This window comes from Pedobacter cryoconitis (genome assembly GCF_014200595.1).
Classification (GTDB): Bacteria; Bacteroidota; Bacteroidia; order Sphingobacteriales; family Sphingobacteriaceae; genus Pedobacter; species Pedobacter cryoconitis_C.
Window position 1 is genome coordinate 1,787,814 of the sequence record NZ_JACHCG010000001.1, and the last position, 115,343, is coordinate 1,903,156.

Annotated in this window: 105 protein-coding genes (2 of these 105 cut by a window edge); 54 read left to right on the forward strand and 51 right to left on the reverse strand. The window is 38.4% G+C overall.

Going from position 1 to position 115,343, the window contains the following annotated elements:
• Positions 1-413 carry the 3' portion of a head GIN domain-containing protein gene (locus HDE70_RS07345; protein ID WP_183869884.1) on the forward strand. 301 nt of this gene lie to the left of the window's left edge, so only the last 413 of its 714 coding nucleotides appear in the window; the start codon falls outside the window, past its left edge; its stop codon occupies positions 411-413.
• 27 nt (positions 414-440) lie between these two features.
• The gene (locus HDE70_RS07350; protein WP_183869885.1) at positions 441-1,169 is read left to right on the forward strand and encodes a (Fe-S)-binding protein; all 729 of its coding nucleotides are present in this window, start codon (positions 441-443) and stop codon (positions 1,167-1,169) included.
• Positions 1,170-1,214: 45 nt separating this feature from the next.
• On the opposite strand, the gene HDE70_RS07355 is transcribed toward HDE70_RS07350, so the two are convergent.
• A complete protein-coding gene (locus tag HDE70_RS07355) occupies positions 1,215-2,540 on the reverse strand; it encodes an esterase/lipase family protein (RefSeq protein WP_183889076.1) in 1,326 nt (441 codons plus the stop codon).
• A gap of 154 nt (positions 2,541-2,694) precedes the next feature.
• Between HDE70_RS07355 and HDE70_RS07360 the strand changes: the two genes are divergently transcribed.
• The 6 genes from HDE70_RS07360 (at position 2,695) to HDE70_RS07385 (ending at position 9,787) form a co-directional block, all read left to right on the forward strand.
• A complete protein-coding gene (locus tag HDE70_RS07360; protein ID WP_183869887.1) occupies positions 2,695-3,507 on the forward strand; it encodes a hypothetical protein in 813 nt (270 codons plus the stop codon).
• Positions 3,508-3,775: 268 nt separating this feature from the next.
• Entirely contained in the window at positions 3,776-4,018 is a 243-nt protein-coding gene (locus HDE70_RS07365; RefSeq protein WP_183869888.1) for a thioredoxin family protein, read from the forward strand.
• Between the two features lie 22 nt (positions 4,019-4,040).
• Positions 4,041-4,403: a class Ib ribonucleoside-diphosphate reductase assembly flavoprotein NrdI gene (gene nrdI, locus HDE70_RS07370; RefSeq protein WP_260160099.1), complete on the forward strand. Its 363-nt coding sequence runs from the start codon at positions 4,041-4,043 to the stop codon at positions 4,401-4,403.
• 5 nt (positions 4,404-4,408) lie between these two features.
• Positions 4,409-6,499, forward strand: a complete 2,091-nt coding sequence (gene nrdE / locus HDE70_RS07375; RefSeq protein ID WP_183869890.1) for a class 1b ribonucleoside-diphosphate reductase subunit alpha — start codon at positions 4,409-4,411, stop codon at positions 6,497-6,499.
• A gap of 41 nt (positions 6,500-6,540) precedes the next feature.
• Positions 6,541-7,524, forward strand: a complete 984-nt coding sequence (nrdF, locus tag HDE70_RS07380; protein ID WP_183889078.1) for a class 1b ribonucleoside-diphosphate reductase subunit beta — start codon at positions 6,541-6,543, stop codon at positions 7,522-7,524.
• Between the two features lie 250 nt (positions 7,525-7,774).
• Positions 7,775-9,787: a sensor histidine kinase gene (locus tag HDE70_RS07385; RefSeq protein WP_183889080.1), complete on the forward strand. Its 2,013-nt coding sequence runs from the start codon at positions 7,775-7,777 to the stop codon at positions 9,785-9,787.
• A gap of 297 nt (positions 9,788-10,084) precedes the next feature.
• Here HDE70_RS07385 and HDE70_RS07390 read toward each other — a convergent pair whose 3' ends face one another.
• Positions 10,085-10,336 carry a hypothetical protein gene (locus tag HDE70_RS07390; RefSeq protein ID WP_183869893.1) on the reverse strand — a complete coding sequence of 84 codons (252 nt, stop codon included), beginning with the start codon at positions 10,334-10,336 and terminating at the stop codon, positions 10,085-10,087.
• Between the two features lie 185 nt (positions 10,337-10,521).
• On the opposite strand from HDE70_RS07390, the gene HDE70_RS07395 reads away from it, so the two are divergent.
• Together HDE70_RS07395 and HDE70_RS07400 are read left to right on the forward strand one after the other, a co-directional pair.
• A complete protein-coding gene (locus HDE70_RS07395) occupies positions 10,522-10,998 on the forward strand; it encodes a GAF domain-containing protein (protein WP_183869894.1) in 477 nt (158 codons plus the stop codon).
• A 197-nt stretch (positions 10,999-11,195) separates the two neighbouring features.
• Positions 11,196-11,873, forward strand: a complete 678-nt coding sequence (locus HDE70_RS07400) for a class I SAM-dependent methyltransferase (protein ID WP_183869895.1) — start codon at positions 11,196-11,198, stop codon at positions 11,871-11,873.
• Here the strand turns inward: HDE70_RS07400 and HDE70_RS07405 are convergent.
• The 3 genes from HDE70_RS07405 to HDE70_RS07415 all read right to left on the reverse strand — a co-directional run bounded on the left by HDE70_RS07405 (position 11,870) and on the right by HDE70_RS07415 (position 14,008).
• Entirely contained in the window at positions 11,870-12,226 is a 357-nt protein-coding gene (locus tag HDE70_RS07405) for a glyoxalase superfamily protein (RefSeq protein WP_183889082.1), read from the reverse strand. The two genes, HDE70_RS07400 and HDE70_RS07405, sit on opposite strands and share 4 nt — an antisense overlap.
• Before the next feature lie 143 nt (positions 12,227-12,369).
• Positions 12,370-12,948: a GDP-mannose pyrophosphatase NudK gene (nudK, locus tag HDE70_RS07410; RefSeq protein ID WP_183869897.1), complete on the reverse strand. Its 579-nt coding sequence runs from the start codon at positions 12,946-12,948 to the stop codon at positions 12,370-12,372.
• A 106-nt stretch (positions 12,949-13,054) separates the two neighbouring features.
• Positions 13,055-14,008, reverse strand: coding sequence for a phytanoyl-CoA dioxygenase family protein (locus HDE70_RS07415; protein ID WP_183869898.1), 954 nt, complete (start codon positions 14,006-14,008; stop codon positions 13,055-13,057).
• A gap of 155 nt (positions 14,009-14,163) precedes the next feature.
• Here HDE70_RS07415 and HDE70_RS07420 point away from each other — a divergent pair, with 155 nt between their 5' ends.
• Together HDE70_RS07420 and HDE70_RS07425 are read left to right on the forward strand one after the other, a co-directional pair.
• Positions 14,164-15,021, forward strand: coding sequence for an AraC family transcriptional regulator (locus HDE70_RS07420; protein WP_183889084.1), 858 nt, complete (start codon positions 14,164-14,166; stop codon positions 15,019-15,021).
• Positions 15,022-15,156: 135 nt separating this feature from the next.
• Positions 15,157-16,074, forward strand: coding sequence for a DUF6268 family outer membrane beta-barrel protein (locus HDE70_RS07425; protein ID WP_183889086.1), 918 nt, complete (start codon positions 15,157-15,159; stop codon positions 16,072-16,074).
• A gap of 58 nt (positions 16,075-16,132) precedes the next feature.
• Here the strand turns inward: HDE70_RS07425 and HDE70_RS07430 are convergent, their stop codons facing one another.
• From HDE70_RS07430 to HDE70_RS07445, 4 genes are all read right to left on the reverse strand, one after another.
• Positions 16,133-16,873 carry a LytR/AlgR family response regulator transcription factor gene (locus HDE70_RS07430; protein WP_183889088.1) on the reverse strand — a complete coding sequence of 247 codons (741 nt, stop codon included), beginning with the start codon at positions 16,871-16,873 and terminating at the stop codon, positions 16,133-16,135.
• Between the two features lie 2 nt (positions 16,874-16,875).
• On the reverse strand, positions 16,876-17,934 hold the full coding sequence (locus HDE70_RS07435; RefSeq protein ID WP_183889090.1) for a sensor histidine kinase: 1,059 nt from the start codon (positions 17,932-17,934) through the stop codon (positions 16,876-16,878).
• A 109-nt stretch (positions 17,935-18,043) separates the two neighbouring features.
• Positions 18,044-18,652, reverse strand: coding sequence for a porin family protein (locus tag HDE70_RS07440; RefSeq protein WP_183869903.1), 609 nt, complete (start codon positions 18,650-18,652; stop codon positions 18,044-18,046).
• Positions 18,653-18,769: 117 nt separating this feature from the next.
• Positions 18,770-19,393: a Vat family streptogramin A O-acetyltransferase gene (locus HDE70_RS07445; protein WP_221270760.1), complete on the reverse strand. Its 624-nt coding sequence runs from the start codon at positions 19,391-19,393 to the stop codon at positions 18,770-18,772.
• Between the two features lie 128 nt (positions 19,394-19,521).
• Here HDE70_RS07445 and HDE70_RS07450 point away from each other — a divergent pair, with 128 nt between their 5' ends.
• Positions 19,522-20,112, forward strand: coding sequence for a Crp/Fnr family transcriptional regulator (locus HDE70_RS07450; RefSeq protein ID WP_183869904.1), 591 nt, complete (start codon positions 19,522-19,524; stop codon positions 20,110-20,112).
• Positions 20,113-20,189: 77 nt separating this feature from the next.
• Positions 20,190-21,209, forward strand: a complete 1,020-nt coding sequence (locus tag HDE70_RS07455; RefSeq protein WP_183889092.1) for an NAD-dependent epimerase/dehydratase family protein — start codon at positions 20,190-20,192, stop codon at positions 21,207-21,209.
• Positions 21,210-21,222: 13 nt separating this feature from the next.
• Here HDE70_RS07455 and HDE70_RS07460 read toward each other — a convergent pair whose 3' ends face one another.
• From HDE70_RS07460 to HDE70_RS07490, 7 genes are all read right to left on the reverse strand, one after another.
• Complete coding sequence (locus tag HDE70_RS07460) at positions 21,223-21,933, reverse strand: hypothetical protein (RefSeq protein WP_183889094.1); 711 nt, start codon at positions 21,931-21,933, stop codon at positions 21,223-21,225.
• Positions 21,934-22,046: 113 nt separating this feature from the next.
• Positions 22,047-23,048: an aldo/keto reductase gene (locus HDE70_RS07465; protein ID WP_183889096.1), complete on the reverse strand. Its 1,002-nt coding sequence runs from the start codon at positions 23,046-23,048 to the stop codon at positions 22,047-22,049.
• Positions 23,049-23,148: 100 nt separating this feature from the next.
• Positions 23,149-24,057 carry a helix-turn-helix domain-containing protein gene (locus HDE70_RS07470; protein WP_183869908.1) on the reverse strand — a complete coding sequence of 303 codons (909 nt, stop codon included), beginning with the start codon at positions 24,055-24,057 and terminating at the stop codon, positions 23,149-23,151.
• 43 nt (positions 24,058-24,100) lie between these two features.
• The gene (locus HDE70_RS07475) at positions 24,101-24,703 is read right to left on the reverse strand and encodes an ExbD/TolR family protein (protein WP_183889098.1); all 603 of its coding nucleotides are present in this window, start codon (positions 24,701-24,703) and stop codon (positions 24,101-24,103) included.
• 45 nt (positions 24,704-24,748) lie between these two features.
• Entirely contained in the window at positions 24,749-25,330 is a 582-nt protein-coding gene (locus HDE70_RS07480; RefSeq protein ID WP_183889100.1) for an NAD(P)H-dependent oxidoreductase, read from the reverse strand.
• A 66-nt stretch (positions 25,331-25,396) separates the two neighbouring features.
• Entirely contained in the window at positions 25,397-25,963 is a 567-nt protein-coding gene (locus tag HDE70_RS07485; protein ID WP_183889102.1) for a Crp/Fnr family transcriptional regulator, read from the reverse strand.
• Positions 25,964-26,155: 192 nt separating this feature from the next.
• Positions 26,156-26,734: an RNA polymerase sigma factor gene (locus tag HDE70_RS07490; protein WP_183869912.1), complete on the reverse strand. Its 579-nt coding sequence runs from the start codon at positions 26,732-26,734 to the stop codon at positions 26,156-26,158.
• 1,160 nt (positions 26,735-27,894) lie between these two features.
• Between HDE70_RS07490 and HDE70_RS07495 the strand changes: the two genes are divergently transcribed.
• Both HDE70_RS07495 and HDE70_RS07500 read left to right on the forward strand, forming a co-directional pair.
• The gene (locus tag HDE70_RS07495) at positions 27,895-28,383 is read left to right on the forward strand and encodes an RNA polymerase sigma factor (protein ID WP_183869913.1); all 489 of its coding nucleotides are present in this window, start codon (positions 27,895-27,897) and stop codon (positions 28,381-28,383) included.
• On the forward strand, positions 28,373-28,885 hold the full coding sequence (locus HDE70_RS07500) for a hypothetical protein (protein ID WP_183889104.1): 513 nt from the start codon (positions 28,373-28,375) through the stop codon (positions 28,883-28,885). Before HDE70_RS07495 ends, HDE70_RS07500 begins: the two co-directional genes overlap by 11 nt.
• Positions 28,886-28,948: 63 nt before the next feature.
• Here the strand turns inward: HDE70_RS07500 and HDE70_RS07505 are convergent, their stop codons facing one another.
• Complete coding sequence (locus tag HDE70_RS07505) at positions 28,949-31,387, reverse strand: TonB-dependent receptor domain-containing protein (RefSeq protein WP_183889106.1); 2,439 nt, start codon at positions 31,385-31,387, stop codon at positions 28,949-28,951.
• A gap of 155 nt (positions 31,388-31,542) precedes the next feature.
• Here HDE70_RS07505 and HDE70_RS07510 point away from each other — a divergent pair, with 155 nt between their 5' ends.
• The 4 genes from HDE70_RS07510 to HDE70_RS07525 all read left to right on the forward strand — a co-directional run bounded on the left by HDE70_RS07510 (position 31,543) and on the right by HDE70_RS07525 (position 37,039).
• Positions 31,543-32,772: a carboxypeptidase-like regulatory domain-containing protein gene (locus HDE70_RS07510; RefSeq protein WP_183889108.1), complete on the forward strand. Its 1,230-nt coding sequence runs from the start codon at positions 31,543-31,545 to the stop codon at positions 32,770-32,772.
• A gap of 207 nt (positions 32,773-32,979) precedes the next feature.
• Complete coding sequence (locus tag HDE70_RS07515) at positions 32,980-33,906, forward strand: family 2A encapsulin nanocompartment shell protein (RefSeq protein ID WP_111633217.1); 927 nt, start codon at positions 32,980-32,982, stop codon at positions 33,904-33,906.
• 3 nt (positions 33,907-33,909) lie between these two features.
• The gene (locus HDE70_RS07520) at positions 33,910-35,712 is read left to right on the forward strand and encodes a family 2A encapsulin nanocompartment cargo protein cysteine desulfurase (RefSeq protein ID WP_183889110.1); all 1,803 of its coding nucleotides are present in this window, start codon (positions 33,910-33,912) and stop codon (positions 35,710-35,712) included.
• A gap of 235 nt (positions 35,713-35,947) precedes the next feature.
• The gene (locus tag HDE70_RS07525; RefSeq protein ID WP_183889112.1) at positions 35,948-37,039 is read left to right on the forward strand and encodes a formylglycine-generating enzyme family protein; all 1,092 of its coding nucleotides are present in this window, start codon (positions 35,948-35,950) and stop codon (positions 37,037-37,039) included.
• 62 nt (positions 37,040-37,101) lie between these two features.
• On the opposite strand, the gene HDE70_RS07530 is transcribed toward HDE70_RS07525, so the two are convergent.
• On the reverse strand, positions 37,102-37,551 hold the full coding sequence (locus HDE70_RS07530; RefSeq protein ID WP_183889115.1) for a hypothetical protein: 450 nt from the start codon (positions 37,549-37,551) through the stop codon (positions 37,102-37,104).
• A gap of 254 nt (positions 37,552-37,805) precedes the next feature.
• Here HDE70_RS07530 and HDE70_RS07535 point away from each other — a divergent pair, with 254 nt between their 5' ends.
• The 3 genes from HDE70_RS07535 (at position 37,806) to HDE70_RS07545 (ending at position 43,477) form a co-directional block, all read left to right on the forward strand.
• Positions 37,806-40,331 (forward strand): family 20 glycosylhydrolase, encoded by a 2,526-nt coding sequence (locus HDE70_RS07535; protein ID WP_183889116.1) that lies wholly within the window; start codon positions 37,806-37,808, stop codon positions 40,329-40,331.
• A 133-nt stretch (positions 40,332-40,464) separates the two neighbouring features.
• Entirely contained in the window at positions 40,465-41,823 is a 1,359-nt protein-coding gene (locus HDE70_RS07540) for an aldehyde dehydrogenase (RefSeq protein ID WP_183889118.1), read from the forward strand.
• Positions 41,824-41,917: 94 nt separating this feature from the next.
• The gene (locus HDE70_RS07545; protein ID WP_183889120.1) at positions 41,918-43,477 is read left to right on the forward strand and encodes a serine hydrolase; all 1,560 of its coding nucleotides are present in this window, start codon (positions 41,918-41,920) and stop codon (positions 43,475-43,477) included.
• Here HDE70_RS07545 and HDE70_RS07550 read toward each other — a convergent pair.
• The 12 genes from HDE70_RS07550 to HDE70_RS07605 all read right to left on the reverse strand — a co-directional run bounded on the left by HDE70_RS07550 (position 43,457) and on the right by HDE70_RS07605 (position 60,123).
• On the reverse strand, positions 43,457-44,128 hold the full coding sequence (locus HDE70_RS07550) for a bifunctional 4-hydroxy-2-oxoglutarate aldolase/2-dehydro-3-deoxy-phosphogluconate aldolase (protein ID WP_183889122.1): 672 nt from the start codon (positions 44,126-44,128) through the stop codon (positions 43,457-43,459). The two genes, HDE70_RS07545 and HDE70_RS07550, sit on opposite strands and share 21 nt — an antisense overlap.
• Positions 44,125-45,141 (reverse strand): sugar kinase, encoded by a 1,017-nt coding sequence (locus tag HDE70_RS07555; protein WP_183889124.1) that lies wholly within the window; start codon positions 45,139-45,141, stop codon positions 44,125-44,127. Before HDE70_RS07555 ends, HDE70_RS07550 begins: the two co-directional genes overlap by 4 nt.
• Before the next feature lie 44 nt (positions 45,142-45,185).
• A complete protein-coding gene (locus HDE70_RS07560) occupies positions 45,186-47,621 on the reverse strand; it encodes a chondroitinase-B domain-containing protein (protein ID WP_183889126.1) in 2,436 nt (811 codons plus the stop codon).
• A gap of 3 nt (positions 47,622-47,624) precedes the next feature.
• Positions 47,625-48,908, reverse strand: coding sequence for a hypothetical protein (locus HDE70_RS07565; RefSeq protein ID WP_183889128.1), 1,284 nt, complete (start codon positions 48,906-48,908; stop codon positions 47,625-47,627).
• Positions 48,909-48,917: 9 nt separating this feature from the next.
• On the reverse strand, positions 48,918-50,498 hold the full coding sequence (locus tag HDE70_RS07570; protein ID WP_260160113.1) for a RagB/SusD family nutrient uptake outer membrane protein: 1,581 nt from the start codon (positions 50,496-50,498) through the stop codon (positions 48,918-48,920).
• Positions 50,499-50,514: 16 nt separating this feature from the next.
• On the reverse strand, positions 50,515-53,718 hold the full coding sequence (locus HDE70_RS07575) for a SusC/RagA family TonB-linked outer membrane protein (protein WP_183889132.1): 3,204 nt from the start codon (positions 53,716-53,718) through the stop codon (positions 50,515-50,517).
• Between the two features lie 136 nt (positions 53,719-53,854).
• On the reverse strand, positions 53,855-54,607 hold the full coding sequence (locus HDE70_RS07580) for an SDR family NAD(P)-dependent oxidoreductase (RefSeq protein ID WP_183889134.1): 753 nt from the start codon (positions 54,605-54,607) through the stop codon (positions 53,855-53,857).
• Positions 54,608-54,616: 9 nt separating this feature from the next.
• Positions 54,617-55,903, reverse strand: coding sequence for an MFS transporter (locus HDE70_RS07585; RefSeq protein WP_183889136.1), 1,287 nt, complete (start codon positions 55,901-55,903; stop codon positions 54,617-54,619).
• 49 nt (positions 55,904-55,952) lie between these two features.
• A complete protein-coding gene (locus HDE70_RS07590) occupies positions 55,953-56,834 on the reverse strand; it encodes an alpha/beta hydrolase (RefSeq protein WP_183889138.1) in 882 nt (293 codons plus the stop codon).
• 17 nt (positions 56,835-56,851) lie between these two features.
• Positions 56,852-57,187, reverse strand: a complete 336-nt coding sequence (locus HDE70_RS07595; RefSeq protein ID WP_183869931.1) for a cupin domain-containing protein — start codon at positions 57,185-57,187, stop codon at positions 56,852-56,854.
• Positions 57,188-57,192: 5 nt separating this feature from the next.
• Positions 57,193-59,331: a heparinase II/III family protein gene (locus HDE70_RS07600; RefSeq protein WP_260160116.1), complete on the reverse strand. Its 2,139-nt coding sequence runs from the start codon at positions 59,329-59,331 to the stop codon at positions 57,193-57,195.
• Between the two features lie 51 nt (positions 59,332-59,382).
• On the reverse strand, positions 59,383-60,123 hold the full coding sequence (locus tag HDE70_RS07605; RefSeq protein ID WP_183869932.1) for a FadR/GntR family transcriptional regulator: 741 nt from the start codon (positions 60,121-60,123) through the stop codon (positions 59,383-59,385).
• A gap of 219 nt (positions 60,124-60,342) precedes the next feature.
• On the opposite strand from HDE70_RS07605, the gene HDE70_RS07610 reads away from it, so the two are divergent.
• The 3 genes from HDE70_RS07610 (at position 60,343) to HDE70_RS07620 (ending at position 62,389) form a co-directional block, all read left to right on the forward strand.
• Complete coding sequence (locus HDE70_RS07610) at positions 60,343-60,999, forward strand: MarC family protein (RefSeq protein WP_221302015.1); 657 nt, start codon at positions 60,343-60,345, stop codon at positions 60,997-60,999.
• 86 nt (positions 61,000-61,085) lie between these two features.
• Positions 61,086-61,505 carry a hypothetical protein gene (locus HDE70_RS07615; RefSeq protein ID WP_183869934.1) on the forward strand — a complete coding sequence of 140 codons (420 nt, stop codon included), beginning with the start codon at positions 61,086-61,088 and terminating at the stop codon, positions 61,503-61,505.
• A gap of 176 nt (positions 61,506-61,681) precedes the next feature.
• Positions 61,682-62,389 carry a hypothetical protein gene (locus HDE70_RS07620; RefSeq protein ID WP_183869936.1) on the forward strand — a complete coding sequence of 236 codons (708 nt, stop codon included), beginning with the start codon at positions 61,682-61,684 and terminating at the stop codon, positions 62,387-62,389.
• Positions 62,390-62,452: 63 nt separating this feature from the next.
• Here HDE70_RS07620 and HDE70_RS07625 read toward each other — a convergent pair whose 3' ends face one another.
• From HDE70_RS07625 to HDE70_RS07665, 9 genes are all read right to left on the reverse strand, one after another.
• On the reverse strand, positions 62,453-64,882 hold the full coding sequence (locus tag HDE70_RS07625) for a TonB-dependent receptor domain-containing protein (RefSeq protein WP_183889143.1): 2,430 nt from the start codon (positions 64,880-64,882) through the stop codon (positions 62,453-62,455).
• A 104-nt stretch (positions 64,883-64,986) separates the two neighbouring features.
• On the reverse strand, positions 64,987-66,384 hold the full coding sequence (locus HDE70_RS07630; RefSeq protein WP_183889146.1) for a serine hydrolase: 1,398 nt from the start codon (positions 66,382-66,384) through the stop codon (positions 64,987-64,989).
• Between the two features lie 53 nt (positions 66,385-66,437).
• Entirely contained in the window at positions 66,438-67,139 is a 702-nt protein-coding gene (locus tag HDE70_RS07635) for a lycopene cyclase domain-containing protein (RefSeq protein ID WP_183869939.1), read from the reverse strand.
• A complete protein-coding gene (locus tag HDE70_RS07640; protein ID WP_183889148.1) occupies positions 67,136-67,609 on the reverse strand; it encodes a sterol desaturase family protein in 474 nt (157 codons plus the stop codon). Before HDE70_RS07640 ends, HDE70_RS07635 begins: the two co-directional genes overlap by 4 nt.
• Positions 67,606-68,133 (reverse strand): isopentenyl-diphosphate Delta-isomerase, encoded by a 528-nt coding sequence (idi, locus tag HDE70_RS07645; RefSeq protein ID WP_183889150.1) that lies wholly within the window; start codon positions 68,131-68,133, stop codon positions 67,606-67,608. The genes HDE70_RS07640 and idi overlap by 4 nt, the downstream gene beginning before the upstream one ends.
• Complete coding sequence (locus HDE70_RS07650) at positions 68,130-68,624, reverse strand: hypothetical protein (RefSeq protein ID WP_183889152.1); 495 nt, start codon at positions 68,622-68,624, stop codon at positions 68,130-68,132. Before HDE70_RS07650 ends, idi begins: the two co-directional genes overlap by 4 nt.
• Positions 68,621-69,457: a phytoene/squalene synthase family protein gene (locus HDE70_RS07655; RefSeq protein ID WP_183889154.1), complete on the reverse strand. Its 837-nt coding sequence runs from the start codon at positions 69,455-69,457 to the stop codon at positions 68,621-68,623. Before HDE70_RS07655 ends, HDE70_RS07650 begins: the two co-directional genes overlap by 4 nt.
• Entirely contained in the window at positions 69,454-70,959 is a 1,506-nt protein-coding gene (locus HDE70_RS07660; RefSeq protein WP_183889156.1) for a phytoene desaturase family protein, read from the reverse strand. Before HDE70_RS07660 ends, HDE70_RS07655 begins: the two co-directional genes overlap by 4 nt.
• Positions 70,949-71,848 (reverse strand): MerR family transcriptional regulator, encoded by a 900-nt coding sequence (locus HDE70_RS07665; RefSeq protein ID WP_183889158.1) that lies wholly within the window; start codon positions 71,846-71,848, stop codon positions 70,949-70,951. The genes HDE70_RS07660 and HDE70_RS07665 overlap by 11 nt, the downstream gene beginning before the upstream one ends.
• 140 nt (positions 71,849-71,988) lie before the next feature.
• Between HDE70_RS07665 and HDE70_RS07670 the strand changes: the two genes are divergently transcribed.
• A complete protein-coding gene (locus tag HDE70_RS07670; RefSeq protein ID WP_183889160.1) occupies positions 71,989-72,645 on the forward strand; it encodes a phosphatase PAP2 family protein in 657 nt (218 codons plus the stop codon).
• 2 nt (positions 72,646-72,647) lie between these two features.
• Here the strand turns inward: HDE70_RS07670 and HDE70_RS07675 are convergent, their stop codons facing one another.
• Entirely contained in the window at positions 72,648-74,006 is a 1,359-nt protein-coding gene (locus HDE70_RS07675) for a Gfo/Idh/MocA family protein (protein ID WP_183869947.1), read from the reverse strand.
• Positions 74,007-74,018: 12 nt separating this feature from the next.
• Positions 74,019-75,380, reverse strand: a complete 1,362-nt coding sequence (locus HDE70_RS07680; RefSeq protein ID WP_183889162.1) for a DUF1080 domain-containing protein — start codon at positions 75,378-75,380, stop codon at positions 74,019-74,021.
• Positions 75,381-75,833: 453 nt separating this feature from the next.
• Between HDE70_RS07680 and tssD (HDE70_RS07685) the strand changes: the two genes are divergently transcribed.
• From tssD (HDE70_RS07685) to HDE70_RS07730, 10 genes are all read left to right on the forward strand, one after another.
• A complete protein-coding gene (gene tssD / locus HDE70_RS07685; RefSeq protein ID WP_068398956.1) occupies positions 75,834-76,229 on the forward strand; it encodes a type VI secretion system tube protein TssD in 396 nt (131 codons plus the stop codon).
• A gap of 38 nt (positions 76,230-76,267) precedes the next feature.
• Positions 76,268-76,663: a type VI secretion system tube protein TssD gene (tssD, locus tag HDE70_RS07690; protein WP_041878824.1), complete on the forward strand. Its 396-nt coding sequence runs from the start codon at positions 76,268-76,270 to the stop codon at positions 76,661-76,663.
• Positions 76,664-76,748: 85 nt separating this feature from the next.
• On the forward strand, positions 76,749-78,524 hold the full coding sequence (locus HDE70_RS07695) for a type VI secretion system Vgr family protein (protein ID WP_183889165.1): 1,776 nt from the start codon (positions 76,749-76,751) through the stop codon (positions 78,522-78,524).
• 6 nt (positions 78,525-78,530) lie between these two features.
• Positions 78,531-79,478 carry a hypothetical protein gene (locus HDE70_RS07700; protein WP_183889167.1) on the forward strand — a complete coding sequence of 316 codons (948 nt, stop codon included), beginning with the start codon at positions 78,531-78,533 and terminating at the stop codon, positions 79,476-79,478.
• A 42-nt stretch (positions 79,479-79,520) separates the two neighbouring features.
• A complete protein-coding gene (locus tag HDE70_RS07705) occupies positions 79,521-79,787 on the forward strand; it encodes a hypothetical protein (protein ID WP_183889169.1) in 267 nt (88 codons plus the stop codon).
• A 3-nt stretch (positions 79,788-79,790) separates the two neighbouring features.
• Positions 79,791-81,398 (forward strand): hypothetical protein, encoded by a 1,608-nt coding sequence (locus HDE70_RS07710; RefSeq protein ID WP_183889171.1) that lies wholly within the window; start codon positions 79,791-79,793, stop codon positions 81,396-81,398.
• Positions 81,399-81,429: 31 nt separating this feature from the next.
• Positions 81,430-81,843, forward strand: a complete 414-nt coding sequence (locus HDE70_RS07715) for an immunity 70 family protein (protein WP_183889173.1) — start codon at positions 81,430-81,432, stop codon at positions 81,841-81,843.
• An 82-nt stretch (positions 81,844-81,925) separates the two neighbouring features.
• Positions 81,926-82,810: a hypothetical protein gene (locus HDE70_RS07720; RefSeq protein WP_183889175.1), complete on the forward strand. Its 885-nt coding sequence runs from the start codon at positions 81,926-81,928 to the stop codon at positions 82,808-82,810.
• Positions 82,811-83,373: 563 nt separating this feature from the next.
• Positions 83,374-86,685 (forward strand): TonB-dependent receptor, encoded by a 3,312-nt coding sequence (locus tag HDE70_RS07725; protein WP_183889176.1) that lies wholly within the window; start codon positions 83,374-83,376, stop codon positions 86,683-86,685.
• A gap of 31 nt (positions 86,686-86,716) precedes the next feature.
• The gene (locus HDE70_RS07730; RefSeq protein WP_183869566.1) at positions 86,717-87,235 is read left to right on the forward strand and encodes a hypothetical protein; all 519 of its coding nucleotides are present in this window, start codon (positions 86,717-86,719) and stop codon (positions 87,233-87,235) included.
• 81 nt (positions 87,236-87,316) lie between these two features.
• Here the strand turns inward: HDE70_RS07730 and HDE70_RS07735 are convergent, their stop codons facing one another.
• The 4 genes from HDE70_RS07735 to HDE70_RS07750 all read right to left on the reverse strand — a co-directional run bounded on the left by HDE70_RS07735 (position 87,317) and on the right by HDE70_RS07750 (position 90,157).
• Positions 87,317-88,054: an SDR family oxidoreductase gene (locus HDE70_RS07735; RefSeq protein ID WP_183889178.1), complete on the reverse strand. Its 738-nt coding sequence runs from the start codon at positions 88,052-88,054 to the stop codon at positions 87,317-87,319.
• Between the two features lie 80 nt (positions 88,055-88,134).
• Positions 88,135-88,719 carry a Crp/Fnr family transcriptional regulator gene (locus HDE70_RS07740; RefSeq protein WP_183889180.1) on the reverse strand — a complete coding sequence of 195 codons (585 nt, stop codon included), beginning with the start codon at positions 88,717-88,719 and terminating at the stop codon, positions 88,135-88,137.
• 32 nt (positions 88,720-88,751) lie between these two features.
• Positions 88,752-89,837, reverse strand: coding sequence for an AI-2E family transporter (locus tag HDE70_RS07745; RefSeq protein ID WP_183869569.1), 1,086 nt, complete (start codon positions 89,835-89,837; stop codon positions 88,752-88,754).
• 95 nt (positions 89,838-89,932) lie between these two features.
• Positions 89,933-90,157, reverse strand: a complete 225-nt coding sequence (locus HDE70_RS07750; RefSeq protein WP_183869570.1) for a DUF6965 family protein — start codon at positions 90,155-90,157, stop codon at positions 89,933-89,935.
• 204 nt (positions 90,158-90,361) lie between these two features.
• Here HDE70_RS07750 and HDE70_RS07755 point away from each other — a divergent pair, with 204 nt between their 5' ends.
• Entirely contained in the window at positions 90,362-91,045 is a 684-nt protein-coding gene (locus HDE70_RS07755) for a hypothetical protein (protein WP_183889182.1), read from the forward strand.
• A gap of 20 nt (positions 91,046-91,065) precedes the next feature.
• On the opposite strand, the gene HDE70_RS07760 is transcribed toward HDE70_RS07755, so the two are convergent.
• The 3 genes from HDE70_RS07760 to HDE70_RS07770 all read right to left on the reverse strand — a co-directional run bounded on the left by HDE70_RS07760 (position 91,066) and on the right by HDE70_RS07770 (position 95,267).
• Positions 91,066-92,172 carry a PepSY-associated TM helix domain-containing protein gene (locus tag HDE70_RS07760; RefSeq protein ID WP_183889184.1) on the reverse strand — a complete coding sequence of 369 codons (1,107 nt, stop codon included), beginning with the start codon at positions 92,170-92,172 and terminating at the stop codon, positions 91,066-91,068.
• Positions 92,172-94,526 (reverse strand): TonB-dependent receptor, encoded by a 2,355-nt coding sequence (locus HDE70_RS07765; RefSeq protein WP_183889186.1) that lies wholly within the window; start codon positions 94,524-94,526, stop codon positions 92,172-92,174. Before HDE70_RS07765 ends, HDE70_RS07760 begins: the two co-directional genes overlap by 1 nt.
• Positions 94,527-94,784: 258 nt before the next feature.
• Positions 94,785-95,267 (reverse strand): hypothetical protein, encoded by a 483-nt coding sequence (locus tag HDE70_RS07770; RefSeq protein ID WP_183869574.1) that lies wholly within the window; start codon positions 95,265-95,267, stop codon positions 94,785-94,787.
• A 185-nt stretch (positions 95,268-95,452) separates the two neighbouring features.
• On the opposite strand from HDE70_RS07770, the gene HDE70_RS07775 reads away from it, so the two are divergent.
• The 5 genes from HDE70_RS07775 to HDE70_RS07795 all read left to right on the forward strand — a co-directional run bounded on the left by HDE70_RS07775 (position 95,453) and on the right by HDE70_RS07795 (position 98,275).
• Positions 95,453-96,088 carry a LysE family translocator gene (locus HDE70_RS07775; RefSeq protein ID WP_183889188.1) on the forward strand — a complete coding sequence of 212 codons (636 nt, stop codon included), beginning with the start codon at positions 95,453-95,455 and terminating at the stop codon, positions 96,086-96,088.
• Between the two features lie 31 nt (positions 96,089-96,119).
• On the forward strand, positions 96,120-96,470 hold the full coding sequence (locus HDE70_RS07780) for an MmcQ/YjbR family DNA-binding protein (protein ID WP_183869576.1): 351 nt from the start codon (positions 96,120-96,122) through the stop codon (positions 96,468-96,470).
• A 119-nt stretch (positions 96,471-96,589) separates the two neighbouring features.
• Positions 96,590-96,985 (forward strand): HYC_CC_PP family protein, encoded by a 396-nt coding sequence (locus tag HDE70_RS07785; RefSeq protein WP_183889190.1) that lies wholly within the window; start codon positions 96,590-96,592, stop codon positions 96,983-96,985.
• 110 nt (positions 96,986-97,095) lie between these two features.
• Positions 97,096-97,689, forward strand: coding sequence for a hypothetical protein (locus HDE70_RS07790; RefSeq protein WP_183889192.1), 594 nt, complete (start codon positions 97,096-97,098; stop codon positions 97,687-97,689).
• Between the two features lie 127 nt (positions 97,690-97,816).
• On the forward strand, positions 97,817-98,275 hold the full coding sequence (locus HDE70_RS07795; RefSeq protein ID WP_183889194.1) for a DUF1569 domain-containing protein: 459 nt from the start codon (positions 97,817-97,819) through the stop codon (positions 98,273-98,275).
• Between the two features lie 57 nt (positions 98,276-98,332).
• Here the strand turns inward: HDE70_RS07795 and HDE70_RS07800 are convergent, their stop codons facing one another.
• On the reverse strand, positions 98,333-98,920 hold the full coding sequence (locus tag HDE70_RS07800) for a DUF4142 domain-containing protein (RefSeq protein ID WP_183869579.1): 588 nt from the start codon (positions 98,918-98,920) through the stop codon (positions 98,333-98,335).
• Between the two features lie 125 nt (positions 98,921-99,045).
• On the opposite strand from HDE70_RS07800, the gene HDE70_RS07805 reads away from it, so the two are divergent.
• From HDE70_RS07805 to HDE70_RS07850, 10 genes are all read left to right on the forward strand, one after another.
• Entirely contained in the window at positions 99,046-100,203 is a 1,158-nt protein-coding gene (locus tag HDE70_RS07805) for a zinc-dependent alcohol dehydrogenase (RefSeq protein WP_183889196.1), read from the forward strand.
• Between the two features lie 276 nt (positions 100,204-100,479).
• Positions 100,480-102,024, forward strand: a complete 1,545-nt coding sequence (locus tag HDE70_RS07810) for a hypothetical protein (protein ID WP_183889198.1) — start codon at positions 100,480-100,482, stop codon at positions 102,022-102,024.
• Between the two features lie 23 nt (positions 102,025-102,047).
• A complete protein-coding gene (locus HDE70_RS07815; protein WP_183869582.1) occupies positions 102,048-102,386 on the forward strand; it encodes a hypothetical protein in 339 nt (112 codons plus the stop codon).
• Between the two features lie 18 nt (positions 102,387-102,404).
• Positions 102,405-104,048 carry a hypothetical protein gene (locus HDE70_RS07820; protein WP_183889200.1) on the forward strand — a complete coding sequence of 548 codons (1,644 nt, stop codon included), beginning with the start codon at positions 102,405-102,407 and terminating at the stop codon, positions 104,046-104,048.
• A gap of 6 nt (positions 104,049-104,054) precedes the next feature.
• Complete coding sequence (locus HDE70_RS07825; protein WP_183889202.1) at positions 104,055-107,963, forward strand: hypothetical protein; 3,909 nt, start codon at positions 104,055-104,057, stop codon at positions 107,961-107,963.
• Between the two features lie 5 nt (positions 107,964-107,968).
• A complete protein-coding gene (locus HDE70_RS07830) occupies positions 107,969-109,270 on the forward strand; it encodes a hypothetical protein (RefSeq protein WP_183889204.1) in 1,302 nt (433 codons plus the stop codon).
• Between the two features lie 29 nt (positions 109,271-109,299).
• Positions 109,300-109,866, forward strand: coding sequence for a TerD family protein (locus tag HDE70_RS07835; RefSeq protein ID WP_183869586.1), 567 nt, complete (start codon positions 109,300-109,302; stop codon positions 109,864-109,866).
• A 10-nt stretch (positions 109,867-109,876) separates the two neighbouring features.
• A complete protein-coding gene (locus HDE70_RS07840) occupies positions 109,877-110,530 on the forward strand; it encodes a TerD family protein (protein WP_183869587.1) in 654 nt (217 codons plus the stop codon).
• Positions 110,531-110,544: 14 nt separating this feature from the next.
• Entirely contained in the window at positions 110,545-111,288 is a 744-nt protein-coding gene (locus tag HDE70_RS07845; RefSeq protein WP_183889206.1) for an OmpA family protein, read from the forward strand.
• Between the two features lie 21 nt (positions 111,289-111,309).
• Positions 111,310-112,119: a TerC family protein gene (locus HDE70_RS07850; protein WP_183889208.1), complete on the forward strand. Its 810-nt coding sequence runs from the start codon at positions 111,310-111,312 to the stop codon at positions 112,117-112,119.
• 39 nt (positions 112,120-112,158) lie between these two features.
• Here the strand turns inward: HDE70_RS07850 and HDE70_RS07855 are convergent, their stop codons facing one another.
• Positions 112,159-113,724 carry a Dyp-type peroxidase gene (locus tag HDE70_RS07855; RefSeq protein WP_183889210.1) on the reverse strand — a complete coding sequence of 522 codons (1,566 nt, stop codon included), beginning with the start codon at positions 113,722-113,724 and terminating at the stop codon, positions 112,159-112,161.
• Positions 113,724-114,887 carry a hypothetical protein gene (locus HDE70_RS07860; RefSeq protein WP_183889212.1) on the reverse strand — a complete coding sequence of 388 codons (1,164 nt, stop codon included), beginning with the start codon at positions 114,885-114,887 and terminating at the stop codon, positions 113,724-113,726. Before HDE70_RS07860 ends, HDE70_RS07855 begins: the two co-directional genes overlap by 1 nt.
• Positions 114,888-115,066: 179 nt before the next feature.
• Between HDE70_RS07860 and HDE70_RS07865 the strand changes: the two genes are divergently transcribed.
• Positions 115,067-115,343, forward strand: partial view of an ATP-binding protein gene (locus HDE70_RS07865; RefSeq protein ID WP_183889214.1) — the 5' end (the start) only. 1,493 nt of this gene lie beyond the right edge of the window; the window shows 277 of its 1,770 coding nt (coding positions 1-277); the start codon lies at positions 115,067-115,069; the stop codon falls past the right edge of the window.

Genomic DNA, 115,343 nt, shown 5'->3' on the forward strand with positions numbered 1-115,343 from the left:
CCGGAATTGGAGAGCTTAAAACGCTTGAAGCAAAAGGAGCCAGCCATATTTATACTTCATCCCGTATCAATGTAAATGACCTTGATGTTAAATCATCTGGTGCAACAACGATCAACCTGGAATTGAATGCTGGTAAGCTCACTACCACTACTGATGGTGAGGCGCATATCAACCTGATCGGACAGGCAGGTGTACACCAGGTAAAGAGTAAAGGGGTAATACAAATGAACGCATTTGATTTTATTACAGGTATTTACAGCCTTGATGTTGAAGGAGTAGGTAAGCTGAATATTAATGTACTGAATGAGCTTAAAGCGAAAACTTCGGGCGCTACGACAATCTATTATAAAGGAAATCCTAAAAAAGTAGATGAAAATAAATCTGGCGTCGCTAAACTGGAAAAAGTAAACTAGTACACCGTACGATCCTAATATTTATTAATGAAAGTAGAATTATTTATCCCCTGTTTTGTCGATCAGTTATATCCTGAAACAGCTTTTAGTACTGTTAAACTTTTAGAAAAGGCAGGTTGTGAGGTGAGTTATAATCCTGGACAAACCTGCTGCGGGCAACCAGCTTACAATGCTGGTTATTGGGAAGAGGCAAAAGATACCGGTACAAAGTTTTTGAACGACTTTTCAGGCGCTAATTATATCGTAGCTCCTTCTGCTTCGTGCGTTGGAATGGTGAAAAATGGGTTTAACGATCTTTTTACCAATTCTAATGTCCATAATAAATGCAGAACACTGCAAGGAAATATTTTTGAACTTTCTGATTTCCTGATTAATGTACTTAAAAAGGATTACTTTGGCGCAGAGCTGGAAGGTAAAGCTGTTTATCATGATTCATGTAGCGGTTTAAGAGAGTGTAAAATCAAAGAAGAACCACGTTTACTGCTGGAAAAAGTTCATGGACTGGAAATGATGGAAATGAAAGATACCGACATGTGCTGTGGCTTTGGCGGTACCTTTGCCGTTAAATTTGATGCGATTTCTACTGCTATGGCAGAACAGAAAGTAAACAACGCCCTTGATCAGGATGCAGATTATATTATTTCTACTGATTTATCATGCCTGATGCACTTGCAGGGCTATATCGATAAAAATCAACTCCCTATTAAAACCATGCATCTTGCCGACGTACTAGCAAACGGATGGCTTGAATATTAATTCTTTTAAGCTGCAAATCGTCAGATTTGCAGCTTAAAAGAAACTTTACAAAGAAGTAATCAGCCTTGCAAGGTTGCGGTAAAAAGGTTTCACATCGATGAGTGTACCTATCCCGATAATAGCTGCATGATCGTAGCCATGGTATATACCCAGGTGATTCCAGACTCCCTTTTGCAACATCGCATTGGCATTATATTCTCTGATGATTCCATTGGAAGGGCCATTTTCTCCATAAACGTTTACAATTCCGTCATTAGGCCACCACTTGCTGTCAAAATTGGTTTTTCCAGGCTCATTGCTTAAATAGTTGCCCATGGACAAGGCGAGAGGATATAAAACAGGAAAAGTGAATGGACTGGGATATTCACGGCCGGTCAGAATTCCAGGGCTTGTGCAGCTGGTGGTCACAGAAAAATAGTAAACATCTTTGGAATCAAGATCAATCTGATTCCGCTCCTGAGAGAGTGCAGGTGATAAATCATAAGGCGCACTGTCTTTGGTTGTCCATAACCGGCTTTGTTTGACCTGGTCATAGTAAGTGAAAAAGTTAGTTGTCTTAGGGTTTCTTTCCAATCCCCACTGATCCAGATCAAAGTCATAAAGGCTATTGCTTCCAAATCCACCTGCTAATGAAGCTACGCTATTTAAAGCATCCAGCATAAAAGTGGAACTGCCTACTCCAAAAATATTGGTTAATGAAGTGCCATTGTGCGGAGTGCTTATAGAAACGGCAGATTTTATCCATCCTCTTTTATTTCCGGCAAATAAGGAGCTTGATCCGGCATCGCCTTGTTCCTGGGTATCGCCTTTTTCTAATAAAGTGATTAGTTTTCTGATCGTTGTCCCGCCCATACTATGACCTATCAGGCTGATTGGATGTTTTTCATCCCATTGCGGATAAACTCCTTTATAGCGACGCGTTACCTGCTGTTTATGGCCAAATTTACTGCTGTGTAGCATGCCATAGTCAGGAGTGCCTCCTTTAATGTAGTAATAGAGTTCTATGGCGCGATCCCAATTACTGCTTATTGGCCCAACCGAAGCAGCATAGGCTACATAGCCCTGGTTATTCAGGTCTTTTACTACATCGGTAAGCCCACCCCAGTAATGAAATGCGCTAAAGGCTTCATCAGGACCGAATCCAAGGAACCCATGTACAAAGATGACAGGTACCTGCGTATTTGCTGATAAGGCTAACGAAGCTGGCAAATTGATAGCTTTTGCCATCGGGGTGGTGGATAACTCTTTAACCTGCTCTTTTTCTGTTAAATTTGATGAGGCTGAAGTGGGTTGTTCCTGTGTTTTTTTACAGGATACGGCAATCAGCAAAAACATGCCGGCTGCGGTCATTGTTAATAATCCGTTTTTCATACATTGATTTGGTTAGTAAATGTTATTTGTCGTTTTTCATACTGAATCTACTGAAAATTAAAGAGTTATTGTCTTTGGTGCATCGTTTCAGCTTTAACTTTTTTTAACATTTCAAAACTATATTTAGCACTGTTTTTGCAGAACCAAGGCAGATATGAGACGACTATTTATGGTGATCATCAGCCTGATTATATTTTCGATCCGGGTGGATGCACAACCTGAAAAATCAGGAACAATACTATTTGAAAGTACTTTTGACCCGGCAGTGCTGACTGCCGCAAATGGCATAAAACTCAGTAGTGAGGCTATTGCAAGGATGCCAAAAAGTTCGGTAAACAATTTTGAATTGAAGTTTGATCAGCTCCATGCCAGTTATAAGCAGCAGGAGAGTTCCAATAGCAGCACGCAAAGGGGAGGGCGTTATAATGGGCTGGGTGTTTTTGGTGGTGGCTTTAGCAGGGATTATTATTATGATTTCCAGTCGAACCGGCTGATTCAGGCTTTTGATTTAAATGACACGCTTTTTTTGATGCAGGATAAAATGGGTTTACTGCCGGAAATGAAGTTTGGAACCGGACAGATTGTACCTGTAATTGAATATATTAAAGCTGATGAAGTGAAACAGATACTAGGATTTAACTGCCACAAAGTGATTGCCAGAACTACGGTTAAGCATAAAATTATGGGGGTGGAAAAAGAAATCACTGAAGAGCTTACCTTGTGGTATACCAATGAGTTAGGTTTTGATTTTTCTCCAAATCCAGTATTGTGGACAGCAGGTGCAGTGCTTGCCATTGAAAGTAAAGGAACGCATATCCAGGCTAAAAGTATTCAATATAAAGATATCAGGGCCGAAGATATTGATTTACCAAAGACTGGTGTCCTGATTAGTCAGGAACAACTCCATATCAAATTAGATTTGCGCAGAAAACTGACACGTCTTTCCAGAAATGGATCATGGAATTGATAACTTTCAACACTCACTTGTAATTTACAAAGATGAATTGATTTTGATCAAATAAATCGCAATACTCTTCCTGCTAGTGAATTGCAAAAAAACGTTTACAAAGTTTAACTAATTTAATTGGTTTTTCAGTAAATAATCAGTCATAATTATTACTCTCTTTTCCACCAGTGTTGATAACATTTAGAATCTGTCTAAGCAGAATTTTGCATTTTTGAGCTCCGCTAAAATAGGTCGGCAAGAGGGCTGATTTACATAAAAACCTTCAAAAATGAGCACAAAAAGAATAATCAAATTCGAAAAAGACGATTGCAGTCCATGCAATATGGTTTCAGAATATCTTGATAGAAAAGGTGTTATCTATGAAACTATTAATCCTTTCAACCAGCCAGAACTGGCCATGCAGTTCCGGGTGCGTTCAGTACCTACAGTAATTTTATTAGAACAAGAGCAGGAGTTGTCCCGCGTAATAGGTTTTAAGCCGGATGAATTGTCTGTGCTGGTAGCAGTTTAAATTTCAACTCAATACAATGCCGATGACCTGGATTTATTATGATAGTAAAACGGGTAATGTGGAGCGATTTGTAAACCGTTTGAAGTTACACCGTGACTGGACAATTCAAAAGATAGATGAGGCATTTAAGCCCTTACATGAAGGACACCTGATTACGTATACGACAGGATTCGGAGAAGTTCCGGTTTCTACTTTACGTTTTCTGGATGAAAACAGCAGTATGATCAAATCTGTCTCTTCCAGTGGAAACAAAAACTGGGGTCCCAATTACGCTAAGGCAGCTACGAGAATTTCAGATCAGTTTAAATTACCCATCCTGATGCAGTTTGAGCTTTCAGGAACAATGGCAGATATCCAAAAATTTATAGAAAAAATAGAGGGCTAAATGATATGGTAACGAAAAAGTGGATCTTATTAAATAATGAGATCATGATTAAAAATGATGACGAGTTCAGCCTTCATAAAGATAAAGAAGCTGTTCGTTCCTATTTTTTGGATTATGTAAACAAAAACACAGTCTTCTTTTATACTTTGAAAGAGAAGATAGATTACCTGATAGAGCAGGAATATTACGTTGATTTTTATCAATGGTATACTTTTGAACAAATGGAAGAGGTTTATGACCTGGTCTATGCGAAAAAATTCAGGTTCCAGTCTTTCATGAGTGCATTTAAATTCTTTCAGAGTTATGCCCTGAGAGATGACAGCGGAGAGAAATTCCTGGAGCGCTATGAAGACCGCGTTGTTGCGGTATCTCTGTTTTTAGCAAGAGGAGACGTTGCTGAAGCTAAATCTTATGCAGAAATGCTGATTAATCAGGAGTATCAGCCGGCAACACCAACATTTTTGAATTCAGGCAAGAAACGCTCCGGTGAATTGGTTTCCTGTTTTCTGGATGAAATAGGTGATAACCTGAATGGTATCGGTTATGCTATAGATTCTGCGATGAAATTATCTTCAATTGGTGGCGGCGTATCCTTCAATTTATCGAAGATCCGTGCCAGAGGAGAATCCATTAAAGACGTTGAAGGTCGTGCAGGAGGTGTCTTGCCGATTATGAAAATACTGGAAGATACTTTCTCTTATGCCAATCAATTAGGACAGCGTCCGGGAGCAGGAGCAGTTTATCTGAATGTTTTCCACACAGATATTGAAGAGTTCCTGGATTGTAAAAAGATCAATGTCGATGAAAAAGTAAGGATTAAATCACTATCAATTGGTGTGGTTGTTCCGGACAAATTCATGGAACTTGCTGAAAAAGACGAAGCCTGTTACTTATTCCATCCGCATACGGTATTGAAACAATACGGTAAATATCTGGATGAGATGGATATGGATGAAATGTACGAAGAGCTCGTAACCAATCCGCTGGTTAAAAAGAAAAAGATTAACGCACGTCACCTGATGGTGAAAATTGCGCAAACCCAAAAAGAAAGTGGTTATCCTTACCTGTTCTTTAAAGGAAATGCAAACAGGGGGCATGCCCTGAAAGATCTTGGAAATGTTAAATTCTCCAATCTGTGTACCGAAATCATGCAGATCTCTGAGGTTTCGGATATAGAGATTTACGGTAAAGAAGATAAAATCCGCTATGGTATTTCCTGTAACCTGGGTTCTTTGAATATTGCGACGGTAATGGACAACAAAAGGATTAAAGAGGCTGTTAAAACAGCTATGAGATCACTTACTGTAGTTTCAGATCTGACCAATATCGCTATGGTACCTTCTGTACAGAAAGCGAATAAAGAACTGCATAGTGTTGGTTTGGGTGCGATGAACTTACATGGCTTCCTGGCTAAAAACTTCATTATGTATGAAAGTAAAGAGGCACTTGATTTCTGTAATGTCTTTTTTATGATGGTTAATTTTTACTCTATCCAGAGCTCCATGGAGATTGCGAAAGAGAAAAATGAAACTTTTGTAGGATTTGAAGCTTCGGAATATGCAAATGGAAACTACTTTGCTTCTTATGTTGCTCAGGATATTGTTCCTTTGAATGCTAAAATTGCAGCTTTATTTGAAGGGATGGCTATTCCTTCGGCAGCAGACTGGACTGATTTAATGAATCAGGTGAAGCAGCATGGTTTATACCACGCTTACAGGCTTGCTATAGCTCCTAATCAATCTACTTCGTACATTATGAATGCAACGGCATCAGTAATGCCTGTAGTGGACGTAATTGAGGTCAGAGAGTATGGTGACAGTACAACTTATTATCCTATGCCTTATCTGGATAATGATAACTATTTCTTCTACAAGTCAGCTTATGATATGGATCAGAAGAACGTGCTGCGGTTAATCTCAGTTATTCAAAAACATGTGGATCAGGGGATTTCAACTATTCTGCATACCAATACCAAAGATAGTACGCGTGATATTGCAAAGTATTATATCTATGCACATAAAATGGGACTGAAGTCTCTGTACTATACCCGTACCCGTAAGGCTTCGATTGACGAATGTGTTTCTTGTTCCGTATAATCAGGTTTTTAATTAATTTATAAGATTTAAATCAGACACCAATGAGTCACTATAAAGCAGTAAACTGGAATACACCGGAAAATGATTACGCCGGCATGTTCTGGGAGCAGAACCTGCGTCAGTTCTGGATAGATACAGAATATATCCCTTCCAAAGATATCGATAGCTGGAAGTCTTTAAGTCCTGAGATTCAGGAGGCTTATAAAAAAGCATTAGGCGGTTTAACCCTGCTGGATACAATTCAGAGTCATACTGGTATGCCGAAACTACTGGATCATATCGATGGCTTACAGAATAAAGCGGTATTATCTTTCATGTGTATGATGGAAGCTATTCACGCGAAATCATACTCTACCATTTTTACTACGGTAAATAGTACGGCAGAGATTAACGAGTTATTCGAATGGGTAGAACACAACAAGCTCCTTCAATTTAAAGCAGCTACGATTGATAAATATTACAGAAATCTGGATGCGGCTAAAGTAAGCAATGAAGTATTATTTATGGGGCTTGCAGCATCAGTGTTACTGGAATCATTTTTGTTTTACAGCGGATTTTTCATGCCGTTATGGCTTGCCGGACAGGGGCAGATGGTTGCAAGTGCAGATATTATCAAAAAAATTGTTGCTGATGAATCCATTCATGGTGTGTTTGTTGGATTGCTTGCTCAGGATGTATACAAAAAGTTACCAGACCCTGAAAAGTGTAAAGCAGAGCTGGTTGACCTACTCATGGAGTTGTATGAAAATGAGTTGAAATACACAGATGAATTATACACTGAGGTTGGTTTAACTGCTGATGTAAAGGAATACGTTCGCTACAATGCAAACAAGGCAATGATGAACCTTGGATTTGAAGAGTTATTTGAGATCAAAGCAGTTAACTCTATAGTTTTAAATGGATTGAATGGTGAGACTACACAGCATGATTTCTTTTCTAAGAAATCTACAAACTATGAGAAAAGTACAGAAATTCTTTATTTAAGAGATGAAGATTTTCAAATGGATACAGATCCTGTTTTTTAAAACAGGATAAGCCTGACCCCGTTTTCAGTGCCAGCTTTTTCTATACACGATAGTTGGTTCCTTATTTCGGGGTTGGGCTTTTTTTTTGCCTCTACTTTTGATAATTACATATTATCTTGTCTTTCAGTTAATTGTGTGTTTTTGATTTAAATGTGTTTTGACTGGATGATTACTGTTGTTGCTTAAATAGCGCTAAAATTCTATTCCTGTTTAAATCTATTTACCTTATATTTGTTGGACAGATTAATTAATGCGCTCTACACTCTTTTTACTTCTTTTTCTTCTATCAGCCGCTGCTTATAGCCAGGTAATTACTGTTAACAGAGATTTACCTTATTTAAGCCTTGGCAAGTCTGTAAGTTATTTTATTGACGTTAATAGCCGGTTAACTATAGATCAGGTTGCAGAGAAGGCTAAAAGGGGTGAGTTTCTAAGATCAGATGCCGATATACTTAATTTTGGAAATTCTTCTTCCGCATTCTGGATAAAAGTCTCCTACCTGAATCAGACCCGTTATAAAGCATTTCTGGTACTCGATGTATCCAGCATAGAATCCATAGACTTTTATAAGCGTACTTCCTCAGGTTTATTTACTAAAATCCATACGGGCAGTCTTGCTCCGGAAAACCCTGAATTAATAGCAGCTAATAATTATATTTTTACTTTACCTGATGGGAACCATAGTTCTGTATTACAGGACGTTTATATGAGGCTTAAGACGGATAATATTCTCCTGGTTCCTTTAAAGATAGCGGTATCAGAACGATTGGTCGAAGGTCTTAATTCAACTGAACGTATCGAGTCGATTTATATCGGAATTCTGACTGCTCTGTTCTTCTTTAATATTTTTGTGTTTATCAGGTCAAACGACAGAGCCTATTTTTATTATAGTGTTTATATCCTTTCGTTATTTGTGTATATGGTCTGCTACTTCAGGGGCTACAGTTATTATCTGGGATATGATTTCAGAGTATTTATTAATACTTATCCCTATTTATTTCTTGGATTGGGCAGTGTTGCCGGTATCGCGTTTTCAAGCAGTTTTCTGAATCTGAAGGTTTTACTGCCACAGTCAAAACAGGTGATCAGGCTGCTTATTGGTAGCTGGATTTTTACCATGGTCCTGTGTTTGTTAGGGTATAAATCTTATTGCTCTATGCTGGTGCAGATTTTAACAGCTACATCGTCTCTGGTCATCTGGCTGCTAGGTGTTGTCGTTTATTATAAAGGTTACAAGCCGGCTCTGTATTATATAATCGCCTGGGCATTTGTTTGTTTAACTTCAGTATGGGTTGTACTGAGCTTATCTAATGTGTTTATTTATAGTGAAGTATCATTTAAGTTTGCTCCATTGGGATTTATTTTTGAACTGCTTTTATTGTCTCTTGCAATGGGAGACCGTTTAAAGGACCTGACAGCTGCAAAACTAGTTATTCAGTCCGAAAAAATGAGAATTCAGGAGGAGAACCTTTATCTGATCAGTACCCAGAATGAGCGGCTGGAAAAGATAGTAGAGTCAAGAACAAAGTCGCTGCGGAAAATGGTGAAGTCTCTGGAGGAAGCGAACACAGATAAAAGCAGGCTTTTTTCAATTATAGCCCATGATCTTCGAAGCCCTTTCAGTAGTCTGATTAGTTTGTATTCTCTGAATGATCTGGATTTGTTGTCACTCGAAGAAGTAAAAATGCTGCTGAATGATAGTCGTCAAAGCTTCGATCATATCCATAATACATTGAATAATCTTTTATATTGGGCCCAAAGTCAGTTAAAAGGTATTAATACCGCTCCATCCCGCTTTAGTATGCGGATTTTAACCAATGATCTGATGCTGGTTTATCAGCCACTTATTAAAAAGAAGAATATCACGACAGAGGTGGTAATAACTGATGAGCAGGATGTTTATGCTGATCTGAATCAGATTAACCTGGTGATGCGTAATCTCATTGATAATGCAATTAAATTTACTCCATTAGGCGGTCATATTCGTTTAAAAATGTGGGGAAACGAGAACTTTATGTATATAGATGTTTGTAATCCGGTAGCGGGTGTTCTGAATATAGATCAGCTGGCTGAAGACTCGCATTTACAGCCTTCGTACGGTACATCTAATGAACGCGGAGTAGGACTTGGGTTGCAATTGTGCCGTGACTTTGTAGAGAAGAATAATGGATTGCTGAAGGCAAGTAAAGAGGAGGGTTGCGTGGTACTTCGTTTCAGTTTACCCAAATTCAAAGCGGGTATTACTCCTGATTCAAACAAATAATCTCTTACTAATTTAATCATACTTAGTCCTTTTTTCTTAGATTAGCCAAAGACATAAAAAGCATGATTTATATGAAAACAATATTATATTTTGTGGTTTTTAGTGACAAAATATAATATTGTTGTTAATTGTAATTGTTTGTTTTTCTTTTAATTAGTGCTGTGCTGTTAAAGTTATAGTAAATATGGAAGAATAAATGATGACTATGGTGACCTTAAAAACAGGTGAAATACAAAATAATATTCTGAATAGTATTTGTCGATGCTGTATTACAGTTAGTTATGGTTCTGATATGAACTAATACTCTTGTCTTTTGTAAGCAGCTGAAAAATCCGACCGCATCGTCTTAAAACGTGCGACTACGGTAGCGATAAATGTCTCATCAAGCATTTGGAATATTTCGTTTGCTCCTCCTCCGGTCAGGTCAAGTTCAGACAATTTGTAGCTCTGTTCAAAAGTTCCCTGTTCAAATTTTACAATATATTTTTGGTTCATATTGAACAAAGTTATCTTACATTCAGGATGCGGCAGTTCGGCGATTACTCTCATAAAAGAATTAAATTAGTGTATTAAAATCCGGTGAAGTTGCAGCTAAAAAGAAACACAACCAAATAATTCGGTTAAATTTTAAAACGGCGCTGAGAATATTACCAACCCTTTACATCGATATGCAGGTGATTGTTTAATTTTAGAGTCTCATTAAACAGCATTAAAATTTAAAAGAAACCAGAATAATGGCAGAAGATCTACTGATTATAAAAACAGAAAGTAAAGAAGAACAGTACCAATCATTGATTCCGCAAATTCAAGCTTTAATAAGCGGAGAAGATGACTTGATTGCTAACCTTGCTAACATCAGTGCAGCACTGAAAGAGCAGTTCGGGTGGCTATGGGTTGGCTTTTACCTGGTTAAAGGAGAGGAGCTGGTTTTAGGTCCGTTTCAAGGCCCGGTAGCCTGTACAAGAATAAAATCCGGTAAAGGTGTGTGTGGAAGATCATGGCAGGAAGCTAAAACATTCATTGTAGAGGATGTAGATAAATTCCCGGGACATATTGCATGCAGCTCAGCTTCAAGATCAGAGATTGTATTACCCATTGTTATAGATGGGGATGTATTTGGTGTATTGGATGCAGATAGTGCTGAACTGGCTCAATTTGACGAAATAGATGAATTGTACCTGAACCAGATAATCAGCTTTATTAAGGCCTGATGAATTGTCATTTAAATGTAACAAAGATTTAATTAGTGTAGAATCATTCTAAATAGTATATCTTTGTGCTACCAAAGCAGCAAATTCATACTGTTCAGTAATATTTATTAAATCCTGGTTGCCCGTACAAAAGAGTACGGGTAATACAGGTACAAATCATAGCATTCTCCAATAATAAAACTGCTAATCTTTTACCTATGTCAGCTCACCTTAATAAACCCGATTTTAAAGAAATAGCAGGTCAGTTAAGTTGCCCAAGCGGGGATACAGGGATAAAAACTGCTGAAACGATGGCTGTTAATAATGGCCATATGATTGCGCTTACTATCGCAGCGCTGGATCCGAAATCCAATGACGTACTTTTAGAAATAGGGCCTGGAAATGGCTCGCATGTTATTTCGCTCTTAGCAGCGACCAAACATTTACTCTATTATGGGGTAGATATCTCAACATTGATGGTCCAGGAAGCCATCAGAATCAATAGCGAAGCTGTATCTTCAGGAAGAGCCGATTTCTCTTTATCAGATGGGATGCAACTAAACTTTGCAGCCGGCTTTTTTACTAAAGTATTTACTATAAATACGCTCTATTTCTGGAAAGATCCAAAAGCTTATGTCACTGAAATACGAAGAGTACTTAGGCCAGGTGGTCTGTTTAGCCTGACTTTTGCTCCGCGTGAATTCATGGAGAAACTGCCATTTACTCCGTATGGCTTTCGTTTATACAGCAGGGAAGAAGCTGAAGAATTATTGATTAGTAATGGTTTTGAGATTGAAGAAGTGCATTTTCACAAAGAAATGGTCAGGAGCAATGCTGCCGGTATGGAAGTAGAGCGTGACATTATCATTATCAATGCAATCAGATCTGCTGATTAACCATTAAAAGATAATCTGTTTCCAAAAGGATCAATCACTTCCATATAGTCCACCTGATCATTCCAGGATTGTTTTTCCAGGCCCGGTCTGTTGAACTTATAATCCTTTGCCAGCAGCAATTGATGAAAGTCTTTCAGGTTTTCAAAATCAGCAATATAAGCTCTTGCGCCAGGGGTGCAATCTCCATGATGCTCAGTTAAATGTAGTAAAATACCCTGCATTGAAACCTGCATATAAATAGGGGTACCTGTCTCTTTATGTTCCCAGTCAATCTTAAAGCCGAGCCAGTTTATGTAAAATTCTATTGCTTTATCGTAATCGAATATTCTGAAAATGGGGATAATCGTTGCCATTTTTATTGGTGTTTAATCTGTTTCATAGCAGAGGAAGCTTTTACGGCCTCCTGCTGCATTTATTTGTTAAATATAGGGTTGTAATTGGTTAAAGAAAAAAGTGTCTTTAGCGGTCAGATGTTGCGTTTTCAGCTAAGCGTTTTCTACACAATCTGGTGAAGTTTTACATATTGCAGCAACATAATTGTTTTTCCATCTTTAATTTCTCCATTGGCTACCATAGCCATTGCCTGATCAATGGAAAGTTCCAGCACTTCGATATTTTCCTGCTCATGCGCCAATCCACCACCTTCATGTATTTTCATGTCCTTAGTGTAAGCTGCAATAAAGAAATATAAGATTTCTGTCACTGAACCCGGTGACATATAGGCTTCAAATATTTTACGTACTTCAGTTACCTGATAGCCTGTTTCTTCTTCTGTTTCTCTTTTGATACAATCCTCAGCATTGTCTTTATCTAATAATCCGGCGCAGGCCTCAATCAGTAATCCGGATTCATTTCCATTGATATAAGTAGGCAATCTGAATTGCCTGGTCAGGATAACAGTTTGTTGTTCTTTGTTATACAATAAAATTACTGCGCCATTTCCACGATCGTATGCTTCTCTGTCCTGCGTCTGTACTGTACCGTCTTTCAATGAATATTGGTAAGTTATCTTTTTAAGCGTATACCAGTTATCAGAAAGTAGTTCTGTGTTTATTATCTTTATGTTATCAATCATTATATATCCTGTTATAAGCGCAAATTAGACAGAAATGGCCATATTTTGTTAATTTTCAGGAAATAATATTGACAGCTTTTAACATTGCTTTTATCGCACTCCCAGATTACCACTTTTCCAAACCCAGCAATTTTTTGCCCAGAGGGGTAAGTTCTGCAACTGGATTTTTCTTTTCACGTTCCAATGGATCACCCGGAAAAGCATAACCCTGCATTGCTTCTCTATTTTCCCAGCTGCCAATTCTCCATTGCCTCAAATCTTCATCCTCTTCCTGAGCAGGCATCATAGCAATATATTGAGCAACTCTTACTTGATCTGTACTTGTATTTGCTCTGATGCCATGAGGTTGTGAACTATTAAAAATGAGTAAATCTCCTGCTTCCAGTTTGATCTTTTCCAGTTTAAATCCTGTCGTATCTGGTTTGTAATGGTCGCGGTCTGCCGGCTGGGTCAATTTCCAGGTATCATAAGTGCGGAATAGTTCAGGAATACATTGAAAGCCTCCCATATTTTCATCTGTCTGGTCAGCTAAAGCCAATACACCCTGTACATTTTGAGGTTTTGTTTCCGGATCATAATCCCAGTGAATAAAACCTTTATACTCAAAACCCGGACGCAATGGGAAATTCAGATTTGCCCTGTCTATAGTTACCCATAACTTTTCCGTTCCCCAGATGTCGGCAAAAGCCTGGTGGACCTTTGGATACATTCTGTTATCCCATAACAGCTGGTGGTTATAGATTTCTACCATGCCAGTATTGTTTAATTCTGACATCTGCATTTGTGCATTAGGTTTTTTATACCAGCTCTCTATCACATCCGGATCTTTTCCTTCATATGCCCATAGATAATCCGCAGTCTTTTTAACCTGATCCCGAGGAACCGCATTTTTGATCACTACATATCCATTTGTAATCCAGAAATCCCAATCTTGCTCAGTCAGCAAGCGTAAGGTTTTATCCTGACTACGATCATTCAAGCGGATCCCGCTGGATTTTGCAGTAGAAGGGTTCCCAGGTATATCCTGATGCGCCATTGTATTCATTGTTTGATTTTCCATTTGATCTCTGTTTGTTAATTCAAAATTACCCGGATCCAAAGCACCGTTTCTTCTTTGTAATGATCAATATTTGCTCTGTATTGATTTAATAGGTATGTTTAAGAATCAAAAGATGATAATAGCGCATTTATTTCGATAAAAAACAAAGACATCAAATGAATGAAATACAACTGGAGAAAATAAATTTTGACGTAGGTAAGTCTTTCAAGTATTTCTCTCCGAGACTAAGAAATACGTTCTTCTGGCATTTCCATGCTGAATATGAACTTGTTTATGTGGAAGCCGATGCTGGTATCCGTCATGTTGGCTCTCACATCTCTGGTTATACGCAAAGTGACCTCGTTTTTATTGGAAGAAATCTTCCGCATCTTAATTTTGATTACAGGTTGAGGAATGATTATCATCAAATCGTAGTTCAGCTAAGAACAGATTTCCTGGGTTCAGCTATAAGTACTTCACCAGAGTTTTCGGCAATTGATCAATTGTTTAAGAAAGCAGCTTTAGGCATTGCCTTCCATAGAGAGACAAAAACTATTGCAGTTAATAAGCTAAAAGAACTGGCAGCGCTTGATTCTTTTCAGCAACTGATCGGATTAGTTGAAATCTTTCAGCTCCTGGCGCATTCAACAGAAACCGAAATATTAAATGATGAAAAGATGAGTATATCTTTCTTTTTGAAAGATAAAATAAGGATGGGAGCCATCTATGAATATATTGATATGCATTATAATCAAAAACCAGATGTCAATATTGTCGCTTCAAAAGTAAATCTGACCACTGCTGCATTTTGCCGTTATTTTAAAAAACAAACCAATATGACCTTTACAGATTTTGTGAATCAATACCGGATTGATCTGGCTAAGAATCTGTTAATGCAGGATAAAAATGTAACTGAAACCTGTTATGCAGTAGGTTTTGAAAGCTTATCTTATTTCAATAAGTTATTTAATAAAATTGTTGGACAGAACCCTTCTGCCTTTAAAAAGAACTGGTTCCAGTCTTTTTCTTCTTAAGTAACCAGTTGTCTCCTGCTAAAATTACCTTTTGTCAAAACGATAACGCAGGTCGTCAATTAGTTTTCTGTAAAAGTTTATAGCATACGTTCTTCGTGAAGATTTATAAAATCAAATCACAGCTAAAAAAGAAATATGAAAATTTTACAGTATTGCCTGATCATTATTGGACTGGGCTTAAGTTTGAAAGCCAGCGCCCAAACAGGGATTTCTGGGACGATTAAGGCAGATTACGTTCCTTTCTCTAATTACATAAGAGCAGACAGTGTTAAAACTGGTTCGACCAGTAATTTTAAACGAATGCAGTTAGGGTTCAGCATTCCTCTTTCTGTCAAAACCGATTCCTCAGGACGACCAAAAATGTGGGCTGTAAACGTAAGTGGATCTTATGCTAAAATGGAAAACCGGGATTACGGGACAAAATTATTTCCTACAGAACTATTAAATGCCCAGGTTGGATTAGTCCACATGCGCCCGATCAGCAGAACATGGTCAATTATGGCGATGGCTTCTGTAGGTGTTTATACCGACATGGAGAAAGTAACCGGTGATGATATCCTGGTGCAAGGAGGAGTACTGTTTATTAAAAACTTCAATCCCCGTCTGGCTTTAGGCTTTGGGCCGGTTGTTTCCAATACTTTTGGTGTTCCTATGGTCTTACCTGGTATCTACTTTAACTGGCTTACTGCCGGACGCTACCGTTTACATGTCAATTTCCCAGAGAATATAGAGTTCGGTGCACAGTTGAGCCCTTCTTTTGAACTTAAATCGGTTGTTGAGCTTAGTGGAATGACTGCTGAAGTAAACAGGGACGATAAATCCATGCTATTAGGTTATCTGCAAATTGTAGCGGGTTTGAGGCCGGAATTTAAGCTGGGGAAATCAGTGACACTACAATTGACAGCGGGCACGACATTAACCCGGCAATTTTCTACGACAAGCAGAAAACTGAAGGACTTCTTTAAAGCAAAAGAACAGAAAGATCCGAGTTTCTCTACCACTGCTTATGGAGCAGTTGCACTCAAATGGAACCTGAGTAAAATCAAGAAATAAGAGGTATAAAAAAACCTCTTGAAAAGAGGTGTTTAACTGTGGTCTATAGGGAATCAGTTTATCTGCTAAGCAATTTCGTATAGACCACCTCTTTTAACAGGTCTTCACGGCGATTTCTGGAAATAGGAAGTTCATTGCCATTGATGAATATCCTGCCACCAGAAACTGAATCAATGTGGCTTATATTAATCAGGTAGGACTTATGAATTCTGAAAAAGTTATCGCTGGGTAAGGTCTCCTCCAGTGAGATCATCGTTTGGTGGATGATCAGTTCACGATCTTTAAAATGGAGTTTGGCATAATTCTGCATTCCTTCGATATATAAGATATCTACCCAGGATATCTTCTGGAAGCTATCACCCTGACGTACATATAAAAAAGTATCAATTGATTGCGGATGTTTAGGTGTTATATTCATTAAATGATGTTGTCTGGCCTTTAGCGCGGCTTGATAGAATCTTTTGAAAGTGATAGGTTTCAGCAGATAATCTACAATTGAAAGTCGGTAACCTTCTAGCGCGTGCTCAGAATAAGCGGTAGTCAGGATAGTTAATGGAGGATGTTCCAAAGATTCCAGAAACTCGAGTCCGGAAAGGTAAGGCATATTGATATCAAGAAACAGCAAATCGATATTTCCCTGCTGTAAATAATTTGCTGCTTCCATAGCATTGGCACATGTGCCGGCAACTTGTAGAAAATCCAGTCTACTGCAAAAATCCATGATACTTTCTCTTGCGACAGGTTCGTCGTCAATCACCAGGCATTGTAAAGGAGCTTCATATGTAGGGTTATGTGACATATTTATTTCTTTTGGGATAGTTGGATAGTCAATGCGACTTTGAATGTATTAATTGTTTTATCTATACTCAGCTGATGCTGCTGCGGATATAAGAGGATAAGTCTTTTTCTTACATTTTCAAGGCCAAGTCCATGACTATTGCCTTGTCTGGGTTGTTGCACAGAAGCCGAATTCTCTAACGTAAAAATCAGTTCGTTACCCTGTTGGCTCAGCATTAAGGTTACATATCCTTTTTCCATAGGCAAGCGCGATACGTGCTTAAATGCGTTCTCGACAAAAGGAACCAACAAAAGAGGAACAATGTTCCTCTTTCCGTCTTTGATGTTCCAAACGCAATCTACCTTTAATTCATCTCCCCAGCGGATTTTCTCCACAGCCACCAGATCTTTCAGGTATTGTACTTCACGTTCCAATAGCACAGTTTCTCTGTTACATTCATAAAGCTGATATCTTAATATATCAGAAAATTTGACTAGCAGGACAGAAGCTAATTCCACATTTTTCTGCATCAGGATATGAATGTGGTTTAATACATTGAACATTAAATGCGGATTAATCTGATCCTGAAGTATCCTTAATTGTGCTTCGAGATGGGCTTGTTGTAAGCGTGCATGATTTTTTTCTATTTTTCCATGTTCCTGATAAAAGCGTATACCACAGGCGGTGGCGTTGATCAGTATAGCTGAAGGAATAGCGCTCCCTAATTTCAGCCAGAAGTCGCTGTAAGCAAGCATTCTTCCAACAGTATCATACTTTGTTCCATGTAAGAATAACCAGTAACATCCTACTGCTGCACCTGCAAATACTGAAGAGAGAAAGAGTGTTATAAAAAAACATTGAATGGCGAAAACTTTCATTTTTCCGGTTGCCATTGCCTTTGGCAGTAAAAAGTCACTTAAAGTATGAGCTGATATGATAGAGCTGATCATAATCACAAATGAGACAGAGGTCGCTAAGATCAGCGGGTAATCCCGGATCATTTGTGTCCAGAAAGCAATTTCCAGGATGATCCAGAAGGTGGCTACGATGAGCCAGTGTTTATTGAAAATACGGATTTTCATGGAGTTGTTATTGCGTTTTTAGCTTATAAATTAAAAAAGCTTACAGGAGCATAAGATGGCTCCTGAAGCTTTTCTGTATTTTTCAAATGGCCTAAATTAGTAAGAATTTTTAGAAGATCATGAAGCCAATGCTTGCCTGGAAGGTGAGCGGGCGGGATTTGAAATCGCTGCTCATTTTTGTTAACGAACCCTGAGCACTTAAATCAATAGTGATTTTACCCAGATCAACACCAACACCGGCAACATAACCAATATTTGATTTATCGAATTTCTTAAAGGACTCTTTGACCTCCTGTAAGATACGGGCTTTATCATTTAATATATAAGAATAAACACCACCTCCGAACACTCTGAGGTTCAGGTTCTCCGATTTTAATATTTTATAACCGATCGTTACAGGAACATCAATGCTATTCCATGAGCTTTTTCCGTTACCCAGTGTATTGGATTCTACTTTAGAAGATTTGTGCGAATACAGGAGTTCTCCTTGTACATACAATTTAGAGATGTCCACTCTTGTAAAAGCGCCAGCAGAATAACCGGCTGAATATTTGTTTTTTAGATCGCCATAATTGAGACTTAAATCGGTGAAATTTGCTCCTCCTTTTAAACCAATGTGAATAGGGGTAGCATTTTGTGATTTTGCCTGAGTAGAAATTAAAGCAAGTGCAACCATAGGGATTAGAAATAGACTTCTTTTGTTGAATTGAATTTTCATATTTATATATTTTCAACAAAAAAACAGAATCCCCACAGGGTTTAAGAAACAATTTGACCAATTGCAGTCAGGTAATGACAGCAGGTTGTTCCTGAGTGGTGTTCAGCAAATGAGAATTTATAGGAACCGTGATTTAGGGCCCGTTAATTCATGAAGATTCTCTGTGATTCTTTCAATTTTCCAGTCCCACCATTTAAGCTCTAAAAGTTCCTCTATCTTTTCCTCAGAAAATCGCTTTCTGATTTCTTTTCCAGGATTTCCTCCTACAACGGTATAAGGAGGTACGTCTTTGGTTACTGTAGTATTGGTGGCGATAATTGCACCATCTCCTATATGGACTCCGGGCATTATCGTTGCATTTGAACCAATCCAGACATCATTTCCAACAATGGTGTCTCCTTTAAAAGGGAGTTCTTCCATCTTGGGTGTAACTTTTTCCCAGCCATTGCCAAAAATATTAAAAGGATAAGCTGTGATCCCGTCCATTTTATGGTTAGCACCATTCATAATAAAGGTTACACCAGAAGCAATCATGCAGAACTTTCCGATAATCAGTTTATCTCCAATGAAATCAAAATGATACTTTACATTCCTTTCGAAATTATAAACATCCTTAAAATCATCATAATAGGTATAATCGCCAACAATTATATTAGGGCTGGTGATGATGTTCTTCAAAAAACAGAGTCTGTTATAGTGGCTTATTGGGTATTTCTCGTCTTTATCAGGTCCTTTCATCATTATATATTTTTCTTGCAGTTTAGTCCGAACTGAACTGCGGAGCGTTTGCAATCACGCTAAATTAATAGAAAAACTAATTAAATAAAAATCCTGACCTTTATCATTTCATAACCCCGTATATAAAATACATGTTTTCAGATAAATTGTACCAGCATTTGCTGGATAATGCAGCTACCCAGGTTAAATTAACAGCTACAGATACTGCACTATGCAAGCAGTACTTTGAACCTGTACTGTTTGCGAAGAATACAATTATCGAACAGGAGAACACAGTCCCAAAATACCTTTATTATGTGGTCTCGGGTTTTATCAGGCTATTTTATTACAATGAACAGGGAGATCAAGTCACCACGCATCTTAATTGTCCCCCTGGATTTATTACTGCTTACACACACTTTAATAATTGTACCAAATCTGCTGAGCACGTAGAATGTATTACTGATTGTGAATTGTTAAGAATTACCAAAGCCAACCTGGATATTATTTGTGAACAGAGCCCGGTTTTTAAAGATTACAGTATCCTTGTTTTCCAGATGGCGCTTGCCTATAATGAAACCCGTGCCCGTGAATTAGCCAGTTTAACAGCAGAACAGCGGTATGAAAAATTGATAGCTAATTATCCTGCTATTATTCACCATGTTCCTTTACGCTATATTGCTTCTTTTTTGGGAATGAAACCCGAAAGCCTGAGTCGTATCCGCAGAAAGATCGGGAGTTGATATTCTAATTAACTAACAAATGTCAAGTGTAAGCCGCCAGGTCTGTGCACAAATTTGTATTCTTAACAGATAAGAATATGATACATCAAAATTTGGCATTAGTTACAGGGGCAAACGGACATCTGGGGAATAACCTGATGAGATTACTCCTGAATAAAGGGATTCCGGTAAGAGGCTCTGTCCGTGATTTAAAAAACAACAGTTCTTTTGCTGAGCTGGATTGCGAAATGGTACAGGCGGATATCACTGATAAACAATCTTTAATATTGGCTATGCGTGACGTAGCGGTTGTTTATGCCGTTGGAGCAGCCTTTAAGTTATGGGCGAAAGATCCGGTTAAGGAAATTTATGAAGTTAATCTTCAAGGCACCAGGAATTTGATTGAAGCAGCAGCAGCGGCAGGAGTGAAGAGAATCGTTTATGTGAGTTCTATTGCCGCTTTAAACTATACATACTTACCCACTAAAGAAAGTAACGGGCAAAATCCAGATCGCAGAGATATGTATTATAACTCTAAAAACGATGGGGAGAAGTTAGCTTTCGAGCTTGCAAAGCAATATAATATAGCGTTGGTTGCAGTATTACCTTCTGCGATGATCGGGAGTGCAGCATTTGGGAAGCTGAGTGTTTCTTATCAGATCATCAAACTGATTCTGACTAAAGAAATTCCAATTGAAACCAGGATTGCCTTAAATTGGGTGGATGTAAAAGATGTAGCTGAAGGTTGTTACCTGGCGGCGATTAAAGGCAGGAGTGGAGAACGCTATATCCTGGCCAATGAAAAATGTATTTCTATCAAGCAGACTACTCAGGTTGCACAAGAACTTTTTCCGGAATTGAAAATTAAGCTTCCCGTTGAAGTACCTAAACCTATATTGTATCTGGCCGCGTGGTTGATGGAAACAGGAAGTAAACTGACTGGAAAAGCCCCATTGTTAACCACAAAAGACATCGCTATGTTCTCTGGTTTACAGCAGGATTTCGATATTTCAAAAGCAAAAACAGAACTGGGTTTTAACCCTAAAGATCCGGTTCAAACGGTTAAAGAGGCGATGTTATACCTGATGACACATCAAAACAGATTCATGAATGTTTAAAATAGTTGTGATGCTAATTCAAATCACCGTATTCAAGGTATAAAACTTTGGGATTTGAAAACCTGAAAGCTTCATGTGTCTGCTTTCTGGTTCCGGTATGTGTTGTCCATGAAAATGGTTTGCGCAAATCCTTTTCCGGAAATTCTATAGTGATATAAAGATTATCGGCCAGCGCTTTTAAGTTCTTTTTATCATGAATTTGTACCGCTATGTTTTCGTCGAAATCTGGTCTGGCGCTAATTCTATGTACTAAGAATTGTTCTTGCGCATTACCAAAAAGAAGATACCCGAGGTTTTTAGGTTTTTTACACTTTTTATCAAACTGCTTATAATAAATGAGCTGACTGATCTTCACGGTGATATTTTCCAGAAACTTTTTTCCACCTCTTTCAAAATGACCGCGATAGATATTGGCCTTGAAAGTTTTAGTGTGGTTAATCATTTCCGGAAGAACAAAAGTTTCAGGTTCAATAGTGTAGATCGGTTCATCAGGATGATTCTTTTTGTCCAGTATATATTTTGCATGATCCTCTTTTGATAATTCCAGAACGGATATAATTTGATAATCATGCGGACTATGGAACATCGGCAGGTGAGAAGCATAGATTGTTTGAGTTCCCATCAGCATCATGCCATGAGTGGATGGTTTATCCGGATAATGGACAGTTTGTGCAACTGCAAGCGTTGACAGATAAAGAAACAAAGTGGTAAAAATCAACTTCATGATTGCTCAATTTGATATCAGGCCATAAAATTAGCTAAAAATACAATGGGATGTAAGTTTAACATCCCATTGTATTTTTTAAAGTTTCTTTTCTGCGGGTATGAAATCAGAATTTAATTGTTCACTAATTTCATTGCCCCTTCACTGTAGCGTTCGCCACTCACAGGAAAACGTGTAATGAGTTCATCAATAGCTTTTAAATCAGCCGCTAATAAGTTAACATCAACAGCACCTGCATTTTCTTCCAGATATTTTCTTTTTTTAGTACCAGGAATAGGAATGATATTTTCACCCTGTGCAAGTACCCATGCGAGTGCAAGTTGTGCCGGAGTACAATTTTTATCCTGTGCTATCGCAGCGAATCCACTAATCAACTTTGCGTTATTATCCAGGTTTTCCTGCTGATAACGTGGTAATGATCTCCGGAAGTCATTGTCTGCAAGTGAATTTATGTCTAATGTGTTGGTCACCAGACCTCTTGCCAGTGGTGAGTAAGGGATCAAAGAGATGCCTAATTCTCTGACTGTGCTGAGTATCTCAGTTTCCACATCTCTGGTCAGTAAGGAATATTCACTTTGCAGTGCAGCAATAGGGTGCACTGCATGTGCTTTTCGGATAGAAGCCGGAGAAGCCTCACTTAATCCGAGGTAACGTACTTTTCCTTCTTTTACCAGTTCGGCCATTGCACCTACGGTTTCTTCGATCGGGATATTGGGATCAACACGATGTACATAATATAAATCTATAGTATCAATTTTTAATCTTTTCAGACTTTTTTCCACTGCAATTTTCATCCATGCCGGTGAACCGTCAAAATAAGTTCCGTTTGTATTGCTGGGACCAGCAACATCGTCCTGAAAGCGGAACCCGAATTTTGTCGCAATAAATATCTTATCTCTGTTAGTTGTTAATACTTTGGAGATCAGCTCTTCATTTATTCCATTACCATATACATCTGCCGTATCCCAAAAGTTCACCCCAAGATCAAGGGCTTTATGTAAAGTTGCAATACTTTCAGTATCATCACCAGGCCCGTATGCAAAACTCATTCCCATACAGCCAAGTCCTACAGTCGATAGTTTTTCTTTAGTTGTTCCTAGATTTCTATATTTCATAATGATCAGATTTGATAGCACAAAGTTAGGGTGCAGATCAGGCAGCGGGTTATACTATTCAAACAGATGATTATAATAATCAAACTGCGTTATGAATTGATCAAACTACGGCGTGCCGTACTTCAATCGGGGATATGCCGGTGTTTTTTTTGAAAAAATTGGTAAAATAAGCCGGGTATTCAAATCCAAGACCATAAGCAATTTCTGAAATATTCCAGTCTGTATGCTGAAGCAAAGCTCTGGCCTCCCTGGTTATTCTCGCTGCAATATGATCTGTTGTCGTTTTTCCTGTGTGTTCCTTTACAGAACGGTTCAAATGGTTCACATGAATAGAAAGACTCTTTGCATAGTCATTCGCGGTTCTTAGTTTTAATGACAAATGATGTGTATCGATAGGGAACTGTCTTTCCAGAAGCTCCATAAACAAAGCGGTAATCCTTGAAGACGCATTGATATGTTTCTCAAAACTCTCCGTTGGATTCATTTTCATGGCTTCATGAATAATCAGGTGGAGGTAATTCCGCAATAGACTATATCTGTGTAAATAATCTGAAGTGATTTCTTTGGTCATCTTTATAAACAGATCTGATATTTCCTTCTGCTGGATCTCGTCCAGAAAAAACACAGGATTACTGCCAATGCTGAATAAAGGAGAGTCCTGTAAAGACTCTTTGTGCTCTCCTGTCTGTATAAAGGCCTCAGTAAAGAGGCAGAACCAGCCTTCTTGCAAGGTTGATTCTGCTTCCCACGAATAAGGAATTATAGGATTGGAAAATAACAGGGCTGGCCTGTCTATATAAATCCATTTATCGGCATAATGAATTTTGCCAGTGCCAATGATTAAAGATACTTTATAAAAATCCCTTCGGCTGTAGGGGGTAACCGGCGAACAATTTGCTCTGGAGAATACGTTAAAATGACCAGTTCCTGCATTGTCCATCGTTAGCCCTAATGGGTTTGCTGAAGGTACACGTGTATAGAACTCCTGAACACTCTCAATTGATTTCATCTGTCTAATTTATAAAAATCAAACGGAAATATTCAATTAATTTTTATTCCTGATTGGTCATCAAACTAAATTTATTGATCTTTTGCTTTTGGAGAATGTCCACAATTTTCTTGATGGCCGGATATTCTTCATCCGCATCTCCTTTGATACTGACACGCATTGCGGTAGTATGTAATTCTGCAACTGCTTTTCTGGAATGAAGTACCCAGTCTGACAGTTGGTTATTTGCCGAATCGGCAGGAATTCCCGTTTCCAGCCCTGAGGACTTTCTTTTAGCTGCATCCATTCCAATAAACTTCTTCAAGCTTTGAACAGGAACGCCAAAAGAACTGATCACACTGAATCTCTTTTTCTCTTCCTGACTGAAGTCAATATGATATTGCGCTCCCATTTTTTCTAACATGGAGATTTTTACATCCTGTCCGGCGGCTTCGAAGAATACTTTTCCTTTACCGATGGTCAGTATAGCAATATCTGTTTCCGGAACTTTTAATTTATAAGTGGAGGAGGGGATTTTTACGTCTAATGGATCAGGTTGCTTAGCGACCGCGGTTAAGATGAAAAAAGTAAGCAATAAAAAGGAAACATCAGTCATGGCGGTCATATCGACTGTTAAAGCGTTGCGCTTGACTTTAATTCTAGGCATAATTCAATTAATATAAGGGTTCTGTAATCCGAAAAGAGTGGGAGATTATTTATGTTTTTCACCTAATTGATAGATCTTCGCTATCCATTGTGCTCTTTGTTTTTCGACTGAGGTTTTCATGATCCCGATATAGGTAACTGCAACCGGTTTGATACCACAAAATTCCAAAGTGCTTTTCTTTAATTGGTTTACGCTGGGATTTCCGTAAAATATCCAGTAATACCAGGCGGGCTGATCTATGGTTGTAATAATCCGGGCAGTTTTTCCAGTCAGTAATTTATCCCACCAAACAGAGTTTTCTCTGTATTGATATGCGATACCTGGCAGAAATAACCGGTCAATAAAACCTTTCATGATTGCAGGTAAACCTCCCCACCATACGGGGTGGACCCAAACCAGGTGATCTGCTTTTTTAATCTTTTCCAGGCTGGCGAGCAAATCTGGTTCTAAATCCATCCTTTTCGAATAGCCATATTGCAGGTTAGGATTGAAATTCAGTTCGCCAATATGGATAAGCTCCGCTTGTGCACCAGACTTGAGTGCACCTTGCTGATAGGCGTTTGCTAAAGCATAATTAAAACTTTCTTTATTGGGATGCCCGTTGATAATCAGAATATTCTTCTTCATTTTGTCCTGTGTTTTATAATCAGGGCAAAGGTATCGGGCTGTTTATCCTAACTACTGGACATTTGTCTAAAAAACAATCTCTTTTCTTAAACGGCTAAGATGTCTTGGAGTAATTCCAAGGTAGGAAGCAAGGTACTGTAACGGGATTTGCTGCACATAAGCCGGCTGATTTTCCAGCAGGTCCATGTACCGCTTTTTTGCTTTCTCCTTTTGGAAAAGAAATAAGCGTTTCTCCAGTTCTATATACTGCTGCTCTGCAATAATTTTGAAGAAGGTGACCCAGTTTAAGCTGGACTTTGATAGTTGATCTATGGCTGCCTTTTTTATAATCAATAATTCACAGGGAGCTACTGCCTGTATGTTTTCCAAAGTAGGAAGTGAAGTAATAAATGACGAATAGGCGGTCATTAAAGTATTAGGGAAGGTAATGCAATAAGTGATTTCTTCTCCCGATTCAGGGGTGAAAAAAGAACGTAATATCCCGCTTTTAATGAAGGCGACTTCTTTGCATGACTTTCCTTCGCTGATAAAAAATTCCCCCTTCTGAAGATTTCTTATTGTGCCAAGATGAAGGAAGTCTTCGATTTCAGCAGTTGTTAATATCCCGAAGTTTTTTAAAAAATCACTAATCATAATTTATGTGCCTGTTCTTCCTTTTGATGAAGGCCGAAAGTAGCCATATTTTATGGGTTAAACCAGTAGTGTTTTGTAGGGGTTGTGGTATAGGTTGAATACTAGTTCAATGTATACCACAACCCCTACAGTACTATACCAGGACTGTCAAATTTCTTATACTGAAATTGAGTGGTAGATTACAGCGGCAGGTTACATTACAGACATCAGGACCATTAATCTTTCTAAGAACTGTTTTAGGCTGGCATGACTGATTAATACCTGGTTCTGAACAGTTTTCTGGCTGACGCCTAACTTTTCGCTGATTTCCCTGGTTGTCATTTCTTCCATGAATTTCATTCTGAATATTTCTCCGCGTTTTTCAGGTTGCATAGCTAGCCAGACTGCTATATAGTCTCTGATTTCTTTCTCGTTGAGCAGGGCATCTGCTTCTAAGCTGGAAAGTGCCATGTCTTCTAAAGGTTCTTCAAACTCGGGGAGGGTCTGATCTTTTTTATACAAAATGTAAACCTGGTAGCGGGCGGCAATGATCAGATAGGCATAAATATTTTCAATGTTTTTTCTTTCTTTCTTTAACCAGAGATCCATGAAAACTGATTGAACAAGCTCTTCGACCTGTTGCATGCTTTTTAATCTTTTGAAGCACTCATTGTAGAGTTTTTTCCAATATCTCTCATAAATCTCATCGAAAGCAGCCTTGTCGCCGGCCGTCATTGATGCGACTAATTGAGCATCATTCCAGGAGCTGTAAGTGACATGTTTTAGTAACATTAATTTAGCATGTTTTAGTTGTAAGTGTATGAATCAAAGTTAAATACTTCACTTAATTATGTAAAATAATTTGGAGGTTAATTGTGTTTCTTTTTTGCTAAAAGCATTTAAATTTTTCAGGTGGTAACTTGGAGGGGGCTATTTTTTTTACAAAAAACAGGAAGTATTCCTGTGGTCTCTAAAAATATTCCTTGTAGCTCTAAAAGTATTCCCTAAGGCTATGAAATAAGTAAGTAATTCTTGGTTTTAGCAGGTGGGAAATCGAAACTTCTGACCCTGTTGAAGAAGGTGAGATATTTGTAAATTAAGGATATAATTTATGGAGGTGAGTGATTAAGGGAAAAACCGAAAACCTTAAAGAGAGTAGGTGTTAATTAAAGTTTTTTGATCTCTTGTTGATGGATAAAAGGATTGTAAATTATGGCGAGATCCTGGTGCGCTTATAATGGGGTTGGGGATGATCTTTTACTTTCCAGTTATAATAAGTCATTATCTAAACCCACTTGTATAAATGGAAGTAGAGTATGTGCTATTTATGGTAAGCTTCCGCTTTAAAATTAATACAAATTAAATCTTTTTGATTAAATTTATTTCTTTTACTAAAACCATTTAATAATATCAGAAGATTAATGCCGGGAAAATATCTAACGTGCTTAGAGCTTATCATTGATGATTCCTCTTTAAACATGTGGCTTCTGTAATAAATATTTTATTCCTGTAAGTTTTAAAAATCTAACTGTTTACATGGAATATTTTTGCTGAAAAAGATCGAAATGATGCGCTATTAATGTTAAATGGCCTAAAAAATAAATTTATCATTTCAACTACCATGTTACCACTACAAAATGGTGGTAACATGGTCTTAGCACCCTGCTAATCACTGTTTTCCTAAATCGATAAATTATTTAAAATCACGTTGAAAATTCAATAGTTCCTGTAATAAGAAAGAATATTTCTTAGTCGAAATATAAAACAATCATTTAACATGTTTTAAAGGCTGTTCTTCAATAATTGAAGTTATATTTTCAATTTAATTCTATTTTAAAGAGATAATTTTCTTTGTTCCAAATAGTTTTTGCTTAAATTAGCTTCATACAAGATAAAAGACCATTAGATTTTGAGTGTGCATAAGGACAATGCCATACCTCAAAAATATAATCATGCGAGAAACTGAATCATTAACGCTAATAGCAAATAGACAAGCAAGTATACGTAGCCTGTATGATAAGCATGCAAGTATGTTATTAGGCTATATTTTTGAAATTGTAAAGAACCAAAAACTGGCGGAGGAATACCTTGTGAAAGTATTTTGTGATATTGCACAACACTTTAATGAAATAGACTGGGATGATACTAATAACTGGTGTCAGCTGAAAAGGCTTGCGCAAAATAAGTTAAACCAGTTAATGGATTCCGGGAGAGTAGCCAGTGATCTTAAAAATATGGGTTTACAGAATCCGGGAAGTCATGAATCTCATACCAGATATCCTGATTACTTTACAGAAGAACAATATCATATATTCTATAGTGTTTATTATTATGGGAAATCGGTTGAAGCGATTTCAAAAGAATTAAATAAAACAGAGGAATCAATCAGGAAGACTTTAAAAGAGGCTTTCGCTATAATGAGGAAAAGTTGTGAAAATTAACGAATACATCGAAAGCGGAATACTTGAAGCGTATGTATTAGGTTCCACTTCAGAAGCGGAAACCCGGGAACTGTTATTCCTGAAAGCAAAGTATCCGCAAATTCAGGAAGCCTTGCAGCATCTGGAAATGGATATGGAACGCGTGGCCCAGCAAATGTCTATTCCTCCTCCTCCGGATCTCTGGTCAAAAATTGAGAGTCATCTTAATGAACTGGCAGAGGTACCCGATTTCGACGCGATACCCATCAGAAGACCACCAAACCGCAAAGGGGGGAATCACCGTAAAAGTGGACAATTTATTGAAGTAGATGCTTCTTCCAGTCATATGCGTGTGCATAAAATATGGAGATGGCTGTTCATTGGTGTTTTTATTCTTGGAAAAATATTTCTTGGCTTCGCGATTTACTTTTACCTGGAAAACCGTCAGCTAAAGCAAGAGGTCATCAAACTGAAGGCACAATTGGAAAAATACGAAAATACTAAATACAATCAACAACCCTGATCAATACCTTATACTAAACTAACTGAAGTGGCCTGTTAATGTTGAGTTAACAGGCCACTTCAGTTAGTTACCGGATTTCACTCTATTTTGTTCTACTTCAGAACTGTTTGATCTTTCCCTAACAGCCTTTATGCTACTGCTTCCAAAATTATAAGAAAAAGTTAACCTGAATATTCTGCTTTCCTGTTTTTGGGAAAGATTATAATCCTGAAAAGGAATTGAACTTTTAACCACTATTTTCCTGGTATTAAACAGGTCGCTGGCAGATAATTTAACAGTCGCCTTTTTGTCGGCAAATGATTTGCTGATACCCAGATCTGCACCATAGATTGGCCTGGCGATATAGGTTCCAAAAACCTGTGCAGATTGATAATTTGCTGAGAGCTCAGCATTCATGGTGTGATTCAGCGTAAAATTATGGGTTGTATTCATCATGAATGTTAGTTTGCCATTTTTAAATGGGGCACCCAGCAAATCAGGAGAACTAAAACGGCTGTAATAAAGTGTGGCATCATTGTTCGTATGCCACCAACTTGTAATTGCTAAAGGCCTGTTTATATTCATGCTCACCGTACTTCTTTCAGCAAGATTTTGTTCGAAAATCAACAATGTTTTTTTAACCGTATCGGTTAAAAGCGTTGTCGTCATTACATCCTTTGTATGAATATATCCGAAGGTAACATTTGTTGTTTTTTTATATCCATAAGAAAGCTCGAATGAATTCGCATACTCTGGTCTCAGCTGAGGATTGCCTTTGGAAAAAGTATACAAATCAGTAAAATATATAAATGGATTTAACGATTGATAATCAGGTCTGTTGATTCTGCTACTATAAGAGAAGCTAATTTCATGATCTTTTGATAAACTCTGCTGAATAGATAAGCTTGGAAATAAATCAAGGTAATTCCTTTTAACTATGTTTTGAAGCGTAACCGAGTTCCCTTCCGAATGTGTTAGCTCAGCGCGCAGACCAAATTGTAGCGTTGTGGACTTAAACTCTCTATGGAGATTTGCATAAACAGCATTGACCTGCTCTTTATAAGTAAATCTATTACTTTGTGTCAGGTCGTTAACCCAATCAGCACCATCAAAATTCTCAGATCTGAAATCATTGTCCGTACTCACGTAGCTGCTTTTTATACCCGTTTCCACTTTCATTTTAGGATTAACAGGATAAACATAATCTACTTTACCTGCTAATATTTTCACGCGTGAAGGTGTCCCGTTTCTGAAAATAAAGGGCAATTTCGTAAGCTCACCAGCAGCATTGTAGAAATTATTAGTATAAATAACACTATTGTCGTTATTGAAACGTGAATAGTCTATATCAGCATTTAACTCTTGTCCGGCAGTATCCAATACTGCCTTATAATTCAGGTTATAAGTTTGACTGGTGTACTTAATTTTACCTGCGTTTGTTGCAGTCACTGTAGAATCAATTACAGGAGGACGGCTACTAACTAAGGTGTTGATATTGTTATTGGCATCGGTACGGTTAGCGTAACCACTCATGGCAAATCCAATTATATTTTTGTCACCCAGGTAATAATCAATACCAGCTTTATAACTATTGTTTTTACGGAGATATAAATCGCGGCCCTGCTGATCAAAATATGTCGTTTCATTAAATGAAGAGGTGCTGCGGTTGATATTCATGTCCTCATACTCTTTATTGCCCGAAAAATTATAATTACCAAATAAGTTTATATTTTTACTCCGGTGGTTTAAGGTAACACCAGCATTAGACTTGTAGTAACTACCATAACCACCACCTGCGGTCAGGGTACCGTTAGTTCCATAATTTGTATTCTTTTTCAATTTGATATTGATCAGTCCGCCAGTGCCGGCTGCATCATATTTAGCCGAAGGATTAGTCATGAACTCAATAGTCTGAATGGAATTTGCATCCGTGGTGCGTAATAAGCTGGCCAATTGTGCTGCCGATAAAAAAGTGAGTTTACCATCAATCATCACATTGACGCCTGGTTTGCCTCTCAGGCTAATATTCCCGTCATTATCTATCGAAACTCCTGGAGCTTTCGATAGTATTTCCAGTGCGGTACTGCCAGCAGCTAAAGTACTATTCGCTACATTCATGATTAATAGATTACTTTTCCGCTCTATTAAAGGTTTCTGACCAACAATGCTAACCGTATTGAGCTGTTTAGTTTCTGGTAAAATGACGATTTGCGGAATACTCAGCAGTTGCTGTTCAGGATTAAGCGTAAAAGGGCCATTCAGCTTTTTAACATACCCCACCCATTCTACAGCAATGAAATAAATACCCTCTGATAGATTCACAAACTTAAACTCTCCCTTTTCTGTTGTAATCGCTGATTTAACTTGTATAGTATCTGCTGCCCTGAACAGGCTTACCACAGCATACATCACAGGTATCTGCTTTTCATCTATTATATGACCATTCATCTGACCAGTTGTTTGTGCCTCAGTCGAAATGATTCTTAAAAAACAAAGGAGCAACAACGTAATTATTTTCTTCATGATGAGCGTTAATTGTGATTTAGAGTAGCTATTTATATTTCGAAACTATGTTTTTTCGCTAATAAGAAAATTTATTTAACAATTTTTAACAAAGGTTAACGAAATTTAACAATATGAAACAGCACATTTGAATTAATAGTATAATTTGCTTCCAAATGAATAAAATAATTCTAATTCTGGCTATCATTTCTTTAAGTGTAAAAATAATTTATGCGCAAAACTTACACGAAGCCGGAGGTGTTGTGGTCGGTGAACATCAGGCAACTTTACCTTATGTTAGCCTGAAGGTCGGTAACCAGATCGCTACAATGACGAATGCTGATGGCGAATTTTTATTAAAGTATGCTGATGCAATACGAAAAGACTCATTGACCATCTCTTATATAGGTTATAAAACCCTTAAGCTCTCTATATCAGGAGTACATAAAGATATGAAGATACAATTGACTCCCTCAGTTGTCAGTTTAAAAGAAATCGTGATCAGACCAGTTAGTGCCGAATCCATTATACGCCAGGCCATAAAAAACATTCCTGAAAATTACGATACCAGGCCATTTGAAATGAAAGGGTTTTACAGGGAAACAGGAAAAGTTGATACCAGCTATATTTCTTTTGCAGAAGCCTCTTTGAATATTTTAAGTGAAGGCTATAAAGAAAATAGCGGAAAAGATAAAATTGTAATTAATAAAGAACGTAATCTCAAAAAGTTAGGGGAGAAGGAAGTTAATAATCCATTAAACATGACAATAAATGGCGCACCCTACACAATCATCGCTAATGATATGGCAAAAAATCCAGTACATATATTAGGCAGGGACTATTTTAAGAAATACAAATTTGAAATAGCTGGTTCAGTAGCTATAGATGGGGAAGAAGCTTATGTGATAAAGTTTGATCAGCAGGATGACCTTAAAGAAGCTTTATATAAAGGCAAGATGGTGATTTTGAAAAGCAGTTATGCAATAGTATCTTCTGATTTTGCACTAAGTCCTAAAGGAATAGCTTATGCTAAGGCAGATATTTCATTTATTGCGAGGCCTGTCTACAGTCTGATGGGTTACAGTTTCCGAAAACTTAATGAAGAATTTAGTGAGCAGTATGTCAAAATTAATGATAAATGGTATCCTTACTTCTATAAAATAGCTTCCGTACATCACTTAAAAGCTAAATACAAACACCTGGAAGGTACACTGTCTGTGAATGCAGAATTATTTATTTCAAAGGTTAATATACCGCCGCAGGGCAATTACGAGAAGATTATGTCCAGAGGTTACGTTTTTAAAAATTACGTCACCACCTATAAAGATGACTATTGGGGAGATTACAATTTTATTAAACCAACAAATTCCCTGAAAGAACTTGCAGAGAAACTTCAGGCCAATTGAGTTTTTTCATCTTTATTTAAATAGTATACTAGTTTAGTAGATTATGTTTTTATATTTGGTAACAGGATGTATCTATTCATCCTGTTAATGCTCTTTTCCTTTCTGGAATCTGTTTTTGCTGACTGTTGACTTTCTTCTGTGATTAGAAAAAGAAACAATCAATAGCCCTTTGAAATGAAAAATCTAAAACCGTTAATTATATAAAACATGGCAGGACAAGTTAAAAACACACAACAAACAGCATTAAATGATGTTGCAGCGAGGCCACTAGCGATTGCAACCCGTACCGTACCCCAGGCACCCTGGATTACACCAAGATGGTTACCACACTTGCTGAGCTGGAATCCTGTCGAATCAGGTATTTACAGAGTCAACAAGGTGAAAGAAGGAGAGTCTGTAGATGTGGATTGCTCCAACAGAGATGAGCGCGTATTGCCTAATACCTTTGTTGATTATGTAGAACAACCTCGTGAATATCTTTTAAGTGCTGTAAATACGGTACTTGACGTACATACAAGGGTTTCTGATTTGTACAGCAAGCCTTATAACCAGATCAGCGAACAGTTAAGGTTAACTATCGAAGCGATTAAAGAAAGACAGGAAAGTGAGCTGATCAATAACAAAGAATACGGTCTGCTGCATAGTATTGTTCCTTCGCAGCGCATTGTTACCCGCAGTGGTGCACCAACTCCGGACGATCTGGATGAGCTGATTACCAAAGTATGGAAAGAACCAGGGTTTTTCTTGCTTCATCCGCTTGCTATTGCTGCATTTGGCCGTGAATGTACCCGCAGAGGGGTTCCACCACCCACAGTTTCTTTATTTGGCTCACAATTTATTACCTGGAGAGGGATTCCGCTTATCCCTTCTGATAAAGTGCCGATTGAAAACAACAAAACGAAAATCTTGCTGATCCGTACAGGAGAAAGCCGTCAGGGGGTAGTTGGACTTTACCAGCCAGATCTGCCGGGAGAACAATCACCAGGATTATCAGTACGTTTTATGGGGATCAATGAAAAAGCAATTGCCTCATACCTGGTTTCTTTATACTGCTCATTAGCAGTTTTAGTAGATGATGCGATCGCAGTACTGGAAGAAGTGGAAATCAATAAATATCACGAATACAAATATTAAGCTATGAGTAATGCAATTAATGATCCGCAGGGATTACCAGATGTGCATGCCTTAGAAAAGCTGGCGAATGCGTATTTTTCTGCATTACCGGGAAACTACAATGCAGCAGATGTGCCTTCAGCAGAGCTTCTTCCGCATAGCAATAATCAGATTCAGGAAAACAGCACATTTACCCATTCGCCTTCGGCTATTTACCAGGGGAATGCAATTGATCTTTCTGATCCGCAAACCAGTCTGCCGGATTCTAACGGATTAGGACTTGGACATGTTCCAAAGTCTACCGCCGGGAGTGGGGGGCCTTCAGGGAATTTTAATACCGCTAAACAGGCTAACAATCCATTTAATATCAGTTCACTGTTACCTTTTGAAGCAGATCAGCCCTATGAAAAGGAATTGCAGAAAGTATTGGCATCGGTTAGTTCCTATAGTCCTTCATCACAATTACCTTTTAATCCTTCCGCTATTTTAAGTGAGAACTCTTATTATTTTTCTTCAGGAATTCAATTTGTCACCTCAGCTGATACCCAGAATAGCGGACGTTATGGAAATGGGGTGATTACCGGAAAATCTCAGCCCTCATTTAATGTTAATCTCATCAGAAATGATTTTCCCATTCTTTCAGAACAGGTGAATGGTAAACCACTGATCTGGCTTGATAACGCGGCTACTACACAAAAACCACAGCAGGTCATTGACCGGCTGAACTATTTTTACGCCCACGAAAACTCTAACATTCATCGTGCAGCGCATGAACTTGCTGCCCGTTCGACGGATGCCTATGAAGGGGCAAGACAAAAAGTACAGCGCTTTATCAATGCGCGTTCTCCAAATGAGATTGTATTTGTCCGCGGAACAACCGAAGCGATTAACCTGGTTGCCAATAGCTGGGGAGATGAATATTTGCAGCAAGGCGATGAAATTATCCTGACGCACCTGGAGCATCATGCGAATATTGTTCCATGGCAGTTACTGGCTAAAAAGAAAGGATTAAAGATCAGGGTTATCCCGGTAGATGATGATGGGCAGCTATTGCTGGATGAATATGCAAAACTACTTAATCCAAGGACGAAACTGGTTTCCTTTACTTTGGTTTCCAATGCATTGGGGACAATAACCCCGGCAAAACAGATTGTAGCTATGGCACATGCTGCCGGAGCTAAAGTGCTTGCAGATGGAGCGCAGTCAGTTTCTCATATCCGTACAGATGTTCAGGCGCTGGATGCCGACTGGTTTGTATTTTCAGGACATAAAGTTTTTGGCCCTACCGGTATTGGGATCTTGTATGGGAAAGAAGATTTACTGAATAGTACCCAACCTTATCAGGGTGGGGGCAATATGATTCAGGATGTCACTTTTGAACATACTCAATTTCACCAGGCTCCTGCACGTTTTGAAGCCGGGACAGGGAATATTGCGGATGCTGTAGGTTTAGGCGCTGCTATTGACTATGTACAAAAAATTGGTATTGACAATATTTATCAATATGAACATTACCTGCTGGACTATGCCAGTCACAAACTAGCACAAATCCCGGGACTAAGACCGATTGGAACGGCACCGGATAAAACGAGTGTATTGTCATTTGTGCTCGATGGCTTTACCACTGCCGAAGTTGGCGAAGCATTAAGCCGTGAAGGTATTGCTGTTCGTTCTGGTCACCATTGTGCACAACCTATTTTGAGAAGATTTGGACTGGAAGCTACAGTCAGACCTTCCTTAGCATTTTACAATACCTGTGCTGAGGTCGATACCTTAGTGGCAGTAGTTGGCGGATTAAAATCTGCTAAACAAATCTACTTTCATTAATTTAATGTTTAACTTAAAAACCTTTTTAGCATGTCTAAGAAGGTTTTTATCGTCAAAAATTAGCAATTAGCATGAATAATTCAGCAACAGATTTAATACAGTAAGCCAGATGAGATCCAAGTATGATTTTTTTTATTTAGCTGCGTTTTTATCATTAGTATCCTGTAAAAATAACGGTGATCAACAGGGATCAAAAGAGCAAGGTCGGCAGGTGAAAAAAGTGTCTTTGCTTCAAATGAAATCTTTTCCTGAAAACGGAGCCGCTATGTGCAGGCCAACAGGATTTAAGAGTGCAGACAGTGTATTATTTATGCAGGGTGGCGGAAAGGAATTTCGGCAAACAGTTTTTCATAGGCCAGTTTCCGGAATCAAAATACAACCAGGAATGCAGTTTATTAACGGGGGTGAATTTAGTATGGGAGGGGTAAATCCTGTCGGAATGGACGGAGGCGGTCATGAAGTAATGAATGATGCCAGGCCAGTTCACCGGGTGATTGTCAACGCTTTTTATATGGACACAGCGCCAGTAACTAATCAGCAATTCGCAGAATTTGTGAGAGCAACTGGTTATATTACTGTGGCGGAGCAAAAACCAACAAGAGAAGAATTTCCTAATGTTCCACCAGAAAATCTGGTAGCGGGCTCCCTTGTATTTACTCCGCCCAAAGCGTCCGTCTCTTTAAATAATTATTTACAGTGGTGGTCATATTTGAAAGGTGCAGATTGGAGACATCCTGAAGGTGGAAATAGTAATATAAATGGCAAAGCTAATTATCCCGTAGTTCAGGTGTGTTGGGAAGATGCCGCTGCTTATGCTAAATGGGCGGGCAAAAGGCTACCTACAGAAGCAGAGTGGGAATATGCTGCAAGGGGTGGTCTTTCTGGAGAACTTTATGCCTGGGGAAATGAGCTGAAACCTAAAGGCAAATGGATGGCTAATATATTTGAAGGAGAGTTTCCTGATAAGGATACTGCTGCTGATGGTTATGCAGGTATAGCTCCCGTTAAAAGCTTCCCTTCCAATGGTTACGGGTTGTATGATATGGCTGGAAATGTCTGGGAATGGTGTAATGATTGGTATAGGGCTGATTACTACATTTCTTTATCTGATCATAGGGCTACTGTAAACCCTTTGGGCCCTGCTACTTCTTATGATCCTGACGAACCTCAGGCAAAAAAGAAAGTACAACGCGGGGGATCATTCTTATGTACAGAACAGTATTGCACACGTTATATGGTAGGGACAAGAGGAAAAGGAGATTACAGGTCTGCTTCCAATCATATCGGTTTTAGATGTGTGAAGGATGTAAAAGCAAATAGAATTTAACTCTAAAAAAAGCTGCTTGTTATTCAACAAGCAGCTTTTTTATCAGTCATAACCTATAAAAACTAAGGATTACCGGCAGTAGTGCCAACAGGAAGTTTTAAGCCGTCTATGCCGGTTACTACTTCCTCTTCTTCATGTTTTCCTTTTTTCTTTTTCTTATTGCCACCACGCAGCACTTCTTCTAAATATTGATCATATTGAGTCTGCTGTTCACCTTTTAAAATGTTTCTTACATTTTTAGTGGTTTCATTCTGCATCCTGTAAAACTTAGAAATATCATCTTCAGTATACATACCTGTCTGTTGTTTCTTAGTCAGGGCAGCCTGCTCTTTAAACAAATCAAGCATATAATTGTAAATTATATTTTTCTGAGTTGGGTTCATCTTAATCTTTTTGTCCATGGCCTCTATACTTTTAGCGGTCATTTCTGATGGAGTAGGTGGTGCTTTCTGCGCTTTAGCGAAAAAAATCATTCCCATAACCATACCCAGAGTCAAAACACATGTTTTCATTTTTCTTGCTTTATTAATCGATGCAATTTATAAAATATTTAGGGAGGAATGCAATGAGATCTTATAAGCTATTAATTTTTAGCTGATAATAATATAAATTTAAGCAGTGTATTAGATTATTAGCAATAAAATAATAAATTTATAAAGAAACAATTAATGTTTCACAAATAACCTCTTTCGAAGATGGCAATAATACGTTGCAAAGGATTTTGTGTGTTATTGTTCGTTTTTAGTTCCCCAAATTAAATTATCAAATGAGATTAAAAAAATGTTTACTAATTGCTTTCCTTCTTCCACTTGTAGCTATGGCACAAAAAGGAGGTACTACTTACCCTGTAAAAGATCTTCACGTCAAGTGGACCTTTAAAGAACATCAGAATAGCAACAAACAATCCCTTTCCTTGCTGACCTTTGTAAACAAAGCAGCACAGCCTTTTCCAGCGGCTAACTGGAGTCTCTATTTCAACTCTATGAAAGAAATAGAAGTGAAGACTTCTGATCAGCTGATCATTGAACAGGTTAATGGTGATCTTTTTCGTATCCGGCCGGGTAAAGGTTTTAAAACCATCAACAAAGGTGACTCTGTAGTCCTTGACATTGTTGCCCTTGATGAAATTGTCAATTTTGCTGATGCGCCGGGAGGTTTGTACATCGTATGGGACAATCAGCCGGATAAAGGCATTAAGATTGAGCATTATGACGTAGAACCTGTTGAAAAGTATCTTAAGAATGCCGTTTCTCCTTTAGATACTTATAACAGGAACAGCAAATTTATCCCAAAGGATAAAAGGGCCTTAATCAAGCTTTTGCCTACACCAGTATTTTATGAAGCTCGCCCCGGAAACTTTTCCGTAAATGCAGCAACCGCAATTTTCAGCGATCCGGCATTTAAAAATGAAGCTGGTTATCTGTCAGATGAGCTGTTCAACCTGTTTAAAATTAAGCCTGTAAATGGTTCTGGTACTTTAAAAGAGAGAAGCATTCAACTGGTTAAGAACAACTTACCAGAAGGTGGATACCAGCTGGAAATTACAGCGCAGGGCATCACTTTATCGGCGGGTAATGCAGAAGGCATCTTTTACGGTTTACAATCACTAAAATCTTTGCTTTTGGCTAATAGCCCGGCTAAAGGTGCAAAAAGTGTTTTGGTAAACGCTGTAGTAATTAAAGATGCACCACGTTTCAAGTACAGAGGCTTGATGCTTGATGTGGCACGTAACTTTCATCCTAAGAAAGAAATATTGCGTATCCTTGATTTAATGGCGCTGTATAAACTGAATGTGTTTCATTTTCATATCACTGACGATGAAGCCTGGAGAATTGCTATTCCCGGTCTTCCGGAATTAACAGAAATAGGGGCAAAAAGAGGACATTCACTGACAAATGAAAAGTCTCTTCAACCTACCTATAGCTCCGGCCCGGATACTACGGAAACTTTGAATAAAGCATTTTACAGCAGGGCTGATTTCGTAGAGATCTTAAAATATGCTGCAAAAAGACACATACAGGTAATTCCTGAAATAGAATCTCCTGGCCATGCCAGAGCCGCGATCAAAGCAATGGATACGCGTTACAGCAGATTTATGGCCAAAGGAAAACGTGCTGAAGCTGAGCAATATCTGTTGCGTGATATCAATGATAAATCTGTTTACAGTTCTGCCCAGTATTGGAATGACAATATTGTTTGTGTAGCATTACCTTCCGTTTATACCTTTCTGAATAAGGTTACTGAATCGCTACAGGACATGTACCGTGAAGCTAATGTTCCTTTAAAGACTATTCATTTTGGTGGAGACGAAGTCCCTCAGGGTGTCTGGGAAAAATCACCATTGTGCCTTGAACTGGTGAAACAGGCAAAAATGAAATCTACAGATGACTTATGGAGCTATTATGTTTCAAAATTACAAAGCATACTTAAACCTAAAGGAATTGTACTTTCCGGCTGGGAAGAATTTGGCATGATGAAGACCTATTTAGACGGGAAAAAATTGATGGTTCCTAATCCTTTATTTGCGAACGATCCGGTACAGCTTGATGTCTGGAACAATGTAATTGGCGGGGGTACAGAAGATTTGCCCTACCGCTTAGCCAATGGCGGCTATAAAGTAGTGCTCACCTGTTCCAGCAATTTCTATCTGGATATGGCTTATAACCGTTCACTAACTGAGCCAGGTCATTACTGGGCTGGTTTTGTGAATATGGAAAAACTCTTTTCTTTTATACCTTATGACTATTACAAAAATGCAAAAGAGAATAATAAAGGGGAACCGGTTTCTAAATCTGTATTTATTGGGAAGGATCGTTTAACTGATTATGGAAAATCCAATATTCTGGGTTTAAAAGCGGCCTTATGGACAGAGAAAATTAGAAATACAGAGTTACTTGAATTTATGCTGTTACCAAGATTAGTTGGTTTTGCGGAAAGAGCATGGGCAGCAGATCCAGCCTGGGCTTTAGAAAAAGATCCTGCTAAATCTGAAGCTGCTTATGAGGATAGTTATGCAGACTTTAAGACCAGGGTTGGTTTGATCGAATTCCCAAAATTAGATGAAGGCGGCTGGAACTATCGTATTCCACCCGTAGGCGTAAAAGTCACTGATGGAGAGGTCGCTGGTAATACAGAATTCCCTGGTTTTAATATTTACTATACTACCAATGGAAAAGAACCTTCTGCTAAAGATAAATTATATACCAGTCCAATAAAGGAAAAAGGGGTGATCAAACTCAGAGCCTTTAATGCTAAAGGAAGAGGTGGAAATACAACTACCGTTCAAAATTAATCATATCTTTTTTAGAAGCGCCGTATTATCAAATGATGATACGGCGCTTCTTTTTATACAATTATTGTAAATTTTGGCCAATTCCAGAACAGTATGGCATAAAATGCGTTTGTATATAAAATTGATATACCCAATGGAAAAATTAGTAAAAACACAATTAGCCTACTTTAATACCAATACTACCAAAGCTGTTAGCTTCAGAATCGAACAATTAAACAAACTATATCAATTGCTGGTTAGCAATGAAGCCTTATTGGAAGAGGCTATATATAAAGATTACGGTAAATCTACTTTTGAAACCTTTCAAACCGAATTTGCCACGGTTTACGAAGAAATCAAAATTGCAATCAGAGACCTTGAACAATGGTCAGCAATTAAACCTGTGGCTACTGATGCCAGAAATGCACCTGCTAAAAGTTATCAGGTTCCAGAACCTTTAGGCGTGAGCCTGGTCATTGGCCCATGGAATTATCCTTACCAGCTTTCCTTAGCACCTGTTGTTGCTGCAATTGCTGCGGGGTGTACCGTGATCCTGAAGCCTAGTGAGCTGACTGTAAATTGCAGCGCAATTATGGCTAAATTGATCAATGAGAATTTTGAAGAACAATATTTTCATGTGGTTGAGGGCGGTATTGATGAAACAACTGCTTTACTAGATCAAAAATTTGATATTATATTTTTCACCGGAAGTGTTCCTGTCGGCAGGATTGTTTACCAGGCAGCAGCTAAGAACCTGACTCCGGTTGTCCTTGAATTGGGGGGTAAAAGCCCGGTGATTATTATGCCGGACAGCGATCTTGATGTTACTGTTAGAAGATTGGTATGGGCAAAATATCTGAATTCAGGACAAACTTGTATTGCGCCTGATTATGTGTATGTACATCAAAGTATTGAAGAAGAGTTCTTACAAAAAGTTGCCAGAGAGATTGAAAAAGCTGATTACAAATTGGAGAATGGCAATTTCGTGAAAATCATTAATGAGCGTAATGCAGAACGTGTATCAGGATTGATTAATTCCGATAAGGTTTATGTTGGTGGTAATTTTAACGTGGATGAACGTTTTATTGAACCGACAGTTTTACGTGGGGTGACCTGGGATGATCAGGTGATGAAAGACGAAATCTTCGGGCCAATCATGGCTGTTTTAACCTTTGATGATCTGGATACTGTGATCAGAGAAATTAAGGACAGACCGAAACCTTTAGCGTTATATGTATTTACGAAAGATGAAAGCATTCAGAAAAAGGTGCTTGGAGAAATTTCTTTCGGTGGAGGTTGTATCAATGAGGCGATTATGCATATCTCGAATGGAAATCTTCCTTTCGGAGGGGTAGGTGCAAGCGGCCTGGGTAATTATCATGGAGAAGCAGGTTTCAGAGCCTTTTCACATTATAAAGGGATACTTGAAAAAGAATTCACCGAGGATTCAGCTATTAAATATTCTCCGCATACTGAAGAAAAACTGCAAAAAATGAAAGCAGCGGCTAAATAGTAAGAGAATTTATATCGTATATTTAAAAGCCACTATGGATGTAATTATATCCATAGTGGCTTTTATCGTCATAGCTTAAAAACTAATTTATCAAATGAACAAACCCCGTTTTAAAATTGCGCTTCTTCTCTTTTCAGTTGTTGTATATAACCAGGTATCCAAAGCACAGATTCCGGCCGGAAAAGTGGATTCTCTGGTAGAAAATTCGATGAAGAAATTTAATGTAACTGGTGTCTCGATTGGAATTGTAAAGGATGGTAAGATTGTATATACTAAAGGTTATGGTGTTAAATCTATTATTACCAAAGAAAAGGTAGATGGAAATACCCAGTTTGCCATTGCCTCTAATACTAAAGCTTTTACCACAGCAGCCCTTTCCATATTAGTAGAGGAAAGAAAGTTGTACTGGGAAACTAAAGTTAAGGATATTTTGCCCGGATTTAAAATGTACAACGATTATGTAACAGAGAATTTTACTATCCAGGATTTACTGACTCATCGGAGTGGTTTAGGTCTTGGGGCGGGGGATCTCATGTTTTTTCCCAATGGATCTGACTTTACGATTAAGGATGTATTGTCAGGTTTTCAATATTTTAAACCTGTTTCCGATTTCAGAACGCGGTTTGATTACGATAATCTTTTGTATTATGTAGCAGGAGAGGTCATTGCAAAGATTAGCGGGATGAGCTGGGAAGACTTTGTTCAAAACCGTATCCTTATACCTTTGAAGATGGAGCATAGTTACGCTTCTTTAGCATTGATGAAAGATAAAAGTCATCTGGCTATGCCACATGCAGATAAATTTGGAAAGCTTAAACAGATAGAGAATTTTGGAGACCAGATCAATGGAGCTCCGGGGGGAATTTATGCAACTTCCGCTGATCTGTGTAAATGGATGCTGATGCAGCTGAATAAAGGAAAATATGGGGCTCAATTGGAGCAGCATCTTTTTTCAAAAGACAGTCAGCAACAAATGTGGACTATCCATACTGTAACCGGTTTTAATGACGATCCGCGTTATCAAACTCATTTTGGGGGATACGGCCTTGGATGGTTTTTAAATGATATGAAGGGCAACTTTCATGTTTCTCATACCGGAGGATTACCCGGAATGCTTTCTTCAGTCAGCTTGTTTCCTGACCTTAACCTTGGTATAGTTGTATTAACTAATTCAGATGGTGGAAATTATTTATTCTCAGCAGTTAGTAAAACTATTGAAGACAGTTATATGGGATTGGATGATAATCATTGGATTGATAAAATTTACAGTGATGTAGAAAGTAATAAAATGCATGAAGATGGGGTCACCAATGATGTTTGGAAAAAGGTAATTGCTTCCAGTCAGAAAAAGATTGATCCGGCGGCTTATATTGGAGTTTATACTGATAAATGGTTTGGCAAGGCAGAAGTTTCGCTGAAAGGCAAACAGCTTTGGTTTAAATCTTACCGGTCACCTAAACTTTCCGGGCCGATGTCTTTTTATAACGCTAATTCTTTTGCCATTAAATGGGAGTATCCCGACCTGAATGCAGATGCTTTCGCAATCTTCAGCCTGGATGAAGAAGGGAAAGCACAAAGCATTAAAATGAGAGGGATTTCTCCAGGCATTGATTTCAGTTATGATTTTCAGGATCTAGATTTTCAAAGGTTGTAGATATATTTTTTCTATCATCTGCAATGCTCTTTTGGCTTGCAGATGCAATTCATGGTAATTTCTGTTGAGCACAATTTCTTTTGTAATCAGTTTAGAGCCTATACCGACTGCACATACACCGGCCTGGAACCATTCTTCCAGGTTTTCTTCTGCTATTTCTACACCTCCGGTAGGAATGAACAGCTGGTCTTTGAATAATTCTCTGATGGACGAAATAAAACCCGGGCCAAGAATATTTGCAGGGAACAACTTAATCACAGGTGCGTTAAATTGCTGTGCGGTATAAATTTCTGTGGGCGTCATACAGCCCGGTATCCAAAGTATATTGTGCTGATCACATAATCCTGCAACTGCCGGATTGACAATCGGAGATACAATAAAATCAGCCCCAACGGTAATGAAATCGGCGGCTTCTTTTGCTGATTTAATAGTGCCTGTCCCTAAATACAAGCCGGGCATTTCTGTAACCTGTAAGGCTTTTAATTGCTTGAAATTGTGAAGTGCATGCTGACCACGGTTCGTATATTCTACAATTCTAATCCCTGCTCTGTACAAGGTTCTTAAGATGTCAATGCTTGTTTCGGCACTGTCTTCGTAAAATAAAGGAAGTAATTTACCCGCTAAAAGGGTATCGATAATAGGTTGTTTCATAGGAGTTGATTTAAACGTGAGGTGATTTGATCCGCATTCATAGCTGTGGAATCACCGGGTGTAAATAATTTATAATAAGCAGCAGCGGTTGCAAATTCTACAATTTCCTGTGCAGAATGATTTTGATGAAAGCCATAAATCAGGCCTGCCATATAACAATCTCCACTACCTACCTTATTGATTACTTTTTTGGCGTTATATTCCCGGGAGCTATGCAGGTTGTTATCGGTATACAGCGTGGTATAGTATTGAATTCCTTCGCCCCGGTCAAACCTGAAAGTATTGGCAACGGCTTCACATGCCGGGAAATAATGTTGTATAGCTTTGGAAGTTTTCTCTGCCTGCTGTAAACAGAATTCTTTGTGTTTGAGCATAAAGTTGCCGGCTTTTGGTATACCCAGCATTAATTCTGCTGCCCATATATTACCCATGATCAGGCGGCAATGAACAGCAAGATTTTTCATAATCGCTACAGGAGGTTTCCCGTATTTCCAAAGCTTTTCTCTGTAGTTCAGATCGAGGGAAATACTGATGCCTAACTTTTCTGCCATAAGTAATGCTTCTTTACAGACTTCAGCAACTTCTTCATTAATGGCCGGACAAATTGCCGAGAAATGAAACCAGCCAATCCCTTCAAAAACCTGTTCCCAGTTTATAGTGTTTTTTCTAAGCCCGGCAAAAGAAGAATGTTTACGGTCATAAATGACTTCTGCGTTTTTCATGTCTGTACCCATAGCCAGATAGTAAAGTCCGGTCCGGTCACCTTCATAGCAAAAACGAGTGGTATCTATTCGTTTTTCTTCCAGATAAGTCTTGATTTGCCTGCTCATTTCATTTTCTGGTAGTGCCGTTAAATAGGCCGAAGGGATATTCCATAGGGCAAGCGCAGTAGCAACATTCAGTTCTGCACCTCCAATATAAGCGGGTACATGATTTGAATTTAGCCAATTGCCTTTAGGGTCAGGGCATATTCTTAACAACAATTCTCCAAAACACAGGACTTTTTTTAACATAGTTATCTGTTTTTTACTGGTATTTTTATGCTGCTGCCAGCGTATTAATTTATCTGCGTTTTGCTGCCCTGACTAAACACACCGATCTTGAATTGATCTGCTGAGGCAGGGGCAGATCCTGCCCATTCAAGGTTAAGTTTTTTCAAATCAGTATATTCAGGTTTGATTTGATAGATATGGTTTCCTAAAACCTGCTGGTAAAAAGATTCTACTTTTCCGGATTTATAGAAATTGCAATGGTCAACAACAATATTATCCCATCTGTATTCCTGGAAGAAAATTGCTCTGCCTCCCTGGCCGGAAGACGAGAAATTACTATTGAGGATAGAAACCTGTTGTGCACCAATTAATTTTACTGCTGATCCCTGTTCTCTGTTTTCGACTTCATTAAAAGTACAGTGATCAATTTTTACGAATGGGCCTAAAGTGCTTTCATCATTTCCTCCCCGGTAAATATTAATTGCTGTACCCATTAAATTTGTAAAGACACAATTGGTGATCAATGTATATTCCGCATTATAGATCCCTTTATCATCTTTCTCTGCCGAAAGGTCAATCCCGCTACCGGAGAGGTGATGAAAGATAGAATTTCTGACGATCAGACTATCGGCAAGCGTACTCTTTGAACCTGAAAAACCACTGTTTGTGCTTTCATTGTAGGCGAAAAACTCGCAATCATCTATGGTTAGTTTATAAGGTTTATTCATCGGTTTATCTGTAGATCTGATGCCGGCATCTGCATTAGCGAAACTTTCATAATTACCCTTAAAGGCGATACCTTTTACAGTCAGATTACCACCATTCTCCAAAGTAATAAATGCAGGCAGAGATTTGAAGGAGGCATTTACAAAAATGGGCCTGCTCTTTAAACTTTTTGCTGCCATCAGTACAAGGGTTTTAGTAATGATCAGTTCTTCTTTTAATGGATAAAAGCCAGTCTCAGTGAATACGATCGTGTCACCAGCCAATGCCTCTTTAAGTGTTACGGCCAGTAACGGGCTCTGAGAAGCTTTTAAGAAAGTACTTTTTGGTTTTCTCCATGCTTTCTTTGTTTCCGGATGATACCAGGCAGCACCAGTTTTTTCTGGTGTAATGACTTTTAGGTTTTTCAGGTCTGCGCCATATAATCTGCTATACGGTAGTGTTATACCGTTGATTTTATAGGAATCTGTTTTAGCTTTAACAAAACCATCCGGTACTTTCCGTTGATAAGTATCAGCAGGTGTTTTTTGATCAGAATTAACCAGGCCATTCTCAGAAAAGATAATTCCCTGATCATTATTGGCATCTGTATAAATTTCTTCTCTTGAAGTAGCGATCAGGTTCTTTTTGAACTGTACATTTTCCGGTGCCAGCGTTCGTTCTGCATCTTTACCGGCACCAAAAAGGATATTTGAACAATCCACGAATGTATTTCGTTCGATCCATGCATCCTTGACCTGATAGTACCGGTTGATCAATGAGTTGGGAACACCATTCAATACAGAAAGGGGAGCCCTGAAATTTGTGCCCTGTAATTGATAGAAAACATTATTAAATACTTTTTGACGCGGATTGATTACTCTTACTCCACCAGTGAAAGGTTTATTATTCCCCATAAAGAAATTCCCTTCTACTACATTATCCGATCCATGTCTCAATACCAGTCCACCTTCGCATTCAAAAAAAGTATTAAAGCAGACCCGGTTTTCACCAGATTTGATGGATACGATTTCTACCTCTCCATTACAACGCTCAAAGAAATTGTGCGCTATTGTAGTTCTGGAGGCCATTAATGAATAACGTGATACGCCAATTCTGATGGTTTCGCCTCCATTAGCGCCCAGTCTGGATCTGCCTTTGAAGTAATTACTGTCTATCAAATGATCATTTTGCTGACTGCGTTCATCATTAAGCTCTGCTATGATTACAGGGCCAAGGTTTAACTTATCAACAAAAGTAGAATGATCTATCCGGTTGTTTTTTCCATAAAATGTAACCCATGTATCAGATCTGAACCTTTCCGGCTGACTATAGTTTTCAATAACGGTCCCCGTAACTCTGCAATGATTAGCTAACAGCGTTTCGCTGGTTCTAAAGGAGATAACCTCTCTTTTGGGTGTATATCCGTTTTTGAAATGTAAATCTTTAACCACCAGGTATTCACCACTTAATTGTAAATAGGACTGTCCGGTGAAAATAACGCCTCCGGGTGTTTCGGGCATAATGATTACAGGTTGCGCTGCCGTACCTTTTCCGTTGAGTTGCATTGCTGCATTTGACCATTCTTTATCTTTTAATAAGATAACATCGCCTGGCCCGGCTTTTGAAACTGCCGTCTTCAGTTCCAGGGGATTGTTAACGACAATAGAATTGTTAATTCTGATAGGATTGTCAACCGTTATACGGCTGTTAATCACAATAGACTTATCAAATACAATATTTTTTGTATAACCTTTTAAACTGCAAATGATTAATAAGGATAAGATTAGATTTTTCATAAGCTATTTAGATACGAGTATGTCAAACTTAATAGTTGAAACAGCAACCGGGCTCCCGATAACTACACTTTTCGCGCTTAACAATTGATTGGTAAAAGTTCCATCGGGTTTCGGTACGCGAACCCAAATTAAATAGGCGCTGGTAGTATTGAAAACATTCGCTGCCTGGTTTGCAGTAGCTGCATCGAACTTCGCAGTACTGCTTCCCGGGGCTGTAATTCCTTCAAAGAATTGATCATCCAATTCGATAATAGTATTCGCATTGTAAGCCGCATAAACTCTGTCAGCTTCTACAGACCCGGGGATCAGTACCCGGAATTTAGTCACTTTAAGGCTCGCTGGATCAGGCTCCCAAATCTGTGTATTGCATTTGTAATTCTTAGTAATGGTTGTTGCACTTGCCGGGCTGTATAAACTAAAAACCATTGCAGTGGTACAGTAAGTGACGAAATCTACTTTTTGCTCCTGACCGCTAACTGTGCAGCTGCCCAGTAAACTACCTGTTTCACCGTTGAAAAAACTGCTTGCTGATGGTGCTGATGCCGTTCCATGTGCCATCATCGTCAGGTCTTTATACAAAACATATGATTTGATAGGGATGTTGATCAAAGCCTCAGCTTTAAGCCCAAAACTATCAGTAATTACTATTTTGATTTTACCGGCATTTTTGCGGTAAGTATATTGATAACTCAATTCATATGTTTTTTCGTTTTTGGTCAGTGCGATCTGATCTGCTTTTTCAAATGCCCCTTTCGAATCATCGTAAAACTCAATCAGCTTTAATCCATTTTCTGAATTTGCTTTTCCTTTAATCAAAACTTTGCCCGTTTCATCAGGAAGTATACTGGCCGGAATATCTGTCAGGGTGGGCATAGGTGGAGTAAAGGCGGTCATCTTAATCAGCCCTTCAAAAGAAGAATTGTCAATATGTTTAACCATTACCTTAATCCCAGTAACCTTAGTCAGTTTCGCAGCAGAGAAACTTTTGGCAGGAATAGAGAAACGATAAAGGTTCCTGTTTTCCTGTGCTGGGGTATCTCTGTAAATCAGGGAATCCGTTTTGTCGCTGCGCATCAGATAAAAATAGATCAGCCTGATGCCAACCGTAGAATTCAATTCTCCATTCAGTATCGTATCAGGGCCTGTCTGGCCGATTGCTGTGTTGAAAGTAAACGCTTTTGCTGTCAATACATCTGGTGTATTGACAGCAGTTTTATCCTTTTTACAGCTATTGAGCAAGATAAAACCTGCTGCAATCATCGTTATTAAATAAAAGTTCTTCATCATTAATAGCTATTAATAACCAGGATTTTGAGTGATTTTGAGCTGATCGTTGGCATCCAGCTCGCGCTGCGGGATCGGCAGCAGTAATTTTTCAGGCGTCAGGTTAGCTTGTAATTCGGCCAGCGTAAAGGCTGGTCTATAATTTTTATAATGCGAATCAAACTCTACAGCAAAATGATTTTTAATTACTGCGATGGCCTGATCAGTTCTTACCAGATCAAAGAAACGCTGGTTCTCAAAAGCAAATTCCAACCGTCTCTCATTTAATAAAGCAGCCAGAAACTGAGCTTCATTGGTAATTGCATTAGGATTTGCCGGATCAGCAGGATATTTATAAAAACCAGTTTTAAAGTCTCCGGTAGTATAAGCTGCTGCACCAGCCCTTGACCTGACCTGATTAATTAATTCCAGGCTTGTGTTCCCAAAACCTAAAGCTTCGGCTTTCATCAATAACACATCTGCATATCTGAGTACAGGGAAATCGTTTTCTGCATCAAATTTCACCAAAACAGGGGAGATGAATTTCTTCACATAAAGCTTGGATGCGTATTTGGCCATAGTCACTGCTTTACGACTGTCAGCCGCTCCCGAAGCAGGGGTTTTATAAGTTAAATCCAGATCATTGGTGGGGAAATTATAACCGCTTCCATCACCGTTCACCACAGCACTGCCACTTGAAGTAGGTGCAAAATTATTAGCCATCAGGTTACCCAGTCCCAAACCACCAGCTTTAAATCTGACGGCGAACAAGATTTCCTTGTTCATCTCATTGTTAATGGAAAATACATCTGCAAAAGAAGGCAGCAGGCCATAACCACTGTTATTGATCACTTCGTCCAGTAGCGGCAGAGCTTCAGCGCCGCGATGTAATGTCAAATATACTTTGGCCAATAAAGCTCTGGCAGCCCAGGTATTGGCTCTGCCCGCATCTGCATTGGCAGAAGGAGTGAAGGCCGTTTGTGGCAATAAGTTTTTTGCTGCGACAAGGTCTGCTTCAATCATTTGATAACATTCTGCAAGCGGAACTCTGCTGACCTGCTTGGATTGTTCGGGATCTACCGGATCAGTGACCAGAAATACACCTCCATACAACCTGACCAAATTGAAATAATGATAAGCACGTAAAAACAAAGCTTCACCTGCCAGCTGATTCCTTTGCCCGGGAGTCATTTTTGCTGTCCCTTCGCCTACAGTAGTTTTTCCGGCCGCATAAACAACCCCAAGGCTTCTCAGGACATAATTAACAGACCTGATGTTTTTATAAGTTACCAGCCAGTATTGATAAACCTTATCGTGAGAAGAATTCAAAGTGAACATATCCAGATCATTGAATTCAAAATTGATGGCTGCCGAACTGTTTGCGACCCCTTGTTTAGAATTATCAGTCCTTAAATCGGTCAGCATCCACTCAAATTCCAATGGCTTTTGCATCCCGTTATAACTTCCTGTTAAAGCTGTTTTAGTCTGGTCATATGTTTTATAAAAACTATCAACCCCAACATTGGAAATAGGATCAATATCAATAACTTTTTTGCAGGATACTATGCTTAAACACAGCACCAAACCTGCGGTTATATAGTGGAGATTTCTCATCTTATGTCTTTTTAAATTAAAAATTAACATCTATACCAAAAGTGAAAGTGCGTGAAATTGGAAAAGCACCACGCTGATAACCATCTACCAAAGGAGAAGAATATTGCGAGGAAGTCGTTCTTGCTTCCGGGTTTATACCCCGGTAGGAACTTCCGGTCAGATAAAACAAATTATCAGCAGAGCTATAGACCCTGACACTGCTTACACCCAGTTTCTTAATAATTTTAGCAGGGATCGTATAACCCAGGATCACATTTCTTAAAGCAGCGTAAGAACCACTTTCAATCACGTAATCTGTGAGCAGCCAGTTTTCACCATTGGTATAATAAGGCGTTTTTCCATCACCGGGATGTGCAGCGCTAATCCATCTGTTCTGATTGAATTTCTCATTGTACCTTCTGGATTCATTGTAATTGGCATCTCCATTGATAATTTTCCCGCCTTGTACACCCTGAATCATGATATTCAGATCAAAGCCCTTATACTTAAATGAATTGTTGATTCCCCAGGTAAAATCCGGGAAGGGACTTCCAATGGTTGTCCGGTCATTTACATCAATTTTACCATCCCCATTCACGTCTGCAAACTTTAAACCTCCCGGGGCGTAATATTTAGACAGGGTAGAGGTTTGCCCACCAGCTTTGGCTGCATCAATTTGAGCCTGTGAAGTCCAGATACCGTCAGTTTTATAACCAAAGAACTGAATAGCAGGCTGTCCGACAATAGCCGCATAGATTTCATTCCGCTCTCCGTAATTATATTGAAAAGGTTCTCCACCAAGCTCCAGTAAACGATTTCTATTCGCGGAAAAGTTAAGTGAAGTAGACCATTGAAAATGATCAGTTTTGATATTTACTGAATTGAATTCAACTTCAATACCCTGGTTTTTAACCTTACCTGAGTTATCAAAGTATTCAAAAGAGCCACTAAAAGATTGAGTAGATCTTTTGTACAGTAACTTATCCGTATTGGAATTATAGTACTCGATGGTCAGCCCAAAACGGTCTTGCATAAAGCCAAGGTCCAGACCAGTATTAAATTCAAAAGTACGTTCCCATGTGATATCAGGATTGGCCAGTACATCTGAATTTGGTGATAAACCAAGGTTTACAGAGCCAGTACCGCTTCCGAAAGAGTAATTCCCCGGGTATAACAGGTTTTGAAAAGCAAAACTCTGGATCTTATTATTTCCGGTAGCGCCATAACTTGCTCTGAGTTTCATGTTGCTGATCCAGGAAAGATTCTTCATGAAATCCTCTTTTCCAATTCCCCAGCCCGCCGAAATCGCAGGAAAAGTGCCTTGTTTTTGTCCCTCGGCAAAATAAGAGCTCCCATCCATCCTGAAACTGGCAGCTAGCAAGTATTTATTCTTATAGTCGTAAGTTAAACGGCCAAGGTAAGAAACCAGGCCAATCTGGTCTTTAAGTGTATTCGTTAAAGCCTGATCAATCTGACCAGCCTGATTTAAAGTTTCAAAGGTCTCTGTAGGAAAATTTCTTCCCACCATATTGGTTTCTTTGATCTTGGTTTGCTGTGTCGTAAAACCCAATAAGCCTGTAAAACTGTGATTACCCCTGGTTACATTATAATTCAGGGTGTTTTCCAATAATAGATCCATATAGTTTCTCGTATAAAGCGTAGCTTCATTTACGTCACCATCTTTTCTGGCATTTGACCTGGTTAGTGTTGTATTTTCCTGCTGCGAATAATAGCCGCCAATGGAACTTTTAAAGATCAGGTTTGGCAGGAACCTGATACTGATATCTCCACCACCCAGCATCCGGTAAGTTTGTTGATCCCGCGTTTCTCTGGCTGCAATAGAAAGCGGTGTATTGTTACTTGTAGCGAAAGGTTCTACAGGGCCGGCACTAGTCCAGTTACTGCCATCGGGCATTGTTCCGGAATATTGTAACCCGTTAAAATGTCTGGCTTGTACAAAATCACCCGGAAGGACACTTGCCCAGGCTGCATTCTGATGAACATAGGCTGCGGTAAAATCGCTGTGATTAACCGGGAGGAAAGAACCGAAACGGAAATAGTCAGTAAAGTTTACGGAAGGTCTTTGCGTTTTTACATAAGAAGGATTGAAGTTAATACTGAAACTCACTTTTTTGCTCAACGTACCATCCAGTTTAGTCTTCAGGTTAAACTTACTGTTGTCACTATACTTTAATACGGCTTCATCTTTCTGGCCGCTCGCTGACACATAGTATCTCAGGTCTTTTTTACCACCAGAAATACTTAGTTGAATATTAGAAATGGCTGCATTTTGTAAAGCCTCCTGCTGCCAGTCGGTAGGGCCGCCGCTAATCTCATTCTCAATGACATAAGCTGCTCTTTCCGGATCAGTGATCAGGTTTTTCATATTGGCCGGAACTGTAGGGTCATCTGCACGCAATGCGGCCTCTGCATAAAGCATTTTGGTATAATCTGTAATGCTCATGATCGGATTCAGTTTATATGGCTTTTTAAAACCATAATAACTCTTCAAACTATATCTTGGCTTATCAGAACTTCCGCTTTTTGTGGTGATTAAAATCACTCCATTAGCCGCTCGTGATCCATAAATTGCACCAGAAGCCGCATCTTTAAGCACTTCAATACTTTCCACATCCTGAGGATCAACGAAAGACAACCCATCAGGTACAGGATAGCCATCTACTACGACCAGAGGCTGGGAGCCTGCACTGATTGAACTAAATCCGCGCACCCTTACGGTAGGGGCAGCACCTGCTTCTGAACTGACATTTTGTATGGTTACACCTGCAATTTTTCCAATCAGCGCATTGTCTAAACGTGCAGTTGGAATTTCATCAAGGTTATCATTTTTCAACTTGCTTACTGCACCGGTAACCGAAGATTTCTTTTGTGTACCATAACCGATTACAACCACTTCGTTCATTGTATTGGGGATTTCCCTTAAAGTGATCGTAATTGTTTCTGCTGTTTTAACTGCAAAAGCTTGTGGTTCATAGCCCATGTAATTGATCAGTAGTAATTTACCCGGTTCGGCTTTGATTTTAAACTCTCCTTTAGTATCGGTGACGACACCTTGTTTCGTGTCTTTCACCATGATCGAGGCGCCTGGCAGAGCTTCCCCTTTTTGATCCTTCACAGTACCCTGAATGGATACCTTTGTCTGAGAATAGGCCGGTTTTAAGCATAAAAAACACGACAATATCATGACTAGTAAACTGTTAAAGTAAACTTTTGAATTCATAATAATTTATATTTGGTTATAGGTTGTACCTGCTCCGTAAAATCTCCTTTACCGCAGGAAACAGCTTGTTTTGCTCAGGTCAGCTGCCAGGTTTTTTTTAATGCAGGAGGCCAGCCCCTCCTGCATGAATGGTGAATCAGGAGAAATTCAAACCACCATTAATGTCAATATTGGTACCCGTTACATAACTGGATTGATCAGAAGCTAAATAAACAACCAGATCAGCTACTTCAGTGGCCTTTCCCTCTCTTTTCAATAAGGTAGAGTTTGCCACATTGGTTCTTACTTCGGGTTTGGTGAAAGTATCGTGAAAAGCAGTCGCAATCATTCCCGGTAAAACTGCATTTACTCTTATGTTTTTCGGGCCCAGCTCTTTAGCCAGTGCACGGGTATAAGTCATCACTCCACCTTTAGCTGTGGCATAAGCACTTGCACCAGGGCCACCGCCATCTCTGCCGGCAAGCGAAGAAAGGTTTATAATTGAAGCACCAGAACCCATAAAAGGAATAGTTGCTTTGCTCACCAGATATACACTTTTTAAATTTAAGTCCATCACTGCATCCCAAAAATCCTCGTCCAGTTCCAGCGTAGGTTTCCTTGCTACCATTCCGCCAGCCACATTAACCAGGATATGGATTTCGTCTCCGAAAGCTGCCCTGGCCTGCTCAATTAATTCAGTAACCTCGGCAGATTTGGTTACATCACCTTTGACAATGATTCCTTCTCCGCCCGCTGACTGAATCAGTTTTAATGTTTCTTCTGCATTCGCCAGGTTATCAAAATAATTGATCACTACTTTCGCTCCTTCACGGGCAAGCTGGCAGGAAACTGCTCTGCCAATGTCTCTTGAACCACCGGTAACTACGGCTACTTTGTTTTTTAATCTCATATGATTTGTTTATGAATGAATGATTCTTTTTGAGGTAATATATTTTATGCAGATCCAGGTGACCGGTACCAGCATTGCGGCCAGTACGAAAAAGGATACATAACTTGTTTTGGTCATTACAGGAACTAACCAGGTAGTTAAAAGTGTCCCGGCTACAGCTGCTGTACCGCCCATTCCTGCGACTGTTCCTACGTTTTTACCATTGAAATAGTCACTTGGCAAAGTTTGCAGGTTTCCGATCAGGAACTGGAAACCAAACAGGGTCAGACCTATCAGTACCATTGCTAAACCCGGTTCTGTTTTCAGGTCATCCAGCTTATAGACAATAGCAACTAAAGACAGCAGCATGAAAACACAACCTACAGCTACAGAATTTTTTCTTGCTTTTACGGCATTCACACCTTTTTTTACCTGCCAGGAAGAATGATAGCCCCCGAGCAAACTGCCGATAGCAGCAAATAAATAGGGGAGCCAGGTAAAAGCACCAATTTGTTTGATATCAAATAGAAACTGCTCCTTTAAAAAAGTAGGCAGCCACGTTACAAATAACCACCATACCGGGTCAATAAAGAACCTGGCCATGATAATGCCCCATGTATTTCTAAACTTTAACAATTCCTTCCAGCTGAGTACCGGAGTTTCATCTACTTGTGTTTGGGCTTCAGTATTCACATCCAGAATATAGTTTCTTTCCTTTTCTGTAAGCCATGGATGTTTATCCGGGGTCGCCTTATTGATAATCAACCAGGGAATTACCCAGATCAGTCCCAATCCGGCAATGAAGACAAAAGTCATTTTCCAGCCAAAAACGATATACAGAAAAGCAATAGCCGGAGCGGATATGACAGAGCCTAAAGACGCGCCTGCACCAAAAATTCCCTGTGCGATAGCCCTTTCCTTAACCGGAAACCATTCTGCATTACTTTTTGTGGCACCCGGCCAGTTTCCCGCTTCTGAAAAACCCAGCATAAAGCGAAAGATATTGAATGACAATAAGGATTTAGCGAATGAATGCAGCGCTATGGAAACACTCCACCCAATAATGGAAATGGTCATGCCCAATCTTGTACCTACCGCATCCATCAGTTTTCCGGTAAAAGTCTGTCCCAATGCGTAGGCAATCATGAAGAATGTCGTAATCAGGGCCAGTGCATTTTTATTGTCTGCCGCTGCAATGCCGAATTCTTTGTAAATATAAGGCCACATAATATTGATGGCACTTCTGTCGATGTAATTGATCACTGTAGCCAGCGAAATCAATGCGATAATGTACCACCTTAGTCCTTTTATCTTCATGAGGTTATATTTGGTTTTCGTTGATTAATCTGCCAGATGGCAGTTCGTATTATAAGCCCAGACTTTTCAGAAATTCCATAATCTTTGCATTGACCATTGAATTGTCTGCTGGCTGAAACTTACCATGCAAGCCCCCTTTTACAGTGATGAATTCATTTTTAACACCCAGTTCATCAAGCCTGGCTTTTAAGGCAACGGACTGTTCATAGGGTACAATCGGATCGGCATCACCATGTACGATAAATACCGGCGGACTTGTTTTTTTAACCTGGAACAGTGGGGAAACAGATTTGGCAAAGTCCTGATCCAATGCTTTAGCTCCTAACCAGCTGGTTGCAGATTTACTGGTCTTTAATTTTCCGTAACCCCAATCCCAGACATCGGTAATCCCATATTTATCAATGATTGCTGCAACCTTGATGTGCTCAGTGTTTTTACAGTTCCCATCAAACAAATGATCATTTTCCAGCAGTCCGCCCATCAGTGCCAGATGACCGCCGGATGAAGCCCCCATGATGACAATTTTATTCACGTCAATATGTAATTGCTGCGCATGGCTGATTAAATAAATCAGTGCACACCTGGTATCTTCTACTGCTGCCGGAGCAGTTGCCTTAGCAGTGAGACGGTACTCGATATTAGCCACTGCATATCCCTTTTTAAAGAAAGCACTAAAGCCACCTTGTGATTCTTTTGTCCCTTTATTCCAGCCACCACCATGGATGTTAATGACCAGTGGGGAAGGTGATCCCTGGGGGGGCGGCAGATATAAATCCAATTTCCCTTCCCAGTCACCCACCTGTGTATAAACCACATTCAGCTGTTCACTGAATCCGGCGGGATAACTTACTTTTTTAACTTGTGTGGTATCTTGTGCCACTGCAAGATGGGTTGTCCATAACAGCCCGGCAATCAGTATAATTCTTTTCATCCTATACCTTGTTAAGCCTATAAAAAATCTTCGCGGTGCGGAGAGAATACATCTATCAATATGCCTTCTTCCAGACAAACACAGCCGTGCATTTCGTGTGGAGGTGCATAAAACCCATCACCTTTTTTAAGGATCTTTTTCTTCTCCCCAATACTCATTTCAAAGACCCCGCTATCTACATAAGTCACTTGTGCATGGTGATGCTGGTGTAATTGCCCGATTGCTTCTGCCTCAAATTTTGCCTTAACCAGCATAATCTGATCATTGTAACCAAAAACCTGTCTTTTAACCCCGTTTCCGAGATCCTGCCAAGGCGTTTCTTCTTCTATTTGAAATAAATTGCTCTGTAACATGTTGATTAGTTTAGTTTTATAAAGTTTTCTTTGTTTTTAAAGTTGATCTGGTATTGATATAGTTTTCCCTTCACCTTAAAGGAAACTGAAATCTGTTCCGGCCCGGCAGTTATGATTTTTAAATCACTTACACTACCCGAAGCACCAGAAGTGGTTTCGTCCACTGTATTTGTGCTGCCATGCGTTTCAGTCACTGTAAAAAATGTTTGTGTTTTACTGCCTTTTGAAGAAAGCATAAAAGCTTTGCTCTCCAATAAATTCTGATCCGGATCGTTTGCGCCAAGCGTCAGCAATTTCAGGTTTACAGCTGACTGTGTGGCGAAATTAATCGTATAGAAACGTTTATTGTTTAATAAGGTCAGGTAACCAGTCTTTTCGGGAACGGCCTGCTCAGCATTTAACCAGATGTGCTGATAACCGTATTGCGTGCCCAAAGCTTTAAGCTGATCCGTAAAGGACTTAATTTGGACAGAAGAATCTGTCAGATGTCCTTTATACCAAAATGGGAGGTCATATTGATGAACTTTATCGGCATCTACCCTGAAAACATCAATCACCAAAGATTTTTGAAGCGCTTCCACTTTTAATAAAGCGGTGGTTCTGGTCATTTTTACACCCGGATACGCATTGTTTTCTGCCGCACTGATTACCTTCAGGTTCGCATCATCTTTGAAATAAAGAATTTCTGCCGCAGTTTGCTGCGCGCGATCCGCATTCCCTTTAAAATTCGAGGTTTCATCAACTGTCAGCGTATTATGCGCAACAGTTTGTTTGGCCCACGACTTATTCTCAGGCAGGTAATCCCCACCTTTTTTAGATTCTATGTTGATGAAACGCGCAGAGCCATAGTCAGGAAATACTTCCACATTGTTATCATCATACAATAAGTTAAGCCTGTCAAAGTGCCCGTGACCCATTCCCTGCGAAGTGGCTTTAATTAATACAGCCTGCTGATCCTCATTTGTTCCGGCCCTTAATATTCCAATGCCACCATCTTTACCACTTGCACCATCTGTAATCAGCATCGTTTGGTAAACAAAAGGTTTAGTTTTTCCTGCGGCTACATCGGCAGCAATTTTTAACCCGGCATCAGAAACAATTACCAGTCCTTGTTTATTAACTATATCCAGCAGTTCTGGTTGTGGCTTAATATCTGCGTAAGCGATATCAACTCCGTAAACGAGTTCAGCAGATTCATAAGTTTTTCCTTTTACTGCATCATTAAATGGAAAAAAGGTGCCATCCGTGTAAGTGAGCTGAAGAGAGGTTTCAATTGCTTTATCCAGTAACTGGTCGCGGTATTGAAAGATTTTCAGTGCCGGCTGATAATTGTTAATCGTTTTTGCAAATATCAAAAAAGGAAGAAGCGCATAACGTTGATAATAAGGCCCCTCTGTATAATAGCCCCCGGGAGAAAACAACTGGTCGATCTGCGCAAGATAACCAGCCTTACCATCCTTAGCTGTTCCTTTCAATGCCATTTCTACATAATCAGGCCTGTTGATCACATAACCAGTCATCCCAACGGCAGCTACAGCCCAGGTGGCATGGTTATGGATTTTATTAAAGGTTTCTGCACAATCTTCCGTGAAAAATTTAACTGTTGGTATAAACAAGCCTGTTTCTATTTGTTGACGTTGCGCCGGTGCAATCGCCTCATAAACCAAATCATAACCTTGTATAGTATAGACTTGCCAGACAAAATCATTCAGGCTCTGCCAGAAGATCCTGCCGCCCTGATGGCCTTCTTTCCTTTTAGGGTGAAGCGGCCATTTCTGATATTCTGAAGCATATTTTAATAACAAAGCTTCTACATAGGCTGCATATTTTTTGTCTCCTGACATTTGATAGGCAATTCCGCAATTCAGGATATTGATATAATTCTTTTTATGCTGTTCGTGGGTAGCGCCGCCTCCTGCATCCTTAGGTACAGGTACGTCAACCGGCTCTTTAATGGCTTTGTCTGCATCTGATTTTATCTTCTTGTACGATTTGCCAAGCAGGGGATAGGTTGAAATTCCTTTTCTTAATGCCGTTATATTAGCTTTGGTCAGCATGATAGAAGGATGTTGCTGCGCATGAACAGATAGCCCGGAAATCAGGCAAATCAATCCCATTACCAACTTTTTCAAGTAGTTCATCATATCATTATAAATAATAAATTTTAAGGCTTATGCCATTTCCTGAGCGTAGTTTTAAACGTTGTCCTGTATGATTTTTTGTGCAGCAAACCCAGCTTTACTTAACTGGAACATATCATTTAAATGTGCCGCTACTGCATTTTCTGCGGCATCGATATCCTGATTTTCGATTGCTTTTAAGATTTTTCTATGTTCCTCAATCGCCAGTTTACCTCTGTTATCTCCGCAGATTTTATTCTCTACAATACTTTTAATCAGATCGGGGATTAAAATCAGGATCATAGATTCGATCACAGAATTTTTAGAGGCCTTCGCAATCCGGATATGGAAGATCATATCTTCCTCTACCGCATTCTGATTGGCATTGACTTTAGCTTCATAATCCAGCAGTGCTTCTTTTAAACTTTCCAGATCTTTTTCCGTTCTTCTTTCAGCAGCTAATTTGACCGCATCCAGTTCCAGGTAATACCTGGCTTCCAGCAATGCATTAAAATCTTCTTTATTGAATTTGATGATATCGGTGATGATACTGTCCAGGACTTTAATACTCAGGCCAGCTACATAAGTTCCGCTTTGTGGATTTGTTTTTAACAGGCCATAGAACTCTAATTTCAGAATAGCTTCACGCACATAGCTACGGCCTACACCAAACTTTTCAGCGAGTATTCTTTCGGCAGGTAAGCGGTCACCAGGTTGCAGTTGTCCGGAGGTAATCAGCTGTTTAAGCTGTCCGATTATTTTATCTACAGGAGTTTCAAGTTCGATAGACCTGATGGTTTCTATAAATGACTTCATAAGGATATATTTGGTTTACCAATTATTGGTTCACCAAATCTATAAAATATAATCAGTAATCAAAAATTATTTAAGTATCAGCGCTATGTTGTTGATAATCAGTATTAATTAATTATTATATAAATAATTACCTGAGTGGGGTGATGAAATCTTTGAGAAAAATGCTGATATTTCATATTGTAAATTGATAGTCCACCTAATTGTTTTATAATGCCTCTTTTGTATCACTCATTTTTCCACCTGCTTTTTATTGGTATCATTGCGTTGTTTCCGGTTGTGAATCCGATTGGGTCTTCTTTCATTATCAGCCCCTTTTTTACCGGGCTCAACTCTGCCGAAAAGAGAAAAGCAGTAGGGAAAATTACCTTTTATGCTTTTTCAATCTGTACTGTGTCTTTATTTGCCGGCCAGTGGATCCTGGAATTGTTTGGTATTTCTATTCCGGTTGTTCAACTGGCAGGAGGGATTATGATCTGTAAAATGGGATGGGAAAATCTTTCTTCCGATAAAAAGCAGGGAAATGCTACAGCAGAAACAGAAACTAATTTATCGGGATATAGTAACATTGAAGGTCAACTGTTTTATCCAATTACTTTTCCGGTGACTACTGGCGCGGGTACTATTTCCGTATTATTTACATTAAGTGCTCACAGTATATCATCAGATCGTTCTGACTATTTTATGAATACAGCAGCTATTTTATCTGCCATTATAGTGATGTGTATCCTGATCTATATTTTCTATTTGAATACAAAAAATATTATCCGTTATTTAAGTTCCAATGCAGAGGCAATCTTTAACCGGATTTCTGCATTTCTGATCTTTTGTGTAGGATTGCAAATTGCGATTACCGGAATAAAAAGCCTGATGAGGTAAAATCCCGGGCCTGAGGACATGAACAGGATGGGGGTATTGGCAATTATTGCGTTTAGTCCATACACTCCTAAACACACCTCCGATTCATGAACTTTTTAATTCTTAACATACACAGTCTTAAAATTACTGCGTTTTCCGCGCTGTTCATCTTTATAGGTTCCTGTAAGAAAGAAATGGTAAAACAGCAGGTTTATACTCAGAAAGAAGTAACGATCGAATATAAAATAAGCCCTTATAAAAATGTGATCACAGGTGGTGATATTATTTATACGGATGAAAATGGGGTAGTTACTGTTTCAGATAAAAGAACGCTTCCTTTCTCCCGGAAATTTAAAAGAAATATCAAAAGATCAGCTATTCTATCCTTAGGTATTATCGCGGAATATGCCGGATCAGTGAAGATGGAAATTCTGGTGGATGATAAAGTTGTTTCCACGCTGATTTCCAGCAGTATTTTTAGCAAGAGAGAAATGATCAGCTATACAATTATCTTACCGCAGGAATAATATACTGCTCCATGAGCTGATCTACCTGTGCATGTGCAAAGCCAAATGGTTAATTTAAATCAATAATTCTGAATGTTATTTCAGAATCAAAAGATAAGAAATCCTTTTTGTATAAAACACGATCACCGTAATTATTTAAAAAGTTGACTGGCACTATATTTGTTTAAGCGCAAGATATGTTTATAATCTACGATATTAAGGAAAAAACTCTCAATTCCAGGACAGTTTTAACAGAAATTGATCCATTAACGAGAAGTAAAAGTAATGTTCAGCTGGATGTTTACCAGCAATACATGTCACTTTTCGGACCATTTGGCCCGATAAGTATGCAGCAGGTCAGAGCAATTGATCTTGAACGTCATATTGAAATTCCAAAAAAGGAATGGTCAGAAGAATTAAAATCAGAAGCTCAGAATTTAAAAGCGGATACCCCATTTGCATGGAGGCTTTTCCGGAATATTTATATTATTGCAGGGGTTTTTGTCGCTATGTCTGTAATTGCACCAATTGTGAATAAAAACAGGGCTGAAAAAGCTGCTGTTACCAGTGCAGCAACGGCCGCCTCTCTTGCTGCTGTAGCTCCGGGTGATATACTTAGGGTGTTCTTAATGCCTTCACCGCAGATGACAGAACCGCAGGTTACTTTAATGAAAGTGGTTAGGATTGATGGAGATACTTTGGTTGTAAAAGGTCATAAAGAAGTTAAAAAGGGATTTAGTGCAGAGGACGCATCTGCGCTGGATCATGATGATGTTGCCTTTAATGCGGAAGAAAAGAAATACAGCTTTAGAAATTTCAAGAACAATAAGTTGATTTCAGAATTTCCTGAAGACGCACATAAGAATATCGGAACAGCATTAGACGCTGTAAAATCGGGTTCCTAATGAATAAAAAAATGGTTTACCCCCAAAGGGTAAACCATTTTTTTATAGCCATAAAGGCGCTTATTATTTTCCACCAAGCCTTTTTTGTTCATCATCAAGACTGGTTGACCTGTTTCTTGCAGATTTCACAGTCATCTTTCCAAAGCGATAAGTAAACGTTAATCTTACGCTGGTCGTATTTCCATATTGTTCCAGATTATATACATTTCCTGGTAATGTGCTGAATATTCTGGCTTTTTGTGAATGAAAAATATCACTTACCCCTAATTTCAGGTTACCTGTCTTATTTGGGAAGCTATAACGTAATCCTGCATCAGCATTGTACATGCTTTTAACTTTAAAAGCACCTTCAATTTGTGGTGTACTAAACATTAATCCAGCATCAGCGCTAATAAGCTTACTTAGTGTGAAATTATTCTGAGCATAGAAATTACCACTGAATTGTTTAGAATTCAGGTCAGCTCCGTTTAAATCAGGTGCTTTAATTTGTTTGAAATACCCCAATACGTTATTATTCATACTCCACCATTTGGTAACTGTTACCGGGAAGTTCAACGTTAAAGAAACTACACTTTCTGAGGCAAGGTTCAAGATCGTCTGATACATTGATTTTCTAACCTCGTTTTGCAATAATACTTGTGTAATTACATCTGTAGTACGACTGTAATTCAAAGCAAGGCTATATTTTTGTTTGAACAGGTAGCTGGCTTCCAGATTATTAGAGTACTCTGGTTTTAAATTAGGATTACCCTGATTATAAGTATACTGGTCCAGGAAAAATACAAAAGGGTTTAAGTTCTGATAATTTGGTCTGTTTATTTTTCTGGAATAAGAGAAATTCAAAGTGTTATCCGCATTGATATTCTGACTTAGAGATAAAGAGGGGAACAGATCTGTGTATTTTCTATTGGTTAATTGATTTGTAGTAACTGAGTTTCCTGTAGAATTGGTGTTTTCGGCACGTAATCCTCCTGATAAGGAAGTTTTTCCAAGCGTAACATATAAAGTCGCATAAGCCGCACTAACCCGCTCGTCATATAAGAACCTATTGCTTTTTGTATCGTCAAAGACCCAGCTTCCTTTAATGTCATTCTCATAAACATAGTTGTTGTCACTCTTTACACTGGCGATTTTAGCACCGGCTTCCAGTTTGAACATTTTATTGATAGGCAGGGTATAATCTGCTTTAATAGCTTTGATGTCAATATTGGAAGGTGCAAAATTTCTATAAATCTGACCATCTTTAAAGAAAGTGCCGTTTGGCAGGTAAAAACGGTTAGTGTAGTTCGCATCGTTAGTCCCGTCAAAAGTAGAGTAATCCGCATCTACAGTTATTTCCTGTCCTGCTGTATCTAATATTCCTTTATAGTTAATGTTATAAGAGAAATTCTTGCGGTTAGAAGAATTATAACTTGGTGTTCTTAAAATTGAATCTGTTGCTGCAAATGATGGGCCTATATTTACATTGCTTAAACTCTGCTGATTGTAATTACTGATATTTCCTTTTATCAAAAATCCAATCGTATGTTTTGGTGATAAAAAGAAGTCAGTTCCGATTTTAAAGTTTTGCGAAGAGTAAACAGAAGTATCTTTGTTTCGCTGACTAAAAGCCAATGGATTCGTACCCGGAGTTATCCGGTCAATTTTAAGCGTTTGAAGAGACTTGTTTCTATTATAACCGTAAGAACCAAATACATTAAAGTCCTTTTTACGATAATTAAGGTTTAAAGAGCCATTAGGAAGCAGATATTTGTTGAATCCGGCACCTAGCGCTAAACTTCCGTTAAAGCCTTCTGTCTGGCTTTTTTTGGTTTTGATATTAATAATTCCTCCGGTGCTGTTGGCATCATATCTGGAACCAGGATTGTTAATGATTTCAATGCTCTCTATCTGGTTGCTCTGCATTGATTTCAGCAGGTTTACCACTTCAGTTGAACTCAGGTAAGTTTGTTTACCATCAATAGTAACCAATACATTGCTTTTTCCGGAGAGAGAAATGTTCTCATTGTAATCTACATTCACTCCCGGAGCTTTTTTCAAGACTTCAAGTGCTGTTAAGCCAGCCGCTGATGGTGTAGCATCTACATTAAAGACCAATTTATCAGCTTTGCGTTCCAAAACCGGTTTAGCTGCTGTAATGCTGACTTCGTTCAGATTTTTTGAATTCTCTTTTAGTGTAATGGCAGGAATTAGTAAAGCAGCAGGGCCGCTTAATTGAAAAGGGGCAGTCTTAACTTTGTTATAACTTATGGAAGAAGATACAATGTAATACTTGCCTGGAGCAGCTGTAAAATTAAATTTTCCATCCTGATCAGTCATGGCAGTGGTCACCAGGGATGAATCTTTAGCTGTATAAAGTAAAACTGTTGCAGCAGGCAATGTTTGTTTGCCGTCCATTACTGTGCCGTTAATCTTAACAGTTTGCTGGGCATGCAAGGTATTAGGGAAGGCGTAAAATAAAAATAGGAATGTGGTTAGTAAAAGTGGTTTCATGGTTGTTATTATTTGTAAATAAGATAGCGCGAAGGAGAATAAGTTACAATGAAATGCAATAATTTATGATTTAAAAGGATTTTGCAACTTAATTCAGGATAAAATCAGTGACTTAATTCTGATATAATTTTTTTCCCGTCTGCGTTATCAGGATTTAATACGATTGATTTTTTATAATTCAATAAAGCTTTTTCTTTATCTCCCTGTTTATAATAAGCTTCTCCTAAACTATCGAATACATTACCTGATTCAGGGAAAAGCTGTGTATTATGTTCAAAGACCAGGATGGCATCTGTGAATTTGTTTTGACGTAAAAAGTTATAACCGATCTCATTTAAGGTGCCCTCTTCATCAAAACTGTATTCATCATTATGCGTTTTCTTCATCTTTTCATAGAATGCAATTACCTGTTGGCCATTCATCTGTTCTATCTGGGTACCAAAGTGGCTTAATACTGATTTTTTAATCCGGATATAAGGCTTACCGTCCAGAATGGCCTGAATAGAGGTATTGAAAGTATGTAAATTATTCTGCTGGTTGTTTGTCATCAGAATTACGGTTCTGCCTTTAGGTACAGTACTCACGAGTAAAGCCTGATAATTCCTTGCAGTACCATCGTGTTTGTGGGCGATCACCTGGTTACTGTCCATCATGCCGCCACCTAAACCAGCTTGCTGGCCGGGGCCGGCAGCTTCCAGAATTTGTTTGGTAGAAGCAGGACTGATCAGCTTAAAGTTGGTAAGTGAGTTGCTCCATTTGTAGAAGTCGTCCAGCGTAACTGCAACCCAGCCATTAATCGGGTAGGTGAGTTCATCTTCTGCATGTGTATTGTTATAGGCTTTGGCAATTAATTTATCGGAAGCTACAGGATCTACAATAGCGGTTTTCATTCCGCAAGGTTTTAATAAGTACTTTTCTGTAAAGGCTGCAAATGATAAACCTGTAATCTTTTCAATGATCCTGCGTTGCAGAAACACATTGTTGTTGTTATATGCATACTGACTGCCGGGTTCAAAATCAAGTTTTGTTGTTTTTTTCAGGTCTTCCATGTTATCAGCATTGTTTTTGACTTGTTTCCACTTTACATCCGGAATGCCACTTGTATATTGCAATAAATTGATGATATGGATTTTTGAGGCCCAGGCTGGTAGTTCAGGCAGGTATTTCGAAACCGGATCTTCCAGGCTTAATTTTCCCTGTTCTTTTAAGATCATAATGCCAACAGCATTAAATTCTTTGGCGATAGAGCCAATATGAAAACGGTACTGTTCGGTTAACTTAATTTTGCCAGCTGCATCTGCGAAACCAATAGCATCTTTATAAATCACTTTATTGTTTTCTGCAATTAGGATATTACCGTTAAAAAGGCCGAGGCGATTTGCCTGATGAACAAGGGAATCTAATTGTGCAGATTTACTGTTTTGTGCATTAACTTTTTTGGTCGATACGATCAGCGTGCTGATGGCTATTAAGCTGATTAAAGATTTCTTGAAGGAGATCATGTTTAGGAGTTTGAATATAAGACTCCCAAATAGCTGAATTGTTGCAGCAGTCTTTAAGCTATTTTTGAAACAGAGCGACGGCTAAGCAGGTGCTTATAGCATAATAAGTTGACCAATATGAGTGCCATTCCGTAAAACACATCTTCTACAGGGATGGTTAATATTCTGAAACCAATAATCTGGTTGTTATCATACCAAACTATAGGCGCATCCAGGCCAGTTCCAGTCAATAAACCATTAACGATTAAAAAAGGAAAAAGCAGTACCGTATAAATGATATAGAATTTTGGCAGCCAGCCAATTTTTAAGACATATCTGCTATAGAAGAGCACGGCAGCTAATAACAGAAAAGTGGCTGCCGGATAAATATGACCGCGATATAAAACCGACATCAGTATACAAATCAAAATAAGTGCAGGCGTCAGAATTTTTTCAACGCTGAGCGGAATCGGTTTTTTAATGAACAGATCCAGACAATGAAAAGTAAATACACAGGCGTAGGGGATACAGAAGAAGAATAGAATTTCTTCTATAGGCATATTGCCTGCTGTTAAACCAACCAGATAATCAGGATTAAACCCCCAGACGCCAAGACTGGTAAAATACACATCCCAGAGTAAGAAGATGATTCCGGTTAACAGAACCGCAGGGAAAAAAGCCTTCCAGGTTTTGTAAAAGTTTAGTTTTGGATGAAAAGAATAAATGAAAGGAACACTAATCGTGAAAAAATCAATCAGGAGGTACGTGTACTTCATGCTTCAGTTTTTTTATTGTTCTCAAAGAAATATTTAAACGGGACCCATAACATTCCAAAACACTCTCCATGTTCTTTATTAATATGTTTATGGTGCATTTTATGCGCCCTTCTGATAGCTTTAAAGTACCAGTGATCTGAATTCCTGAATATTTTAAACCGCTGATGGATGAAGATATCATGGATGAAAAAATACGCTGCACCATACAATGTAATTCCTATGCCTATATACAGTGCAACTGTATTTCCGTAAAAAGATCCCATTCCCAGGCAAATAATCCCTGGAATAGCAAAAATCAAAAAGAAAAAATCATTTCTTTCCAAAAAGCCTTCATGATCTTTATGATGGTGGTCACGGTGTAAACTCCAGAACAATCCATGCATAATATATTTGTGTGTAAACCATGCAACTCCTTCCATACCAATAAAAGTTGCTGCTACAATTAGGGTGTTAATTATCCAGTTATTCATAAATTAAACAGTTGATTATAATCACTTTTGACACGTTCGAAGCAAATCTTTAACCAGATGGTATAGTGCTCCGGATTTGTTTTTAACTGAGTTTCCAATGCTTCCAAAGTTACATATTTGAAAGCAGCGACCTCATCAGGATTGGGTACAGGCGTGGTATCACTGATACCAAAATAAACATGATCAAACTCGTTTTCTGAAAGACCATCTTTTAAATCAGCGTAATAGATAAAACTAAACCCAAATTCCAGCTTGCAATCCATGCCCATTTCTTCTTGCAGCCTTCTTTTGGCTCCAGCCTTCGTTTCCTCACCAGGATAAGGGTGACTACAGCATGTATTGCTCCACTGTCCACCTGAATGATATTTATTTAATGCCCTTTGCTGTAACAGGAATTCGCCTTTCTGGTTAAAAATAAATACCGAAAATGCGCGATGAAGCTTTCCACGCTGATGCGCTTCCATTTTCTCCATCAAGCCTGTCATCTGATCGAGCTGATCTACAAGTATTACCTGATCTTTCATTTTTTAAGGTGGTTACGTTCTTTTTCAGTCAGGTGTTTAGAGGCAAACAAATAGTTAATTACCAACTGTTTGAGTGGCTGGTCACGTAGCTGATCCAGATTCTTTATTAATATGTTTTTATCTGCCGTAATCTGGTCATTGTAACCAAGAAAAGAGGGGAGATTCGTTTGAATTGTAAATCTTAAAAACCTGATCTCCAGATTTCCGGGATCAAGGGTAACTGCGTTTTCAATGAATTCCTTACCTTTTTTAAATTTTCTGTATTTTGAAATCGGGCTCATGGTATATTTAGCCTGCATCATTTCGGCGACCCCTTTGTAGCAGATTAAAAGCTCGCTGGATTTATCATCTACTTTGGAAAGCAGTTCCTGAAGTTTGCTCGCTGCTGCTTTATCAGTTGCCGACTGATAATATAAAGCACGCAACTCTGTGATTTCCGGATAAGGTGGAGTTCCAAATATAAACAGAACAAAAAGGGCTAAAATTTTCATATCGCATTCATTTTATAACGAATGATAGAATCACACATCAGGCCAAATTTATGACTGTTAGAAATCCGGATTCTTTTAGACATTACTTTTTCTGCGGTTGCACTTTTAATCTTATTAAACAGCTCCTTATAATAAATGTAAGCGAGATAAACACCGTTTTTGGAAGAAGCGGGTAATTGTTTAATCCCGGCAAGCGCTTGCTTAAATTCCTGTTCTATTTCCTTTTCTATAATTTGCTTTTCGTGATTCGAGAATACGGAAAGGTCAATATTTGGAAAGTAAGTACGGCTCAGGTTAAAGTAATCTGCATTGATATCTCTGAGGAAATTGACTTTCTGGAATGCTGATCCTAACTTCATAGCTGAATCTTTTAGCCGTTCATATTGTACTTTATCGCCTTCTGTAAAAACGTTAAGGCACATTAAGCCAACTACTTCTGCTGAGCCTAAAATGTATTGGTCATACAACTCAGGAGTATATTGCTTTTGATCAAGATCCATCTCCATGCTCTTTAAGAACAGCTCAATCAGTTCTTGGTCAATAGCATATTCGTTCACTACCTGCTGAAAAGAGTTTAATATCGGATTCAGGCTGATTTTATGTTCAATAGCCTCATAACAGTCCTGTCTGAATTTTGCAAGCAGAAACGGTTTGTCAAAATCATGAAAACTATCTACAATTTCGTCGGCAAGGCGTACGAATCCGTAGATTGAATAAATTGGATTGCGTAATTTCTTCCCTAAAAAATAAATGCCTAATGAAAAGCTTGTACTGTAACGTTTGGTTGTGATCTTGCTGCATTCTACAGACAACCGGTCAAATATCTCTTTCATAAGTTTTTATTAAAGTATTTTATCAGTTGACTGGCAGCCACGTGGCCAGAGATAATAGATGGAGGAACGCCTGGCCCGGGTACAGTAAGCTGGCCTGCATAAAACATGTTTTCGACCTTTTTGTTTTTTAATGAAGGTTTGAGATTGGCAGTCTGCATTAATGTGTTTGCTAAACCATAAGCATTGCCCTTATAAGAGTTATAATCCAGTTTAAAATCTGCTACACAATAACTGCTCTTATAATCCAGGTGTTTACGGATTTCAACGCCGGTATAACTTTCCAGACGGTTCATGATCAGCTCAAAATATTGTTCCCTTAGTATTGCTGTGTCTTCCATATTTGTTGCCAGTGGCATTAACACAAACAGATTCTCATGTCCATCGGGTGCTACGGCAGGGTCAGTTCTGGATGGACAGCAGACATAAAACAAGGGTTTAGAAGGCCATTGTGGTTCTTTGTAAATTTCAATAGCATGTTGTTTCAGGTCTTCATCAAAGAATAAGGTGTGGTGACCCAGACGTTCTGTTTTCCTGGTTACGCCCAGATAGAAGATCAGGCAGGAGGGAGCCAGAACACGTTTGTCCCAATATTTCTCCGGGTAATTTCTATAATTTTCGCCAAGCAGCTTTTCTTCTACGTGATGATAATCGGCAGCAGCAATATAACCGTCATAGACTTTTGTCTGTTTGGAAGAGCTCAGGCTTTGAATTTGTTTTCCTTCGATTTTTAAGGCAGAAACGGATTCTCCTAAATGGAATTTTACACCGTTCTTTTCAGCTACTGTTTTCATGGCCTCAATCACTTTTCCAAATCCACCTTTAGGATACCATGTGCCCAGTTTTAAACCTGCATAATTCATTAAACTGTATAACGCAGGCGTATCTTCGGGCGTTGCACCCAGAAATAAAACTGGAAATTCCATCAATGCAATGAGTTTCGGATGCTTAAAATACTTTTTAACGTGGCTACTAAAAGAAGTGAATACTTGTAATTTAAATACACCTTTAATGAGATCCATATCCGCGAACTCCAATAAAGACAGACCCGGTTTATAAACTAGTTTTTCAATTCCGGTTTTATATTTATAGGCTGCTTCTTCCAGAAATTGCTGAAGTTTTAAAGCACTTCCTGGCTCAATCGCTTCAAAAGTATCACAGAGTGCGTTGAAATCTGCCGGGATATCGAGGACGTCGTTTTGACCATATACAACAGAAAAACCGGGATCTAAAAGCTCCAGTTCGTAAAAATCTTTAGCCTGATAACCAAAATCGTTAAAGAATTTCTCAAAGACATCCGGCATCCAGTACCAGCTCGGCCCCATATCAAACACATAACCGTTTTCAGTTTCCATTTGCCTCGCCCGGCCACCAACAGTACTGTTTTTTTCATATACATCAACTTCATAACCATTTTTGGCCAGGTAAGCTGCTGCACTGATGCCAGCAAATCCGGCGCCTATAACTGCTATTTTGGGTAAAGATTGTGCTGCTTTAGTTGGCATTTAAGACGTTTTTGATAGTGTGTTCAAATTCATTAATAGATTGAAACCAATTTACATTTTTGCCCAGTTTCAATTCACTGATCAATTTTCCGTTACCTGCGAGATGAATTCTGTTTTCAGGATAAGCGGTACTTAATTCGCTGAGATAATCATTTGCTGTTTCTAATGGCTGGCTGCGCACCATAAACAATAACATATGTTTGACTTGCTTGTTTTGCATCGCGTCTTTTACAGAGTCCAATGGAACTCTGCCCCCGAGATAAATTACTTTTTGCCCGGCTTGTTTAAGGATGTAATTGGCAAACAAGAGTCCGATATCGTGACCTTCGGCTTCCGGTAAAAATAACAGCCATGATGATTTTACTTCGTTCACCGCAGGCAGGTCATTAATGGCAGCATAGAGCTTTTGCCTGACCAGATTGGATAAAAAATGTTCTTGCGCAGGACAGATATCATCTTTCCTCCACATGAGCCCTAGTCTTACTAACAGGGGATAAATTACCTGTTTATAAGTGGTGATCATTCCATTATCGTGAATACATTTATTGATGAGCTCATCAAATCCGGACTCATCATAAACTAAACCGTATTTTAAAAGCTGGGAGGTGTAGTATTCAAAATGTGCATCGTTTGAAACCGTCTGGTCTATTTCCTTTTTAAGAAAATCATTCATCTCTTTTTCGGAGAGGGCACAGACTTGTGATATTTTCAGACCAGTCTGACTAATACTTACAATATTCAGCAATCTTCTCAGATGATCATCATTGTACATGCGTGTATTTCCTGCTGAACGCATGGGTTCCAGTGCATTATACCTGCGTTCCCAGATTCTGATCGTGTGGACTTGTACGCCCGATAGTTGTTCAAGATCAGAAATGGAGTAATTCATTATGTTTGTCTAGATTTATTTTGTTAAATCTAGACAAACATAATGAATTTTAATATCATTCTAATTGAATAAGTAATGAATGGTAACAAAATAGATTCAAAGCCAGTAGGGGTATACTGTGATGAAAGCGTCTACACTACATGATATGGAAAGCTGTAAGACATTGCCCTTTATTTTTCATTGTTCTGGTTTCCTTATTGATCATTGGGTTGACTTCATGTATTTTAACTTCTAAACTGAACAGTTTTACTTTTCTTAATTTCTACCATTGTCCGTTTCTGGATCTGTTTTTTTCCTATTATACGTTTATGGGGGATGGCATCATGTGTCTCCTCACCAGCATTGTGTTGTTCTTTCTAAAGAAGAAGAAGCTGGCTTTAGCTTTATTACTGGCATTTTTAAGCTCTGGAATTATTGTTCAGATTTTAAAGAAATTGCTTAATGAACCCAGGCCGTCCCTTTATTTTGAGCAGATAGGGTTTAAATATTCCTATTTCATTAATGGGATACAGAAATTGCATTCTGCATCTTTTCCTTCTGGCCATTCTGCTTCTGCTTTTGCTATGTGTATTGTGATTGCATTGTATTTTAAAGATAAACGAGTGAGTGTTTTGTGTTTATTGCTGGCTTTATTTGCAAGTTATTCCAGAATTTATCTTGCACACCATTTTTTACCTGATGTTATGGTTGGTGCATTGATTGGTTCTGTATCCGGATTATTAACATATTACTTTGTCTGGCGGTCTGCGGGCTTGTATACCAATGTAAATACTGATTTTAAAGGGGTAATGAAATAATTCTAATATTTAAAAACTTTACCATCCACCATAACTTCCTGTGTTGCTTCATCAAACACAGCCTTTTTTCCTGTTCTGACGGCTGCATTGGTCATAATATTGGCTATAGAATGATAATAACCCACTTCTACGGGAGCATGCGTCTCTTGACGTGACCTGATACATTCCATCCAGTTCCGCATATGCGCAGAAGTTAATTTATCACCTCCGGTATTTGCAGACGCAGCTACTTTTTCTGTTTGGTTAGTTAGCTTCAGGTCAGGCAACAGGTTCGGCTGCATATGCATTGCGCTTGCTGCATCGGCTTTAAGCCCGCCTTTAGCAGAAACCATATTCGTATTCAGGTTCAGTTCACCACCATTGGAGTAATAAATTTCCGCTGGGTTTTCATCACCATTATGCATGCGGGAGGTAAAGACTACCTGAAAACCGTTCTCCGGATTATTCTGCTGACCATAATCAAATACTGCTGTAGTGGTGTCCCAGTTCCGTCGCCCATCTTTCCATTGATAGATTCCACCGTTGGCAACTACACTACGCGGATGTTTTAATCCTGTAAACCAATGCACTGTGTCAATTTGATGCGACATCCATTGTCCGGGCATGCCCGATGAATATGGCCAGAATAAACGATATTCCAGGTATATACGCGGATCCCATTCTTCAAAGGGCCTGTTGATTAAAAAACGTTTCCAATCCGTATCCTCTTGTTTTAATCTGGCTACTAATTCTGGTCTGCGCCAGCGTCCGGGTTGATTTACATTCCAGCTGAGTTCTACCATCGTAATATCGCCGAACTTGCCGGATTTAATAAATTGTCCGGCCGCTATATAATTGTCACCGCTTCGCCTTTGTGAACCAATCTGAAGAATTTGATTGGATGCTTTTACGGCTTTTAAAGCTGCACGGGCATCAGACATCGTTTCTGCAAAAGGCTTTTCACAATAGACATCACATTTGGCATTGATGGCTTCTATCGCATGTACAGCATGCTGAAAATCGGCCGTGCTCACAATAACAGCGTCCAGATCTTTTAGCTGATATAATTCATCGTTGTTGCGACAGGCTGTAATATCATGTCCTAATTTGGTTTTTAAAAAGTTTTCCCCTAATCCTCTGCGATAGTTCCAGAGATCGGACACGGCAACAATATCAAAGTTCAGTTCCTTGTAATGGTTGAGAAAGCTGGGGAAGAGTGAAGTGGCAAACCGGTCTGAAAAACCGACTACACCGACTCTGACACGCTCATTCGCGCCGATAATATTTCCATAACTTTTAGCCGATAAGCCCATAGTGCCCATGTAGGTTCCAGCGGCAGCAATTGCAGTTTGTTTGATAAATTTTCTTCTTGATGATAACATAGCTGGCGGGATTTAAAGTTGTTTTAATTTGATACTTCTAAAAAATACCTGATCACCGTGATCCTGTAACAGGATATGTCCTTTTGGAGCCATCCCGAAGTTTTTCCAGTCTTTATATTTACTATCTGCTACCAAAGCGAGGAATTCTGCCGATCCTCTTACGTATTCCAGGATCTTATAGCCATTTAGCCAATATTCTATTTTATTATCTGGATAGACTCTGATTAATCCGCTGTTCCATTCACCGATTTTTCGCTGTGCGTTAGGAATTTTTTTACTGGTAATCAGATCATACAAAGAACCCAATGTCCTGTTGCCATTTTTTCCCAATTTCGCATCCGGATGTCTTTCATCATCCAATATCTGATATTCAGGGCCAATTGCAGAGCCTTTATTTCCTTCGGTAAGCGTCACAAAATATTTAACACCGCTATTTGCACCTTCAGTTAGCTTAAAATCGAATTTCATTTCAAAAGCACCATATTGTTTTTCGGTTACGATATCACCACCGTTTGTAGATTCTGCACCATTAGATTTCTGAACACTCAGTTCTCCGTCTTTAATGATCCAGCCACTTTCAGGGAAGGTTGTTTTATAAGCGCCGCGCCAGCCTTTGGTCGTTTTTCCGTCCCACAGTAAGCTATAGCCTGCTGCTTTTTCCTGGGGACTCACTGTATTGGGTACGAGATTGACGACATAAATATTATCCGCTTTTGAAGGTTTCAGCTGTTCAGTCTGTATACGGATATTGCGCCAGTGGATTTGTTTGCCGGGCTGATCATCTTTGCCAATTGCATGTACTTGCAGGGCGATAAATCCAGCAGGGGTCAGCGCGTCCACTACGTTGGCAGTCGGAACACCGTTGATCCAGGTACGGATAGAATTTCCAATACATTCTATGCGGTATTTGTTCCACTGGTCATTTTTAAAGGCTTGTTCTCCTTTCGGGTTAATATCCAGCGGATATAACCAGCCTCTTCTTGCTTCATCATAAATACCTCCGGAAAACTTACGGTCGGAGGGATCAACTTCTACCTGATAACCATGTACTCTTCCATTTTGATAATCAGCATTGCTTTCACTTCGTATTTGCACGCCGGAATTCATGGAATTATCTACTTTCAATTCCAGTTCGAGAATAAAGTCACCGTAGCTTTTTGTAGTGGCGAGAAAGGAATTTGGTGTATTGGAAACTGTCGTCCCTATAATCTCGTTATTAATTACTTCGTATCTGGCTTGTCCGTTAAGTTGTTTCCAGCCTTTGAGATCTTTTCCATTAAATAGATTCTGCCATTTCTGATTTTGTGCCTGGAGGGTTGAGGGCAGGCTGATGAATAATAAACCTGCGAGGGTTAAGAGGTGCTTTGTTTTCATATTTGGTTAGTAGGTTGAGGTTAGCGTTGTCGAATTAGCTAATCTAATATAGTATAATGATATGGAAGATTGAAACTATAAGGTTATAACAACTTATTGATATTTAAAGGTATAAAGGGGTTCTGAGTGTATTAAATACACGTTTTCATTGCTGATATTTTCTTTGTAAAAATTTGGTTATACGCTAAAAGAAAATGCTATGTCTGAATAACTACTTTTGTATGTAAAATGGAACGTACTATAAAACAGACGTTTGCGGTGACATGTTAAGTATTTGTAGCAAGAGGTTTAATAATTACAATGTTTTTTGCTTTTAAGTTTAAGCCCTGACGGTGTTAAAAACCGAGATTTTTCTATGTTTACACTTGTATGCTATTGATTACTAGTTGTTAATGGCAGAATTTTTGACGTAATTGTGGTAGTTAATATTTTACAACCCTAAAACAAAAAGTTATGGCTTTCAAAGCAAGATTAAACTTTTCGGGCAAGGAGTACGATGTGCTTCACTGTGCCTATTCTCTAAACCGTGATGTAGATGCAAAAGGAAGACCCTCTTCCGGAGTGTATGGTGGAACGATCGATATCGAACTCGAATCTACCGAAGACACCTCTGTCATCGAAGCAATGGTAAACAACCAGTACAAACCTTTAGCTGGCACGCTGCTGATTAAAAAATCAGAAGAAGATGCCAAGATGAAGGAAGTTCATTTTGAAGACGGGTATATTGTGAAATATACCGAAGGAATCAACATCACCGGAGATAATCCGATGACCTTGAAATTCCAGATCTCTGCACGTAAACTAAAAGCAGGGAATGCCGAACATGTTAATGATTGGCCAAAAGCGTAATTCAAATTCAGGAAGTTTAACATTTAAAAAAAATTATCATGGCATTTAAAACCAGGTTGACTCTAGGGTCGAAAGAATTCGATGTGCTGCAATGCAGCTATTCATTAAACAGAGATGTGGACGCAAAGGGACGTCCGTCATCAGGAGTTTATGGTGGAACTATTCATTTAGAAATTGAATCTACTGAAGATACTTCAGTAATTGAGTCTATGGTGAATAACCAGTATAAGCCACAAGCAGGAACAATTGTATTCAAAAAGGGTGAAGAAGATGCAAAAATGAAAGAATTGCATTTCGAAGATGGTTACATCATCCAGTACAATGAAGGGATTGCAGTGAACGACAATACTCCAATGACTTTGAGCTTTGTAGTATCTGCGCGTAAACTTAAGATTGGTAATGCTGAGCATACCAACGACTGGCCAAAAGCTTAGTTAGCACAATCTACCTCTGTATCTGTAGGAAGCCGGGACGGTTTCCTACAGTTTTTCTATTGAATCATCTTCTTACTTATTCATCATGGTAAACAAGCTAATTGTAGACATCAGCATAGAGCAGGTGACTATAACGCATTTCAGCCGTTTTACGCTGGATCAGCGTTTTAATGAACATCATACTTTTGAACTTCGTATCAATCATGACCAGATTGAAAATACTGGTGGTATTACACTCACAAAATCTAAAGATTTTATAGGTAAGAATTTAACTATTCAGTTTGCACGATTAGGCGATACCGGAAATATTTTCACAGGAATAATTACTAAAGTTGAAATTGCCCAGACTCATGGGCTCCGGGGTGATATTGTGATTACAGGTTATAGTCCTGATATTTTACTGAACAGGGGGCCTGATCTTGGCTCTTATCTGAATAAAGATCTTAAAAGTATAATTACGCAAGCCACTAATGATACTCCACAGAATGATCTTGACTTTCAAATTAATCCTGGCTACAGTGCTGCAATTGATTATCTGATACAATATAAAGAGAGTGATTTTGATTTCATCAACAGGCTTTCCTCAGAATATCATGAATGGTTTTTTTATGATGGCCGCATCCTGCATTTCGGGAAGCCTGATGAACAGGAAGAAATTGCCCTGATTTACGGGCGGGATCTTCAGAGTTTGCAGTACGGAATGCAGATAGCTCCTCTGAATTATAAGAAGTTTGCCTATCATTCTAAGCAGGATGAATTGCTGAGTGCTCAGCCGCAGACTGCAAGTTCCAGCTTTTCAGATGTTTCACATGCAATATCTGCTTCAAATAATGTCTTTAGTAAATGTTTCAATCAGCCTTTAAGTGTCAGAGTTAATTCTCAGAGCGAGATTGACGCTTTTGTGAATGATGAACATAAAGCTTTAGTGTCAGGATTAGTCAGCATTTCTGGCAAAGGAGATAATGCGAAAGTAGGAATAGGGAAAATTGTTAATATCAGTACGAGTATGCACAATGGCTTAGATTTTCAGGTAGAAGATTTCGGTAAATTTATTGTAACTGCCATACACCATGAGATTGATGGCATCGGTCATTATCATCACACTTTTGATGGAGTGGCAGCAGATAGTGAGAAACTCCAGGTAAAAAAGATTCAGAAACCATTTGCTGATATGCAACTGGCTGATGTGGTCGATAATAATGATCCTCAGGGGAATGGGCGTATAAAGGTGAAGTTTAAATGGCAATGCCAGACAAATGATCCTACAGAATGGTTACGCGTAATGACTCCCGATGCAGGAAGCAGTGATAAAGTAAGTAAAAACAGGGGGTTTGTGTTTATTCCGGAAAAGGGAGATCAGGTTGTGGTTGCTTTTGAAGAAGGGAATATCGCCAGGCCAATTGTGATGGGCAGTGTGTTTCACGGCAAAAGTGGAACTGGGGGCAGTGCCAGTAATAATAGTAAAAGCCTGACCTCAAAAAGTGGCCATACTGTTCAGTTAAATGATGGTGGTGGAATAACGATAAAAGATAAAACCGGCGGTAATCATATTGTTGTGGATGGCCAGAATAAGGTAACAGTTACATCAAGTCAGACCGTAGTTTTAACTAATGGTACGGCGGCGATTACGCTTGAAAATGATAAAATCACCATACATGCCTCTGAAATTGAAATTGCGAAAAAAGACGGGAAATCTGCGAAAATTGATATCAACGGAGATTTGACCAATATCAATACAAAGGATATGACAATAACTTCGACTAATAATACAATTACCGGTACCAATAATACGATGTCTGGTAAAAATCACATCACAGGAGGTGATACAAAAATTGATATGGGTGATGTTTTTATTAATTAATATAGGATGAAAGATTCTAAAGTTCTCATTAAACAACCATTTCAGGAACAATATACTATCAGAATAGAATCTGAGGTTAACGGCGTAGATGTATTTGTTACTTCTACAGTGCTATTGAGATACGATTTTAATGTATTAAAAGTAGAAAATGGCCAAATTGAAGTCCGGCTAATCCAATTAGATAACGTGTTATTGGAAGCTAACAATCCAATGATCAGAGAAGTTGCTCAGATCAGCCAGGTATTTGGGCGGATGTATAATGAACTCCATTTATTATTAGATGATAAGGGTTCCATATTAAAAGTATTAAATAATGATCTGGTGCTATCCAAATGGGGGCAGACCAAAGCAGAAATGGAGAAACATATTGCAGGGAATGACGACTTGAGGCATGCAATTTCTCTGAATGATGCAATCTTTAACAGTCCTGAAAGGGTGAGAGAGGCCGCACAGGCAAATGAGTTTTTACGTGTGTACTTTGGGCAGGTATATGGAGTGGATTTGCCTTTGAAAACCAGTTTTAAAGGAACTAATATTTTTAATACTGTTAATATGGACTGGACGCTTGCAATTAATAGCTCAGTCTCTTTACCGCCAGTTCCTGGTGTAAATTCTTTTACAATAAATACTAAAGCTGTCCCGGCTATGACTTTGAATTCAAAGTTTTATGAAGATGCTTATAATCAATTCTCCACTAAAATTGATATTAAAAGTTTAAAGACTGTACTGTTTCAGGAAGAAACCAGGATTATCGATTATCATACAGGGAGAGTACAGGAAGCGGAAGTAAGTAAAGTTGAAATAGCAGAGGAGAAGAAATTGTATAATAAATTGAAATATATTCTTAAAAGTGATTCTGGAATAGTTATTAAGCCAGTAGAAAAGAGTGAGGAATCTGCCGTTTTAGTGGAAGAAGAAAAGAAAGAGACAGGCTCTAAGTTTAAGTTTTTTTAATAGGTAATTGTCTTTTTTTGAAGACAATAAGTTGATTGGATTATGCAGAACAAATTAGGTACATCGATAAAGATATTAAGTCAAACTACGCTGCGCCTTGGTATTTGCACATTACAGTTTGGTGTTTCTACAGAAAAATTCGCTAATGCAGAAAAGGTTACGAATGTGATACTCAAGTTTTCAGGTAAAAAGCCTGTGCATATTGGAGAAACAACCGATGTTTTAAGCCTCGGTCTTAAAATAGTAAGACATGGTGAAAGGTTAGGTATAGGATTTATAAAACGTAAACAGACTATTCAAAAAGTATAAATAATGGGGCATAAAAGAATCACGGAAAAAGACTTTTGGATATGCTCTGAAGGTAACGTGCCGGCCCAGCTTCAGTCTACCCAAAAATCGACAAAGAAAAGCTCGGGTGAAAAATATATTACAGTTAAAGATACTTCAACCAGTAGCTGGATAGACTTTGGGTGTAAGAAGGCTATGCTGATCTATGCAATTATAGCTGCCGCTGTTGTTGTAATAGCGGCTATGACTGTGGCTACTGGTGGTGCTGCGCTTATTGCGCTCGGCGCACTTGCTGGTTTGGCAGGCGCTGCATGGGGAGCGGTAATCGGTGCTTTATTATGTGGTCAGACAGCGGCTAAAGGAAGAACCTGGATAGAGGTACCTAAAGCAAGAATGACTTCTATACAAGGAGTGCGTCAGATAACCGGAGATTGTACCATGACCTGTATGGTTGGTGGAACAATCTCTTTTGCACCGGAAATTAAAAGTTGGAGTCAGGCTGTGTCTTTGGGTGCGGCTAACTATATTGGCGGATTAATGGAAGGGATGATGGCTGGAGCAGCTATCGGCATGGGTGGAGCGGCAATTAGTGGTGGGGCAGGAGCATTTGGCGCTGGTGGAATGAGAGGACTTGGCCAGGCAGCCTTACAATTTGCTAAAAGTGCTCCGATGAATGTGCTCAGGAATATTGGGGCTTCTTTTGGTTATGCAGGTGTGGGAGCCAGTACTTCGGCAGTTACGACTACAATCGGAGCTGCCGTAGGATTACGGGGATTAACTTCAGCTCAGGCTGGATTACAGCACTATGGCAGTACCGGAGAATCAGGTTGGGGAGCAGCTGGAAAAGGTGTCGTTGGTATGGAAACGGGAATGTATCATTCTGTGAAAAACCTGACTACTTTTCATAATCCGGAAACTGGTGCCTTTGAATGGCAGGGTACATGGCAGGATGTTACAGGTTTAGCACTGCTGCTTTCTCCTGTTCATAAAGCAGCTGAAGAAGTAAATGGTAAAAAACCTAAAGGTGAGGAGCCTGTGCAGGATGGTGAGGGCATACGAGATCCTAATATTAACAATGAAAGACGCACTGGACAAGAAGGAGAGTCTGGGACGTTTGAAGATGCTGTAGCTGATCCACCAGGTACCTATAGAGATAATAAAGGAAGGTTACGTGATACACAAACGAAACAATTTGTGGCTGATCCCAATAGAATTGCAGAGCAAAGAGCAGCACCTGATCCAAATAACCCAAATAATCCAAATAGACCAAGTTGGAGGCAGAGTGAATTAGATGCGGAGCAGGCCTATCCTAACTATGATACTCAAAAGAGTTTTATTGATAGAAAAGAGGTTCCCTATGGGACTGAGGGTAGTACAAGACCAGATCTATATGCTGAAGGACATAGCGTAGAGGTTAAAAATTATGACGTTGAAACTTCTTCCGGAAGAGGTAATTTAAACAGAGAATTAACAAGGCAATACAACGAGAGGATAGAACATTTACCTGAAGGTACATCGCAAACAGCAGTAATTGATGTTAGAGGGCAGAATATATCACCTGAAGCATTAATTCAACTCGAGGCAGATATAGTGCAAAATTGCCCTGATTTGGAAGTGATTTTTGTTCAATAATTTATACATTTACTTAATAAATAAATTTTCTATGGTAGGTTTAAAAGTTGGTCCAATATTTTATAAGATAGGTACAGGAGACTTTTTGCACAGTTTTTTTTCTTCAATCGCTTATAACCTTGAAGATAATAAGTGGGGTGAAAAATTTCCTTTTATAATGAAAAAATTATATACTAAAGAATTATCAGTCGAAGATATTCCGGAGGCTGTAAAGGAGATTAATCTAATAAGGGAAATGTTCAAAGAATACGCCCCTAATTGTGTAATATGGGATATAGAAAATCTTGAAAAACGTCCACCATGGGGTGATGATATCGCTGACCGTATAACTAGTTTATCTAATTATTTTTACACTAGTGACGGAGAGGATTTATTTGAAACTTTTTTAAAAGCCTTGGATACAGCAGCAAAAGTTAAAAAAGTTTTAACAATTAAAAGTCTTTAATTTTTTATGTTGACGGAGTCATAATAACATTGATTTTAGCCATAAATCAATGTTATTATAAATCGAAAAAAAATAAATCCTAATGGATTCTACAGAACAAAAGATTAAAGAAACAATTGCCGAATTAAAAGAGTGGTTGGATAAACCAACACGCAAAGAAGAAGATTATCAAAAAAGAATTGACGAAATAAATGAAGAGTTAAAGTCAGAAAAATTAAAGAAGTCGATCCGTTTACAATTCGAATATTTAGATAATTGGTATAGTAATAATTTTGTTTATGAATTATTGACAGCTAATCATACTACTTATAAAGTTGATGCTTGCGCTAACGGTTATCATAACTTGGTAATTTCGGATAAATTAGCTGACATATATCCTAACAATCCGCCAAAATTGGCTTTTGATAAAGCTACCTATTGGATTGCTAATTGTTTATCCCAAAAATGGTATAAGGAAAGTGAAATATTGATTGAAATTTTCAATAAAGGATTGGATACAAAATTTCTAGATGGTGGATGGAATATTAAAATAGCATCATGGTTTATACTGGAAATAGCAAACAATGGGTTTCAAAAATCTATCGACTTATCTGTTTATAATTATCCTGAGGATATGGGTGTATATCAGAAAGCTTTAGATAACTGGAATACCGAAGATTTAGCTTTATTGGACAATATCGTTTCAAGTCTCTGTGATTTTCATTTAAACGAAGCTTCCCATGGTGATTTAAGCGACAGCGCAGGAAAGAAAGATTCTATGTTTTTGCAGTTCTCCAGCACAAAGTGGTTTGTTTATACTTTTGAAATTTTAGCATGGTTAAGTATTAGAGAAAAGACAGGCCTAAGAAATACTGAAAAATTCAGTCATCCATTGATGAATATTGAACTAAATAAATTAGCTAAAGAAAATTCATCAATGCGTAAGAATGAACTTTTTGAAGAAGTTATGACTAGGTTGAATTCGTAAAACAAGCTTATTGTCAGATAAAATTACACTTAAATTTATAGATGATTTGAAATTTTTCCCACGAGAAGATAAATCAAAACCTGAATGGTTAAAAATTATAGTTAACTCCTAATCTAACCGCCAGAATTGGCGGTTTTTTTATTATTAGAGAAATTCCCAAAACACATGTTCTAAATTGTATAATAAATAGCATCAAAAGTTTAAAGGATTAATACTTAAAGATCTTTAAATAAGTGACTTGTATGTTATGTTAATGTTAACAAATGTAGAGTGCGTATATGTAATAAAAGCAGTTTTTAACCATTAATTGATGATTTTATAAACTCTAAATCTGTTTGTTTTTTAATAATCCTACCTGACCTCTTATAATTTAATCCTTTTAAACCCATTTGAAGCCAATTTATACAGTGCTATGACACCGTTTAGTCATATTTCATCAAATACACACTAAATCGTTATTTGTTAACATTAATTTAATCTTGGAATTGGCAGGATAATCTATTTTTGCGCCTCGAAATATCGAAACAAACAATAAATTTTACTTCTAACAAAAAACAACAAGTATGAGAAAATCTTTACTCATTTTTTTATTTTTCCTCTTTACTACAGCTGTTGCCTTTGCACAGGTAACTTCAAGTAGTGTATCAGGGAGCGTTAAAGATGCCAAACAAGGGCCGCTTCCAGGTGCATCGATTAAAGCAGTTCACGTACCATCGGGAACATCTTATTCGGCAGTTTCTAATAAAGACGGTTTGTTTAACATTCCAGGTATGCGTATTGGCGGACCTTATACTATTGAGGTTAGCTACATTGGCTTTAACAAAAGCACAACTACTGATATTGTGCTTCAATTAGGTCAGCCATTTATTCTTAAAGCGGTTTTATCTGAGGGTGGCGTACAGTTAGAAGCTGTATCTATTAAAAGTACAAAACGTATTGTGACTGCAAAATCAGGCGCAAGTACAAACATCAGCTCTAAACAGCTGTCAACTTTGCCAACTTTTTCAAGAAGTATTACTGACTTTACACGTTTAACACCTCAATCAAACGGAACAAGTTTTGCAGGTCGTGATAGCCGTACAAATAGCATTACTGTTGACGGAGCAAATCTAAACAACACTTTTGGTACTTCTTCAGACTTACTGCCAGGTGGAGGAGCTCAGCCTATTTCTATTGAAGCTTACGATGAGCTTTCGATTAACATCGCACCATTTGACGTAAAACAATCTGGTTTTACAGGTGCGGGAATATATGCAACGACTAAAAGTGGAACCAACACTTTCCACGGTTCCGGATATACTTATTATAAAGATCAATCTTTTAACGGAACCAAAATTGGTGACAACGATATCAGCGCTGCGGTTGCTAAATCAAGTACCAAAACTTATGGATTTACTTTAGGTGGTCCGATTATCAAAAACAAATTATTCTTCTTCACCAACTTTGAAAGAGAAGTATCAAGTAACCCCGGCGTTAGTTTTTCTCCAACAGGTACAGCAGGTAATAAATCAGCGACACCAGTTGCAGATTTAGAAGCTGTTTCTAAGTACTTAAAAGATAACTATGGTTATGAAACAGGTTCTTATGATAACTTCCCGGCATTCCAAAATAAGAATACTAAAGTCTTATTGAAATTAGACTGGAATATCAATGATAAAAACAAATTAAGCGTTAAATACAGTTATTTACATGCTACTGCTGATCAGATTATTAACTCTACTGGTACACCTAACAGTGGTTCTTATACTTATACAGGTGCTAATGGCCTACCTCAGACACGTGGTAATGGTGGTTTGCCAAATGGCCGTTTTGGGCTTAAATCTATGGGATTTGAGAACTCCAACTATGGTTTCTTAAACAAAGTAAGCACAGGTACTGCTGAATTAAACAGCACAATCAGCCCTAAATTATCTAACCAGTTATTACTTACTTTCAAGAAATATGATAATCCCCGTACTTCTAAAGGTAGTATTTTCCCAACTATTGATATCTTTAATGGTGCTGGTGATAACTATATTACAGCAGGTTCTGATCCGAATACAAAATACAATGAGGTTATTGATAATACAGTAAGTGTATATGATAACATCACCTACTACGCAGGTAAACACACTTTAACAGGTGGTATCAACTATGAATTCCAAAAAATTGGTAACTCATTCATGCCTGGTGCTGCTGGTTCTTACATCTACAATTCATTAAGTGACTTCTTAAACAACAGAGCTCCGATTCAATTTACTTACAATCAATCTTTGATTCCAGGTGTTGATCAGGTATTCTCTGCTGACCTTAAAGTAGGTACTTTCAGCTTATATGCTCAGGATGAATATAGTGTAAATGATAACTTCAAAGTGACTTTCGGCTTACGCGCTGATAAAGGTATTTACATGCAAGATCCAGTAGAAAATCCTCAGATTACAGCTTTACAATTACCTGATGCAAATGGAAAAATGACCAATTACAATACTGGTAAATTTCCAAAATCAAGTATCTTACTTTCTCCAAGAGTTGGTTTCAGAGCAAGTTTACTGGAAGACAAATCATTAGTGATCCGTGGAGGTATGGGGATCTTTACAGGCCGTATTCCTTATGTATTCTTAACCAATAGCCCAAGTAACAGTGCCATGTATAACTTTGGTGGTGTGGCAACAGCAGAGCAATTAAAGAACATTACTTTAAAAGCTGATCCTTCTGAATATGCAAACTTATTCCCTCAAACTGCTGGAACAGCTCTTCAGAACTCTACAGTAGTTATTGATAAGAACTACAAATTCCCTCAGGTTTTCAGAGCTGACTTAGCCATTGAGAAAAACTTGGGAAATGGTTTTGCTGCTACTTTTGAAGCTATCTATACAAAAGATATCAATGCAACCCGAATGAGAAATGCAAACCTTAAAACACCAACAGGTGTGCTTAATGAAGGTGATTTTTCAAGAGTACGTTATGTAGGTACTGGTACTAACAATGCCGTTCAGGCATCTGACAGATCTATTTATCCTAATATCGGAACTGTAGTTGTTCTTGAAAATACAAATCAGGGTTATTCGTCTGCTTTGAGTGCACAATTGACTAAAAACTTCTTTAACGGTTTTAATGCTTCCATAGCATATACTTACACAAAATCAAAAGAAGCATTCTCGACTGCTGGTTCTACAGCAGCACAAGTTTGGGCTATTACTTCTAATGTAGGAACAAGTAACGATGTTGAATTGAGAAACTCAGGTAACTATGTTCCTCATCGTATCGTTGCCAGTGCTTCTTACAAATTTAACTACCTGAAACATGGTGCAACTACAATTGGTCTGTTCTATGAAGGTCAGGCAGGAAGTAACCCATTCAGTTATATAGTTAACGGTGATTTAAACGGTGATGGTAACGGATCTTCAGATTTGATGTACATTCCAAAAAGAGGTTCAGATGTAAACTTTACTTCATATACTGCAACTGTTAATGGCATTGGTTACACTTATACTGCTCAGCAGCAAGCTGCCGCTTTAGAGCAGTTCATCAATAATTCTCCATACTTAAGCAAACACAGAGGTGAGTACGCAGATAGAAATGCTGCTTTCTCTCCATGGTATAACCGTGTTGATGCAAACATCCTTCAGGATTTCTATATCAATACAGGTGGCACAAAACACACTTTACAGTTAAGTGCAGTAGTGATCAACTTACCTAACTTATTAAATAGAAACTGGGGTATCAAAAAATTCAATACAACAAATAGCCCGCTTACTTATACTGGTATTGATGCAAATGGAGTACCTTCTTACAACCTTCGTCAGTTTGATGGAAAACTAGTAAGCCAGCCTTATCAAAATGCAACTTCAGGAACTACATGGAGCTTGTTATTAGGCGCTAAATACATTTTCTAATCAGACCTTAATTATTTAATAATATAATCAAATGAAAAAATATATAAGTATCGCTTTAACTTCGTTATTGGCACTAACTATGTTTTCCTGCACTAAAAAGGCAGACATAGCTGGTATTGAGCCAAAGTTACCTAATCTGCAATTGAGCAGCCTAGGTTATCAGCAAAGCAGTCCTTTTAGCCTAACCACAGTTCTGCAATTGAACTTCGGTGCTACGGCAAAAGTTCCTGTAGGGAAATTTACAATAGAAATATTGGACGGAACTGCGGTTGTAAGTACAGTAACCTTTCCTTCATGGTCTGGTAATGATGCGAGTTCAACAGCTAAGGTTGTTAACCACTCTATAAGTTACATTTTACAAGATAGCAACTATCCGAATGTTCAGGTTTACAGCGGTTCCATACTGTTGAGCTTAAGCAAACTGAACCTTGCGTTTGACAAAACATATTCAGTAAGAGCGTCTGCTTATTCAGCAACTGGTGATCTGGTTTCTAAAATGACTCAATCTTCATTTTTCAAAACTATCCCTGCGCCTGTAGTGCCTAAATAATTAAAATCTGTTGAATACAAAAGGCCTGGTAAAACTCAAAAGAGAATTTGCCAGGCCTTTTTACATAGAGTAAGAGGCAATTTAAACTAACGATGCGCCACCATCAACAATGATTGTTTGCCCTGTTCCATATTCTTGTTTCATTAAATAGAGATAGGTTTTAGCAATATCATCAGCATTGCCAATTCGTTTTACTGGTAGTGAATCTCCAATCTGATTATACATTCCTTCTCGTTCTTCTAATGACATATCAGACCATAAATCTGTTTTTACTACACCCGGTGAAACTATATTTACCCTGATTGGTGCAAGTTCTATGGCCATTGCTCTTGTAAAACCTTCCATCGCTGAACAAATACTTGCCCCCAATGACCAGCCTTTACCCGGACGGTTACTTGCAATACCACTTGTTAGTACAATCGAATTTCTAATATAAGGTGAAGCATGTTTTACTGCTGTAAAAGCTCCCCAATATCTGATTTCGAAGAACTGATGCGCACTGGCTAAAGAAGTATCCTTTAAGTCACCAAGCTGCAGATGCTCACCGGCAGTAAATATAAGATGGTCGAAAAAACCTATTTTTTCAAAAATACTTTTTACTTGCGCTTCATCAGTGACATCAATCGCATACCCGGTTGCGCTTTCAGGCAACTCTTCTAATGCCTTATTAATCCGCTGTCGATTACTGGAGATAATGATGACTGTCGCATTTTTGGCAGCAGCCGATTTTGCAGTTGCCAGGCCAATGCCCGCACTTCCACCTATAATAACAATTTTTTGTCCTTGTAAAACCTCTTTACCTGTTGCTATCTGTTCCATCTTTTTTATTCAATGTTTATGATAACAAAGGTAAGCCGGGTATTTTTCAAGGCATTTACCAAATGGTAAAAAGCAATAGCTTACCGGATATTTTTCCGGATTCTGCTTAAAGATTGCTGGGTAATACCCAGATAAGAAGCTATATCACTTAGTGGAACTCTTAGGGCGATGTCGGGCTGTTGTGAAATAAATTTCTGATAGCGTGTCGTGGCATCTTCGCCCATATAAGAATTACGGACTTTTATTTTTTCAAGCAAACTTTGTTGAAAAATATTGGTAGTTAAACCCTTAAAATAGGGGAGAGTATGATATAAATAAAGCAATTTGTCTTTAGCTATTACAACTAATTCGGCATCACAGGCTGCTATGATACTTTCATTAGCGGGAATACTATCATTAAGGCTCTTTAAGATCGTGCAAAACCGTTGCTCTTTCATGAAAAAATGGATTACTGGATTTCCCTTTTCATTGAAAGAAACGATTTTCAAAATTCCTTTACAGACAAAGAATAATTCTTTTGCCAGTTTACCTTCCTGTAATAAAACTTCCCCTTCCGTTATCTTGCGGAATTGCAGCTGCTGACTGATCAACTCCTGATCACACTCAGTAATATCTTTGAATAGTTGAAGGAAATCAAAAATTGGCTTGAAGTTATCACAATGCATTTACAAATCTATTAAATTGATTTGTTCTATTTTTATTGCTGATAAAGGATATTATCAATCCTTTGTTCCATATCCGGATCATCAGGAAATCTCTGCAAATAAAACTCTTCATAGTAGGCTTTGATAATTGCAGCCATTGGTGCAGCAAGTAATGCACCCATCAGGCCAAAGGCCGTGGTCATTGCCAGTAGTAGAAAAAGCAGGGACACCGGATGTATATTCATGGTCGAAGACCTTAATTTTGGCATCACAAAGTCAGAAATCAGCTCATTCAATAATAAGAAGAATATCAAGCACCAAAATGCAGTAGCAGGGCTTATAGATAACGCGACAAGAGTAGGAGGAACGGCCATAATGTAAAAGCCAATCTTTGGGATCAGTTCGGAGAAGAAAGCTAAGGCCGCCCATACCAATGCTCCCGGAACGTTCATAATCGTTAAAAATATATAGACCAGTACGGCCTGAACTACGCCGCCGATAAGATTGGATTTCATCCAGCCGCCCAGCATGATAGAAGTATGCTGTAATGCTCTTTCTGCTTTTCCACGTTTTTCCGGCTCGAAAACCGAAAGGTACATATTGATAATAGGTCTTGGATTCCCTACGAAAAAGATAATCATTGATAAAAACACAATAAACATAAATATCCCCCCAAGCACACTAAAGGAAATACTGCTGAGCCCGATTACTGTCTTTCCTAAAGAAGGAACAGCTTCTGAAATTGACATTCCATCACCCTGAAGCTCTTTGTTCAGCTCAGGATACTTTCTCAGGATATGTGTAACATGATTAGAAATACTATTAAAGTACCCCGGCAGATCGCCTACTAATGTATCTATCTGTTCACTGATATGTGGCACTACTAAAAATCCCAGCAGGGTAGAGACGATAAAAATGATCCCTAACACAATGAGCGATGCCAGCCACCGTTTCATTCCTTTCTTTTCCAGCTTGCTTACCGGCTGATTAATGATAAGTCCAAGAACAATTGCAAATATAAAGAGTATAAATATGCTCATGATCTGGTATAGAAACCATAACAGGACAACCAGGCCAAATGTATATAAGATAACTGAGGTGATAATTTTGTAAAGATCTTTAGGGTATTGATTGGTCATGAGCAAAGAATAGCGTGCTTTATATACACACTCTAATTTTAACACCTGAAGAAAAATAATGTTTTAATTAATATTGAATCTATAACTTCACTAAGCTAGAGCTTTAAATCTTCCTGCTGATTGTTTTTAATCAACTCAACCAGGCGGTCAAGACGCATGGCGTGTAATTCTTTTTGCCTTTGACTGCCTGCACCTTTTAAAGTCAATAGATGACTTTCAATGAATTTACTAACGTCATTTATATATACTCCAGGCCATAATTTAGCCTCCTTGGGTAAATTTAAATGACTAAATATTTCTTCATATTCTTCTGGTTCCATAAATGTCAGTCCGTAAAAAACTTGTTTTAAAGTGTCTTTTCCAACAACATGCCAGAATGATATTAATAGAATAGCTGTGTATCAGTTCTGAAATAATTTCATGTTTAGAGAAAAAATGGCAGTATGATCGACATTTTTTCAGCTTCAAAAGATGAATAATAATCCTAACTTACGCACCCAGAAATAAGTCGCAAATAACAGTATATGAGTTCCAGGGATATCTTCTTAGCCGCATGTAACCAGCTTAATGATGGATTGGCCGGATTCGGATTCAAAGCCAGTCAGAAGGGAGCTTGTCTGAAAAAGATCAGTATTCATAAAGAGTTTACTTTTGAAATTAGTTTCCAGTCCAGTACCTTAAACAGTAATGGTTATGTTAAACTATTACCACACATTCTAATCACCTCCAGGCGCTTAAAAAAGTGGCTGAAAGCGCAAACCGATGATGTTTATAGCAATGATATTATTTATAGTAATCAATTTGGATATATTTCTCATTTTCAGGAGTGGAAATCATGGAATGTTTCGGGGATCAGTCAGGAGAAAGCAATTGCAGAGGTAATCGATGTTATAAAAACTTATGCAATCCCTATTTTCGATCTCTTTGAAGATATAAATAGTACCATACAATTTTTGATGAATAAGGGAACGAAGTTTAATCGTTATACAGCTCAATCATTAACTCCTTTAGCTTTTATGCTTTGTTTTGCTTCAAAAGAAGAAGCTCAATGTTTTTTTGATAACTATCTTATTGGTGCACCGGGTAAACGTTTAATACTGAGTCTTTATAAAGAATTAGAAGAAGGAAAAGCGGTTGATTTAATGCATGCTGAGTTTGTGGATGCATTCGCTATTAAACTAGCTTTTCTCCAGGGATTAAAAATATAAAAACTCAAAAAGCAGGAGTCTTAAGACCTCTGCTTTTTAAGTTTCTTTTTCTTCCCTCTTTTCAGCCAGATGATAAAACCGGTTATCGGTAAACCCGCCGCAATCAGACTGACTATCGTCGCTACGATCTTACCAAACAGACCGAACATTTGCCCGGTATGCAGATTGTAATTACCAGCTTCAATCCAGTCGGCCCGGTTAAAATCTTTATAAAGTTTAGAGCGGATCAATTGTCCATTCTCCGGGCTATAAAAAAATGTATTCCGTTTTCGCGCCCATTCCGCAGGATAATTTAACCTTAACCTGAGATTGCCATCTTTACGGATAGATAAATTGGTCAGGACAGCACCTGGATATTGTACGATTGCCTGCCTGTATATACGCTCATAATGTTCTGGAATAGTTTCCGCAATTACGGGTTGTCTGACAGGTGCTGCTTTTACACCTTCTGTTAATTTTGATCCGCTAAAAAAACTTACTGCGGTCTTTACTTCTTTGAAACCAAAATAAAGCCCTGACAAGGCACTCACCAGTAAAATACCGGATGCATAAAATCCTAATACATTGTGTAAATCGTAATTGACCCTTTTAAAAGAAGCTCCCCATTTAATCGTAACAGCTTGTTTAATCAATCTCATCTGACCAGGGAACCATAAAATAAGACCAGAAATCAGCATAATTACAAAAATTACTACAGACCACCGGATGATAAATTTTCCCGTATCTCCTAAAAGCAGAGACGTATGGATATCTTCAACGGTCACTAAGAAATCTGGCTTCGTTTTCTTAACCAGGCTTCCATTGTAAGGATTCAGGTAATAAACATGATGTTTACCAGTTGTCAAACTCACTGTCGCATTGGGAGCAGTATTATTAATTTCAATACCAGTAACCTTTTGACCGGGAGCAATTTTTTCAAATTCCTCTAAAAGTTTAGCTAAGCCGGCCTGCTGTTGCTGTTGAACCGGAACAAAAGCATAATCTTTTTGCAGGTAATCCCTGATCTCCTGCTCAAAAACATACATACAACCTGTTATACCGATAATCACCACGATAATTCCGGTAAAAAGCCCTAACCATAAATGGATCAGCCCAACTGCCTGTTTAAATTTTTTATTTAATTTCATTAGAAAGAATAACCAGCTGCAAGATTAAAACGACGTCCATTTCCCCTGGTATACACAGAATTATTTCCATAAAACTGGGAAATACTTGGATAATAAGCTTTGTTCAATAAGTTTTCTAATCCAAGACTAAGCTTTAAAGCTTTTGATGCCTGGTAAACCGTGGCCAGGTTAAAAAGGTTATAAGCCTTTACAGGGCCTTCCCCAATTAAATATTTACCCGTAGTTGCATTCGGTTTAAAACGGTCCCTGTTTCCAACTCTCATCCAGTTCACATCAATTGATAAGTTTTTAATACCAGAATATTTCAGGTAAAGTGTGGATTTGGAAGGAGGGATGCGGGTTGTGTTTAAATAAACATCCTGCGCACCATCAAACTTTCCATCATCATCTACATCACCTTTTCCTTCTACATAAGCGTAATTTCCACCCACTGAAAGTTCTCTGGTCACTGCATAATCTGCCTGGAACTCATAGCCCCAAACGCGTTCAGGAATCCTTTGAGAAATATAAACCCCGTTGACCTCCAGTAAATTCGCACCTAATTTAGAAGTACTGATATAGTAAGCCGCACTAATATTTACCGGGCCCAGCGCACTGCTAAAACCAGCCTCGTAATTGTTTACGATAATAGGTTTGGTCTGTAATTGAGAAAGTGTATTACTTTGAGCTGCACGCAGCACTCTGCCCAGTTCGAATACCGAAAAAGACTGCGCGTAACTTATAAAAGGATTGAATAGCCTGCTTGCTGAATATCTTGCACCCACATTAAATACCAGCGCATTATAATTAAGCGTACCACCTTTAACCGCAATACTACCGGCATTGTTGGCGCCAGTAGCCAGCGTATTGAAATCATCTACTTTGATATTGATATTTTCTACTCTTAAACCGCCTTTAATAGTTAAATCTTTAAAAATATTGGCAGTAGCTTGCAGGTAGGGAGCAACGTTGACCATATTCATATCTGGTACCCAAACCCGGCCGTCTGTCAGATTCTGAGACGTTTTATCGTTCATCAGATCGACACCATAATTCAGTTGCATCAATAAATTTTCTGATATAGGAAGGGGGGTATTCAAGTTTACCCTGGCACCTTTTTTAACAGATTTAATCGCTGATTGACCACCTTCATAAAAGGAAGCTACATTGGAATAAATAGTATAAAAGTCTTGTAAATATACATTGGCTTGCAAGTCTGTTTGACCAAATACCTGCTTGTTGCTATATTGAAGATTGGCATTGTGGTTATAGCGCGTCCCTTCATCTTCTCCTTTACGTGTACCGTGAACCCCGATTGCTGGTTCTTGTCCATATATTCCATTTTTTAAAACGTAATCAGAGTGTTGTCTGGAACTGAAGTAATTGTACATCAATTCTAACCTTTGTTTAGGAGAGAAATCATAACCAACTTTAAGAAATCCGTTGTAAGTCTTTGTTTCTCCTAAACCATAGTCCGGGGAAATTACCTGGTTTTTAGCATCTCTGAAAACGCCTGTTTTTTCATAAGTACCACTCACTATATAGTCCAGTTTACGGCTTTTACCATAAAATTGTTGTACTACACAGTAACCCAGTGTACTATCTCCTTTGGTATTTCCCGTCAGGCCAAGCTGCGAATAACCACCTAATACTTTGCCAGATGCCGGTTTTTTAGTGATGTAATTGATTAACCCGCCCTCAGCACCATTGCCATATATCGCAGTCGCACCTTTGATCACTTCAACTCTTTCAATTACCGAAGGATCTATACTGCGAATATCACGGCCACCTGCACGCAAAGGAGTAGATTGCGGGACACCATCAATCAATACCAATACACCTCTTCCACGTAAAGTCTGACCAGAGTTTCCTGTTTGATTGGTAGCTGCGCCAAGTCCGGGTACACTATAAGCCAGTATATTAGCCAGGTTCGGGCTGATTACTGATTGCGTATTGATGTCTTTAGCAGTTAATATGGTTACAGAAGATGGTGTTTGTGCAAGGGATTCTGCTTTTCTGCTTGCGGATACAATCACTTCGTTTAAATCAGAATTCTTATCTTTCAGTATGAATGCAACTTTTAACGTATCATTTGCTTTCACCACTAACTGAGTTTCGTTAGTTTCAAATCCTGTCATAGAGATCCGTACAGTATAAGTTCCAGCAGCAATTCCCCTGAGCTGAAAATGACCTGTTTTATCTGAAGATGTTTTTATGTTGAGTTTTTTGATTTGTATAGTGGCGTAACTTATCTTTTGATGAATACTATCAGTTACACTTCCAATCAGTATACTTTGTCTGCTTTGAGCCTGTGTTACAAAAGGGAATACGAAAAGAAAAAGGGTAGAGAATAAGAGTAAAAGTTTGAGCTTCATCTATATTGGTTTCCGGCAAATATACTTTTATCTGGATTTAATACAAATAAGACAGGAAAGACTCATAGTTAAGCCATGAGTTTTAAAATTGTTTTAGCTAAATAATACTGACAAGAATTAAATATTTCAACAGGTTTTTCGTACTGCTAATAATTTATTTCCAGTTTTTGAAATTGATGCATTCTAAAACCGCTAATTTTTCAGAATAGATTAAAATCAGGATTACTGAGATTTTGTGTAAAAAAAGAGTTATCCAGATTAAAATGGGCTGTATAACAAAATAAGCTGTTCAGCAGACTTAACATTGGAAATGGTTAAAGTGACTGAATTATCATTTTTATCAGTAATGCGGATACCCTTACCGCCCAGTGTCAGATAACCCACTCCATAATGTGTACTGAATTTTCTTCCCCAGCCTTTAAATTCCATGGCAGGATCAAATTTAATGAGCTCAATTGTATTAATCTCTGCCCATGCATAGTGTATACTTTTTCTATGGTATGGTCTATATTTAAATTGAATGCCATCCTGATCAACGACCAGCGTCAATTTGGGGATTTGCAATAGAGTCAATACAACAATATTGAGCGTAATGATAGTAAAACATAATATCATAATTATGCGATCATTTTCTCTGATCCCATAACCTAGCAGGACAGTGAATAGTAACAGAACAGGGATAAAGCTGATTAGGAAAACAGGTTGAAATAATTTGGTTGTTTCTTTTAATTCCTTAGTCATTCAGGATATTGATTTTTATGAATCGTAAACGTAGCTTTAAGTATGACCATGATTCCAATTTATTACGTATACCGTACTATATTTTACGTGATTCAGGTTTGTTTGAAAAATAAATTGCTTTAACATCGTTAATAATGTAGATTAACAGCTATATCCAAATAATAGTCAAAAAATCTCTTACTCCAATGATCGCACAAAAGGAACTATTAGTCTTTCTTATTGCAGCTATTGCAATGTCCATCACACCCGGACCCAATATGATTTACCTGATTTCACGTTCTATTACACAAGGGAAAAAAGCAGGAATAACCTCACTTTCAGGAGTGGTTTGTGGATTTCTGTTCCATATCACTATGGTTGCATATGGTTTGACCGCTGTGTTGATTGCAGTACCTTTCTTGTTTACAACACTGAAGGTATCTGGGGCTTTATATTTAATTTATCTGGCGTTGCAGGCTATAAAACCAGGTAATGCGGGAATTTTTGCTGTACAAAATAACCTGCCCGATGATAGACCTGTCAAGCTATTTACGATGGGCTTTCTAACTAATTTATTGAATCCTAAGATGGCTGTTTTTTATTTATCGCTGTTCCCGCAGTTTATCAGACCAGAAGCTGGCCATATCGTTGCACAGTGCTTTCAATTGGGTTCTCTTCAGATGCTGGTGAGTATGTTAGTCAATCTTACCGTTATTCTAGTTGCTGCAAAGGCTGCCATTTGGTTTAGTGCAAATCCAGTATGGGTCAGGGTACAAAAGTGGGTTATGGCTAGCGTTTTAGTTGCTCTTGCAGCCAAAATGATGTTGACAAAGGCAAAATAGTTGTATAGAATTAGCATATTTGAATTTAGATATGAACATAGAAGAATTAAGAGATTATTGTCTGTCAAAACCAGGATCAACAGAGGGGCTTCCTTTTGGAGAAGAGACCCTGGTTTTTAAAGTTGGTGAGAAAATATTTTTGCTTGTTGGCCTTACCGAAGCAAATCGCTTTAATGCTAAATGTGACCCTGAACGTGCAATTACTCTGCGTGAACAATACGAAGAGATCATTCCAGGCTATCATATGAATAAAAAACACTGGAATACCGTTTATATGAATGGCCGTCTCACTTTAAAGCAATTGCGTGAGATCATAGATCATTCTTATGAATTGATATTTAACAGTCTGCCTAAAAAAAAGCAGGAGGAAATTGAGGGTTAATAACCGTTGTCTGTAAGATATGCCTCCAGTGCGTATTTAAAGATTAATGTCATAAAATGGCATAAAATCAGGTGGTTATAGTGCATGTTTAAGCAGATTTCAATAATTTTATAGTTGAAATGAAAAAAGCACTGTCCATACTACTGTTACTTTTATATACTACAACCAGTTTCGGTTTTAGTGTAAAGGAGTTTTCTTGCTGTGGACAACTGAGCAAAGTTTCTTTTAGTGTTCAGCAGGATGTTAATGAAAAATATAGCAGACACAGTGAAAAGGAGAGCTGCTGTGAAAATCAATTAAATAATTTACAAGTAAACGATACTCACATTCTTTCATGCCAATCTGCAAGCCAGGTTAAGCATTTCACCAACCTGTTTATATCAACTTTTGGGAATTACTATCGTACGCCAGTTTTAACAGGAATTGAGAGTGTATCAATTAATAATCCGACTCATGCACCTCCAATACACGGTGAGGTTCCTATTTATATTTTTAATTGTACTTACAGAATTTGAGCATACCCACCAAATATTAAACGAGTATTTCTCCTTGTTTAAACTCTGATTATTTACACTTGAAAATAATCAATTAACCCTGTTTTTTACTTCATATCAAAAACTCAAATATGAAATCTTCAAAATTTTTAATGATCCTGCCTGTCCTATTTTTATCAAATCTATTTGTGCAGGCTACAACACTGAATACAATAGCAGCCGATCCTGAAAGTGGAATTTATCTAACTGCTGCTGATTATAAAAACAACCAGTTACACCTTGCTGGTGACTTATCAACAAATAATAAACTCCGTTTAAATGATTTTTTTGGTGAGAAGACACTTACCGTTAGTCATAAAGGACAAAATCATGAATTCTCAAAAGATAGTATCTATGGCTATAGAGATAAACATGGGAGTGACTACAGATTATACAGGAGCTACAGTACTCCATATAAAATATTGGAAAATGGCAGGATTGTTATTTACGAAACCAAGCAGCCGGGTAATAAACAAAATGGTTTCAAACCGTTAGTTCGCTACTATTTCAGCAATGGAGCGGATGGGGAAGTTTATTTACTATCCTTAGTTAATCTTAAAAAAAGCTTTAAAGACCAGCCAGCTTTTGATATTATAGATGCTAATTTTCAAACTGATTATGATTTGATAAAATATGACAACTATCATTATGTATTCAGAATTAACAAGCTTTTAGCAAAATTGTAAGTTAAAAATAAGCTGTAATTATGTCGCAAATCGCCCTTAAGATTGGCCTGATTATGGTTGTTTTTTGCCTGTTTTTCTGTCAACTTTAGTTAACTTATCAATGCTTTTAAAGGCAAAAATATCAATTATGAATTTGAATCAACTGGCAGTTACCGCTAATCGGGAAAATTTAGCAAAGCTATTTCTGACACTAAATGCTGAGAACAAACCACAATGGGGTATAATGGAACCACAGCAAATGGTAGAGCATCTGATTAAACAGGTATCTTATACAAATGGGAAGAGACAACCATTCTGTGAGGTTCCTGAAGAGCAAGCAAAATCAGCTAAACAAGCTTATATCTATGCTGATCTCGAGATACCAAAAAATGCGATATCAGGAGGGGTTCCCGACCCATTAATTTATTCGGATTTGGAGAATGCTATTAATCAGTTATTGAAAGAACTGGAAGATTTTGATAATTATTTTAAGGAATCAGGAATGACAGTGATACATGGTGGATTCGGCGCCATGAATTATGAAGAATGGGTGTTCTGGCACAGTAAGCATTTTAAACACCATTTGGAGCAATTTGGCTTAATATAAAAAATCATCACAGTTTATAAGCAGGCAGTACTATCAGAATAGTACTGCCTGTTTGGGTTATTTCATGCTGTCATGAATCTTATTGATCATATCCAGGTGGGTTTGAACAACAGGAGTAGTTTTGGACGCAAAAGCTTTAATATCTGCATCCTTACCATCTTTGGCTTCGTCCTGCATCAATTTAAGTGTCTTTTTATGTCCGTCTACCATTGCCTCAGCATAAGCTTTGTCAAAGTCTTTACCAGATTTTTTATCGAGTTCATTCATCTTTTTCTGATGATCCTCGTCAACAGCAGCAGGTAAGGTGATGTTTTTCTTTTTAGCGATTAACATCAGTTCTTCATTAGCCTTGCCATGGTCACTCACCATCATTTTAGCAAATTCTTTAAGCTGTGCATTGGTTGCTTTAGTTAAGGCTAATTTACCCAATTCAACTTCTGCCATTCCGCCAACAGCTGCTTTTGTAGCAAATTCAGCATCGGATGGTTCAACGGCTATACCACCTGTAGCCATTACATTTGAAGTAGTGTCTTTTGTCTTATTAAGGCTGTCAGCAGTTTCTTTGGCATCTTTAGTACCACTATTACAACTTTGAAATGCTAATGCAGCCGAAGCTATTGCAAGCGAATAAATTATTTTTTTCATGATGTTAGTTTTTTTTGTTTTTTCTATAACACACAGATTGGCTTATAGTTTAGCAAAATTCAAAATCTCTAAACAATCGTTGATATGACGTGTTGCCATCCTATTCGAAAACTAAAATCATTCTTATGAAAGCAGCAGTATTTCACAAACCAGGTGACATCAGTTATACAACTGTAGCCGATCCGCGGATTGAACTTGCCACAGATATCATCCTGAAAGTTACTTCTACAGCCATTTGCGGCTCTGACCTTCACATTTTAAGCGGAGCCGTTCCACAAACTACCGACATGGTGATGGGCCATGAATTTATGGGCATTGTGGAAGAAGTAGGGGCCGAGGTAAAGAACCTGAAAAAAGGTGACCGTGTAATTGTTCCCTTTCCCATTGCCTGTGGACATTGCTTTTTCTGTAACCATGGCGCATCACCAAGTTGTGAGAATTCCAATTACAAACATTATGGGCCAAATGGTGATATGATGGATCAAAAAGGAGCAGCGTTATTTGGTTATACCGATTTGTATGGTGGTTATTCTGGTGGACAAGCAGAATACGTACGTGTTCCTTATGGCGATGTTAGTCCAAGGATTATCCCCGATAATATAACAGATGAACAAGCACTTTTTTTGACTGATATTTTTCCAACCGGATGGTCTGGTGTAGATTGGGCACAGCTTAAAGGTGGTGAGGTGGTTGCTATTTTCGGATCTGGCCCGGTAGGTTTGATGTCGCAGAAAGCAGCCTGGTTACATGGTGCCAGCCGGGTAATTGCCATCGATCCTTTAGATTATCGTCTTGATAAAGCAAAGGCTGTGAATAACGTGGACATTTTGAATCCGCATAAAGTTGATGTAGTCGCAGCCATCCGTGAAATGACTCAGGGCAGGGGCGCCGATGTTTGTATAGACGCGGTTGGTTTTGAGCCTGAACGTACATTTATGGATAAGGTAAAGGCAACGATAAACTTTGAAAAAGGTAGCATTAAAGTGCTTGAAATGTGCTTTGAAGCCGTACGCAGGAGTGGAACAGTTTCTATCCTTGGTGTTTATGGAAGCCCATATGACAATTTTCCACTGTTCCGGATCTTTGATAAAGGACTAACGATTAAACAAGGTCAGGCGCCAGTACTTAACCATATTGATAAATTAATAGAACTGGTGAAAGAAGAGAAGGTTGTGCTTGATGATATTATTACCCACACCTTACCACTGAGTGAAGCCGCCCACGGTTATAAAATCTTTGATGAAAAGCAGGAAGACTGTGTAAAAGTAGTCTTAAAACCATAGGTTTTACACTTGTAATACTAAATTGGAACAGTAGAAATGTCTCAATTTAGTATTACATATTATAGCTTCCGGAATTAGTAACGCCTATCCCATACCCATATTTCTCCCTGTGTAATAACCAATTATCTGTTTATAAGGCAGTTAATGATTGTTGATTAATTGATCTGCTTACGGTTTCCCGTAAGAAAAACACTTTTGACCTCGATACTTTTGAAGAGTTGAACAATAACATAAAGTGATTGATCTAATTAATAACAGTTATTAAAATTATAAATTATGAAAATAGGTAAGACCCTGGGTTTTGTCAGGATTACAGGAGTATTCGGGCTATTAATAATAGCAGCTGCTTGCAATAATAAAAAGCCCGCTATACCGGCCGATCCATTTGAGGACGGAAAATTCAACCCATACGATCAGGAATTAGGCAAACGGATTGAAGCCTATAACAATACTGTCGCTCCAAACAATGCCAATTCAAAAAGTGGCAATCCGGCTTTATACATAGATTTTTCTTCTGGGATCAATAAAGCCTTTGCAGATCCGGGTATTAAAGAAATGATGACTAACTGTTTCAATACAGTTCTGGCTCAAAAATTTGATGTTTACAAATTGGGCTCCAATAAAATAACCCCTTTAAATATTACCAATACAACGCAATTAGGGCAGCAGGTAAGTGACCCTGCTCAATATGCAGATATCTGGGCTCCGATCCAGTCTGCCGTTGAAAAAATAGTTGATGGAGATAATGACGCACTACTGATTACTGACTTTGAAGAATGGCAAAAGAACAGTGAAGTCACGAACACTGCTTTCCTGAAAATACCTTTCTCTAAATGGCTTGAAAAAGGAAATACTATTCATTTCTTTATTGCTGATTATAAAGAAGGTCCAGTTGCTAAACACCTTTACTTCACCATCTTTAATTGTGGCAATCCAAATGAATCCAGTATGATTTCCAAACTTGAATCTAAACTGGGGGCATTAACCACAAGATTTGACTTGTCAAATAAATCGTATAAACTGCGCACAGCCTATCCTGTTGAGAAATCCGGTGGAATTTTTTACGATACCAGCGGTAAATCTGATAACGCTAAAAATGTACTGGATTTAAAAGATAACTATATCAATGGGCTTAAAAATGGAAATCACTTTGAATTTTATCCTTTAGGCGTAGACTGGAAAACAATAGCGCAGCTTCATACCACATACGCTGCTCAGAACCAATTCAATGACTTCTTCAGAAAACTATACATTGATCTAAGCAATGATGACAGCTATACATTTGGAGATTTTGATGTAAAAGTTTCAGCGATCAAGGCTGATTTTGAGAACTTCTCTAAAGCTGCTGAAGTTAAGAAGCATAAGCCAAAATTAGCAAAAGGGAGTGATGGTCAGGACAAGTTTGCTGATAGTGAAAATGATGTCTTTGCATTGGCATGTTATCATACTGATGGAAAGTTAAAAGAACAGTGGCTTTACAAGCCTGAACCGGTAATCCCTGTGAATGAGGTTTTTATATTAAATAAACTCCTGTTTGAAAATACCAGAAAACAAGACCATAAGAATGTTGAATTTGGAGTTTCTTTCCATCCCGGATTCAATCTGAAAAATATTCAGGACCCAAATGGAATTGTCAAAGTCGATATCGTTTTAAATACTGCTGTCCCTAATCTTGCCAACTTAAAACTCTCAAAATTTCAATGGGTCAATGCAAAACATGTACCTAATATAGCCTTGTACGAATCCATAAAAAACACCCTGCAAGAACTTAAGCCAGTAAATAAGATCATCTACTCTTACTACATCAAAACTCAACAATAATTAACACTAAACGTAATCATCAAATGGAATCTACATCAGCTTACATAATCTCACTCATTACCGCTTTAATTTTTTTGCTGCTAGCAGCTATCATTGCAAATGCCATAAAATTTGAGGGTGGAAGTAACCCTAAAGACCCGCAATCCCGAAAAACCTGGTTCTGGATCCTGGCAATTTTAAATCCTGCATTGGGCTTTTTACTCGGATACTTTGTATTTAAACCAGATGCAAACATGATGGTTTTAAACAATTATGTAAACGCTTTAAGTATAGGAACGGCTATCGGGTTTATTTTATACATCCTTTTAGGCTTTTTATTGAGTAAAATATTTGCTAACGGCAAAATTGGTCACTGGTTTTAATTCCCAAAAAATATTTTAATGGATAAATTATTTGTAATCGCCATCGGCGGTACTGGAATGCGCTGCCTGGAATCTTTTACCCTCTTATGTGGTATCGGAATGTTTGATAACCAGGAAATAGAGGTGTTAACCTTAGACACCGATCAAAATAATGGCAACAAAGACCGCGTAGAAGAACTTATTAACCTCTACAACCGGATTAAAACATCCGATACAAATGTGGGAGGGACGCCTAATGCGAATACATTCTTTTCCGCAAAGCTTAATCTGCACCGGTTCTGGACAAATTATTCAAGCGCTGGCAGGGAGAATTATAAAAACATCACCAGGATTTCAACCGGAACACCTGAACAGCAGAAAGCTAATAAACTGATCTCTGATTTATTTCTTGATACGAGCTCTGTACAGGAATTTGATCTGGCTCATGGCTATCGCGCACAAACACACTTAGGCTCTATGTTAATGTACCATGGAATTGTGGAAGCGGCAAGGAACATCCTGAAAGGAACTACAGTACAATCTCAGGAACGGGAATTGGATTCTTTTATGGGGAAACTTGAAAAAAGCGGTGCTTCGGCCAGGGTCTTTATTTTTGGATCTGTATTTGGCGGAACCGGGGCTTCTTCCATCCCTGTGATCCCTAAAGCCCTTCAGGATTTCGTGAAGATTCGTTCCAATGGAAATTCAAGTATAGATTTCGCTAAAGCAAAGTTTGGTTCTACTTTACTTACCGAATATTTCACCTTCAATAAACCAGATGATAAACAGAAATCAACTAAAGCGAATAGTGTAATTGCAGATTCATCTTTCTTTCCATTAAATAGCCAGGCTGCATTACAATTTTATCAGAGTGATCCTACTGTACAAAAGTGCTATAAACTATTATATCATATTGGCTGGCCAATAGAAAGTAAAAAGATAGATGAAAATAATACACCGGATCAAACGACAACCGGAGGAAGTGAGCAAAGAAATCCATGTCATATCACAGAATTACTATGTGCCTGTGCAGCTTATGACTTCTTTACCCGTACCCGTGGATTTGATAGTGCAAAAGCAGATTACTTATATAAAGCTGTAGAGTTTAAAGACAACTCTTTCAACTTTTCATTTGACGATTTTGTCGGTAAGGAAAATAAAGCAGGTGAGGTCTTTGTCAATAAATTAGGTGCATTCTTTTCTTTAGCCCATATATCTTTAAGTAAAAACGGGGCTGCTTTTGATGATTCTGGTATTAAAGGATTTATTAAACAATGTGAAAACCAGAAACTAAATCAGTACAGCGCTATTACTGATGCAGAATGCAAAGATATCAATGAATACTTCAAGCTTTTCGCCTATACTTTTAAGGATGCGAGGTTTATCCCTGGCTGGCTTTATCAGATTAGAAATTCAGTAGCTCCAGGCAGATTTTTATTCGATAGCAAAGCATTTCCAGACAATCAAACAGAGCTGAAAAGATTAGATGTAGGAGCGATGTTTCTTGACGAAAAACACCATTGGTCAAAAGGGGGGATCTTCGGAAACCGGTATGATACATTTGTTGAAAAACTAATCAATACCAATCCGAAAGAAGAGCAGAAAGTAAACACCACCAAAGAAAAATTTCTTGCTCACATTTTTAATGCACTTACTATTTCACAAAACTTCGATATAAACTAAAGGAACATGTCAGACAAAAGAATAAAAGCACTGGCGATTAAAGTTCATGCTAAAACTGAACCAAATGGCGTTGAATTTGCCTGGGACAAAATCCCTCAATTAGAAGTTTTTACTAAAAATATTCTAATACCAGAGATAGCTGTCGATAAAGATGGAAATTCATCTGTTAACATTGGAACTATTGTTTCTGGTATACCTTCAGTATTTGCAAGGGCTAACTTGTTTAAAAGTGCACTTGATAATATCCAGGACAAGGAAGCAGAAGCCTCTGGATTAATGTTGTTTTACAAATCTTTACTTAGTGAATGGAAAGGCTTGATCAGCTGTATTGCATTAAACTATAAAGATATTGAGGTTAATAGAATCCATTTAGCATATACTGATGGACATCAGTTGATTAACACGGCAAATATTTATGAGCCTGCAGGTGCATTTGGAAATATGCTGTTTGAACGGCAACCCTTATGGTGTGATCAGTCTTTAGCAAACAACGCAGATAAAATACCATTTATTGATGTGATTTCCTTTAAAGGAAATGTAGTTGGGGGCACTTCACCTGACAGCTTTTTATTTACTTCTGTCGCTTACAATCTTAAAGACAAACTACCTTTCGTAAACGTACAGAATGGTAAGTTTATAGACCCTTTAAAATCAGAACTAAACCCACAGGAACTATTTACGCTTTATGGTTACGCTAAACATATTCTCCATCATATTGAAAACTTCAGATTAAATTATGCTGACTTAGCCGAATTAATCAGACCAGAATACGGTAATATGTCAATTTGCCTTCAGGCATGGATTGATGAAATGATTGTTTATCAGCAAAAGAAAGGATATCCAAAATTAGCGCATCAGGCACCACCAGAAGTAGGAAATCTTTTTAATTATCCTTTCAGTATTCTGTTTAACTATTCTACAGAATTATTTGGCTCAGAAGGGATTATATATAATGAATCGGGAGAAGGGAGAATAATTTTTGATCCTAAAGACTTACTCTTGCCGGATACCACAGAAATTGCTCAAATTGATTTTGGCAAAGAAGGGATAGAAACCAGGAATTACCTCAGGTCTAAGCCCATACTTTTACTCGCTGCTGAAACCAGGGGACAGCCGGACAATTATGCTTATTTTACTTTACCGCTAACCCCATTAGCCTTAAATGTCTTTGGCGCCACACTGGATGCATTGGTAGGTATAGCAGAAACCTCAAATGTAAAATCAAGGCTCACTGCTATTTATGATCCGAATGATAAGAATGGCGAAAGGCTGACTGTCAACCTGAAATTATATACAGAAACCGGTGATGAAATTATTAAAGAGGTAATCTATAAAATAACATCAGAATCTATCAGAGGGAAGGACATTTTAATGTGGCCTAACTTTATTTCTAAACAATGGAACAGGTATTTCCTTTATTCGGAAATTCCACATAATGACGCTCAGTTTCAGGCTACGCCATTTATCGGTAATGTAGATGATGACTTTTTCAGAATAGTACTGGATGAAAAAGGGATCCCCCTATATCTGGCCAATAATGGCAGAGCAGCTATAATTCCTGAAAAATATGGAGCCATTAAAGCTCAGCTCCATGTGACCTCAAATAATGCTGTAGCAGATAACAAGTACAAATATGAAATTTATGAAAGCAATAAGCCTTTCAAGGGAGTGAAATTTGCGCACGCAGGCATTGATTGCGGTTTTGGGATCATCCGGTATGATGGATCCGGCAATACACAATCTTTACCTGTGAATATGCTTAATTCTCCGAGAACTTTATCTCCTGCGTTTTTGGGTGTTGACTTTGGAAGTACAAATTCCTCTATCGCTTATTTCTCTGATCAGAGAAATGAAGTCTGTGAAAGTTTAAAATTGACTAACAAGAGAGTTTCCCTGTTAGCAACTGATGCCAAGAACAATGATAAACGTCATGCTTTAGAAGATGAGATTTTCTTTTTCCAAAACGATGAAATTCTCACCAATTCTATTAAATCAGTGCTAACCATTCATGATTCCAGAAGGATTATCAATGACACCAATATGTTGAATGACTCCTTGATGGCACAGGCAGTTAAAGGTGGCTTTCCTTGCTTTGAAAGAAATCTTCCCATTGAAAATGCAGAAGATAACCGTTATATTCTAAGTTACAACAGAGTAGGAAGAGCGGAGTTGGTTTATAATATGAAATGGTCTGCTCAGCCAATAGATAAGAGTTATAAGACTGCTTATTTAAGCTCATTGTTATTGCATGTTTATGCGCAATTGTTCATTGAAGGTCATGAACCTCATACTTTAAAATGGTCATATCCATCTTCAATGGGTAAAGAGTTGTTAAGTGAATATAGAGGAATCTGGGATTCACTTAAAGAGATCTCACCGATTGTGGGTCATGTAAAATTAAAAACTTATCCTCCGTCAGACCTTTCAGATATTGGGGATACTACAGGCGGCAGCGTGTGGGACAGCCCGGCTGCTGGTTCAAGTTGGAGCAATAGTACAACTGAATCTCCAATAGCAGCTTCAGGCTGGGGCACAGCAGAAACCAGTAGCAATGGCTGGGGGAGTGAGCCTAAAGTTCCGGCAAACGGTGGGGGCTGGGGAAACGAGACTTCAACGAAAGTCAGTTCAGTTAACATCGCAACTGAAACCAAACCTGTACGATTTGATTTCAGAAAATTAAGCAATGAAGAATCACTTTCAGAAGCTTGTGCTGTAGCGAACTATTTAGTGCGGCCAAATGGAGGCTATTCCATTAATCCCGGAGAGCTGGTCCTTTGTTTTGACATTGGCGGTAGTACAACTGATATTACAGCCTTATGCCAGATGGATGGTGGAAAGGCGATGATTAAGCAAAACTCTATCCGTTTTGCGGCAGAAAGAGTTGCGCAGGCGACTAAATTTTCCCCAAACTTTAAAAATGTCCTGTTAAGAATGTGTGAAAGGAAGAACATTTCCATCCAGGGATTAAATAATGGGATCAATAAGTTTTCTGAAAATACAGCCCCTTATTATTTTGAACAGGTTGTAGATCGGCTGGAAGCATCAGATTTTGAAACTTTTTATCTTTTAATAGCCGCAGAGTGTAAAGAGATGATGAGTATTAATCTCTATGTTACTGGATTAATCATGTTCTATGCTGGTCAGCTGGCTTATAAATTAAGGACTGAAATTGTTAAATCGGAGGATGCCCCAACAGCTGTTAAGGCTATCCCTCCTAAAATTAAGATTGCTTTTGCAGGAAAAGGATCAAGAATATTTGACTGGTTTACCGCAGTAAATCCAACAGCAGCTGACGATTATTATACACAAATGTTTATCAGGGGTATGGGTGGAGAAGCCATAGCCAGACAAACAATTACCCCGATCAGTACCAATCCATTAAGAATAATTGATATTAATTCGCAGCGGGGAACCAACAACGCCGATGTTAAATATGAGGTGTCAAAAGGTTTGGCTATCCCCACCAATATCACAAGCATTTTAGTGCCAACCAATAAACAAGCTATCGAGATACTTGGAGAAGATAATTTCTGTGTAGTTACCCCGGCTGGTGAGTTCAAATACCTGGAATCGACTAATTCAGTTACCCCGGAAATGCTGGAACATATAGGGAACCATTTTATCTGTCTGCCTCAGGAAGGAAAATTACTTTGCCCGAGATTTATGGACTTTGCCGATTTATTTTATAGAGTTTCTTCTACCATGTTTGGTTTAAAAATGAATTCCGCAGATTTTATGGCAGGCTTCCAGGATATGAATATTGAAAATTATATCAAAGGAGAACCCGGTTTTATTAAAGCACAGAAGCGGAAACATGAAGATCAGAAAGAGTTTGACTATGTAGCCCCGATTATCATTTTAGAAGGGATGAAATTCTTTGAAAAACACCTGCTTAAAGGCATCCAAAAACAATAGGGTCAATGAAATTCTGTGTATTAGCAAAAGTATCCAAACGCTCAGTTTCTTTCTGGTATCAATCGGACGGGAATGCATATGCGCCATTGAGTATAAAGGAATCAAATGAAATTCCTTTATACTTTTATGTGAGTGGCAATGATTTTATTTTTGGAGGTGCTGCAAGAGAGCGGTTTAACAGGCATGATCCTAATGCCTATGGGAACTATTTTGAAATTATAAAAGATCCAAGCAAACATTTTATTATTTACGGCAATAAAAAACCTGTTAAACAGCTGTTTTATTACGGCGTTGAGCAATGCCTGTCTCATTTTCTGAATACAGTTTTATATAAAGTTGACTCGATTGAATCTTACAGGCAGCATTTTCCACTTCGGTTTTTATTTGATACAGATATAGAGGATAAGGAGAAGTCACTGATCGAGAACTTATTTCAGGAAGCTGGTTACTTTAACTTAGACCGTATTCATTTCAACAAAATACTATTCGGCGTATTAGTTCAAAAAGAAATCCTGGTTAAAGAAAAAGCTATTCTATTGCTAAGCGCTATTGATGATGTGCTGTATTTGAAACTTTATAAAAACGCAAATGCGGAAGAAATTGGTTCATTTAAGCTGGAGGGGCAGGGAGCAGACCCCAGAGTGAAGATTCTGGCCAATATGATTGTTGAATATATTATCAGTCAGAACCCTTATTTATCAATTGATAAAGATATTGAGACCGCTTTTTTACTCCCTTTTTGTGTAAGTCTGCTGGAAAACCCTGATGCTATTATTAAAGGGGATGCTGAGTTAGCTGATGGCAATAAATATTGGTTTAAAGTTAACGAGAGAAATCTTACGGACAGGCTTCAATATTATTCTAATGATAGTATGATCTATACAGCGATAGATGATCTTTTGAAGTCAAGCGGTTTAACTGTACAGGATGTTGTAATTCTATTAGGTACAGAAGCAATCAGTACTTCTTATTTCTCCGGTAAATTGCTTAAGCGATATCATTACGTGAAAGAGGTTACGTCTGCTGCTATCAAGGATACGATGAAATCTGTTTTTGAGGAAGTTTCCAGTTCAAATTATACTGTTAAATCAAAAGCACCACCTGTTCTGGTCAGACCACGACTGCCAGCAGCTGTTCCAATAGAAGCAACGGCACCAAAATTACCACCTCCATTGCCACCCAAAAAAGAGAAGAATAGTTCACAACCGCAAATAAATATCCCCAGGTTACCTGAGGTAAAACCTGTAATTCAGGTAAAAGTTAACCCAGTAAAGCTTCCACCACTTCCACCTAAAAAAGGAACATAAAGGGAAATTAACAATTAATAAATTATAAAATGGCTATACAACTAGAAAAAAGAAAACCAATATCGATTGTCAAAGAAAAACCAGGACTAACGCACATTGTAGCAGGTTTAGGCTGGGATCCTGCCACTGTAAACGGGCATAGTGTAGATCTTGACCTATCATTATTTATGTTAGGCGAAAATGGTAAACTCGTCGCAGATGAATACTTCATCTTTTATAACAATGCGACAAGTCCAGATGGTTCTACCAATTATCCGGGGGATAGCAGGGGTGGTGAAGGCGATGGAGATGACGAGGTCATCCATATTGATCTGACTAAAATAAACCCACAAGTTGAATTTTTATATTTTGCAGTTACCATTGATCAAAGTGAGCTCAGAGGACACAATTTCGGTCACGTGCAAAACTCTTACATCAATATCAGAAATGCTGCTGACAATTCAATTTTATGTCAGTACCTGTTAAAGGATAATTTCATAAACGAAGATTCCCTGATCATTGCAACTATTTCCAGAAATGGTGGGAATTGGAATGTAGAAGCGCTGGGGCAAGCCTTTTCCGGAGGTTTAAATACACTAATAGATTTATATCAATAAAAAATATACTATGAGCAGTTTTAATTTAAGTAAAGGGGATAGATTTTCCCTTTCCAAGGCAGCGCCTGGACTATCAATTGTGAAAATCGGAATGGGATGGAACCCCAACGATGAGCCGGGCGGGCCAGAATTTGATCTTGATGTGTCTGCATTTTCAATTGGCGGTGATTTTAAAATCCCTTCTGATTCTTATTTCACCTTTTACGGCCAGCTCCGTATGGGCAATAAAATTGAGGACAAAATAGAGAAAGGCTTATTCAGGCCGCTAACTGAGGATGGAGCGATTATCGGGGCTATTGATGATCCGGATGGAACCAGAAGTAACGGTGATGATGATGAAGATATGTTTATTGATTTAACGAAAGTCAGCCACAAGATTGAACAGATTATTATTTGCTGTACGATTTGTAAATATCCTCACGACAACAAAAAAGACCGCAGAACATTGGAACTGAATTTTGGACAAGTAAATGATTGTTATATCCGTATTGCAGATGAAAGTAATGGTAACGAGATTCTTCGCTATGATTTGAAAGATCAGTATACCAATGAAGATGCGCTGGAATTCGGCAGGTTATTCCGTGTTGGTGATAGCTGGGAATTCGAAGCTATGGGCAGAGCGCATACCGGCAGCTTACAAACATTAGTAGACATGTATACCTAATAAAAATAGAAATTATGGCATTTGATTTAAATAAAAATGATGGTTCTGCTCCTGTGGATTCATCTGATAAAGCTAAAGGGGCATCTAAATTTGACCTTTCAAAAAAAGAGACAACAGCAGTTGCCGGAACAGAAAATCCGTCAAAGCCGAAAACGTGGATCATTGGATTAATTGGCGTTTTAATAATTGGCGGTGGGATCTGGTACTATTCGTCTACTGCAAAAAAAGCAGACGCTATTCACCATACATCAACTGAAGTCGTCCCATTAGATCCGGTTGTAGCAGTTGAAGCTGAAACTCAGTCCAAATTACAGCCTGATATCGTGGATACGTCCGTTACAGCTTTGAAAACCAGTCCACCACAGCCAGTTGCTGAAAATGTAGTAAAAGATAAGAATGCAGCCAGTTTAAATCGTAAAATTCCCGTTTCTTTTCGTCAGGGCTCTTTTGCCTTTGCGAGAGTAAACAAAAAGATAATTAAACGTATCATTACTTATTTGTCTGAAAATCCTGCTGCATTAATACATATAAACGGATATGCAAGTAGCGAAGGTTCTTTAACCATTAATCAAACTATCTCTCAGAAAAGAGCTGATGCATTCAAAAAATACCTGGTTTCAAATCATATTGCAGAAAGCAGGATCATCGCAATGGGGAAAGGAATTGAAAATCCAATCGCATCAAATGATAGTAATACTGGCAGAAGAAAGAATAGAAGAGTTGAAATTACGCTTCCATCTAATCAAACTCAAAACTAACCTGTTAAATAATAACGTATAATGGATTTTTTACATACTATTTTAGGTGACGATATCCAGGCAGGACTACTCATCATCCTGAATTTAATTGTTATAGAAAGCTTGCTTTCAGTAGATAACGCGGCAGTTTTGGCAACCATGGTAATGGATCTTCCAAAAAACCAAAGAGATAAAGCATTAAAATATGGTATTATTGGTGCCTATGTATTTCGTGGTATTTGTTTACTGCTGGCTGCATGGCTGGTTACGATCTGGTGGTTAAAGCCTCTGGGCGGACTTTATCTTTTATACCTGGCGTTTGATTACTTCAGAAAAAAGAATGCTGAAAAAGAAGAGGAAGAAGTAGATAAAAGTAAAAGCTGGATCTATAAATCTACAGTCGGTTTAGTTGGGGCATTCTGGGCAACTGTTGCATTAGTAGAGGTAATGGATCTGGCGTTTTCTATAGATAACGTTTTTGCAGCAGTTGCATTTACCGACCATATCTGGCTTATTTATATTGGCGTTTTTATTGGGATCCTTGCAATGCGTTTTGTAGCACAGGCATTTGTGAAGCTAATGGAGAAGTTTAGTTTCCTGGAAACGGTTGCATTTATTGTAATTGGGGTATTGGGGGTTAAACTTACTTCTTCTTTGTTTACTCATTTTTATCCGGGATCACCAATCTCTCATCTGATAGAAAGTGAAAAGACAGATTTACTGATCTCGATCTTCACCGTAGCTATATTTATTATTCCTGTAATTACTTCAATCCTGTTTAATTATCCGAAGAAGAATAGCATAGGAGCAACTGTTGCTGAGCAAGCAGCAGAGGTGTTGGACAAAGCATAATCCCTGTCAATTCGGGGAACACAGTTCCCCGAATCCGTATCAGCTAATCAATCCCCTCACAGTAGAAACCGACGGACAAAAGAAATAGCCCCCTCCAGTCGGAATAACAAAGGTTTTTTCAGCCGTTATTTCTTTAGTTTGCCTGTTATCGTCCATAAACTTGCACCATTTAACTCCATTTTCATCTTCCTCACCATTTTGCCCAACCAGGATATCATATCCCATAGCCGTAGGCCTGCCTGGCTCATTCATCCATTTTTGTGTCAATCTCTCAAACTGCCGCTCAATAGAAGTTTGATAAGACAAGAATAAAAGGCCTCTTTCAGTCTCATTTACAGGGTTCTCCGGATTATCAAAATCGTAAGGTTTGCCAAAAGGAATACCTCTCCGGATAATTCTGAATGTAGCACTGTCTGTTTCTTTTCCCAGGTCTGTAGGTAAATCCCTTGGGTTAACTTTACGGATATGCGCAAATGCCGGACATTTCATTCCTGGCTGATCCGCTTTTACACTGGCAACTTGTTTTCCGTCACGCAGCCGGAAAACAGGGGTATCCGCGTTGAAATTAAAATTATTGTAATTCTCAGGAGCTACCTCTTGTTCTCCTAATATAACAGGCTTTCCATCTTTAAATCTTCCAACCAGCTTAGCCAGAAAAGTTTCATAATCCTCTCCCTGAAAATCTGGTGTATTGATCAGTTGCTGAAACATCGTTTTAGAATACGTATTGAAAGTAGCGACATCCTGCTTCAACCTTCTGAAAACAAGAAACGATCCATTTTTCAAAAAATCACTCTTTTCATTCTCGCTGGCTGGTTCCGGTTCTCTATAATTATCCGGAGATTGTTTAGCGTAACCAAATACAAACTGACCCGGCCAGATCAGCATTTTTCCTGGTGCAGCAAACTCCGGAGCAGATGGATTTTCATTTCCCTCCGCCACTAACCTGTCTATGAGTAAAGTTTTTCTTTCCTTATCTACAAAACCACGAACAGAAGGCTGTGAAATCCCATCCTTAAATCCAAAATGTTCTCTATCCTCATCCAGTCTTCCTCCATTTTCTTCATAAATCACAGTTAAAGCAAACTCCGTAAGCTTTGCTTTAAGTTCTTCCACTCTTTTCAGTAATGTGGTTTCGTTATCTGAAGCAGCAATCAAAAAAATATCTGCTCCATTCTGCTCATTTCCTAGCTTCCAGTTTTTTTTATTGCCTTCATTTGTAGTATCAGATGGATCTCCCAATAAAGATGATCTCGCTGCCAGCCCTAACTTGTAAGCTAAATCTACTTCCTCCGCATCCATTTTAAATTTCCCTAACAGCTTCTTTCCAAAGCCAATATTGATCCAGAACAGATTCTGCTCAATGGTCAGCGTAAAGCTCTCTTTACCGCGGATTCCGGCTTGTTTTGCGCGGGCAACTCTATCTTCCTTGTAAGTCAGGGCCTCACGCATTGTCGTTATCTTAGGTAACAGGTAATTAAGGAAACCATTTAAATCACTTTGTGCATTTACCTGGCATCCTGCGAAATACTGAAAAGGCATTCGAAAACCTGGAATTATATTTCCCTGGATTTCATCTATCTCTAAAATAGGTTCCGCTATCATTATTCAAAATCATATTTAATCATCCTGGCACCTGGCTGAGCACTGATATTACCTGACTGGATGGTTGCACTAATCAGGGCGAAGTCCTTAAGCTTACTTAAAGCCGGTTTTTTATCACAATAATTACCACATTCTTCTGTCTGAGGTAAAGTATTCTCCAACTTTAACGCTTTGCCATAAATTACCATCTCAATCATTTCTGCCAGCTGCGCACCATATCTTAGTGGCTCCCCGCCAACCTTAATATCTTCCAAACCGAAATTTGCACCAGCGGGCAGTGAAAACTCAGCTCTCAAAATCATCCCTTTAGTTTTATCACCTCTGGTTACCTTCCAGAAATCTTTAACCTGATAACCATCCGGCACTTCTATTCCTGCTGATTTCAACTTGCTTATATACAGTCCAATCGGATCGTTCAGCGTGACCGAAAGACCTTGTCTGACTAAAGCATTAACAGCAGCACCTATAGACGGATCACTAAACCTTTCTTCGGCTCCAAAACCAGAACAGCAAATCAGGTCATGCGTATCAGTTACCGGATCGGCAGTGCCATTTTTTCTCAATACTACTGCGCCCGCGGCCAGGTTGATTTCAGCGCCCAACGTATTGTTAGGCTGTATCAAGTGCATAATACCAAGCGTTGTATTCCATTTATTGTAAGGATTATATTTGCCCGCGTTTGTAAATAAATCGGCTTTCTGAACCGCTGTGCTCACATATTTCTGATATAAGGAGAGCAGAATGTCTTCATCCTGATCTGCTATGAACTGCCAGTACTCAGGCCCTTCGCAAGTGAAAACTACCTTAGTTAACTTGCCATCCTTTCTAAAGCTTAACCATTCCAGATACTCATCCTGATACCGGAATTTTTTTCCCTGGAAAGTATATAACTTCTCCGAAGCTTCCCACCGCTGTTGTGTTTGTTCAGCATTGGGATATTCCAAAAGCCAATGTCTTGGAAAACCTTCCCATGTTATCGGGAGAACATCAGCGTTATCCGCTTCAGGATGCTGCAATTCATTAAAGAAAAACTGAGCGTATGGCGCAGGTAAATTACTTCTTTCCTTCTCTATCCATGCGGCAATAAGATCTCCCCATTTATCTTTAAGGTCTGCTGGCAGATCATCAGCAAATCCAGGTGTGTTAAATTGTTGAAGTGGCATTTTGAAAAATTTAGTGAGTACTAAAGGTATTTCTGAACGTGATCATGTACAATAGCAATAAATAGCTATTGTACATGATCACGTTGATGACGAAAGACTTTCTTATTTAATTTTAGTTTGGAACTAAACAAAAAACAAGGAATTGGGTTATATGAACTATTAAAATTCCCTTTTTGTACATGAGCGACGTCCAACTACTAGATAAAAATCAATTAATTGAGGTTTTGAGTCAGACCAAAACTGCAACTGCCATTCATATAGGAGAAGATGCGCTGATCCAGATGGCTAATCAGGCTATGTTAACAATTTGGGATAAAGATCAGTCAGTTATCGGGAAGACTTTAGAAGATGCACTTCCGGAACTTAAGGGTCAGCCTTTTGCTCAAATGTTCAAAAAAGTATGGCTGGAAGGAATAACCATTTCAGGAGTGGAGACAGCTGCCGATCTTAAAGTAG

What these genes read in the sequence shown, in the direction of transcription:
- HDE70_RS07350 (WP_183869885.1), top strand. Translation starts at nt 441, where the DNA reads ATGAAAGTAGAATTATTTATCCCCTGTTTTGTCGATCAGTTATATCCT.
- HDE70_RS07355 (WP_183889076.1), bottom strand. Translation starts at nt 2,540, where the DNA reads ATGAAAAACGGATTATTAACAATGACCGCAGCCGGCATGTTTTTGCTG.
- HDE70_RS07360 (WP_183869887.1), top strand. Translation starts at nt 2,695, where the DNA reads ATGAGACGACTATTTATGGTGATCATCAGCCTGATTATATTTTCGATC.
- HDE70_RS07365 (WP_183869888.1), top strand. Translation starts at nt 3,776, where the DNA reads ATGAGCACAAAAAGAATAATCAAATTCGAAAAAGACGATTGCAGTCCA.
- nrdI (WP_260160099.1), top strand. Translation starts at nt 4,041, where the DNA reads ATGACCTGGATTTATTATGATAGTAAAACGGGTAATGTGGAGCGATTT.
- nrdE (WP_183869890.1), top strand. Translation starts at nt 4,409, where the DNA reads ATGGTAACGAAAAAGTGGATCTTATTAAATAATGAGATCATGATTAAA.
- nrdF (WP_183889078.1), top strand. Translation starts at nt 6,541, where the DNA reads ATGAGTCACTATAAAGCAGTAAACTGGAATACACCGGAAAATGATTAC.
- HDE70_RS07385 (WP_183889080.1), top strand. Translation starts at nt 7,775, where the DNA reads ATGCGCTCTACACTCTTTTTACTTCTTTTTCTTCTATCAGCCGCTGCT.
- HDE70_RS07390 (WP_183869893.1), bottom strand. Translation starts at nt 10,336, where the DNA reads ATGAGAGTAATCGCCGAACTGCCGCATCCTGAATGTAAGATAACTTTG.
- HDE70_RS07395 (WP_183869894.1), top strand. Translation starts at nt 10,522, where the DNA reads ATGGCAGAAGATCTACTGATTATAAAAACAGAAAGTAAAGAAGAACAG.
- HDE70_RS07400 (WP_183869895.1), top strand. Translation starts at nt 11,196, where the DNA reads ATGTCAGCTCACCTTAATAAACCCGATTTTAAAGAAATAGCAGGTCAG.
- HDE70_RS07405 (WP_183889082.1), bottom strand. Translation starts at nt 12,226, where the DNA reads ATGGCAACGATTATCCCCATTTTCAGAATATTCGATTACGATAAAGCA.
- nudK (WP_183869897.1), bottom strand. Translation starts at nt 12,948, where the DNA reads ATGATTGATAACATAAAGATAATAAACACAGAACTACTTTCTGATAAC.
- HDE70_RS07415 (WP_183869898.1), bottom strand. Translation starts at nt 14,008, where the DNA reads ATGGAAAATCAAACAATGAATACAATGGCGCATCAGGATATACCTGGG.
- HDE70_RS07420 (WP_183889084.1), top strand. Translation starts at nt 14,164, where the DNA reads ATGAATGAAATACAACTGGAGAAAATAAATTTTGACGTAGGTAAGTCT.
- HDE70_RS07425 (WP_183889086.1), top strand. Translation starts at nt 15,157, where the DNA reads ATGAAAATTTTACAGTATTGCCTGATCATTATTGGACTGGGCTTAAGT.
- HDE70_RS07430 (WP_183889088.1), bottom strand. Translation starts at nt 16,873, where the DNA reads ATGTCACATAACCCTACATATGAAGCTCCTTTACAATGCCTGGTGATT.
- HDE70_RS07435 (WP_183889090.1), bottom strand. Translation starts at nt 17,934, where the DNA reads ATGAAAATCCGTATTTTCAATAAACACTGGCTCATCGTAGCCACCTTC.
- HDE70_RS07440 (WP_183869903.1), bottom strand. Translation starts at nt 18,652, where the DNA reads ATGAAAATTCAATTCAACAAAAGAAGTCTATTTCTAATCCCTATGGTT.
- HDE70_RS07445 (WP_221270760.1), bottom strand. Translation starts at nt 19,393, where the DNA reads ATGATGAAAGGACCTGATAAAGACGAGAAATACCCAATAAGCCACTAT.
- HDE70_RS07450 (WP_183869904.1), top strand. Translation starts at nt 19,522, where the DNA reads ATGTTTTCAGATAAATTGTACCAGCATTTGCTGGATAATGCAGCTACC.
- HDE70_RS07455 (WP_183889092.1), top strand. Translation starts at nt 20,190, where the DNA reads ATGATACATCAAAATTTGGCATTAGTTACAGGGGCAAACGGACATCTG.
- HDE70_RS07460 (WP_183889094.1), bottom strand. Translation starts at nt 21,933, where the DNA reads ATGAAGTTGATTTTTACCACTTTGTTTCTTTATCTGTCAACGCTTGCA.
- HDE70_RS07465 (WP_183889096.1), bottom strand. Translation starts at nt 23,048, where the DNA reads ATGAAATATAGAAATCTAGGAACAACTAAAGAAAAACTATCGACTGTA.
- HDE70_RS07470 (WP_183869908.1), bottom strand. Translation starts at nt 24,057, where the DNA reads ATGAAATCAATTGAGAGTGTTCAGGAGTTCTATACACGTGTACCTTCA.
- HDE70_RS07475 (WP_183889098.1), bottom strand. Translation starts at nt 24,703, where the DNA reads ATGCCTAGAATTAAAGTCAAGCGCAACGCTTTAACAGTCGATATGACC.
- HDE70_RS07480 (WP_183889100.1), bottom strand. Translation starts at nt 25,330, where the DNA reads ATGAAGAAGAATATTCTGATTATCAACGGGCATCCCAATAAAGAAAGT.
- HDE70_RS07485 (WP_183889102.1), bottom strand. Translation starts at nt 25,963, where the DNA reads ATGATTAGTGATTTTTTAAAAAACTTCGGGATATTAACAACTGCTGAA.
- HDE70_RS07490 (WP_183869912.1), bottom strand. Translation starts at nt 26,734, where the DNA reads ATGTTACTAAAACATGTCACTTACAGCTCCTGGAATGATGCTCAATTA.
- HDE70_RS07495 (WP_183869913.1), top strand. Translation starts at nt 27,895, where the DNA reads ATGCGAGAAACTGAATCATTAACGCTAATAGCAAATAGACAAGCAAGT.
- HDE70_RS07505 (WP_183889106.1), bottom strand. Translation starts at nt 31,387, where the DNA reads ATGAAGAAAATAATTACGTTGTTGCTCCTTTGTTTTTTAAGAATCATT.
- HDE70_RS07510 (WP_183889108.1), top strand. Translation starts at nt 31,543, where the DNA reads ATGAATAAAATAATTCTAATTCTGGCTATCATTTCTTTAAGTGTAAAA.
- HDE70_RS07515 (WP_111633217.1), top strand. Translation starts at nt 32,980, where the DNA reads ATGGCAGGACAAGTTAAAAACACACAACAAACAGCATTAAATGATGTT.
- HDE70_RS07520 (WP_183889110.1), top strand. Translation starts at nt 33,910, where the DNA reads ATGAGTAATGCAATTAATGATCCGCAGGGATTACCAGATGTGCATGCC.
- HDE70_RS07525 (WP_183889112.1), top strand. Translation starts at nt 35,948, where the DNA reads ATGAAATCTTTTCCTGAAAACGGAGCCGCTATGTGCAGGCCAACAGGA.
- HDE70_RS07530 (WP_183889115.1), bottom strand. Translation starts at nt 37,551, where the DNA reads ATGAAAACATGTGTTTTGACTCTGGGTATGGTTATGGGAATGATTTTT.
- HDE70_RS07535 (WP_183889116.1), top strand. Translation starts at nt 37,806, where the DNA reads ATGAGATTAAAAAAATGTTTACTAATTGCTTTCCTTCTTCCACTTGTA.
- HDE70_RS07540 (WP_183889118.1), top strand. Translation starts at nt 40,465, where the DNA reads ATGGAAAAATTAGTAAAAACACAATTAGCCTACTTTAATACCAATACT.
- HDE70_RS07545 (WP_183889120.1), top strand. Translation starts at nt 41,918, where the DNA reads ATGAACAAACCCCGTTTTAAAATTGCGCTTCTTCTCTTTTCAGTTGTT.
- HDE70_RS07550 (WP_183889122.1), bottom strand. Translation starts at nt 44,128, where the DNA reads ATGAAACAACCTATTATCGATACCCTTTTAGCGGGTAAATTACTTCCT.
- HDE70_RS07555 (WP_183889124.1), bottom strand. Translation starts at nt 45,141, where the DNA reads ATGTTAAAAAAAGTCCTGTGTTTTGGAGAATTGTTGTTAAGAATATGC.
- HDE70_RS07560 (WP_183889126.1), bottom strand. Translation starts at nt 47,621, where the DNA reads ATGAAAAATCTAATCTTATCCTTATTAATCATTTGCAGTTTAAAAGGT.
- HDE70_RS07565 (WP_183889128.1), bottom strand. Translation starts at nt 48,908, where the DNA reads ATGATGAAGAACTTTTATTTAATAACGATGATTGCAGCAGGTTTTATC.
- HDE70_RS07570 (WP_260160113.1), bottom strand. Translation starts at nt 50,498, where the DNA reads ATGAGAAATCTCCACTATATAACCGCAGGTTTGGTGCTGTGTTTAAGC.
- HDE70_RS07575 (WP_183889132.1), bottom strand. Translation starts at nt 53,718, where the DNA reads ATGAATTCAAAAGTTTACTTTAACAGTTTACTAGTCATGATATTGTCG.
- HDE70_RS07580 (WP_183889134.1), bottom strand. Translation starts at nt 54,607, where the DNA reads ATGAGATTAAAAAACAAAGTAGCCGTAGTTACCGGTGGTTCAAGAGAC.
- HDE70_RS07585 (WP_183889136.1), bottom strand. Translation starts at nt 55,903, where the DNA reads ATGAAGATAAAAGGACTAAGGTGGTACATTATCGCATTGATTTCGCTG.
- HDE70_RS07590 (WP_183889138.1), bottom strand. Translation starts at nt 56,834, where the DNA reads ATGAAAAGAATTATACTGATTGCCGGGCTGTTATGGACAACCCATCTT.
- HDE70_RS07595 (WP_183869931.1), bottom strand. Translation starts at nt 57,187, where the DNA reads ATGTTACAGAGCAATTTATTTCAAATAGAAGAAGAAACGCCTTGGCAG.
- HDE70_RS07600 (WP_260160116.1), bottom strand. Translation starts at nt 59,331, where the DNA reads ATGATGAACTACTTGAAAAAGTTGGTAATGGGATTGATTTGCCTGATT.
- HDE70_RS07605 (WP_183869932.1), bottom strand. Translation starts at nt 60,123, where the DNA reads ATGAAGTCATTTATAGAAACCATCAGGTCTATCGAACTTGAAACTCCT.
- HDE70_RS07615 (WP_183869934.1), top strand. Translation starts at nt 61,086, where the DNA reads ATGAACTTTTTAATTCTTAACATACACAGTCTTAAAATTACTGCGTTT.
- HDE70_RS07620 (WP_183869936.1), top strand. Translation starts at nt 61,682, where the DNA reads ATGTTTATAATCTACGATATTAAGGAAAAAACTCTCAATTCCAGGACA.
- HDE70_RS07625 (WP_183889143.1), bottom strand. Translation starts at nt 64,882, where the DNA reads ATGAAACCACTTTTACTAACCACATTCCTATTTTTATTTTACGCCTTC.
- HDE70_RS07630 (WP_183889146.1), bottom strand. Translation starts at nt 66,384, where the DNA reads ATGATCTCCTTCAAGAAATCTTTAATCAGCTTAATAGCCATCAGCACG.
- HDE70_RS07635 (WP_183869939.1), bottom strand. Translation starts at nt 67,139, where the DNA reads ATGAAGTACACGTACCTCCTGATTGATTTTTTCACGATTAGTGTTCCT.
- HDE70_RS07640 (WP_183889148.1), bottom strand. Translation starts at nt 67,609, where the DNA reads ATGAATAACTGGATAATTAACACCCTAATTGTAGCAGCAACTTTTATT.
- idi (WP_183889150.1), bottom strand. Translation starts at nt 68,133, where the DNA reads ATGAAAGATCAGGTAATACTTGTAGATCAGCTCGATCAGATGACAGGC.
- HDE70_RS07650 (WP_183889152.1), bottom strand. Translation starts at nt 68,624, where the DNA reads ATGAAAATTTTAGCCCTTTTTGTTCTGTTTATATTTGGAACTCCACCT.
- HDE70_RS07655 (WP_183889154.1), bottom strand. Translation starts at nt 69,457, where the DNA reads ATGAAAGAGATATTTGACCGGTTGTCTGTAGAATGCAGCAAGATCACA.
- HDE70_RS07660 (WP_183889156.1), bottom strand. Translation starts at nt 70,959, where the DNA reads ATGCCAACTAAAGCAGCACAATCTTTACCCAAAATAGCAGTTATAGGC.
- HDE70_RS07665 (WP_183889158.1), bottom strand. Translation starts at nt 71,848, where the DNA reads ATGAATTACTCCATTTCTGATCTTGAACAACTATCGGGCGTACAAGTC.
- HDE70_RS07670 (WP_183889160.1), top strand. Translation starts at nt 71,989, where the DNA reads ATGATATGGAAAGCTGTAAGACATTGCCCTTTATTTTTCATTGTTCTG.
- HDE70_RS07675 (WP_183869947.1), bottom strand. Translation starts at nt 74,006, where the DNA reads ATGTTATCATCAAGAAGAAAATTTATCAAACAAACTGCAATTGCTGCC.
- HDE70_RS07680 (WP_183889162.1), bottom strand. Translation starts at nt 75,380, where the DNA reads ATGAAAACAAAGCACCTCTTAACCCTCGCAGGTTTATTATTCATCAGC.
- tssD (WP_068398956.1), top strand. Translation starts at nt 75,834, where the DNA reads ATGGCTTTCAAAGCAAGATTAAACTTTTCGGGCAAGGAGTACGATGTG.
- tssD (WP_041878824.1), top strand. Translation starts at nt 76,268, where the DNA reads ATGGCATTTAAAACCAGGTTGACTCTAGGGTCGAAAGAATTCGATGTG.
- HDE70_RS07695 (WP_183889165.1), top strand. Translation starts at nt 76,749, where the DNA reads ATGGTAAACAAGCTAATTGTAGACATCAGCATAGAGCAGGTGACTATA.
- HDE70_RS07700 (WP_183889167.1), top strand. Translation starts at nt 78,531, where the DNA reads ATGAAAGATTCTAAAGTTCTCATTAAACAACCATTTCAGGAACAATAT.
- HDE70_RS07705 (WP_183889169.1), top strand. Translation starts at nt 79,521, where the DNA reads ATGCAGAACAAATTAGGTACATCGATAAAGATATTAAGTCAAACTACG.
- HDE70_RS07710 (WP_183889171.1), top strand. Translation starts at nt 79,791, where the DNA reads ATGGGGCATAAAAGAATCACGGAAAAAGACTTTTGGATATGCTCTGAA.
- HDE70_RS07715 (WP_183889173.1), top strand. Translation starts at nt 81,430, where the DNA reads ATGGTAGGTTTAAAAGTTGGTCCAATATTTTATAAGATAGGTACAGGA.
- HDE70_RS07720 (WP_183889175.1), top strand. Translation starts at nt 81,926, where the DNA reads ATGGATTCTACAGAACAAAAGATTAAAGAAACAATTGCCGAATTAAAA.
- HDE70_RS07725 (WP_183889176.1), top strand. Translation starts at nt 83,374, where the DNA reads ATGAGAAAATCTTTACTCATTTTTTTATTTTTCCTCTTTACTACAGCT.
- HDE70_RS07730 (WP_183869566.1), top strand. Translation starts at nt 86,717, where the DNA reads ATGAAAAAATATATAAGTATCGCTTTAACTTCGTTATTGGCACTAACT.
- HDE70_RS07735 (WP_183889178.1), bottom strand. Translation starts at nt 88,054, where the DNA reads ATGGAACAGATAGCAACAGGTAAAGAGGTTTTACAAGGACAAAAAATT.
- HDE70_RS07740 (WP_183889180.1), bottom strand. Translation starts at nt 88,719, where the DNA reads ATGCATTGTGATAACTTCAAGCCAATTTTTGATTTCCTTCAACTATTC.
- HDE70_RS07745 (WP_183869569.1), bottom strand. Translation starts at nt 89,837, where the DNA reads ATGACCAATCAATACCCTAAAGATCTTTACAAAATTATCACCTCAGTT.
- HDE70_RS07750 (WP_183869570.1), bottom strand. Translation starts at nt 90,157, where the DNA reads ATGGAACCAGAAGAATATGAAGAAATATTTAGTCATTTAAATTTACCC.
- HDE70_RS07755 (WP_183889182.1), top strand. Translation starts at nt 90,362, where the DNA reads ATGAGTTCCAGGGATATCTTCTTAGCCGCATGTAACCAGCTTAATGAT.
- HDE70_RS07760 (WP_183889184.1), bottom strand. Translation starts at nt 92,172, where the DNA reads ATGAAATTAAATAAAAAATTTAAACAGGCAGTTGGGCTGATCCATTTA.
- HDE70_RS07765 (WP_183889186.1), bottom strand. Translation starts at nt 94,526, where the DNA reads ATGAAGCTCAAACTTTTACTCTTATTCTCTACCCTTTTTCTTTTCGTA.
- HDE70_RS07770 (WP_183869574.1), bottom strand. Translation starts at nt 95,267, where the DNA reads ATGACTAAGGAATTAAAAGAAACAACCAAATTATTTCAACCTGTTTTC.
- HDE70_RS07775 (WP_183889188.1), top strand. Translation starts at nt 95,453, where the DNA reads ATGATCGCACAAAAGGAACTATTAGTCTTTCTTATTGCAGCTATTGCA.
- HDE70_RS07780 (WP_183869576.1), top strand. Translation starts at nt 96,120, where the DNA reads ATGAACATAGAAGAATTAAGAGATTATTGTCTGTCAAAACCAGGATCA.
- HDE70_RS07785 (WP_183889190.1), top strand. Translation starts at nt 96,590, where the DNA reads ATGAAAAAAGCACTGTCCATACTACTGTTACTTTTATATACTACAACC.
- HDE70_RS07790 (WP_183889192.1), top strand. Translation starts at nt 97,096, where the DNA reads ATGAAATCTTCAAAATTTTTAATGATCCTGCCTGTCCTATTTTTATCA.
- HDE70_RS07795 (WP_183889194.1), top strand. Translation starts at nt 97,817, where the DNA reads ATGAATTTGAATCAACTGGCAGTTACCGCTAATCGGGAAAATTTAGCA.
- HDE70_RS07800 (WP_183869579.1), bottom strand. Translation starts at nt 98,920, where the DNA reads ATGAAAAAAATAATTTATTCGCTTGCAATAGCTTCGGCTGCATTAGCA.
- HDE70_RS07805 (WP_183889196.1), top strand. Translation starts at nt 99,046, where the DNA reads ATGAAAGCAGCAGTATTTCACAAACCAGGTGACATCAGTTATACAACT.
- HDE70_RS07810 (WP_183889198.1), top strand. Translation starts at nt 100,480, where the DNA reads ATGAAAATAGGTAAGACCCTGGGTTTTGTCAGGATTACAGGAGTATTC.
- HDE70_RS07815 (WP_183869582.1), top strand. Translation starts at nt 102,048, where the DNA reads ATGGAATCTACATCAGCTTACATAATCTCACTCATTACCGCTTTAATT.
- HDE70_RS07820 (WP_183889200.1), top strand. Translation starts at nt 102,405, where the DNA reads ATGGATAAATTATTTGTAATCGCCATCGGCGGTACTGGAATGCGCTGC.
- HDE70_RS07825 (WP_183889202.1), top strand. Translation starts at nt 104,055, where the DNA reads ATGTCAGACAAAAGAATAAAAGCACTGGCGATTAAAGTTCATGCTAAA.
- HDE70_RS07830 (WP_183889204.1), top strand. Translation starts at nt 107,969, where the DNA reads ATGAAATTCTGTGTATTAGCAAAAGTATCCAAACGCTCAGTTTCTTTC.
- HDE70_RS07835 (WP_183869586.1), top strand. Translation starts at nt 109,300, where the DNA reads ATGGCTATACAACTAGAAAAAAGAAAACCAATATCGATTGTCAAAGAA.
- HDE70_RS07840 (WP_183869587.1), top strand. Translation starts at nt 109,877, where the DNA reads ATGAGCAGTTTTAATTTAAGTAAAGGGGATAGATTTTCCCTTTCCAAG.
- HDE70_RS07845 (WP_183889206.1), top strand. Translation starts at nt 110,545, where the DNA reads ATGGCATTTGATTTAAATAAAAATGATGGTTCTGCTCCTGTGGATTCA.
- HDE70_RS07850 (WP_183889208.1), top strand. Translation starts at nt 111,310, where the DNA reads ATGGATTTTTTACATACTATTTTAGGTGACGATATCCAGGCAGGACTA.
- HDE70_RS07855 (WP_183889210.1), bottom strand. Translation starts at nt 113,724, where the DNA reads ATGATAGCGGAACCTATTTTAGAGATAGATGAAATCCAGGGAAATATA.
- HDE70_RS07860 (WP_183889212.1), bottom strand. Translation starts at nt 114,887, where the DNA reads ATGCCACTTCAACAATTTAACACACCTGGATTTGCTGATGATCTGCCA.